Genomic DNA, 95414 nt, shown 5'->3' with positions numbered 1-95414 from the left:
CTAGAAAGGGCGGTTTCCCCTTGGTAAGGGGGGGGACTAAAAAGGGCGGTTTCCCCTTGGTAAGGGGGGGGACTAAAAAGGGCGGTTTCCCCTTGGTAAGGGGGGGAATTAACAGAGGGGTTGTTGGGTGCGATCCTCTTCGAGGGCTTCGCTAACGAACTTATGCAATTATCCACCACCTGCACCTCTGCGGTTTCATAACCCCCCTCAACGGGAATTAAAACATTTTGAATTGTAAAGCTCACAGATTGACCCCTGCTGGTGAATTCACATCTATTTATATTTTACGATCGGTCTGGTCTAAAACTGGCTGCGCCCCAAGGATTTTAGCATATTGAATTACAGATGAATTATTATAAAACTTTCCTTAAGATATCTAGATTTGGCGATAATCTAGGATAGGACAATTTAATTATATCGAATCCCCAAAAAAATGTCAGAATAGCTGTGTTTAATTTTTGTTAATTTATTAAGCTGAAAATCTTCACCTTTGGTAAATTAGTAAGTAAAAAAATGGTGATAAAATTGAAATTAGTTTTGTGCGATAGAACCTATGAATCCTGAAAATCTCCGTACCTTGGGCGTGCCGCCGAATGCTTGGAAAGTTGATGCCAAAATTGCCGACATCACCCGCCCCCAACTGCCTCCCCAAATTGTAACTTTGGAAACACAAACTAAAACGCTGCGTGTGGATTTAGCCAAAGCTGCAATGTTGGTGATCGATATGCAAAATGATTTCTGTCATCCCGACGGTTGGCTATCATATATTGGCGTAGATGTAACGCCAGCGAGAACTCCAATTATTCCTTTACAAAATTTACTGCCAAAATTGCGATCGCGCGCAATTCCGATTATTTGGATCAACTGGGGAAACCGCCCCGATTTACTCAATATTAGCGCAGCTTCCCGTCACGTTTACAATCCCACAGGAGACGGCGTAGGTTTGGGAGATCCGCTACCAAAAAACGGTGCTGCTGTATTAACGGCTGGGAGTTGGGCGGCGCAAATTGTCGATGAATTGACACCGAAATCGGAGGATATTTGCGTTGATAAATATCGGATGAGTGGCTTTTGGGATACTGCTTTAGATAGTATTCTCAAAAACCTGGGCAAAACTACACTTTTCTTTGCAGGAGTCAACGCGGATCAGTGCGTGATGGCGACGCTGCAAGATGCTAATTTCCTCGGTTACGACTGCATTTTAGTCAAAGATTGTACTGCTACGACATCGCCAGATTATTGCTGGCAAGCTACTCTATATAACGTTAAGCAATGTTTTGGTTTTTTGTCTAATTCTCAGGCTATGTTAGAAGCAATTAAATAGCAGTCAGTCCTTAGTCATTAGTCAGCAGTCATTAGTCAGCAGTCATTAGTCAGCAGTCATTAGTCAGCAGTCATTAGTCATAATGACATCAGAAACATAACAACCAGCACCAAAGAAACCGGGTTTTTGCAGTTTTTGTCGCCTGTAACGGGTCTTCTCGTAAAAACCCGGTTTCTGGCCACCCATACCTAAATCCTAAACTAATGACTCTGGCTCCCTCGCTAATGACATTAAAAACATAACAACTGATAATTTACCATAATAAAAACATGACAAATCAGTGCATGATTCCCGTGTCAAAGTCTCCCCAAGACTACCAAGTATTTCGCATTAGTCCATGGGATACTAATAGATTAGCCATCGTCTTCGATCCCGCAGCAGCTAATAGTTCATTAACAGTTTGCATCGAAATTTTTGATGTGGGTGGCAAAACTCCTCCCAATCGGCATTTATTGGCAGTAGAAATGTTTTTTGTACTCAAGGGACAAGGGCGAGCAACCTGTGATGGCAAAACAGTTAGTATTAGGGCCGGAGATAGTTTGTTAGTGCCACCCACCAGCACCCACCTAATTGAGAACACTGGTAGCGAACGGTTGTATGCTTTGTGCATCATGGTCCCTAATGAGGATTTTGTAGAACTAATACGCAGCGGTATGCCTGTGGAACTTGATGAGGAAGATATGAGAGTATTAGGGCGATCGGATGTACTCGTGGCCTGCTAAACTGCTGTAAAATTTCGTTACCAGGCTCTACCTGGTAACGCATATTTAAACTGTTGTAAAATCTCGTTACCAGGCTCTACCTGGTAACGCATATTTAAACTGTTGTAAAATCTCGTTACCAGGCTCTACCTGGTAACGCATATTTAAACTGTTGTAAAATCTCGTTACCAGGCTCTACCTGGTAACGCATATTTAAACTGTTGTAAAATCTCGTTACCAGGCTCTGCCTGGTAACGCATATCCAGAGGCTCTGCCTCGATTTCATGCTAAGGTAATATCGGCAGATACTGGAAAAAACCTGGTATCCAAAAACAGATTGTTTTACGTTAAACTTATCAATTTATGAGCGTTATATTTCACATTGCTAAAAGCCAACAGTGGGAAGAAGCAAAACAGCTTCAATTCTATCACGGCGATACCCTAGACTCTGAAGGATTCATCCACTGTTCGACAATCCCGCAAGTTACTAGAAGTGCCAACAAATTTTTTGTCGGACAAACAGGATTGCTTTTGCTGTGGATTGACTCTGGGAAAGTGCAAGCAGAGGTTAAGTATGAACCGGCCGCCGGAGATATGTATCCCCATATTTACGGGCCGCTGAATGTGGATGCGGTGTTGAAAGTTATGGAGTTTGAAGCAGGTGCCGATGGGAAGTTTGAATTACCGTCAGAATTAAACCCTCAGAATTAACAGGCTTAGTACGTTGTGATAGGTTTATTGTTGGTGAAACCTCCAGACAAATATTGGGGTTGAAAGTTCGGGTTGACTGGGGCGAGAGTTGTAAAATTAATGAACCTCAATCAACTCTGCTGCCAATTTTAGCGCTGCTTCGCGAGTAGAAATTCTCCCCTCTACCCGCGCCAATTGAATTTCCATTAATAATTGACCAATTTGCGGACTTCTGGGCACATTTAAATGTTCCATTAAATCATTGCCGCTAACTAATTGTGTCGGATGTGCAACAATATCATCCGCATCAAGATAACGATTAATTAACACTGAAATTTCATCCACTGAAACTCCCACCGCTACGGCTAAAACTGCTAAAACTGGAAATACTATTCCCACATCTCGAAATAAGAAATACTGTTCTCGCAAAGACATCTTAGAGATAGGTTCTGCTTGCAATTTTGGCAAATATTTCACAAGCTCGATCGCACTTTTAATCTCAGCATTGCTATACTTTAACCGTAGCAACTCAGTTTCAGCCATTGTCGGGTCAGAATCTGCCAAAATAGCCAACTTAGCGACAGCCAACAACGGTGTTTTAATCGTATCTCGAATCTGGCGCCCGAATTCCTTTGCTAATTCCGGGTAAATTGCCGCTAATTGGTCAGCAGATTGGTCAATTTTGGTTAAAGTATCAAAACGGTCGATCGCACTTTCAAACCAAATCGAAAACAAACCATCTTCCCAACCGCGACAAATCCAAGGTACACCGTTAGAATTGCTTAACAAATAACCCAATTCTGTCCGCACCCGTTCCACCGCTACCCGACTCAACAACGGTGCTAATTCGCGAATCGCCGATTGAGTTTCCGCTTCGATCGCAAAACCCAACTGCGCCGCTTGACGGTAAGCTCTTAATAACCTCAGCGGATCATCTTCCAAATTGGCGCGGGAAATCATCCGCACCAAACCCAGCCGCAAATCAGTTTGACCATCCACAGGATCGATGATTTCTCCGGTAAAAGGATTGCAGGCGATCGCATTCATCCGAAAATCCCGGCGCCACAAATCCCCCTCCAGACTCCCCCCTTCAGCTTGCGCCAAATCCACCGTACCGCCCGCAAACACCACCCGTGCAATTTGGCGTTCCGCATCCAACAAAACAAACCCTGCTTTGGTGCGATCGGCAATTTTTCGAGCAGTCTTCACTGCCCGTGTTAGCATAACAAAATCTAAATCAAAATAAGGCGATCGCCTCCCCAGTAACGCATCCCGCACCGCACCCCCCACCAAATAAGCAGGTGGCGTCAGCAGTTCCAAATCAAACGGCCAAGAATCAGGAGATAATGTAGGTGGCAAACTATTCGACATCGCAACAAAAATAAATAAACTTACAACCATAAAACTCTGGTTACGCTAGATTAACAGAAAGCTCGAAATTCACCAATTTTTTTGAAATGCACAGAGGATATCAAAGATGTGTATTTGTGTTAACTGCCATTATGTAGACCGCTGCTTCACCTACCACGCCGTAGAAGGACAGCACGAACAGCCTCACCTCACCGAAACCCCCGATTTCGACCCCGTAGAACCCACAATCAACGTCAACATCCGACCCCGCCAAGATGAAGTAGAAATGGAATGGGATGTAGTCGGCTGTGAAAGTTTCAAGCAAGAAATCGGAAAATGGGCCAAATTGCGGCCGGGCGAACTCGTACCAACTTAAGGAAGAAGTCATTAGTCAGTAGTCATTAGTCATTAGTCAGTAGTCAGTAGTCAGTAGTCAGTAGTCAGTAGTCAGTAGTCAGTAGTCATTAGTCATTAGTCATTAGTCATTGGTAATTGGTAATTGGTAATTGGTAATTGGTAATTGGTAATTGGTAATTTTTTCGTCGCTTGGAGCTGCCAATTCCCCAATTCCCCAATTCCCCAATTCCCCAATTCCCCAATTCCCCAATTCCCCAATTCCCCAATTCCCCATTCCCAATTACCAATCAATAATCTAAAATATAAAATCTAAAATCAAATGAGCTATTGCTTAAACCCAACTTGTCAGCATCCGCAAAACCTCGGTGATGCAGAATTGTGCGAAAGTTGCGGCTCAAAATTATTGTTAATTCCTGACGCACAAGCCTCCCCAGCATCTCGCTACCGTACCATAAAGCCGATCGGACAAGGCGGTTTTGGTCGAACATTCCTAGCAGTAGATGAAACCAAACCCCAGATTTTTCCCCAGTGCGTCATCAAGCAATCCTTACCCCAAAAAAACCCCGCTGAAAAAGCCGATCGACTATTTCACCAAGAAGCAGCCCAACTACAAATATTAGGCAAACACCCGCAAATTCCCGAATTATTAGCACATTTTGAACAAAACGGCAGACAATATTTAGTACAAGAATTTATAGACGGCAAAAACCTAGCTCAAGAACTAGAACAAAAAGGAGCATTCACCGAAACTCAAATTCGTAAAATCCTCCAGGATTTATTACCAGTCCTCCACTTTGTCCACAAATCAAAAGTCATTCACCGTGACATCAAACCCGAAAATATTATTCGTCGCCGACTCTCCCCAACCCCTTTATCACCACTAGAAAATTCCTTTCAACCATCTCCGTTTCAAAAAGATATTGTTCTCGTTGATTTTGGTGCCGCTAAAAAAGTAACAGCACCGGGGTTGCAGCCAACTGGTACAATTATCGGCAGTGCTGCTTATACGGCCCCAGAACAACTGATGGGTAAGGCAGTTTTTGCCAGCGATATCTATAGTTTGGGTGTCACCTGCATTCATTTGCTGACTCAAATTCCCCCCTTCGATTTGTTCGACACCACCGAGGATGCTTGGGCGTGGCGAAATTATTTGAAAACCGCTGTTAGCGACGATTTCGGTCGCATCCTCGACACCATGCTCCAAAGTGCCACCAATCGGCGCTATAGTTCAGTATCAGCCGTCATCCGGCAATTAAACCCCAAACCGATATATTTAGAGGCTTCGCCTGTTTTAGACGCGCCGGAGGAACCCGCAGAACGGGTGCTGACACCTGCGCCCGGTGTGTCCCTGTTCAGTCCCCAAGAGCACGCCGCAATTCAACAAGCTTTGCAAGAGGCGATCGCCCCATATAATGTCATAATTCAAGTTAACCAAGCCAAGCACAAGCTGAATATCGTCATCAACAGAACTCCAGACAATCCCGTTTATTATCCGCACTTAGCTCAAATAATTACCACCAGACTCACCGATTTGCAGTTAAATAAAATTGCAGCCGTGAAGTTGTTGGGCAGAGTTAACAATTCCCGCGCGCCAGAGTGGCAGCAAGTATTGCAAATTGACCCAAAGATTAAGTTAAGAAATAAAATCATTCGGCTGCACCATAATAAATTAGCTAAACGAATCGCGCCCCTTGCTACCCAAGATTTTTGGTTGCCCAAGTTGCAAACAAAAGAGTTTTGGATAGACTTACTGATGTTTAGCTTAGTTTGGTTTATCTTTGGCTCTCAAATAGTGATTTTTAATGCTATGTTTGCCCTGATAATTTCAGTGGCTTTTATGTTCGTCAAGTATCAAGTTTCCCAAAATAAAGAATTTGCGAATAACAATTTATTTGCAACTTTAGTATTGTTGTTTCTGATGGCCGGAAGCATGGGAAATTCCAGGATTTTAAATACGGGAATATTTGGCTTTCTTTTGGCTTGCTTAGTTGTAGCTTCTCCTCTGTTTTTTATTAAGGAAAATTATCAATAAATAATGAATAGCCATCCCAAATCCGCAACATCAGTTAAAAAATACGGCTTAGCCTTGCACACAGCCAGTCGCGAACTTGGTTTCGCCATCAGCAATTTTGCCGGTGAATCTCGCTGTGCAACTTGGAATTTGGATCGGGATTTAGCAACTCATTTGCACCAGTATTTAGTTGAGTTTATTCAGCCACAAACTTGGGCGGATTTGGCTTTTATTGCAGTTGCTAAGGGGCCTGGAGGTTTCACGGGGACTCGCATTGGTATGGTGACGGCGCGGACTTTGGCTCAACAGTTGGATATTCCGATTTTTGCTATTTCAACTTTGGCGGCTTTTGCTTGGGCACAACCCCCCCAACCCCCCCTTATTAAGGGGGGGCTTTTGGAATTGGAACCGCCCCTACACTCAGGGAGGCTTTTGGAATTGGAACCGCCCCTACACTCAGGGGGGCTTTTGGAATTGGAACCGCCCCAACCCAGGGCGGGCACGCACCATCCACCGCCCCTACACTCAGGGGGGCTTTTGAGAGATGATGTCGCGGTGCAAATGCCTGCACAGCGCGGTCAATTATTTGGGGCTGTTTATTCAGTTAATCAAGATTCGGGTTTGAATGAGTTGTTTCCTGATACGGTGATGACTCCTGAATCTTGGCAGGAAAAGTTGGATGGTTGGGGTAATTCTTATCAGTTGATTGAAGCGACTAGCGGGTTGGGTGCGTCTGTTTCTAGTGTATTAGAATTGGCTTATTTGGAGTGGCAAATGGGTAGTCGTCCAGATTGGTCGGATGCTTTGCCTTTTTACGGTCAACATCCGGTTAAGGGTAACTGAAAAAATGATTAAGATTAAATAAAATACACAAGGGCTGACTATGTTCGATCGCACTCGATGGTTTTTGGCGGGTATATTAATCGGACTTTCGCTTCAGTTAAGTCAGCCCGGTGGAGCCGCCACGCCTGTTGAGGAAGCCGTAAAAACAGCACAAAATAGCAGTATCGAGGCTGCCCAAAAAGCATTAAATGATGGATTACTACTCTATCAGCAAGGAACTGCCGAAGCAAAAAGAGGTACGATCGCCAAATGGGAAGAAGCATTAAAGCTGTATCGGGAAGCTGGCGATCGCGCCAAAGAAGCAATCACGCTCAATAACATTGGCAGAATCTACGAGGATTTGGGAGAGAAACAAACAGCTTTAGATTATTACAACCAATCCCTTCCCCTCAGTCGGGCTACTAGCAATCCCTCACAGGAAGCTATCACCCTTAACAACATCGGGGCTGTCTATGACAATTTGGGAGAAAAACAGAAAGCTTTAGAGTATTACAGCCAATCTCTTCCCCTCAGTCGGACTTTAGGCGATCGATCGCTTGAAGCTATCACCCTCACCAACATAGGCTTAGTTTACTCAAATTTGGGAGAGCAACAGAAAGCTTTAGAGTATTACAGCAAATCTCTTCCTCTAATTCGGACTATTGGCGATCGCTGGCACGAAGCTGGTATCCTCAGCAACATCGGGGGTGTCTACGACAATTTGGGAGAAAAACAGAAAGCTTTAGATTATTACAACCAATCTCTTACTCTGAGTCGCGCCGTCGGCGATCGCTCCCAGGAAGCTGTTACCCTCGACAACATCGGGGCTGTCTATGACTATTTGGGAGAGCAAAAAACAGCTTTAGAGTATTACAAACAATCCCTTCCCCTGCTTCGGACACTGGGCGAACTCTGGCACGAAGGCATCACTCTCAACAACATTGGTAGAATCTACGACGATTTGGGAGAACAACAGAAAGCTTTAGAGTATTTAAGCCAGTCGCTGACGCTGAAACGATCCGTAGGCGATCGCCGGGGCGAAGCTATCACTCTCAGCAACATAGGTAATATCCACAACTATTTGGGAGATCGACAGACAGCTTTAGAGTATTACAAACAATCCCTTCCCCTACTTTTGGCAGTGGGCGATCGTCGGGGCGAAGCTGTCACCCTCACCAACATCGGGGGTATGTACTCAGATGTGGGAGATAAACAGAAAGCTTTGGAGTATTACAGTCAGTCGCTCACCCTGAGTAGGGCCATCGGCGAGCGATCGATTGAAGCTGGTATCCTTTACAATATAGCTGTTACCAAACGCGACCAAAATAATCTTAACGAAGCCCTCAATGACATTCAAGCCTCTCTCAGAATCATCGAAAATCTCCGCACCAAAATTACCAGCCCTGAACTCCGCACCTCATACTTTGCTACCGTACAGGACTACTATGAATTTTACATTGACCTGTTAATGCAACTGCACAAAACTCATCCTAAGTTAGGTTATGATACCAAAGCCTTAGAAGCCAGCGAACTTTCGAGAGCCCGCAGCCTCCTCGAACTCCTCCAAGAAACAAACACCAACATTCGCGAAGGCATTGCACCCGATTTACTTCAACAAGAAAAGAGCTTGCAACAGCAACTAAATGCCCTTGAAAAACACCGCATCGAAGCAGTTAGCCTCCCCAATCCCAACCCAACGGAAATCGAACAAATAGACAAACAACAGCTCGCGCTTTTGCAAGAATATCAGCAAAGTCAAACCCAAATTCGTACCGCCAGCCCCCGGTATGCAGCCCTTACCCAACCCAAACCTTTAACATTCCCAGAAATTCAGAAACAAATTATCGATGAAAACACTATTTTATTGCAATATTTCCTCGGCAAAGACCGCAGTTATCTTTGGGTGATTAGCCAAAAGGGACTAACTAGCTATGAATTACCAAAACGCGCCGAGATAGAAACCGCCAGCCGAAATTTCCGAAACACCGTTACCAACCCCCGGTTGAGAAATATTTCCCAAAAAGTTGCCGAAGCCAGTGCAAATCTCAGTCAATTAATTTTACAACCCGCCGCCAGCCAATTAGGCGATAAACGCTTATTAATCGTTCCCGATGGTATTTTACACTATACCGCTTTTCCAGCTTTAACTATTTCCCTAACCAGCCGACAAAATTCCTACCTTCCCTTAATCAGCCAACATGAAATTATCACTTTACCTTCCGCTTCAACTCTCGCCATTCTCAGGCAAAATTACGGAGACAGAAAACCACCCACTCAAACTTTAGCAATTTTAGCCGATCCAGTTTTTAGTCCAGATGATGAAAGAATCAAAGGAAAGCTGACGCCAGCAACAACGGAAAAGTTAGAATCTCAGAACCAGGGTTTAAGTCGATCGCTGCGTAGTTCCGATCTGGCATGGCCGCCCCAGCGCCTACCCTTTACCCGCCAAGAAGCCCAAACAATCTTAAGTTTAGTACCTTCAGCTTCTAGCAGTCAAAATTTAGATTTTGATGCCAGTCGCACTACTGCTACCGATGGCCGTTTGGCCAATTATCAAATCCTTCACTTGGCAACCCACGGCATTGCCAACAGTCAAAATCCAGAATTGTCAGGAATTCTGATGTCGATGGTAGATGACAATGGCAATCTTGTCAATGGTTTTTTACGACTCACAGATATTTTTAACTTAAAATTGTCCGCAGATTTAGTGGTTTTAAGTGCTTGCCAATCGGGAATTGGCCAGAATATTAAAGGCGAAGGCATGGTGGGATTAACCAGAGGTTTTATGTATGCAGGTGCTCAACGAATGGTGGTGAGTTTGTGGAATGTGGATGATGAAGGAACTGCGGTATTGATGCAAAAGTTTTATCAAAAAATGCTCCAACAAAAGTTATCACCTGCCACGGCTTTAAGAGCCGCTCAGATGGAAATGATGGAACAGGACAAATGGAATTCTCCCTATTATTGGGCTGCTTTTACGCTGCAAGGGGAGTGGAAATGATATGATAGTTAAAAAAAAATTCATGTAAGTGAGATACTTTCTCAAGCAATTATCAATTACCAATTATCAATTCCCGCCTTTACACTAAGCGGGCTAATGATTAAGATTGAAAAAAATACCAAAGGGGTAGTTATGTTCGATCGCCCTCAATTGATTTTAGCTGGAATGTCGATCGCGCTTTCGCTTCAGTTAAGTCAGCCAGTAGCAGCAACCGTACCCGTTGGTAAAGCCGTACAAACGGCACAAATTAGCACTAGGAAGGCTGCCCAAAAAGCTGTCAAAGAAGCAGAACAACTCTACAATCAAGGAACAGCAGAAGCAAAAAGAGGTGCGCTCGTCAAGTTGGAAGAAGCATTAAAATTGTTTCGGGAAGCGGGCGATCGCACGAAAGAAGTTGTGGTGCTCACTAGCATCGGTAATATCTGGGATGATTTGGGAGAAAAACTCAAAGCGCTAGAGTATTACAGCCAGTCGCTACCTATAAGTCGCGCCGTGGGCGATCCCTCAGGAGAAGCAATCGCCCTCAACAACATCGGCGCTGTCTACTCAGATTTGGGAGAAAAACAGAAAGCACTAGAGTATTACAGCCAGTCCCTTCCCTTGAGTCGGGCAGTAGGCGATCGCTCACTGGAAGCTGGCATCCTCAACAACATCGGCTTAGTTTACTCAGATTTGGGAGAGAAACTCAAAGCGGTAGAGTATTACAGCCAGTCTCTTCCCCTATATCGGACTCTCGGCGATCGCCGAGGGGAAGCGAACACCCTCATCAAGATTGGCTTAGTCTACTCAAATTTGGGAGAGAAACTCAAAGCGCTAGAGTATTACAGCCAGTCTCTTCCCCTATATCGGACTCTCGGCGATCGCTCAGGAGAAGCTGGCACCCTCAACAACATGGGCAATGTCTACTCAGCATTGGGAGAACAACTCAAAGCGCTAGAGTATTACAGCCAGTCCCAGCCCCTGAGTCGGGCAGTGGGCGATCGCTCAGGAGAAGCCACCACCCTCAACAACATCGGCGCTGTGTACTCAGCATTGGGAGAACAACTCAAAGCGCTAGAGTATTACAGCCAGTCCCAGCCCCTATTTCGGGCCGTGGGCGATCGCTCAGGAGAAGCCACCACCCTCAACAACATGGGCAATGTCTACTCAGCATTGGGAGAACAACTCAAAGCGCTAGAGTATTACAACCAGTCCCTGCCCTTGAGTCGGGCAGTAGGCGATCGCTCAGGAGAAGCAGCCACCCTCACCAGCATCGGCAATGTCTACTCAGCATTGGGAGAACAACTCAAAGCGCTAGATTATTACAACCAGTCCCTGCCCTTGAGTCGGGCAGTAGGCGATCGCTCAGGAGAAGCAGCCATCCTCAAAAACATCGGCAGTGTCTACTCAGCATTGGGAGAAAAACAGAAAGCGCTAGAGTATTACAACCAGTCCCTGCCCTTGAGTCGGGCAGTAGGCGATCGCTCAGGAGAAGCTGGCACCCTCAACAACATCGGCTTAGTGTACTCAGATTTGGGAGAAAAACAGAAAGCGCTAGAGTATTACAACCAGTCTCTTCCCCTATCTCGGACTCTCGGCGATCGCTCAGGAGAAGCTGGCACCCTCAACAACATCGGCAATGTCTACTTAGCATTGGGAGAAAAACAGAAAGCTCTAGAGTATTACAGCCAGTCCCTTCCCCTATTTCGGGCCCTGGGCGATCGCTCAGGAGAAGCCACCACCCTCAACAACATCGGCGGTGTCTACTCAGCATTGGGAGAAAAACAGAAAGCACTAGAGTATGTCAGCCAGTCCCTTCCCCTATTTCGGGCCCTCGGCGATCGCGCGAAAGAAGCTGGCACCCTCAAAAACATCGGCGGTGTCTACTCAGATTTGGGAGAACAACTCAAAGCCCTAGAGTATTACAACCACTCCCTTCACCTATATCGGGCTGTAGGCGATCGCTCAGGAGAAGCTGGCACCCTCAACAGCATCGGCTTAGTGTACTCAGATTTGGGAGAACAACTCAAAGCGCTAGAGTATTACAGCCAGTCTCTTCCCCTATCTCGGGCTGTGGGCGATCGCAGCGGGGAAGCTCTCACCCTTTACAGCATGGCTTATGCCAAACGCGAGCGAAACAATCTTACCGAAGCCCTCAACGACATCGAATCCTCTCTCCAAATCATCGAAAACCTCCGCACCAAAATAGCCAGCCCTGAACTCCGCAGCTCCTACTTTGCCACTGTACAAAACTACTACCAATTCTACATCGATTTGTTAATGCAACTGCATAAAACTAATCCTAAATCCGGTTACGATACTAAAGCCTTAGAAGCCAGCGAACGTTCGAGAGCCCGCAGCCTCCTAGAACTCCTCTCTGAAAGTAATGCCAACATTCGCGAAGGTATTTCCCCCGATTTGCTGCAACAAGAAAAGAGCTTGCAACAGCAACTAGATACCACAGAAAAGCAGCGCATCGAAACAATCAGCAGTCCCAACCCCAATCCCACTAAAATCGCTGAAATCGACAAAAAACGCCGGGAATTATGGCAAGAATACCAGCAAAATCAAACCCAAATTCGCAGTACCAGTCCCCGCTATGCCTCCCTCACCCAACCCCAACCTTTAACACTGCCTGAAATTCAAAAACAGATTCTTGATGAAAACACGATTTTATTGCAATATTCCCTCGGCAAAAATCGTAGTTATTTGTGGGTCGTGACAGCTACTGGAATCACCAGCTACGAACTTCCCAAACAGGTTGATATTGAGACAGCAGCCAAGAATTTTAGAGACACTGTAACTAACCCGCGTTTGAGAGAACTTCCCCAAAAAGTTGCCGAAGCCAGTGCAGCTTTGAGTCAGTTAATTTTACAGCCAGCCGCCGCCCAGTTAGGACAAAAACGCCTGTTAATTGTTCCCGACGGCGTGCTGCACTATACTCCTTTTGCCGCTTTATCAATGACACATACAGCAGGAAAAAATGCTAGTAATTTCTTAATTGCCCAACATGAAATCATTACCCTTCCTTCCGCCTCAACTCTCGGTATTCTGAGGCAAAATTACGCCGACAGAAAACCGCCCAGTCAAATTTTAGCAATTTTAGCCGATCCGGTTTTCAGTCTAGATGATGAACGAGTCAAGGGTAAAGTTACCCAAACCACGACCGAAAAGTTAGAATCAAATAACCTCGGTTTAAATCGATCGAGCCGCGCTGCTAATATGTCATGGCCGCCCAAACGCCTGCCCTTTACCCGCAAAGAAGCCGACATCATATTAAGTTTAGTACCTTCAGTTGCTAGAACTCAACAATTTGATTTTTCCGCCAGTCGCACTACTGCTACCGATGACCGTTTGGCCAATTATCAAATCGTTCACTTTGCCACCCACGGCATCGCCAACAGTCAAAATCCCGAACTGTCAGGAATTATGATGTCGATGGTGGATGACAAGGGAAATCTTGTCAATGGCTTTTTGCGCCTCACGGATATTTTCAACTTGAAACTGGCAGCAAATTTAGTAGTTTTAAGTGCTTGTCAGACGGGACTGGGGCAGAATATTCAAGGCGAGGGAATGGTGGGATTAACCAGAGGGTTTATGTATGCGGGGGCGCAGCGGGTAGGGGTGAGTTTGTGGAATGTGGACGATGAAGGAACTTCTGTATTGATGCAAAAATTTTATCAGAAAATGCTACAAGAAAAGTTAGCACCGGCGACAGCGTTGAGGGCGGCGCAGATCGAAATGATGTCGCAGGAAAAATGGCGATCGCCCTATTATTGGGCTGCTTTTACGTTGCAAGGGGAGTGGAAATGAGCTCGTAATTACCGGGCGAATAGAATTCGCAGCTACACAGCCAAAGTCCGCCGGCGCAGACTAAGGAAGGAGATATTTAAACATCTTAGGAACGGGCAATATGCCCGTCCCACTAAAAAAGGTTATCGCCCGCTAGCTAAAACCTCTCGCAATTTGCGATCGCCCCGCGCTTTATCTGAAAGTTGTGGAGTCGCCATCCGCAACACAAAATCCAGCAGCCAAGGCGCAATTCGGTGACACCAAACCGCTAAATGACTTTGATATCCTACCAAGATTTCCGGCGCATCTTTGTGCAATCCCGCCACCAGGGCTAGGGCAACTTTTTCGGGAGTTGTCGGCACCACCCACCGAAATTGCTCCAAGTCTCGCACCATGTCGGTATCTGTTAGCGAGGGTAGCAAAGCTGTGACTCGAACATTGTACGCTGTCAACTCGCTGCGTAAAGCTTGGGTGAAGCCCAAAATGGCAAATTTTGTAGCAGAATAAGTTGCCATTGTGGGAGCCGCAATTTTGCCCATTAAGCTCGAAACATTGACAATTGTTCCGTCTCTTTGGGCCGCCATTCTCCTGGCTATTAAGCGCGTAACTGTGTAAGTTCCCAGTAAATTTAAGGCGATTTCTTCCTCGATCAATGGGACTGGGGAACGTAAGAATGATGCTTGGTGCGCGACACCTGCACAGTTGACTAGGAGGTGAATTGGGCCGCAATCTCGCCACGCTTGGGCGATCGCAATATTCACTGCTACCGACTGAGTTAAATCTAAAGCTAATGGCACTGCTTCTACACCAAAAACTTCGATTTCAGTCGCTAATTCAACTAATTGCTGGCGATTGCGCGCTACAATCAACAAACGTTTGATGCCTTGTCTGGCTAATTCCAGGGCGATGGATCGCCCAATTCCGCGAGAAGCCCCTGTCACAAGAGCTGTTTTTCCTTGAAGCTGCATAGATTTAACCCTCTGGATTTGAAGTGCTCACCGAGTACGGAGTTATAAGTTGTGAGTTGTGAATTTTGTGGAGTTAACTCAAAACTTTTGAATCGACAACGTACCCGTGAGTTGAACTAAACTTTGATGTGCCAGAAATTGGTCAGGAATCTGATAAGTAAACCTCATTCAAGCAGACAAACTTGAGGTGGGAAAACCCGGTGAACAATTATACCAACTTTGGCTGAATTTGCCTCTATCTTGAGTCCGCGCAGGCGGACTTTGTGTGTGTAGCCGCGAATTTTATGAGACTGTTGGCGAATTAAAAAAGGGTGAAACCAAACATCCCATAATCATGGAAAAAAACTATGATGAGGCAGAGGGAAAAAGAGCCGAAAAACGAGAGACACGGGTCAAGCCAATCGGAATGTTGCGCCAAAACGCCCACATTCTTGACAGATTCATCGCAGCAGCAGTCACAATATGTTGTAGACGAGTCTTGGCAAGACCCATGTAACGAGCGTCGCGCAAACCAAAAACACGAATGCCTTGAGACAGTCCGCTTTCAACACCAGCCCGTAAAGCATAACGCTGCTTAAAATCCAGGGTATGTTGTCTAGCCCTACCTTTGGCTTGAGCTTCGTAAAGAGGTTGAGGTTTGAGAGTCAAAACACGGGCCTGTGCCGGCGAATGAGTACATTGAGAGCGAACAGGACAAGCGGCGCAATCGGGCCGACGAAAGCGTACTTGAATGACCGGATTGCCATAGTTATCCGAGCGTTGATGCCAGGATTGGCTGATGTGCCCCTGCGGACAAGTAGCATGGCGATGCTCCCAATTGACCTTAAAACCAGAAAGCTCAAAGCCCAGCTTGGCTTTTTGTTGCCAACTTGAGTCAGGTGGTACAGGGCCAAGGAGTTCAATACCTAATTCAGTTTCACTGGTGAGCAAGTGTTGAGCATCAACATAAGCAGTATCGACAATATGTTCTTGCGGTAACAGGTGTTTATCAGCTAAAGCCTGATGAATCACCTGAGTCATTTCTACATCTCCAGTGGTGGCGGGTGTCGTTTCCACATTGGTAATTAGATGAGGTAAATCTCGATCGCAAGTTTCTGTAAGATGTACTGCATAACCTGTCCAATTGGTATCTCTTTTTGTCCGATTGCGAGCCTCGGTATCGTAAGGGGAAGTAATTAACTGCTTGTGGGGCGGTAAATTATCAGCTTCTCGCCAATAAACTTTGCCTTTACACCACCCATATTGCTGTATCCAGACACAGCGTAAAGTTTCTACAGCTTTGAGCTGACGCAACCATTCAGGACTCAAGGGGTCATACAAAGCTGACAATAAGTGATGACCATCACAGCCAATAGTCAATAGCAAGCTTTGTTTTTCGGTTTCAGATTTCGGCAAGCGATATTGCTCAAATCTCGTGCCATAACGCTCAGACCAATCCCGATTGACTACTGTTAATAACCATTCATCCGCCACGGTGGCTAACTGATTTAAGGCATGACGTAAAGTTTCTCCAACGCATTCGAGGCGGTTCATTTTACGGATAGCTCCGATGACATGGGTCGAGTCAGTTCTGGCTTTCCCTCTGGCTTTTAGCCATCCCTTATCTTGAAAATGTGCTAGCATTCGATCGAGTAATTGACTTTCACGTCCCGCAGCAATTAACCGACTTCTCCACTCACTTAAAACTGAATAATCAAAGCCGCTATCAGTAATTTCTAATCCCAAAGCATACTTCCAATCTATACGACTTCTCACCGCTTCTGCTGCTTGTCTGTCAGTCAATCCCTCGGCAAATTGCATCACACTGATTAATGCTAATTGCCCTGGTGATAATGCACTTTGACCGCAGTCCGCTCGAAACAAGGTGATAAAGTCAGTATCTTGGTACAACACTCCGAGTTCGTCGCGCATTTTCATATATGGATTTCCTTTGGGAAAGGAGGTTCGTGCCACAGTTGCTGTCATTTCTGGAATTGACGACAAGGAGCGGGGGTGAAGAGTCATAATAGATTATTTAATATGGTGCGTGATTACACAATCATTCTGCCTATTCAGGACGGCGATGTCTGAGGGGTGAAACCCCTCAGACATTCGCCAACAGTCTCATTTTATTCGCCGGGAATTCATCGGGAATTCGCCGGGAATTCATCGGGAATTCATCGGGAATTCATCGGGAATTCGCCGGGAATTAACCGGGAATTTATCGGATATTCGCCTGGATTGGCGGTGTTTTCCTGTGTAGCCGGTAATTCTATTCGCCGGGAAAAAACAGAGGATTTTTGAGCAATATAGAGCATAAATTTCACGCCTCCTATATACGAGAATTACCTCTCTACACACACCTTAACAACTAGAAGCTAAAGCGGCAACAATTTTTAATAAATGTTCCGCAATACTTCTTTACAATCTGCTCATACAGCATTTTTCCAAGTACCATGAAACCCTAAAGGTATGACACTAGGCAATTCTAGCTGACAAATAGGAGCGCGATCGAGCCCGTCGCTGTCAAAGATCCAGACTTCGCTTTTATCAGAATTGCCGTCGTAAACAACTGTTACTATCCAACCTTTCTCGGACGAAATATCTGGAACGTAGATGGGTTCTGCGGGATAGCGATTTTCGCCACAGTCGGCAATTGTGAGATTGCGGTTATGGGTATCGAAACGGGCGATCGCACCATAACGTTCCGCTACAATATCTACTTGAGGTCGATACATTGCCACATAAATATAGCGGGAGTCTTGCCCTACTTCGGCCGCGGGTACGATGGGAAACTCGCAAGGTTTATCCAACAATTCTTCTATTCCTGTCACTTTCGCCGTTAGAGGATTGAGATGCACTCGGCAAAGAGTACCCTCTGCATCGGTGTGAGTTTCACCAGTCGCTACTTCTTTCAGTCGCTGATTAGTTGTAAAATCAGCAAAGCGGACAAAATCAACCGCCACCTCACCATCTTCCTTGACAAAACCGTTAGCAAAATGCCATTGAAACCAAGGATCGGTTTCGCCGCGACTAACTAAAGATAGAGTTTCCGAGTCAAAAACTAATATCTGCGTTCCTAATTCCGGTTTCCACTTAAAGGACTCGCTATAACTGCTAATTCCCGCTAACAATGGCAAAAAATTGACTTGCACCGGCGGTACAAAAAATATCAAATACTTTCCCGCAAAAACATAATCGTGGAGCGCATAAATTCCATCTAAGGTAACAGTTGATTTTTGTACGACTTTGCCAGTAAAATCGCTTTTATACAGATTTAACTTTGTAGTCGCACCATTGGCAATTCCAAAGTTGAAAATATTCCCAGTAATCGGGTCGCGCTTGCAGTGAGCGGAATACACAAAGTTACTATCTAAACTGCCTAAATCGTCCATTCCCAAGGTTTCCAGAGTTTCCAAATCGAGGCGGTGAGGCGGACCACCTTCCCACAATGCCAAAAGGCGATCGGGCAAAGCTAAAACAGAAGTATTGGCAGCATTTTTAACAGTTTTAGTCCACCTTAACCAAACAGGACCCGGTGCTGTCATACCGTAATTAGAGTAGAGAAATTTATCAGCCTTTTCCTCAGCTTGATATCCCGCTGTTTGCACGTAACGATAGACAGCACTAGCACCAGCATCAGTAAAATGTACGGCCAAAATAGCACCGTCGCCATCAAACCAATGTCCCACAGAAACACCTCCGCGTTCCAAACGAGCAGGCCCGTTGCGGTAGAGACTCCCGCGAAATCCGGCAGGGATTTTGCCACTTTTAACTGATAGTTTAGTCAGGGGAAACTCGGTAGCGGGAAGAGCTAAAGCTTTTGACCAAGATTTTTTAGCTGATGTTTTACTTTCGGTTTTCATGGGATAATTTCCAAATTAAACTAAACACAACATATATTTTATTATACAATCATACCACAGCTCATTTTCTCACCATGGTTATACCCCGTCGCTATCTGCTCCGAACTTTTGGACTAACTGCTATTGGTACTCAATTATTACCGATCGCCCAATCCAATATCTTACCCAAATCCCCAACTCCTATCTTACCACGTCGCCTGCAATTAGGTGATACTGTAGCTTTAATCAATCCCGCAGCTTTCGCCTACGAAAAGGAAGTTAAACCTTTTTTAAAATCTGCCGAACTCTTGGGTTTAAAAATTAAATTGGGAGAACATTTTTACGACCGCTACGGCTACTTAGCTGGTAAAGATGCCGATCGCGCCGCCGATGTCAATAACGCCTTTGCCGACTCCTCAGTCCAAGCTATTTTCACTGGTATGGGCGGCTGGGGATGCGGTCGCATCTTGCCACTTCTCGATTATAACATAATTCGTAACAATCCGAAAATAATTATCGGTTTCAGCGATGTGACAGCACTATTATTAGCTATTTATACTAAAACTAATCTCGTTACATTTCACGGACCTTTGGGTGTATCTAGCTGGAGTTCTTTTACAGTAGATTATCTGAAAAAAGTTTTGTTTGAGGGTGATGCTGTCACTTGCCAAAATCCTCAAAAAATGGATATTGAAACTATTAGAGAAGGAAAAGCTAGGGGAAAGCTGATCGGTGGGAATCTCTCAGTCATATCAACTATGATTGGCTCCGGGTATCTGCCAGATTGGCAAAACAATATTTTGTTTGTTGAGGAAGTTAGCGAAGAAGTTTATCGCATCGATCGAATGTTGACTCAACTCAAGTTAGCTGGCATTCTGGATCAAATATCCGGTTTTATTTTCGGACAATGTACCAAGTGTGACCCCGAAACACCGAAAGAATCTCTCACCTTAACTCAAGTTTTGTCCGATCGCATCCGCCCCTTGAAAATTCCTGCCTGGTACGGTTCTGCGATCGGTCATATTCGAGATAAGTTTACTTTGCCCATCGGTCAAGAAGTTGAAATTGATGCACGTTATGGTACAATTAGATTGTTAGAGCCGGCTGTTAATTAAATCTGGAATTATTGCTCGATATTGGCGAAGCAGAGCCAAAGCATCGGGCGTATCTCTGTTTTGCAAATATATTCCTAGGGGCGAAGCATTGCGGCTGTAAATCTCTGGTTATCGCTAATAAATTGTCTGCCGCAATGCGAGAGCCCTAACAAAATCGGGATGCTCCCAGGAAGAGCCTGGAAACGAGACAATCATACAAACATAAACTCAGGATTATTGTGAAAACTACCCAAAAATTTATTAATTCAATATCAGCAATTTTCTTGGCAATGTTTTGTCTATTACAACTCAATCTTGGTGTTGCAATCGCAGGTGAAACTGCCAAAAATAACGATATTTATCAGCAGCGCACCATCCACAATCCCGATGGAATAGGTAAATTTTATATGGGTCGAGAAATCGCTAAAGTCATGGGATATGAAGGGGCTGGGTGGCTGGAAAGACCTTCTCGTGGCATGGAAGAGAAATCAGGCAGATTAGTGAATAATCTCGATTTAAAACCAACAGATATTGTGGCAGATATTGGCGCGGGAACGGGATATTTCAGCTTTCGGATTGCACCCTTGGTTCCACAAGGAAAAGTTTTTGCCGTGGATGTGCAGCCCGAAATGCTAAAATTTGTAGAATTGAATAAGATTGAGAAAAATATCTCTAATGTTGAGCCAGTTTTGGGTAGTATCACTGACCCGAATTTACCAGAAAACAGTGTAGATTTAGTTGTCATGGTGGATGCTTATCACGAATTTGAATATCCGAGAGAGATGATGCAAGGCATTGTCAAGGCGCTGAAACCTGGAGGACGGACAGTATCCATCGAGTATCGAGGCGAAAACCCCTTACTGCCGATTAAAGGTTTGCACAAAATGACGCAAAAACAAGTAAAAAAAGAAATGGCAGCGGTGGGTTTAGTTTGGAAACAAACTAAGGAAATGTTACCTCAGCAGCATTTAATGGTATTTGAAAAAAAAGCTTAGTTGTGAGTGATTAGTCATCGGTTTGATGTAGTTTATACTATTAAGCAACATAGAAAAAACTATGAAGTGCGAATTGTGCGATCGCGAAATGGAAACATTAACCGCCCATCACCTGATACCCAAACAAAACACCAAGCGAAAAAACGCAGATCCCAGCCCGACAATCGACATTTGTTCTGCTTGTCACCGCCAGATTCACTCCCTATTTGACAACAAACACCTAGCCGAAGAGCTCAACTCCCTGGAAAAGCTCAAAAACGACCCTCAACTCCAGAGATTTATCTCTTGGGCTAAGAAACAAAAAACTGATAAACGTATTCAAGTACGTGGTAAAAAAGCTTAATCTTTCAAATTCCCGACGGACTACCCAACTACTATTATGAACCCAACTCCCATCGAAATTGCGAAAGATCGATCGCTCATTTTCAAAAAATTCCTCCAAATCGAAATAGATATCCAAGCTAACTCAGAAAAACAAGCTTTTTTAGACTGGGGTATTCAAAAGTCTGCTTACCGCAAAGAAATTAAAAACTATCCCGATTACCTCAAGCAAAAACCAGACGGTGTAAAGTTCATTAGCTACATTCCCCCAGCCAATAACCAGCTCAAATTTAGCCCCTTTCCGAGTCTGGGAGTCATGCCTCAAATTGACACTCAAGCTTTAAACTTTATCCACGAAGACATCAAACAAGCCTGTGTTTGTATTGGCACTTTTGTGGATGGTAAAATCCAGGCGAAGTGGCTGGGAAAAAATGCACTTACCAAAGCTCAGTTTTGGAGTGGCACTAAAATTATTCCCCTAATCAATACCGTCTGTCAAGTAAATATCAAATATCCCGACTGCGACATTAGTAACTGTACGATCGGAGATGTTGATGGGCAACAAAAGGATATTCCCTTTGATGATTTAGCCGCCGACATGATTAGCTATACGGAAAATATCGCAACTTCCAACTCCTTGGCGGCGATGTTCAAACGCTTTGATACTCGTGTAGGACTCGAACAGTGGCTGAAGAAAACCACGGGCAATAATGACCTCATTTTTCGCAGCGACTACGGCGACGATCCGTTTATTGAAAATCCCCAAATTTTTGATAAAATCAAACAAACAGTGGTACTCACAGCCGCTGAAAATAGCCCTAAACAAGATAATCTTGTATGCGCCTACGATCTGACTAAGTTAGTTTCAATGTTAGGATGGCACTACAATCTGGAACAGCGATCGCGCTTGCGAGGTGCTCAGTGGAACAGCCTCAAAAGCATTATTAAAGCCATGGGAAATGACACGGCTCGATATGGAGATCAAGCAATTAAAACTTTGGGGATGGATGGCGTCATCACTTCTCCAGTAATTATCTCGAAACTCGGCCACGGAGTCAGCTCGATTAGGGGAACTATAGAAACAGTTTACCTGGCTTTGATGTGGTTTGTGGACGAGCGGCCAAAGGCGGGTGGAAAGCCAGCCAAACTCAGAACTTTAGCTTTGACTTTGCGGGGTGTAAAAACTTTAGATGGTTCTAAGAGTACCGATAGTTTGGCGATCGAACTCGATGCTAGAATCTGCGCCGAAGTTACGGAAATTCTCCGCCGATTGTTTGCTGAAGAATTTTAAACAAGGGCGATCGACTAATTAGCAGAGCCATGAAATTTGCGGTAAAGCATCGCCTTCACCGGCTCTCCTCCCCGCAAATGTCGCTCTGTAACTGAGGCTACTTCTTCAGGACAAACAGCGCAGTACCAAACCTCTTCTGGCATCACTAACACCATCGGTCCACTGCCACATTGTCCCAAACAACTACTAGCAACCACCGCCACTGCTGAGGGTGACAAACTCTGAAAAGCCGCTAGTACCTTGGCTGCACCTTGCTTGCGACAAGTGCGGTTTTGACAAACCAGAACTCGCCGAGAAGATTCGATAATTTTCATAGTTTTTATTTGACAATATTCCCCATATATGCTATTTTTTTATCATGGGAATAGGTGCGAGCATATAACTATTCTCCTGTCAGGGAGCTACGCATTTACTAATTCCCAGACAGAAAAGGAAACATCTATGCCCTAGACCCTAGACCCTAAGCCCAGGAATACCTGAGTCCTCGGTTACTTTTAATTTGGTGACAAACCTTTGGAAGTTAACCATTGTCGATCGAACAAACGCGACTGATAGCGAGCCCCACCATCGCACAGTACAGTCACAATCCTATGTCCAGGCCCCATTTGCTTCGCCAAAGCCACAGCAGCCCCCACATTAATCCCCACAGAACCCCCCATAAATAGCCCTTCTTTTCTCAACAATTGGTAAACCACCCGGACGGCTTCAGTATCATCAATTTGGATCGCATCATCTACCGGAGCATTTTCCATATTTCCCGTAACCCGACTGGTGCCAATTCCCTCGGTAATCGAACTACCTTCAGTCTTAATTTCCCCGGTTTTAAAATAACTGTAAAGCCCGCTACCCATCGGATCTGCCAAGACAGTTTTAATCGCAGGATTTTTCGATTTCAAAAACATCGCTACTCCAGCAAAAGTCCCACCAGTACCCGTTGCAGCCACCCAAGCATCAACTTTACCCTCCGTTTGTTCCCAGATTTCCGGGCCAGTTGTCTCGTAATGAGCTTGGCGATTTGCTAAATTGTCAAACTGATTCGCCCACACGGCATTTTCCATTTCCGCTGCTAATCTTCCCGACAATTTAACATAATTATTTGGGTCTTTGTAGGGGAGAGCCGGAACAGTCCGAACTTCCGCACCCAAGGTTCTCAAAGCATCTATTTTTTCTTGGGATTGAGTGTCAGGAATTACGATTAAACACTTGTAACCTCTGGCGTTGCAAATGTGGGCTAAGCCAATGCCCGTATTGCCAGCAGTGCCTTCTACTACCGTTCCACCTGGTTTGAGCAAGCCCTTTTCTTCTGCATCTTTAATGATGTATAAAGCAGCCCGGTCTTTAACCGAACCGCCGGGATTGAGAAACTCTGCTTTGCCGAGAATTTCGCACCCAGTTTCATCGCTGAAGCTGTTTAATCTAATTAGTGGCGTGTTGCCTATTGTGCCTACAAAGCCGTTTTTGATATCCATGCTGAGTTTACCTAAGTGGTTTCCTGTGAACTTTTCGATTCCACAGGTTTCTCGAACTGAAACTTTATTACTAATTATAGTTCTGAAATCTGACGAATTGGTTTGGGAATCAGCACGACTCAACTCCTACCAAACTTTACTCATATTCAGAACAAATCCGGGTAAAACGGGATCGCCACTGACTGTCGCCGGATTTTCCAAACATTCCTCTGGCAAACCGGGACGGTAAATGTAAACTCTGCGATTTTTGCGATCGATTAACCATCCTACCTGCACTCCAGGTTCTCTCATATATTCTTGCATTTTTTCTTGCAAGGGCTTGAGATTGTCCGAAGCAGACCTGAGTTCAACTACAAAATCCGGGCAAATAGGAGCAAACTTTTCCTTTTGTTCCGGTGACAAAGCATTCCATCTTTCCAATTTAATCCAAGCAGCATCCGGCGACTTTTCTGCACCTGTGGAGAGAGTAAATCCTGTACTCGAAGTAAATGCTAAACCTGTACCGTCTTGTTCTGCCCAAACCCACAGAGGCCCAAATATATTACCTTCTCGGTTTCCCGTCTCCGAACCCGTAGGGGCCATAATTAGCAATTCTCCCGATTTGTTTCGTTCAATGCGTAATTCACTATTGATTTGACAGAACTCGAAAAACTGGTCGTCTGTCATTTGCAATTTTGGCGGTATTCGCAATACGATTGTTGATGACAGCATTTTGCCTTTCCTCAAATCTCAATTATTAAGACAATAGTGCAATTTTTATGTTTGTAGTAAGGACGGTCGTCCCTACTACAAACCTGTGGGTAAATTTAACCTATTTATTTGGCTGAGGAGTCATCCGTAAATAAGGCTTAACTGGGGTGTAACCTTTGGGAAATTTCTCGGCCAACTCTTGGGGGTCGGTAATGGAAGGTACAATTACGCAATCGTCGCCGTCTTTCCAATCTACGGGAGTAGCAACGCTGTATTTGTCCGTAAGTTGCAAGGAATCAATTACCCGCAGAATTTCATTGAAATTCCGTCCCGTACTCGCTGGGTAAGTAATGCTCAAACGCAATTTCTTTTGCGGGTCAATTACAAAAACAGTGCGGATTGTTAAGTTATTTAACGAGTTAGGATGGATCATATCGTAAATGTCTGAGACTTTGCGATCGCCATCTGCTAAAATTGGATAATTGAGGGTGACTTTTTGAGTTTCCTCAATATCTTTAATCCAGCCCATGTGAGAATCTACATCATCGACACTCAGGGCAATGGTTTTGACACCGCGCTTGTCAAATTCAGACTTCAGACGGGCCACCGCACCTAGTTCTGTAGTGCACACTGGAGTATAATCCTTCGGGTGGGAAAACAACACAACCCAGCTATCGCCAGCCCAGTCGTAGAAATTGATTTCTCCTTCGGAGGATGCTTGGGTAAAGTTGGGAACTGTATCGCCTAATCGCAGAGACATAACTGATTTCCTCTAATTGTATTTAAGGACGGTTCTCTATCATCTCACAATGGTCCGGTTTCTTGATCGAACTTTACATGATTTTAAACTTTTTGGTCGTGCGATCGCCAATTCGACTATCCAGATGGTTTATATGTGCTCTGTTTCTACCACACTCGCAATATTTCTATGCTTTACTTTTTGATTAAGACAATACAGCCTATTTTAGTCCCCCTGTGTTTTGTGTCTGCCTGGGGCTTAATGTTTGTGCTATTTTCAAGTATTGGCCGTGCTGTCACCGACTCCCTGCGCCGAGCCCAACGTATGCACCAAATCCCTTGTGCTAATTGTGTATTTTTTACTGGCGACTACCACCTCAAGTGTCCCGTTCGCCCTACAATAGCCTTGTCGGAAGACGCCATCGACTGTCCTGATTATCGATCGCATTCCCGCACTTGGGGTTAAAAAAAATCTGACATTAGGATAGCGGAGTACAAAATGCTATAGCCTTTATCAGTTAGGTGGGTACAGGGTAATGGGTCATGGGGCATAGGGTATTACTAATTACCCATTACCAATTACCGATCTTACCTCATCTTTCTGAGAAAGGCTACATAATCTCTTTTTGTAACAACAACAGCACCTAACCATATGTACCGAGGGATTTCCTCTTTTTTCAAATTCCATACGGAGTTGCCATAAATTCGGAGATTCCTTGGCATTGCTCCCTCTAATTATTTGAGGAATTATCAGCTTTGTTGGTGGGTGCTGCTATTGACTTTTGATGAGACAGATTTGAGATTAAACAGCGTTTTACTCCTTAATATTCAATTTTGAACTTCGCTGTGGCATCTGTCAGAGAAGCTTTTTATTTGCTTCATATTGTTAATTTAGCACCTGGTTTGAAAAGTGCAACTACCTGCAACTAAACTTTACAAATAAAGGCAGCAGCAAGAGGGCAGAAGGTAAAGGATTATTAATAATGAGCTTGTGGGTATGAAGTTAAAATACTAGAGTCTGGCACTGCCTGCGATCGAGAAAAAGGGCATAATATTTGTATGAAAACAACCAAAACCAACTAAAATTATACTATACCAATCGAAAGCTTTACCCCCTTATTTATGGGGGTAAAATAAGCTAGGTAGAAGCTAGAATAATCTAGATTTTGTCTAGAATCTCAGAACTTTGAAAATTCAATACTTATAGAGGACTACCCCTTATGAAAGCTAACAAAACTCAACCCGCTTGTGATATTGCCGTGTACGCCGATAAAGAAAGTCTCGCACTACGGTTCCCCAAGCGTCATAGCCCTCTCTGGGAGAAGCTAGACGGCAAAAGCCTTAAAGGTAAGCCTAAGTGCTTAGGAATAGGCAAACACGGGTTCTCTGTTGATAAACCCGAAGACTGGAAGAGAGCAAGTCAAATTGCAATCGCGCTTGAAGCGGATTTAGACCATCCAGAGTGGGAAAAACTATTTGACCCTACTCTTGCCAAATACGGCTTAGGGGGGGGTAAATATGCCAAATTGGCTGAGATTCTACAATTGCCTGGTACGGCACAAGTAGAACTCGAACTCACCGTGGGTCAGATGTGGGAAGCATACTTAGAGTGGAAGAAGACTGTTGTTGAAGAAACTACATTTAAAACAGTGTATGACGTAAAGTTTACTAATGCCATTAATGGTAAAATTTGGTCAAAACAAACTAAGCAATATACTCTAAAGACCTCACCCTTAAGCGCTTGCAGACTTAACGACAAGGTTGAAATTGACAAGGCATGGAATGAGGTTACAACATTTAAAAAATCTAATCTCAACTCTGCTCTACGCGAGGCTTTCGACTACTGTAAATCAAAAGGGCTGCTGGTTAATTCAGTGACTGACAATCCTTTTGTGCTTGACAAATACTCGGCTCCCGTGGTGACTACTCAACAAAAATACGCAAGTAAAATTGTTCATGGTGAAGAAAAAGAGTGGCACGAAATACAAGATGAAAACAAGCTTGAAAACGACCGTCGTTCTTTTTCTAAGGCTGAACGAGACATTATTATCAGCGCTTTTTACGAATCCAAGCGAAAAACTGAATCCCGTTTAGCTCCCTTAATTGAATTCTATTTTCTGACCGGATGCCGTACTTCGGAAGCTTTTGCTCTCACTTGGAATGACATAGACTTTGGGCGCGGCATTATCCGATTTAGCAAGTCGCTAGGTGCAACTACTCGGAAAGTCAAGGATACCAAAACCAAAGAGATACGGCTATTTTATTTTAATAATAGTTCTCGGTTAAACGAGTTATTGTTAAAAATAAAAGCAAGTAATTCTAATAATTTGGTGTTTCCGAACACCAAAGGGAAATATTTTAAACCTAACACCATTAGTCACTATTGGTTAGGACATTCTCTCAACCGCACTTTAGCAGACGGTACAGAGGTTACTTACTCCTATCCCGGTGTAGTAGCTCGATTAGTAGAAGAAGGAAAGATAAGCGGTTACTTGCCTCAATACCATACACGGCACACATACATTACCCTTACAGCCCAAGCTAACGCCAGTAACACTAACGCTTTACTACATATCGCTAGCGCTTGTGGTAACAGCGTTGACGTGATACTGAGGCATTATCTAGGCATAGCTGAATCAGTCGAGTTAGTCGAAGTATAATTTACCCCCATAAATAAGGGGGTAAAAGAGTGAAAGGTTGTCTTGAATGGATTGTAGGCATATATATCCCCCGAATTGATATAAACTTTTTCAATAACCCTTGACAGTTACAGATAAGTTACTTATGGTGGTTACAGACAGCAGTAGGTAACGGGTAGGTAACTTATGACAATTCCATCGGTAATGCAAGGGTTAATCGAGTTGGAGGATGGCAAGGTATTCGAGCTTGACTCACCAAAAGGTTCCATGTGGCTAGAATCAGTAACATCCTTTAGATTTGAGCCTACAAGCTCAAATAAGCCCTATACAGTTCGCAAGGAGTCAGGTAAGGGGGGCGATTATTGGTATGGTTACAGAAAGATGGCTGGCAAGTTACACAAAAAGTACATCGGTAAGTCCTCAGAGTTAAGCACCGCAAAGCTTGAAGAGGTTGCAGAGGTATTAAACACTCCCTCGCAACCACGGGTTACAGAAAAAGTTACAGAAAAAGTTGCAGATAAAGTTGCAGATAGAGTTACACAATCGGTAGTAAGTGCGGTTACAGATGATAGGCTGACTACTTTAGAGTTGCAGCTAGCGACATTAGTAAAAGCCGTTGAAGCGTTACAGGAGGCACTGCCGGGAAAGTCCGAATCGGGTGATTCTCAGGAGTTGCCCAAGGTTGATAATGAGGTTACAGATAGTGAGTTACAGATTGAACTAGGTAACTTAAGAGATGAGAATGAAGCACTCAGGGCTGAGTTAGCAGAAGTGCGGTCGCAGCTAGCGACAGTGCAAACTACACCATCGGTTACGATATCCCCTAAATTTTACCTACCAGAGACTGCCGATATGCTTAACAAGCTGAAAGCCAAAAGGAAGAAATCAAAGGCTGATTTAGGCGATGTGATAGCCCTCTGGGAGATACTTGAGGACTCCTGTTTGTCCGGTTGAGGCGACAAAACCTTAGAGTCCTCACTTGACAAGGGACTGTGAATCTGCAATCGTATGTAACTAAGGAAGATTGATGCGCGACTGGTTAGCGTTTGCACCGCTAGCCAAGTCACGACTTCCCCAAACCGTTCATTTACAACGTTTGGAGCTAAATTATTATGCCATTTGTAGGTAGTCGCTTTGTAATGCGATCGCAACTCTTAATGATTGAGTTGGCGGGGTTTTGCCATGAGGATGCCAAGCAGTTTGGGAAGCTTAGCAAAATTGCTACATGGGAAGCGCTGCTTGGAGGTAAAAAATAATGACAGAGTTTAAGTCTTTGTTACAGATTCCCGTATACAGCGAATTTGAAGTTTCAGCTATTGTTTTTGGCGATGTACTAATCGGAGACAGTGCCGAAACAGGCAAGGAGAGAGCCTTGCTTGAGCAGTACATTAAGAAAGGACATCTTGAGAGAGAGCGTCGCAAAGAAGCGCTCTATAAGAGTCAGATTGAGGGTGATGCTGCACCCGAAAAACCTCCTTATTGGACAGAAAAACTTACCCGCCGGGAACTCGGTGAGACTCGAAAGCTTTGGACTAAAGATTTGAAAAATCTAGCTAGCTTGCCCGAAAATTCCTTTGTCAAGGATAAACTAGGGAGGTGTTGGTGGAAAATCACATTTAAGTTTCCCACCAGGAAACGCAACGGTGCAAACCATACTAAGACACTGTATTGTCGCTAGCATCGCAGATGAGTACAAGCGATTGAATATACGAGTAAATATCTGCTCATATGTTACTCGTATATCTTTATCAAACCATATAGGCTTGATAAATATTTTGGCGTATTTTGCTGTATACGCACTCGCAGTAATACTCCGTAATACGCCACTGAGACAATAATCAAGCTCATGTTAAGATATTCGTAGCAAGCTAAAGCAAATTATTTGTCATCCCTTGCTACCGTCTATCTACCTTTTTACCTCCATATTTAAGGGGATAAAGGGTAAGTAGACAAAAAAAATCCGCTATACCTTTGACGAGGTGCGGACATAAAAAAAACAAAAATTTCATTCTAATTCTAACTTATAGCTATTGACCCCGTACAGGGTAAGACATAGTAGGTTATCGTCTCTACACCTCGTCAATGACTAGATATAGCGGTTTCAAAAGTCAACCTTACTTAGAAACCACTAAATACATGGTACATCATAATTCCGACCAAGCAACCGTAGTTAACAATTCTTTACGACTGAATAATGACCACTACGGTCAAATCACTATAGACCGCGGGATTGACGGTGCTTGGGCTTCCGCTAGTTGTCAGAGTGTAGATATTGACAAAGCATCAGTCATTCTAGGATACACCGCTAAGTCACCGGGAATTGCGTTCTTTGGTGCGGGTAGTGGATTACAAGCCCAATTCAAACCTGATACACTCTGGACTAGCAAGGATGGCAAGAAACCTAAATACCTTACTCCAATAGGGGATTATGATGCTTTCCTGCCTAAGCACCCAACAGATAAGGGATATTGGGGTGTAGAGGCGCTCAAACAAGTTTGTTTGAGGATTAATGACCATCCCTACATACTTATTACCGAAGGGTGTTTTAAAGCTATCTCAGGCTGTAGCAACGGACTACCTACAGTCGCTCTAATGGGCGTAACTATGGGATTAACCCCTAAAGACAAGCAGGGTAAGCGGTGTTTAGTCCATGAACTTAAAAAGTTAGCAGAGGCTGGTTTCGGATTCATTATCACATTTGATGCTGACGCTAAAACAAACAAAAATGTCCGTTGGGAAGAACAGAAGCTTACCAAGGAATTGCTAGAATTTAATGTTCCGGTACTCAGCGTTACCGGAACGTGGAACATTGAGGATGGTAAGGGAATGGATGATTTTATTCAGAAAAAAGGGATAGAGGAATTCAGACGGATATTAGCAAAAGCATATGCGATTGAATCACATGACACAGTGGATGAGTCACATCAAAAGCATGAAGGTAGTGAAAGTGATTACATCCCAAGCTCAGCACCGTCCTCAGAGGATAATTACATATTGAAAGCACAGGCTGCACTGTATTCTGACGGTCATTGGGTATCTATCTGTGGGCGCTTGTACCGATTCACAGGTAGTCACTATGAGGAGGTTAATGAGGCTGTAGAACAGCGCCGTATCTCTGAATGGCTAAAGACTTACTCAGAGAAGGTAAAGGGGCGGTGGATTAAAAACAAGGCTACACCCGGTTGTATAAATGAGGTTTACAACTGGATTGTGAAACAGGTCGCTGTTGACTCAGACAAGATTAATCTTGATGGTTTGAACTGTTCTAACGGGGTGGTAAAAATCAACTCTGACGGCTCTCATTCACTTGTACAGCATGACCCAAATCAAGTCTATACCTACGTCGGTGGCAAGTATGACCCGGATGCTGATGCGACAGATTGCAATCGCCTTTTGGAGTGTCTTGAACCACCGCAACGCGAGATATTCCTACGGACTGCGAGTGCTGCGTTGAACCTGAAACTGGTGCGGTCAAAGCTTGGTGGCAGAGCGGTCAAGGGTCTACTCTGTCAGGGTGAGGGTAGTAATGGTAAGGATACGTTACGCGCTGTATTAGCTGAGGTTTTCGGACGTGGTATGACTGGGAAGTCATTGTCAGACTATAAATCCTATGACGGCGGACGCAAATTTGCACTGTCTCGACTAGAGGGTGGTATCTGTAATTGGGCTTCCGAGAATGCTTCAAGCGTTAATCTTGATAGTCTCCAAAGTCTTAAACAGTTCATCACAGGAGACCCGATTGAGATTGAGCGCAAGGGCAAGGATAGCTACGAATACAAACCAGAGGCTATTTTCTTAGCGAACTGTAACAAGCTACCGTCTATCACGGGTGGTACGGCTGCGATTGATGACCGCTACGGCATTTTGAGCTTTAAGAAAACCTACAAGCGTGGTGCTGTCGCGTCTCAGGGTGAGTTGGAAGCTGACCCGCGCTTTAAGGATGATGAGAGCTTTATCCTTGAGCGGATTGCGCCAGCGATGCTTAATAAGATGCTAGAGCGGTTCCCGTTGTTGTTAGCTGAGGGTATTGATTACGATGCTACCCGCGAGGTGATGCAGGACGCTCAGGAAAAAAGTAATCACCTGTGGCAGTTCACTAATGATGTTGGGATTAAAACACAAGCGGGGGGACGGATTTACATCAAAGACCTCTGGCAGAAGATGCAGGACTGGTATGTAGAGCAAGGGATTCTAGAGATTGAGTATACCGATAAAGGTAAAGAGAAACTGGTTTGGAACGATTTGCCCAACAAGTATGACAAGCCTGTAAAGGCTACCAATCAAGTGTTTGCACGACTCTGTGAGATTTTCCCTAAGCTGGCGAGACTTGTCCACACAGAGGGGGGTAGTTTAGACCCGCGCAAAGGGCAAGCGTACTTATCGGGTATCACCTTTGCTGTGAATCCTATGATAACCGAAGAAACTGCCTTACTTGCCTTACTTGCCGTCCCTGAGAGGGATACAGCCTTGCCTACTGCCTTACTTGAATCAACGAGTAAGGCAACGAGTGATGCTACACCCCATACACAGAAACCAAGTAAGGCAAGTAAGGCAGTTTTACCAGTCACGGACAATATTCTGCAATTAATTCAACAAATACGGCAAGTGTTAGACGTGTCCGACCAGAGTGAAGCAAGAAAATTAGCTAAAAATATCAAAGCTGACGTGGCACTTGGAGAACAAGTCAAGGCAACACTGTCACTAGAGGAAAATCACAATTTTAAGACGCTAGCCAATACCGGACTGATTAAAGGTATGCGAGTAAGTTATGTGGGTGACAACGCTAATTGCACAGCACAGTACGGGAAGCTTGACCTTGTGGTTGATGAAATTAGGTTTAATACTTACGGTGTTGCGGACGTAGCTTGTCTGAAGCCCGATGGCAGTTATGCCACATGGATTAATCACAAAGATTTGAAGCGGGTGTAGAGTTGACAGTAACCCCCTAACATGGGGGGGGATTATACGTCTCAGCCGGCTCTGGGAATTCTGCGATGGTCGGAACCGAATTTCTATTTTCTCCCCGATCGCGCCGTGCTTCCTTAAGTTCTTGCTCCAACATCTGTACCTTCAAGCCCAAGTCACCGTTGCGCTCGTGTAACTGGTTCAGTTCCGCATCCCATTCCGCAAGTTGCTTGTTGGCCGCTTTCAATTCTTGCCTGAGTGATTCATCGTTGCCATCACTCAGGCACTCAATTTTCCCAGCCGTTCCTCAATAGAGGCCATCCGTTCCATCACAGGGTCAAGACGTGAGCTAACAACCTTGTCTACAGTGTCTACAATATCTGTAGACACGACGCTATCATCGTTTCGCGTAGACAAATCTGTAGACACTGTAGACAAACCAAAGACTTCCTTGAGAATACGTTGTGCAGCTTGACTTACCGATTCACCCTCTAGCCTTTGGGCTTCTATCCAGTTCAGGAAGTGACCGGAAACTCTGAATGATATGACTTGACTTTGACTCATTGTAGACACCTGTAGACATCTATCTGTTATTGTAGACAGATATTGTATACAGTGTCAACATCTTTTGTAGATACTGTAGACATCTAAATCCTCTCCTAGTCAGGAATCACCCTTAAGTCTTGGGGATTGAGCCAAGCAACCGAGTGTCAACAGGTTTCCCGTGGTGAAGAGTGGCAAGCGACAAAAAAAGAGATAGTGAGAACCTTGGAAGCCTTGATAAATATAAGGTGAGGGTAGTGATGACAGAATGGTATACGGTTACTGATTTGTAAAATTTGTCATTCTGGACTTGTTCGTTTATATTTACCCCCTTAAATATGGGGTAGTCCAAATGAGTCAAGTTAGGTGGTACTCCACCGACCAAAAGCGTACTAGATTTTAGCTAGAATTCCCCAACTTGCAAGTAAGCAGATTTAACGGCTGTAATGACGGAAATACGTTAAGCAGCTAGAATGGGTCTAGAATCTAAGGGTAAAATGACTGAAAGTATTGATTTTAGGTAGTGATGTCGAAAACAACCAAACTCATCAAAATGTGCGCCCTATCGCTCAGTATTGTTTTATTGTGTAGCAGTGCAGCCAAGGCGGAACCGACAGCCAACCCTCAGCCACAGCAGACTTATACCAACTCTGAGATTATGCAACAGTTGGTAAAGGCAAGAGTCGTCTATCTGGGAGAAACCCACGATCGCATCGAAGACCATCAAGCTCAACTGGTTATTATCCGAGAAATGCAGCGACAAAACCCGAAAATTGCGATCGCCCTTGAAATGTTTCAGCGCCCCTTCCAAAGCGTACTAGACCAATATGTAGCAGGTAAACTCACAGAAGAGGAATTGATTGAGCAAACAGAATACAATCAAAGATGGCGTTTTCCCTGGGAATATTACGCGCCGATTGTGCGATTGGCAAAAGAAAATAAACTGCAACTTCTGGCATTAAACACACCAACGGAAGTAACGAGAAAAGTTGCCATCCAAGGTTTAGAAAGCCTCACTCCCGATGAAAAAAAGCACATTCCACCACTCGCAGAAATCCGCACTGATAACGTCGCCTATAGAAAAATGTTACTAGAGATTTACCAACAACATCAAAAAGCAGAACAGGGAAATAGTAAGGCCTTTGAAAGATTTTTGCAAGCTCAAATTTTGTGGGATGAAACAATGGCTGAAAAAATAGCTGAATTTGTCAAAGCGAATCCCGATTATCAAGTTGTAGTGTTAGCGGGGACAGGACATCTTGTTTATGGTTATGGGATTCCTAGCCGTGTAGAAAGGCGTTTGGGAGTTGGTTTGGTAAAAGCGCGATCGATCTTATTTAATTTGCCTACAGAGACTTCGTTCTCTCCTTTGTCCGCAGACAAACCCATTGCCGACTATATTTGGAAACATTAATTGGTGATGAAGCCCTGTGGTTTGGAAATACAAAAATATCGTTTCCAGGGCGAAAGACTTTGCATTTATCTCCAAATTGTCTCCACAAGCATTATATTTAAGCCCTATGCTTGGCATTTAAAAACCTCAAACCGTTGATTTCTCGTTGGTTTGAGGTTTTTATAGTATAAGCGGACGGCGGGACTCGAACCCGCGACGTTCAGCATGGGAAGCTGACATTCTACCACTGAATTACGTCCGCCCTTGTCTTTTTTACTTGTGTTTACCTTGTAGGCATCACCGTAAAAAATGACTTCAAACAAATTATACACCTATTTTCCAATTTTGAGTGTATTATTTTCAGGGTCAATTTGGGGTGGGAGTCGATCGGTCCTTGCACATATCTCGATCGCCCTCCCATCGCACCCCCTCAACCCCAGGGCAGTCACACTACTCGGCAAAGTGCTGTCGAATCTTGGCCGCTATCTGAGGCTCAGTCATCTTGTCAACTGTTTCAATACCTACAATGCGACCACCCAGATTATTTACCTCAAGACGTTGTTTCAGTTCATTTTTGGCTTCACCCGGACCAAATATCAGAATTGATTTGGCATCACGGATATACGCAATCACCCGATCGTAGTAAATATTGAGCTGTCCTGTAAAAGCTCTCTGGCGACTATCATCAGCTAATTTTTGAAGTGATTCATAAGCGCCATTAAGAGGTGAATCACCAGAACGCCGAGCCTGTTTTTCCACCTCCGATATTATCTCTTTTTTCTCTTCTCCTTTGTCGGTAATACCCACAACAATAGCTTTCCTGTGGTCAATCCAAAGACCTAATTTTGCGTCCATTAATATCTCCTTAGTTAACAATTTTTATTGTTAACGATGTATTGGTCTAAATCTCATTTTGTTAAGGGTTAGATCTTAGCTTTAGTTTCTTTTGTCGTCGATAAACAATCCCAACCAGGCAAAACTCAGCACCAGCATCGGCATTTCTAGCCAATCTTCCCACTGTTGCTTTGGAAGATTAGATAATTTGCCATGTCCTCTGCGGTTGAAATGACACCGCTACTGCCGCTCAGATAACCAGACATTTCTGGATATGCGAATGGAAGTCCAAATGCCATCAGATGTCCTTGTGCCATGTTGGTAGCACCTTGGAATGCGTCAGCACTTGTAGTTGCATTGAGCGTCCGCGACATTTGAAGAGGTGTAAAAATATGCGTTTGTAAGTAGGCTGAGAATGGCTGTTGACTCACCACTTCAACCACTCGCGCCAACACTTCGTAATTGGGATTGAAATAGTGAAACTGAGCGCCGGGTAACGCAACGGGACTTGCTCGATTGAGGCTAGTAACGCGATCGCGAATTGTTTTTGCTTGGGAAACCTGCAACTCAGGAAAGCCTACGTCAGATAAACCACTCACTTGATTGAGGAGATGACGAATGGTTATTTTGGCAGCGATCGCTGGATCGGTCACGGTGAATTGTGGTAGATAAGTTTGCACGGGTGAATCCAGATTAATTTGTCCCGCTTCAACTAGCTGCATCACTGCAATTGCGGTAAACGATTTGCTCATCGAAGCAATCAAGAATTGGGTCTGTGCTGTAACAGGCTGATTGTCATTTGGTGTACTGTATCCCTTAACGTGCAACACTTGGTTATTGTGAGTAATCGCGACTGCCAAACCAGGAATGTGATGAGTCTTAATTTGAGTTGTGATGAAGCGATCGATCCTATCATCCAAGTCCAGTTGGTTTGCACTGCCATTGATGTTGAATGTGATGACAATCAACACACTCAGGAATATAAAAATTGGGCGGAAAAGTTTATTCATTGGGTTAGATTTTGTTGATTTATTCGATCGAGCATAATTCGCCATAGATAGAATGAGCACGATTAAGACCGCAACTTCTGCTAGGGTGCGATCGATATTCAACTATTATCTATAGTCGTCCATCTAAATAAGCCTTACTCCTAATCGGAATAAATCGCTCTCTTTTTCGGCGTTTCTACAAGCACAGAAATCGCGAGCAAACTTAGCCCAATGATTTTGATAAAAGCGTTGACTGCGTGTGCATACTCCCATTGGTCACGATAGCGCGTCCAATCTGCTGGAATGGGATTCGTCAACCATTTAGCAAATTCAGCATTCATTGGCGCAACAAACACGATCCAACTCACAAACGCCAGCACCAATACAATCGCTCCGCCCAACGTCCAGTAAAAAGTTGAACCGCGTTTGCGAACCAGAAATGCCAGCACAATTGCCGTAATAATCGCTGTAATTTCAAAAACTGCGCCGACTGAGCCAAACAACTTATAAACATTATCAACAACTGTCACTCTCACCCAAAGTTGCTGGTCAAACTGTATCCTTTGTGGCAACTCTAGCAAATGTGTCATAGATAAACTCAGACTAAATGAAGCCAGCATCAGTGTGATGAATCGCCAAGATCGGATGAATGTCATTTTGCTCTGCCTCACAATATTAATTTCGGTAGTTCATAGTTAAATTTATGGGTCAATATAGCAATCCTAAATGAATTGCGTAATTGTTGTAGGGGCAAACCCCTCGTGGTTGCCCCGATTCGTGGGGGTAGGCACGGGGGCACTACCCCTACGGTTTGTACTGATTTAGGATTGCTATACAATTCTAAAAGTAAGCAACAAAGATTTCTGTCAAAACTTTATATCTCCCGATCTAACGTCGATTTAAATCTCAGCTTTAGTTTCCTTTGTTGTCAAGTTGACTTTAACTAAAATTCCCCAATATAATCTCTATCTTTATGAGTATTTTAGTATTATTCATCAACTGATAGGCGCTCTTATCCCTTTACTTTTGCAATAGGATTTCGGCATCCACAGGCATACCCGGTTTCACAAAACCACCGGGTTTGTCAAAGCTTAGTTTCACACCAAATACTTGCTCCACGCGGTCTTTTTGGAAATAGATATTTTCCGGTGTAAAGGATGCTTTGGCATCAATAGATATCACCTTTGCATTTAAGGGATGTTCATGTTTTGGATCGCTATCGAGGTAGACTTTGGTAGGTTGTCCTACCCGAATTCGAGCGATTTGTTCTCCCGGAATAAACCCACGCATATAAACTTGTTTCATGTCTACTATTCGCAGCAGTGGGCGACTTGGTAACACTACGGTTCCAGGTTCCACGCTGCGGGTTGTGACGATTCCGGCGATCGGACTTTTGACAGTTAAATTATTCAAACGACTCTGGATCAGTTGTTGATTTGCCTGTGCTGTTTTGACATCTGCCTGTGCTCCCAAAAGCGCGACTTTTGCTTGGTTTATCTGGGTTTGTAGGCGGCTGATATTCGTTGCTTGCCGATCGGGATTCAGGGCTGTGGTTTGTGCTTGGGTTAATTTTCCTTCAGCAATCGCGATCGCATTACGAGCTACTTCTACACCAGCCTGACGACTTTCGAGCATCGCCTGAGCAGTCTCAAATGCGGTTTGTGCTAGATCGGCGCGTTGTCGAGTTTCTGCACCCAGATTGGCTAAATTAACAAAGCGATCGCGATCGACTTTTGTCTGTTTCAGCAATGCTCTGGCTTCTGCTACCCGTGCTTGTTCCTGCTTGATAGCAGCCTGTGCTGTGCTCACCATTGCTTCTGCTTCTGCAACTTTGCCGATCGTATCGCCTTCAGATTGTTTCAGATTTAATTTTGTGTCTGCTACCTGACTTTTTAGCACCGAAATTTGGAGACGAGCTGCGGCTTCTCGTTGTTTGGCAGCATTAACATTTGACTTAGTTGCTAATAGTTCCGACTGCACTTCATCGTCATCTAAACGTACTAACAATTGCCCTTTGGTGACAGTTGCGCCTTCTCGGACTGTTACTTCTTTAACACGACCAGATCCTTTAGTGCTAACATCAGTTTCATAGCCTTCGATGCGCCCACTAAAAGGGATAAGGTTATTGTTTTTAGGACGGAAGAAACCATACCAAATTCCTGCACCGGTGCCTGCGATCGCGATAGTTCCTAACAGCAACCACAACCAACGGTGAGAAGAAGATTTAGGCGCAGGTGGTTGAGCAGAATCAGTCGGTTGTGGTTCTATAGAAGATTTAGGCGCAGGTGATTGAACAGAATCAGTCGGTTGTGGTTCTCTAGAAGATTTAGCCGCAGGTGGTTGAACAGAATCAGTCGGTTGTGCTTCTGTGGAAGATTTAACCGCAGGTGGTTGAACAGAATCAGTCGGTTGTGCTTCTGTGGAAAGCTTAGAAGAATTAGTTAAATTAGTCATGGTAATTGCTAATTGATAATTGCTAATTGGTAATTGGTAATCGAGAATTGGTAATCGGTAATCGGTAATCGGTAATCGGTAATCGCCGAACTTCCTGAATCCGTTACATAATCCGTTGCCGAACATCCGTTAAATCCGTTACAGAATCCGTTGCCGAACTTCTTCCTTTTAACTAAGTTGTCTTCGATAACGATTTGCACTTACAAGCAGAGTTGCTATGGCAAACAAAATCATCGCGATCGCGTGTAACCACCAAACCTCTAACCCAGTCCCCTTGAGCAGAATGCCCCGTAGAATGACTAGATAATGATAAAGAGGATTAATTTTGGCAATCCAACGAAATAGCAAGGGCATACTGTTCACCGCCGTAACAGCACCGCCTAACAAAATAATCGGGATGTTTAAAAAGATGCCAATTAGAATCGTTTGTAACTTATTTTCAGAAAATGTGGAAATAGCTAATCCAATCGCCACCCCAATTTGAATGTAGAGAATTGAGAAAATCAATAACAAAAATAAATTACCTCGTAATGGTAGTTGAAACACCAAAAATGCAACGGCAAAACACATCAGCAAAGTTATGGTGAGTAAACCAGAAATGGGAACAATTTTAGAAATGAGAATTGCCGTAGAAGCTACGGGTGTCATCAATAATTGCTCTAAAGTTCCCTGATCTTTTTCCCGCACTGCTTCTACGGCGGCGGCCAGGATTGCACTGAGAGTAACGATCGCACCAATGACTCCAGGTACAAAAAACCAACTATCCAGAGTACCGGGATTGTAACGGAAAGTGATTTCCGACTGAATGGGAATTTTCGATCCTGTTGATAGAGGTTGATATTGTTCTACTAGATTGAGGTTAAATTGAGTTGCGATCTGGGCAATATAACCCTTGGCAATACCAGAACTATAGGCATTGATACCATCAATTATGACCGCAACTTCTGACTTGCCAGTTTGCAACAAATCGCGGCTAAAAGTAGCGGGAATCATCAAGCCAGCATCGACTTGTCCGCGTTCAATCTGTCGAGTCAAATCTTGCTGGTTATTGGTGTATCGACTGGCAATAAATACCTGATTTGCAGTGAATGTATCGACTAATTGCCGACTGATCGCGACCTGATTTTGATCCAGAATCCCTAGCCGTAGATGGGTGACATTAGAGTTTAAGACATAGCCGAAAATCACCATAGAAATGATTGGTGCAATCGTCAAGAAAATTACCAGTTGCCGATTTCGCAACAGTTCGGTAGTTTCTTTAATTAACAGAGCAAAAAGGCGACTATTTAACATCTTTTTATTACCAAGTTACTACTACAGGACTTACTTACGGGGGGCAAAAACCCTGGTGGTTGAGCGAAGTCGAAACCCTGGTGGTTGAGCGAAGTCGAAACCCTGGTGGTTGAGCCCTTCGACTTCGCTCAGGGTACTGCTAAACCCTGCGTGAATATTGTCGAAAAAATTGACTATTTTTGGAAGAAACCGGGTTTTTTCCTAAGTCCCAGACTACACGATTAACCATTAATCTGACAATTGCATTCGACGCATTCCCCACCAAGCAAGCGCAAATTCCGCAATACTCAAAATGAGCATAGCGAGAATCAGTTCCCAAGTACCAAACCAACCAGAACCTCGCACAAAAACATCTCGACATAGTTCTATGTAGTACCGTACAGGAACTAGATAAGATGCAATTGAAAACGGAAACGGCACGCTATTCAAGGGAAAAAGAAACCCTGCTAGCAGAAAGCCAGTTAACACTTTAATTGTGCCGATCGCCTGAACTGCTGCACTTTGAGTTGTGGTGAAAATGCCAATAATTAAACCCAACTGCACCCCAGCTAACATAAACACAGGAGTACCAATGATCAATGGCGTTGGATCGCCAATAAAGCGCACTCCAAATAAGCAGAAACCGACAACAAACAGGATGATGGCTTCTCCTAAACCCACAGCAATATAGGCTAATGATTTGCCAATGAGCAGTTCAAAGGCGCTGAGGCTAGAAGCATAAAGTTGCAGAATTGTACCCTGTTCTTTTTCGCGAACAAGAGCGATCGCAATTAATAACGGCGGGAAAATTGCGAGAATTACTCCATAACTTCCTGGTACAATAAACAGGGATTCCTGCCGTCCCGGATTGAACCACAAGCGCACTTGAGCCACAACTCCTAATGTTTCAGATAGTTGCCCTAATTGCTCTTGTACAACAGCTAAAGTTGTTCCTTTGACAGCTAGATCGCTAACACGGGCATTGATTGTATCGCTACCATCAATTACTACCTGCACTTTCCCAGTTCTTCCTGCTGCTGCATCTGCGGCAAAACCAGGGGGAATGGTAATTTGTACTTGGGCGGTATCGCGATCGATCGCATCGGGAAAGCGCATTCCTTGCCACTTTGCCGGAACAAATAAATTAGTGGCATAAAGTCGTTCAATGTAGCTGCGACTGAGGGTGGTTCGATCTAAATCGCGCACTACTAGAGAGATATTTTTCGCTTCTAAACGAATGGCATAGCCAATAATTAGTAAGGCAATTACTGGTAGGATAAATGCTAGCGCAACGCCTAAGCGATCGCGCTGAAACTGTTGCAATTCTTTGAAAACTTGATTGCGAATTCGTCGGATCATGGTGGTGCGCCTCCTGCCCGTTGTACTTCTCCAATAAAGGCATCTTCTAGGGAAAATGCGATCGGTTCGGTTTCGATCAAGGGTAAATTAGCTTGTTTTAAAAGTGATTCTACTTGGGGTAATTCTTGCTGAGGATTGTCTAAGACGATGTGGAGGCGATCGCCAAAAATTGAGACGCGCCAAGGTTCTAGGTGTTCTCGCAGGCGATCGTAACTTTCTTGCAATTTCCCGACACGCAATTCAAATAATTGACCCGGTTGTGCTGATTTAATCTCACTTGCTGAGCCCTCTGCCACTTTGCGGCCTGCTACCATAAAACACATCCGATTGCATTGTTCTGCCTCATTCATATAGTGGGTTGTGACGAGAATTGCAGTGCCATTACGAGCAAAGTCGTTAATTAATTGCCAGAATTGTTTGCGTGCTAATACATCAACGCCGGAGGTAGGTTCATCGAGAAATAAAATCTCTGGTTCGTGCATGACTGATGCACCAAAAGCGACTCGTTGTTTCCATCCACCAGGTAATTGCTTAGTTAGTAGATTTTCTTGTTTTTCCAAGCCACAAGTTGAGAGTACCCAGCGAATTTTTTCCTGTCGCTGTTTGGGGGGAATGCCATAGACTCCACTGTAAAATTGTAGGTTTTCGAGAATTGTCAGGTCATCATAAAGGGTAAACTTTTGACTCATGTAGCCAATTTTTTGTCGCAGTTGGGCACTCCGCAGATTGCCTGTTTCTCCAGCAATGGATATTTTCCCAGAACTGATTGGTAATAGTCCACACAGCATTTTAATCATGGTAGTTTTGCCTGCGCCATTTGCGCCTAGCAGTCCATAAACTTCGCCATAATGAAGGTCTAGGTTGAGGTTGACGACTGCATGAAAAGTACCAAAAATGCGGTTGAGGTTCCGAGCACAGATGGCGATGGTAGGATTTTGGATTTTGGATTTTGGATTTTGGATTGTTTGCTGATTTATGATTTCGGACTCCTGCTGTCTAACACGCGATCGCGGAAATTGAATAAATTTAGGAACTCCCCCTTTTTGGCGTAGTAGGGTTGTGAATACGTTTTCTAGGGTTGGTTTTTCCCACTGAATGTCAATCCGATCATCGCTGGGTTTTGGCTGCTGAGTTAATCGATCGCGTACCAGGATTTCGCCTTGTTTGGCATCTTTGACTAGGACTTCAATGCGATCGCCATAAGTCGCGACATCAGCAATCTGTTCTTGATTAACTAACGGCAATAAGGCTTGTTCAGTTTTGACTAATTCAGGTGTCCGAATCACCAACCGTTGCAGCCCTAGAGCGGCTTTAAGTGCTGTGGGAGTACCAATTTGCTGAATTTGCCCATCGTAAATCAAAGCCACGCGATCGCACCGTTCTGCTTCATCTAAATCGGGAGTAGCGACAACAACGGTGATTCCCTGGGCAGTTAATCCCGCCAAAATATCCCAAAACTCGCGACGCGCAATGGTATCAACTCCCGTAGTTGGTTCATCTAACAACAGGACTTGGGGCTCAGCAATCAGCGCACAACAAAGGGCTAATTTCTGCTTCATACCACCAGAAAGACGACCGGCAAGGCGATCGCAAAATTTATCCAATTGCATCAATTTCAGATACTTACTACGTCGCATTTCTAGCTGGTTTTCTGGCACTAACCGCAGCCCAGCACTATAATTAATATTTTCCTCAACACTGAGGTCTGGATAAAGAGAAAATTGTTGTGTAAGATATCCCGTATAGTTGCGGGCATCTCTGGCTGGCAATTTTAGGATTTGCGCTTCCCCAGCCGTTGCTTCCATCACACCACCGAGAATATTAAAAACAGTAGTTTTACCAGCACCATCGGGGCCAATTAGTCCAAATAATTCTCCCCGATTTACGTCTAGGTCAATGCCCTTAAGTGCGATGGTTTTGCCATAGTGTTTGTACAGTTTTTTGATATGGATTGTGACAGCATTCAGGGCAGAAGTAGATGATAAATTCTTCTTATCGCGATCGACTGGATTTTGCAAAGATTGAGTCATTAATTTATCCAAAATGGAAACCGATCGCCGTTTAAAAATCAAAAATTAAAAGTGCAATTATAAATGAATACGGTTCAGTTAACACTGTTAATTCCCCGGAGATCCCCCTAAATCCCCCTTAAGAAGGGGGACTTTGAGAAGAATCTTGTCCCCTCTTTGTAGGGGCGGTACTCCCGTGCCCGCCCTCCGCTTTGAGAAGAATCTTGTCCCCCCCTTTTTAAGGGGGGTTAGGGGGGATCGGATTCTATGCAACGACCTATAAAATTGGTATAACGCTGTTAATTAACTGTCGATCGATAAGTCTGATGCGCCTTAAGTTGTGCCCGTAATTGGGCAATTTCAGCCGCCATATCGAGCACCATTGCGGCTCCAACTAAGTTCAAACCCAAGTCTTGACGCAATCGCTGAATCTGACCAATTCGAGCAATTTCGCGGCGATGTAGCATTGAGCCGATCGGCTCAATTACCCCTAATTCAACATAAACCTTGACCAGCATAACCGAAGTCTCTGTTACCCATGCAGCATATTCAAAGGTATAGAGTTGGTCTCCTTCGAGTGAAACCACGGTTGTTGAAAGGCTGAAACTCATAATTTAATCTCCTCTAACTGGGCGCGCGGGTTAAAGTTGGTATTTGCCTGGATTTTTTCGTAGCATTCTTGCTCGATCGCACTTAAGTCTTTTGGCGTGACAATCATAAGTTTGGCAAGTAAGTCACCGCGTCCCCCTTTTTGCAATGTCCAGCCTTTGCCGCGCAGTCTTAAAGATTGTCCCGATCGCACTCCTTTAGGCACTTTCATCGTCACGCTACCATCGGGTGTGGGCACGCTAATTTCCGCCCCTAAAACCGCTTCATCCGGGCGAATTGGTACATCACAAACGAGGTCATCGCCTTCAAATCGGAAGAAGGAATGGGCTAATATTTCAATGGTGAGATACAAATCGCCACGCTGTGGAGAAAACGGACTAGCACGGCCTTTACCCTTGAGGCGAATTCTACTACCTGGTTTTGCGCCTGCGGGAATGCGGACATTAATCGTTTCGTCGTCGAATTGCAGGCGTTTCTGGACACCGTGAAAGGCTTCGGAAAATGTGAGTGCGATCGCAGCTTCGCTATCAGGTGCGGGGGCTTGAGAGCGAAATCCGCCACCATAATCATCAAAGCCGCTGGTTGTGTTGGTTGTACGTTGCGATCCGTTTCGCGATCGACCTAACAAATCCTTGATAAATGAATCAAAATCGCCGTATTGATCGAAGTCAACCGTCCCAGAATTAGTTCCTCTAGATGGTGGCCCTTCACTGTAAGCAGGCTGATTCCAGTGCTCGCCAAAGCGATCGTACTTCGGCCGTTTCTCTGGATCGGAAAGCACCTCATTGGCTTCATTGAGGTCTTTGAATTTTGCCTCTGCGTCTTTATCTCCAGGATTTAGATCGGGATGATATTTACGAGCAAGTTTGCGGTAAGCCCGTTTGATTTCTTCAGGAGTTGCCGTTTTGGTTACTCCTAAAATCGTGTAATAGTCTTTAAAATCTGTTGCAGTTGGCATCACTGACCTCTAAAATACTCTTATTTTGGAAAAAAAAATAATATCGTTTATGGTGGTTTCGGAATTATTAAACCGCAGAGGGCGCAGAGAGCGCAGAGAAAGAGAAGAGAGGGATGAATGATTTTGATACCCACGGATTTGATCTAAGTTTTTTCTGATTTTACGGGGATTAAATTTATCGGCTATCTACCCACTTTAACTAGACTCGGAATCACCCGTAAATCTATCAGTCAATAGACAGATATTTAAGTCCTAATTTCTAAGGTAATCTATGTCAATAGTAATAGATTAAGTTTAAGCCTAATGCTCGCGATAAGATACTAATTTTTTATAATTATTTATCTCTATATTTAGAGACATATTTTTATTAATCCTGGCAGCTATGCTTGATTTGCGATCGCTTAACAAGTTTGAGAATTTACTTCAAAGTATGAGTATCTCAAGTTTATCTTTGGAAAATAATTTGATGAAAAACATAACTGTATTTTATTTATAAAAGCGATCGCCCTTACACCGAAAGTAATTTGAGGTGAAAATGTTCAGTATTAGTTTGAATTTACAGCAAGGAATCCATCGGCTAAAAATAAACAAATGGCTGATGGGGTTGCTGGTAGCAATTCCGATCGCTGGAATCGGCAGCTATGTTGCCTACAACCAATTGGTGACAGTCCCCCAGCAAAAGGCGCAAAGCAAGATTCAGACAGCATTAGTTACGCGGGGCAATCTGACGATATTGGTTTCAGCCAATGGTACAGTGCAACCCGAAAGTTCGGTTAATGTCAGTCCCAAAACCTCTGGTGTCTTGAAGCAGTTGCTGGTTAAAGAAGGTGAATTTGTCCAAGCAGGACAGGTGGTTGCCTATATGGATAACTCGAACCTCCAAGGGCAATTGCTCCAGTCTAGGGGCAACCTTGCTGCTGCTGAGGCAAATTTGGATAAAGTAATTGCTGGAAATCGATCGCAGGATATCGCTCAAGCTCAAGCTCAGGTGGATGAATCCAACGCCAGTTTGAACAAGGTAATGGCGGGGAATCGATCGCAGGATATCGCTCAAGCTCAAGCTCAGGTGGATGAATCCAAAGCCAGTTTGAACAAGGTAATGGCGGGGAATCGATCGCAGGATATCGCTCAAGCCCAAGCCAACCTGAATAAGGTCCAAGTCACCTACAGACAAGCTGAAGAAGATTTGCGGCGCACTCAAAAGTTACAAGCAGCCGGAGCAATCTCTCAACAAACTCTCAGTACGGATCGATCGACCCGTGATAGTGCGATCGCACAAGTGGAACAAGCCCAGCAAGCCCTCAATTTGCTCAAAGTCGGATCGCGCCCTGAAGATATCTCCCAAGCCAAAAGCATCCTCAAACAGCGACAAGAGGCATTGAATTTACTCAAAGTCGGAGCACGCCCCGAAGATATTGCCCAAGCCAAAAGCGTCCTCAAACAGCGACAAGAGGCGGTGAATTTACTCAAAGCGGGTTCTCGGCCCGAAGATATTGCCGAAGCCCGTGCCAAGGTAATGGCCGCCCAAGGTGCAGTCGCGATCGTCCAACGAAGCATTGAGGATACCGTAATTCGCGCCCCCTTCGCAGGAATTGTTGCCCGCAAATATGCCGATCCTGGTGCATTTGTGACCCCAACCACAGCAGGTAGTGCGGTGACTTCGGCAACATCATCTTCAATTCTGGCCCTGGCATCCAAAAATGAAATCGTGGCGCAGGTGGCGGAAGCCAGCATTGCCCAAATCCGCGTCGGCCAGGTGGCAATCATTAAGGTGGATGCCTATTCCGGCAAAACCTTTGAGGGGAAGGTGACGCAAGTGGCTACCCAGTCCTTGGTGCAGCAAAACGTGACCAGTTTTGAGGTCAAAGTAACGGTTTCTGACACCGAACGATTGCTGCATCAGGGGATGAATGTGGCGATCGATTTCAAAGCCGGAGAACTGACTCAGGTGCTGGTTGTGCCGACCGCTGCGATCGTGCAACAGACAGCCGTTCAGGGTGTTTTCGTGGCGAAAACAGGCGCAGATCCGGTATTTACGCCGATCGTGGTTGGGACAACTGTCAATGACAAAACCGAGGTCAAGTCTGGTTTAACTGGGAACGAACGGGTTTTGCTGAGTTTTCCACCCGGAACCCGCAAAGTCACTGGGCTCAACGGAGGTTGATGGTAGATGGGGAGGGTCGGCACGGGGGCACGACCCCTACAAAGGTTTTTTACTCGTTACCAGGCTCCAGCCTGGTAACGCCGATCAGGAGGCTCTGCCTCCATCCAGCCTGGTAACGCCGATCAGGAGGCTCTGCCTCCATCCAGCCTGGTAACGCCGATCAGGAGGCTCTGCCGACCTTTCTATTTTCCCTTTCCGAGGCAGAGCCTCTAGATATGGGTTCCCAGGCTGGAGCCTGGGAACCAGTTAATTCACTGGAATACGCTGTATTTTTTATTAAAAAACTCCTATGAAAACAAGGCGTTCTCCAAAGTCATTGATGCCGACCTCTCGTCGCACCAAACGCAGAATCTCACCGCTTGAAATATTCCTCATGGCAATTGAAACCCTGTGGAGTAATAAAGTGCGATCGGGATTGACAATGCTGGGCGTAATTATTGGTATTTCTTCCGTAATTGCGATTACTTCCATCGGTCAAGGAGTCCAAAAAGCCACCGAGTTAAGAATTGAGGCATTGGGTACCAATATCCTCCAAGTGTCAGCAGCCGCAGCGAAAACGGGCGGCATCAGTCAGGGCGCTGGCACTGCTAGTACCTTAACCTGGGAAGATGCTCAGGCGATCGCCAAACAAGTCCCCGCTGCAACAGCCGTTTCAGCCTTCTTATATCGCCCAAATATTCAGGTGGTACGTGGCAACGTCAACATTTCGACAACTGCGATCGGCACGGATTTAAACTTTCCAGCGGTGAGAAATGTCCAGCCGCAACTAGGGACATTTTTTCGGCAGCAGGATTTAGATATAGCCAAAGCAGTAGTGGTAATTGGTGCCAAAGTTCGAGATGATTTGTTCGCTCCATCAGAAATTGCGATCGGTGCCGATATTCGGATTCAGGGTAAACGTTATAGCGTGATTGGAGTAATGGAGCGTAAAGGGTCTGTAGGACTGCAAGATATGAATGATATGGTGTATCTGCCACTGACTAATATGTCCGCCCAGATTGTTGGTAACAATGCTCTCACAGGTGTGGCGATTAATGGCTTTTGGCTGCAATCGAGTAATGCCGATCAACTCGAATCGGCAGAATTTCAGGTGACAAATGTGCTCCGACTGCGCCATAATATCCGCCCGCCCAAAGAGGATGATTTTCGTGTCACCAATGAAGTGGATCTGATTAAGACTTTCACGAGTATTATGGGGTCACTGACGCTGATGGTAACTGCGATCGCTGGAATTTCGCTAGTTGTTGGTGGTATTGGTATCGCGAATATTATGCTGGTTTCGGTGATGGAACGGACGCGCGAAATCGGTCTGCGTAAAGCTGTTGGTGCAACTAGCGGGGCGATTCTCAACCAATTTTTGATGGAAGCGATCGTTATTTCGATTATTGGCGGTGCGATCGGGATCGGGTTGGGTATCGCTCTCGCTTTCACTGCCGCCACACTATTCAAATTTCCCTTTGTTGTCCCCTTGTGGTCAGTGGTGGTGGGGTTTGTCCTGTCGCTAATTGTTGGGGTGGTAGCAGGCGGTATCCCTGCGCGCAATGCTGCAAAATTAGACCCGATCTTGGCACTACACGGTGAATAAATCAGTTGACAGTTGACCCTTCGACTCCGCTCAGGGCGACGCAGTTGACAGTTGACAGTTGCTCCCGCCTTTGTTCCTAGGGCGATGGAAGCGCACTACGATCCACCTATAAAGGTGGGAGAATTTAACCCCTGATATTTGGTGAATAGCTATGGCAACCATTATTTTACTTAAAGATATTACCAAAACCTATCACTTGGAAGCGATCGATGTTCCTGTCCTCAAGCGCGTTAATTTGTCGATCGAACAGGGCGAATATGTAGCAATTATGGGAGCTTCTGGTTCGGGAAAATCGACACTGATGAATATCATTGGTTGTCTCGATCGTCCCACCAGTGGGGAGTATTTCTTAGCAGGGATAAATCTCACAACCCTCGATGATGATGAACTCGCAGATATCCGCAATCAATACATTGGGTTCGTGTTTCAGCAGTTCAACCTGTTACCACGGCTAACATCACTGGCGAATGTGATGCTACCGATGATTTATGCCGATGTCGATCGCTCCCAACGGATCGAGCAAGCTACTGAAGCATTAGTACAAGTCGGTTTGAGCGATCGACTCCAGAATAGTCCCAATCAGTTGTCAGGCGGACAGCAACAGCGAGTGGCGATCGCCCGTGCTTTAGTCAATCATCCAGCCTTAGTCTTGGCGGATGAACCGACTGGAGCATTGGATTCTCAAACCTCTCATGAGATCATGGATCTGCTCACAGAGTTAAATCAACAAGGTACAACGATCGTAATTGTCACCCATGATGCCGACGTCGCCGCGAGGACAAAACGGGTGATTCGGATGCTTGATGGAGTAATTGTTGAGAATGCACAATCAATCAAGAATTAGGACGCGGTAGTGCCCATATGTGTCAACTTAAGCCTGAAAGCATCCCAAGTCCGTTAGTGGGCCCGCGAGTCCGCCAGGGGTTGAAACCCCTGTCTAATAGCTAAAGTCCTCGGTCGAGGACTAATGAGTTGAAAATTCTTCTCTTCAGTCCTCTTCAGAGGACTTTCGCTTTGAGGCAGGGGTTTCAACCCTTGCCGGACTATTGGTTGTACCTTAAGTTGACACCTATGGGCAGTGCCGTTTCCCTACAATTAATCGGGTAGGGACTAAGGCACTGCCGTCTCCTCCATTTCTATCTTGATATCTTCAACAACCAGATTGTCAGAAATCAAAACAGGTAGAGGTTCAGAAGCTTTTAAAGACCAGGTGCGATCGGCGGTTAAATCCAAAATAGTCTGGTGATAATTACTCAAACTTTCTCGATGTCCAATGCTCAAAAATGTCATACCAGAGGCTTGTAACTGTTGATACAAATGTTTTTCATTACTAGAATCAAGGGCGCTAGTAGCCTCATCTAAAATTGCGTAGCTAGGTTTATTGAGCAGCAGACGTGCGAAAATTAGGCGCTGCTGTTCTCCCAAAGATAGAAGCTCTGCCCAGTTTTGTTCAGTGTTAAATCCTCCATGCGTTTCCTCTAATTTTGGTAAATTTACCTGGATCAAAATTTGCCTCAACTGCGAATCTTCAACTTCCGAATCCATATTTGGATACAGCATTTGATCGCGTAACGTCCCTAGAATCATGTAAGGCCGCTGCGACAAAAACAACATTTCATCGAGGGTAGGCCGCGAAATTGTACCAGTCCCTGCATCCCACAATCCAACGATCGCCCTTAGCAAAGAACTTTTCCCGCAACCGCTAGGCCCTCTCACCAGCAAACCCTCGCCATTAGAGAGTTTCACAGATAGATCCTCCACCAAAGTCCGTTGACGGTTAGGTGTTTGGAGGGTCATATTTTCGATCGCCAGTCGATCGGCAATTTCAGTTTTGATACTTGTTTTTTCAACACCGTCAACCTCGTTAGAAGTTAAATGGTGAGTTTCCAAACACTCTAAAAAGGTGTATAAACGCTCGACACCAGCGCCAAAAGTAGCAAGGGATTGGAAGCGCGCCACAATTAGATTCAGCGAGAAAAAGACTCGAATGAAAGCTCCTTGCGCCTCGGTAACTTTACCAACTTCTAAATCCCCCGCAAAAATGCCGGGGGCGACTACAATTGCTGGCAAAATGAACGGAATAAATTCATAGGCGTTAGTCAAGATATTGAGATTAAACTCCCAAAAAATCAAGCGCTTGAAGTTATCAAAAGCTTCGACAAATCTGCCTTTTACGCGATCGGACTCGCAGTCTTCTCCCTGATAAAAGGCGATCGCCTCCGCATTTTCTCGCACCCGCACCAAACTAAACCGAAAATCGGCCTCTGTTTTAAGCTGCCCAAAATTGAGTCGCATTAAGGGCTTCCCGAATACCCCAACAGTCGCCAGGGTTCCCACCAGGGCGTAGAGTACCAAAAACAAGATTAAGGGCTTAGAAATGCCCCAGAGTACCCCACTAAAAGCCACTACGGCTAACAAAGAATCAACTACCGCCAGCAATAGTTTTAACGATTCTTGGGTAAAGCTTTTGACATCTTCAGCAATCCGCTGATCGGGGTTATCGATGTCCGCATCGGCATGATTTAGATTGTAAAATGCGCGATTCTGGAAATAGCGATCGATAAAACGGTTAGTCAGCCATCGCCGCCACTCCAAGCCCAGGCGATCGCGCAAATAATCATAGCCCGCATAAAGTGGTGCATAAATAACTAATGTCCCGGCAAAAATCAGAATCGTTTGCCAAAATCTAGCTTCATCGTGAGCAGACAATGCCGAAATTAGCTCGCCTCGCTTGTTGTTGAGCAGTACGCTCAGTCCCGTGTAGCCAAAGGACAACAGGATGACTAATAACAATAAGCCGCGCGCCCGCCATTTTTCGTCGCTTGACCAGTAAGATTTGGCGATCGACCAGAACTGTTTGAGTATAGTTAGATTAAATCGTTGCATTACTTTAATTCAGACAAGGTTGCTCACCTATTTAATATAAGATGAAAATAGTATTGAAAGTGCAAAACTTCCGATAAACGTTAAAGTAGACCAGTTTGTATCTTGAGTTTGATGCGCTTCAGGAATAATTTCTTCCGCGATCGCTGTGATTAAAGTGCCTGTGGTAAATGCCAGCACAATTAGCTTGGGAAGATCGCCTTGTCCGCGCAATCCCCAATAGCCTAACGTCGCGCCCAGCCAAACAGGAATAATAAATGCAGCAAGTAACAAAAATCGCTTGGTTCGTGGCATATTTTGACTCTTAAATGCTGCATTAGTGACAAATCCTTCTGGAATGTGAGCCACAACCCTCCCCGATGCCAGCACCACTCCTAGATGAGGTGCGATCGTCAGACTGGTGCCAATCATTAAGCCATCGCCAAATAAGTCGATCGCAATGCTGAGAAAAATCGCCAAACTAACAGTATTGAGATCGATACCACGCAGTCGATTCTTGCTCAATTTAAGAAGCTGATTAACCCATACAAAAAAAGCTCCACCCAAAAACAACGCTAGAATCGTTGCCCAAACTGGTTTAGCGACAACGACTCTAGGTATCAGTTCAGTAGATGCGATCGCCAGTAGTACGCCAGCAGCAGCGTGTAGTGCTAGTCCTAATGTTTGTTTTGATGACGGTAAGGCTTCAGCAATCATTGCTCCAATGAAGTTACTGACAACGGGCAAAGCTGATAGTATTAGAGCGAATATAAATTCCTGCATAGTCGTCAGGCTCCGCTAGTTTCAACATACTCATTGCGTTGCGAAACTGACATCATTGCTTCAATATGAGGATTTGCCCATTCCGCTGCTATTTTCATAAACTCCGGATCGTCATTGACACAATCGAGTCGCGTGTAAGTCACCGTTGGATACTGACGCTGCAAAGATTTAATCGCATCTTCCACATCGAGAATCGTTTCGTAATTTTCAGTTACCCAGCCCAGAGGTTTAAACAGAATGGTTTTGGCACCTGATTCGATCAAGTTTTTTGCCGCTTGTTTCAGATTGGGCTGCGACCAATTGACGAAAGGCGTATCATGATTTATCCAGCCGATCGAGATTAGCGGATATTCATGCTGCAACTGCGCGGATACGCGATCGTACAGAGCTTGTCCATCAATTACCCCGGTTAACAATCCTTTCGCTTTTTCGGGGCCACCATGAACCGTTAATATGATGCTAATCTGAGACTCAAAAAAGCCACTTGCTAATGACTGATTCAGAGCTTCCTTAATTTGACGCACCAGTAGATCGATGTAGGCAGGCTCAGTCGCAAAGGCTGGAATATATCGAATTTTTTTAAATGGTGAATGTTGAAGCTCATTATCAGATTCAGTTACTGCAATAACTTCATTAACTTGCTCTACAGCTATTTTGCCAGTGAAGGCAGAATCGACCACCAACAAAGGATAAATCAGCAAATTTTCAAAGCCTTGCTGAATGATATCCGCTACAACTTTTTGCACAAAAGGTTCGCAGAAATAAAAGCCTTTGAACACTTGGACAGGATTTCCCCATCGTGTTTGTAACTCTTCCTCAATCCCAAGACGTTGTTTTTCAAACATCTCATTTTCCGGCGACATAAAATGATGATGCTTGACTCCAAAATTGTACCAATCTTGAAGTGCCAGCAGCCAACCAGCCAGAGGATATAGCCACTTGGGAATCGCCACAAACTGAGATGCGATGTACTTAGTTGCAGCTTGGTTGTAACTACTCAGATCGCGATACGATTGCACTTCACCATACCCTGCAAGTAGGACTGCAACGCGATTTGCTGGCAGCAGCAGCGTTTCACTATTGTCGTTGGGTGGCGCGACGGGCTGCGTCGCTTGAGATTGATGAGTAATCATTTTATTCCTGGGTTGAATAGGCTAATTTATTAAACAATCGATCGCACCACTCCACCCTCAACTCGTAGAGCAGCACCATTAATCGCAGAAGCTAAGGGACTAGCAACAAACGCAACTAACGCAGCAACTTCAGACGTTGAAGCAAATCGCTGAATTAGCGAAGATGGACGCATCTTAGTAAAAAACTCTTTCTCAACTTGTGCGATCGAAATATTTTGATCCTTAGATAATCCCTGGATGAAGTCTTCCACCCCTTCGGAACGAGTTGGACCCGGCAATACCGTATTGACAGTCACATGGCTGCCCGCAGTTGTTTCCGCCAAACCACGACTCAACGCCAATTGTGCAGTTTTGGTAACGCCATAGTGAATCATTTCGGCGGGAATATTCAAGCCAGATTCACTAGAGATGAAAATAATCCGTCCCCAATCTTGCTTCAGCATCAGCGGCAAATAATGGCGCGAGAGGCGAACACCGCTCATCACATTCACTTCCAGAATGTTCATCCACTCTTCATCGGAGATATCTGCAAATACTTTGGAACCATAAATTCCTAAGTTATTCACCAAAATGTTGACTTCTGGTACTTTTTGAAGTAATAATTCAACGCCTGCTTGCGTTCCCAAATCGGCAGCAATTCCCTGAAGTTTGGCATTCGGGACACTTTGCTGAATGCGATCGATCGCATTATTTACGCGCTCTTGGGTTCGGCCATTGATAATAACCGTCGCTCCTTCTTCGGCAAGTGTTGTAACAATTGCCAGTCCAATTCCACCCGTTGAACCACTGACCAATGCAATCTTTCCTGATAGTTGGAGATCCATATTTTTTTAAACCAAATAACGTCAAACAATTCTCTACGACCACTGCTCACTCAATTGGTCGCCGCCATAGGTGTCAACTTAAGCCTGAAAGCTTTGGTATCTCTCGCTTTCACCTAAGTCTAGATCCCCCTAAATCCCCCTTAAGAAGCTATGCCGGGACTTTGAGTGCTTCTTGTCCCCCCCTTCTTAAGGGGGGCTAGGGGGGATCGAGATTTAATAGTCTTGCCAGCAGTCTCTGACTGGGTTTGACCTTAAGTTGACACTAATGGCTCGTCACCTAATCCAACTTCACCACCATTTTGCCAAGATTTTTGCCTTCAAAAAGACCGATGAACGCGCCCACCGCTTGGTCAATTCCTACTACCACTGTTTCCTGATTTTTCAATTTGCCAGCTTGGAAATAACCGCCCACTTCCTGTTCAAATTCCTTTTGACGATCGAGCCAATCACTAACGATCAGCCCTTTCATCGTCAACCGTTTGCCAATCATATTAAATAGATTGTTCGGGCCTGGTTGCGGCTGGTTGTAACCGGAGATGCTGCCACAAGCGACAATCCTGCCGTGCACGCGCATGGCCGAGAGCGCCGCTTGCAGGGTTTCGCCTCCGACATTATCGAAATAGACATCAATTCCGTCCGATGCCGCCTGGTTCAGTTGTTCGAGGATAGGGCCGGAATTGTAATTGAAAGCGCGATCGAATCCGCATTCTTCTAGCAGAAACTTGACTTTCTCGGCTGAACCTGCTGAGCCGATGACATGGCATCCGCGCAATTTTGCCAGTTGTCCCGCCACACTTCCCACCGCGCCCGCAGCACCCGAAATAAAGATGGTGTCGCCAGCTTTCACATCTACTAAATTCAACCCAGCCCAAGCCGTCATCCCCGTCATCCCCAGGGCACCGAGATAAACCGATAGCGGTTGAATTTCGCTGCTGACTGGATGCAACTCTTTGGGCGCTGCGATGAAGTATTCCCGCCAGCCAAAGTTGGAAGTGACGACATCACCCGCCTTGAATTCCTCGGCGCGCGATTCGATAACTTCGCCGACTGCGCCGCCTTGTAGAACTTTACCTAACTCGAAGGATGGAACATAGGATTTGCTCTCATTCATGCGTCCGCGCATATACGGATCTACCGAAATGTAGCGATTCCGAACGAGCACTTGTCCGTCTTGAAGTGGCTTTATTTCGGTTTGGGCGATCGCAAAATTATCTGCGGTTGGCATCCCGTTGGGGCGGGAGACTAGCTGAATTTCGCGGCTGATTATATTTGTCATAATTTTTGTCCTTGATGTCGATCGGAAATGTGTTGGCGATCGTTGTTAATTCAGACATCGAGCCGCCGAAAGTCTTGACGGCAATCATATCGTTTAAAGTCTAGATCCCCCCTAACCCCCCTTAATAAGGGGGGGACATGAAGCACTCAAAGTCCCCCTTCTTAAGGGGGATTTAGGGGGATCTGGACTAGAACAAAAGCGATTAATTCCGAACCTTATCAGAGCTACCCGGCCTCTTGCAACGATGCCATATCAATAACGAAGCGATATTTCACGTCGCTTTTCACCAGGCGATCGTAAGCTTGATTTATGTTCTGAATCGGGATGAGTTCGATATCCGAAGTGATGTCATGTTTGCCGCAGAAATCTAGCATTTCCTGAGTTTCTTTGATGCCGCCAATCAGGGAGCCACCGAGAGTGCGCCGACCAAAAATCAAGGTACTGACATTCAGGGAAAGCGGTTCGGCTGGCACACCAACTTGGGTGAGGTTGCCATCGCGTTTTAATAGAAGAAGATAGGCGTTGATGTCGTGTTGCGCGGATACAGTGTCGAGAATGAAATGGAAACTATTCAGATGTTTTTTCATCTCGTCGGCATTCTTGGAATTGACTACTTCATCTGCTCCCAGCCGCAGGGCATCTTCAACTTTGTTCGGCGAGGTGGTGAATACAACGACATGGGCGCCCAAAGCCTTCGCCAATTTCACCCCCATGTGTCCCAGTCCACCGAGTCCCACCACACCAACTTTCTGACCTTTGGTAACATTGTGGTGGCGCAATGGCGAATAGGTGGTGATGCCAGCGCAAAGCAGCGGGGCGACGCCGGCGAGATTCAAATTCTTTGGAACTTGCAGCACAAAGGCTTCATCTACGACGATGCTGTCCGAATATCCCCCAAACGTCATCCCACCAACGTGTTTGTCGGGGGAGTTGTATGTGAAAGTTACGTTGTCACAAAACTGTTCCAAGTCTTCCTCGCAGTTGGCACAAGTGCGACAGGAATCGACCATACAACCGACTCCTGCGGTGTCGCCTTCCTTAAATTTTTTGACCTGCGCGCCAACTTTTACAACCCGTCCAACGATTTCATGGCCGGGAACGCAAGGGTATGTGGTGTTTTGCCATTCGTTGCGGACGGTGTGCAAGTCGGAGTGACACACGCCGCAATAGAGAATTTCGATCGCGACATCGTGCTCGCCGACATCGCGGCGTTGAAAGTTGAAGGGTGCGAGTGGATTCGTGGCGTTTTGGGCGGCGTAGGCGTTTGTTTTCATGGATTGTGCTCGTGATTGTTTACTTATGTCGGGGTAGCGATCGCCCACTGCAATTCCTACTGAGAGGGCGGGCACGGGGGCACCGCCCCTACAAAGGCTCTTCTGTTTCAGTTGTAGGGGTAGTGCCCCCGTGCCTACCCTCCCCAATTCTTAACGATTGACGGTGCTCATATCGGGGTAGCGATCGCCCACTGCAATTCCTAATGGCAGCGCTTTGGCGATTTGGTCTAGTTCTGCTTGAGTCAGCGTCACATCGGCTGCTGCAATGTTTTCTTCCAAGTAGGTGCGACGTTTGGTGCCTGGAATCGGCACAATGTCTTCGCCCTGGGCTAATACCCAAGCCAGCGCTAACTGTCCGGCTTTGATGCCCTTAGCGGCGGCCATTTGCTCGATTTGCTCGACTAATTCCAGATTTTGCTGGAGATTCTCGGCTTGAAAGCGAGGATATCGTTGCGATCGATAGTCTCCTTCAGATAGCGTGTCCAAGGTCTTGATTTTGCCTGTGAGAAACCCGCGCCCCAGAGGACTGTAAGGCACAAAGCCAATCCCTAGTTCTCGACAGGTGGGCAAAATCTCGGCTTCTGGCTCCCGGCTCCACAGGGAATATTCTGTCTGTAGTGCGGAAATAGGGTGGACTGCTTGGGCGCGGCGGATGGTGGCGCTGGCGGCTTCGGAAAGGCCGAGGTAGCGAACTTTTCCGGCTTGGACGAGCTGCGCCATTGCGCCTACGGTGTCTTCGATCGGAGTATGGGGATCGACTCGATGCTGGTAGTAAAGGTCGATCGCATCTACGCCAAGACGCTTGAGACTGGCATCACAAGCAGAGCGCACGTATTCGGGTTTGCCGTTGACTCCCTGAAAGCTGCCGTCACTACCGCGCACGTTGCCAAACTTGGTAGCGATAATGACTCGATCGCGATGGCCTTTAATCGCTTTGCCCACTAACTCTTCATTGTTACCGACACCGTACATATCAGCGGTGTCGAGGAAAGTCACGCCTAGCTCTAACGCACGGTGAATGGTGGCGATCGATTCTGACTCATCGGCGAGCCCGTAGAACTCGGACATCCCCATGCAGCCGAGTCCTAACTCTGAGACTACTAATCCTTGATTGCCCAGTTTTCGTTGTTTCATGTTCGTTTCAACTAGCTTGTAGCTCGATTAATGTTTGTGTCCCAGCAGCATCGCTAATCCGAACCGCTATCACCACACCGTTTGAGTTTTGTCCGGTTAAAACTTCGGTTGGTGAATCGATCGTGTGAGCGTAAGTCACCTCATCTTTACCCACTTCAATTACCAAATCATCTCCTTTGCCTGGGCGATCGTAAACCATCGCCATTAAAGGTGCGTTCTTAATCAGTTCTGCATCACCGAGTTCTGAACCGATGATTTCGATCGAAATATTCCGGCCGCGATTGCCATCGGTAAACTGATCGAAAAATTCACCCCATCGCTCGTGGGGCACAGATTTGTTGATTTCAATCTTATTGGTCATTTCCATTTTATTCACCATGATGATTTCTGCTGATTCTGGTTTTTTTGATTTACCTATTATTCTTTTATAAACGCGATTTTTTGTCATCTATCTTAGGTTTAAAAGCTGTATATCCTCAGAGGTAGATAATCCCTAATTTTTCACGGGATAATTCTCGCTTAACAGGTCTGACTTCTTGTTCCACAAAGAGTTAATTTATGGTGGGGTGGACAGGAGAGCCAGTCCTGGCCAAGCTGATGGCAAATGGTGCAATATCTAAGTTTTTAGTGACTGCTGACTCCATCAGTGGTGCGTCCACTCATTTCAGTCTCGTGGATGCGGTAAATGGCGATCGCCTCTGAACGTCCCTCAGCATCAATCCAGGTTCGAGCCATCCCAGGAGAAAGTGTGGGATTGCGCTCTTCGATGAAGTGCATGGCTCGATCGATCTCTTCCTTGATAGTGAGACAGGAGGCTCTACCATTGACGATCGCGCTGCGCCAATGAAGTGCATCCTGAATTTCTTCTACCTGTAGGCAGACTTCTGGATTGGCATCTATGTCATGAGTCTTCATGCCGATCGTGGTAAACAGGTAGATTTCCTGTTCTTCGATATAATAATTCATGGGCATCACGTAGGGTTTGCCTTCGTGTATGCAGCCAAGATGACCGTATCCTACTGTGTGTAGAAGTTGCTCTATTTCTTTTGAACTCATTTCATCAATATCTAACATTACTATTTTCCTAAAAGTTTAGTTAATTAGTAGTATTGAATACAAATAATCTCGGCTTTACATCTGTCCTGAGATAGAGTGGGTCGGCTCAAGAATCTTCTGCCCGCTTAATTGATGCTTTTTTACCCGCAGCTACGCTTTGCCCGATCTCACTCGATCGCCTTGCCGCATCTGCCACCTTCAAAGCATACAAACTACTAGCATTATTCACATACAAAGGCGTACCATTTAACAAGTATTCCAACACCATATCTGTATCCTTAGCAAACAAACCGCGCCGCGTTCCAACTTCTATTGTTTGTCTATTTTCGCCCTGAATTAATTGACCGGATTCGGGAGTAAAAACCAGCGTTCCCTCTTCTCCGTAAATTGTAAAAACGTTTTCCGACTGCGAAAAAGTTTCGCCTTTTCCATAAACAGCTTCCGCAAAAACTCCATTCGCAAAGCGTAACTGGGCGTTACACAAACAAGCTTTATAAAAATCTGGCTGAGTGTCCCAAAATTGAGTTTGACAGTTCACGCTTGTCACTTCTCCAAACAAATCGGTAAATCGATGTAGTCGCGAAATTGCACCAATTAATGGGAACCCAAATAGCGAATGTTGATAAGTCCAACGCTTAGGTACTGAACGTTGAGCTGTAATAGTAACGTAGCGGGTGTAAAAAACTTTGCCAATTAAGGGCAAAGATGTTTTGATGGCTTGGTGTAAGCCACCTAATAATTCTATGTGTTCGATGTGCAGGAGTTTTTGCTTTTGGGTGGCTAGCTCGATCGCCCTTTCTCCCTCAGATATATCTAAAGATAGAGGATATTCCACCACAACGTGCTTTTCGTTTTCCAAGGCCGCGATCGCGATCGCCCCGTGATCCCGATTCACCGTACACACAATCACCAAATCCAAATCGTTCCTTTCCACTAACTTGCGCCAAGAAACCGCAGCCTCCGCGCCGAAGGCTTCACAAAATGCTTCCGTCTTGTCGGGGGTGTGACCCGCCACTGTCACTAAGTGAGCTCTGGCGTCAGTTTGCAACATCTCGGCTCTCAACTTAGCAGCAAAACCAGTGCCCACAATCCCCACCCTAATTGGAGCATTGACCGAAAAAGGCGATCGAGTATCAATATTAGTCATAGGATTTTAGATGTCACATTTTCAAAAATTGCTAAAAACAAGCGCCACAAAGCTTTACAGCTCGATCTCCCAAATCCTGAATTGGTGCAAAAATGCGATCGCGGGATTTTCGACCCAAATCTTGATGCCATTCAACTATACATTTCCTCCTCATGCCGAGAAACTACAGCAGGTATAAGTAATCAAGATGAAATTAGAAAAAATTATAACTAATCCCATTCAAATTTTTTGTAAATGAGTGTTGCAACCTCCCTTATTTCCCCTACTATCAGAGAGAGAACCAACCTAAGAGCAAACCTCAGAGCTAATAGAGCTTTGAAGTTTCCATTAGGAAAGCTTATATATCTTGTTGAATTTTTGAGAGGATTAGTGCATGGCAACTTACAAAGTTACCCTCGTCAGCGAAGCTGAAGGAATTAACCAAACCATTGAAGTTGACGAGGATACTTACATTCTCGACGCTGCCGAAGAAGCAGGACTAGACCTCCCGTACTCTTGTCGCGCTGGTGCTTGTTCCACCTGTGCCGGCAAAATCACCAAAGGGGAAGTCGATCAATCAGACCAATCTTTCTTGGATGATGACCAAATTGAGGCTGGATTTGTCCTCACCTGCGTCGCCTATCCTAAGTCTGATTGCACCATCGAAACTCACAAAGAAGAATCGCTGTACTAAAAACAGCCTCAGCCTTCGGCTGTCACTCCAAGCTATTAATCAATAGTTGTTTGAGCTGATGGCTACACTGAAATCTGGTCAGTTAGGGACATGGCAGTGCCATGTCCCTAAATATATGTTAGACATCTGGGAAAAAGCTTTTTAAGAACAGGTTGGATACTTGTTCTACACTAATTATTGTTGATGCCTATGGATTCTCAGGTCGCCAAAATGTAATCCCATCATTCAGCGGGACAACTTGAGCGCCTGGAAAATAAAAGCTGAGAATACGATCGCTACTCCAGCCCAAATTAGCCAAATTGTAAGAACCCGTTTGACTCATTCCCACCCCATGTCCGAAGCCACCTCCGACAAAAGCATAGCCATTGAGGGTTTTGTCTGGATTGTAAATCGGATCTAGGTAAAACAAAGTGCTGATGGGAGGGAAAAAAGCATTGCGAATTTCGTCTTTATCAATATCGATTGTCCCCAAGTCAGTTTCTACCTTCATTTTCAAAACTCGACCACCGAGAGACCTTTGCACCACCCCTACCTGACTAATAGTTTTAAAATTCGCCAAAGGATGCTGTTTTTTCTGAAGATACTGTTTGAGAAACCCAGCAATTGATGTTAAGGAAGCTTCTTCGCGCCAGCGAAAAGTATCTTGTTTTTCCTCATTAAACCCCTTATTCAAACTCATAAAGCGGCGAAAATTGTTTTCATCAGACAAACTCTGCTTCGACAAATCCCAAATATTCTGAGGCGCATCCACGATCGATCGCAAATAAGGGCGTTCCGAGCCGTGCCACACATCCCCAAAAAGCGCAGTAACGCCGCCACTAGAAGCGGAATAAAGGGCATCAACCAACTCCTGACGATAAGTCAGAACCAAACCGCTAGTTTTGGCGATCGCCTTATCCGTTTGCGGAAAAACCTCCGTCAAACCCTTATACACTTGGCAGTTAACATCAGCACACAACTCGTAATTATCGATCGCAAAACGGCGCAAATTTCTCAGGGCATAAGTTCTCGCCAAAATAGCCTGTGCTTCCTGGGAAGCATAGGGCGAAAAAGCACCAATTTCGTGCGGCACTACTCCCCGTAAATAAGTTTCTGTCGGCACTTCATTGACCAAAGTATAAGTGCCATAAGCATTTTTCTGTAGGTGCAAACTCCCACCATAAAGGCGAGTTTGTTGAATAGCTTTTTCTTTTTCAGTAGCTGTCGCCTCTTGAGTAGTCTGTTCCAGAACCTCAATCACATTTTTACCCGCCGTCACATCTAACTCATTGCGGTTAAAACGAAAACCGTTTAAAACCCAAAATGCCTGGGGGATTGTGGGCAAAACTTTGCTATCCAAAAAAGCAGTTTTATTCCCTTGTTCCTGCAAACTTTGCAATAATAAACGTCGCACTAAAGGAGAGTTATAATTATCTCTTTTTGCCCAAACTTGCCACCGCAAAGGTTGAGCAATTTCTACTTCAATTCCCTTAGCTCGCCATTGATTAGCACTATCTTCTGCACTTTCAAAACTGCGGTGGGAACTCAGCACAACTCGTTCTTCTACTGCTGGTGTTTCCAGCGGTTTCGCGGCGATTTCTAGCTTGATGCTAGGAACCTGGGCGGTTTTTATACCTTGAGGAGTTTTGTAACTTAAAGTTAAGCTGTCACCGGGTAGGGCTTTCAGGGTCAACTTATCCGTTGCTTTCGTGCCAAACCGCTGTACTACACCGATTTTGATTTCTCGATTTTGGGGGCTTTGGGCGGTGGCGGGAGTGCTAGGGAGCGGCCACAGGCACAACGCTGCGATCGCAGCGCTAGAAATTGAGCTAAACCATTTGCAATTGGGCATTTTAGATGTTTGAATCCACACAGTTTTTGTATTGTAAAACTTTAATAAGATTATAAGCAGTAGTAAGCAGAAGTAGTATTATATAGTCAGGAGGACGAAATGAAACTACCTGACTACGCAAAAGCCATAGGCATAAGTTACACAACCGCATGGCGCTGGTGGAAAGCCAATAAACTGCCACATCCAGCAAGACAAACGGAAAGTGGTCTAATTATAGTTGACTACTCGCCGCCAGCGCCATCAATTGAATCAAAGAAAAACCGAGTCGCTATTTATAGCCGAGTCTCATCTTCTGAGAACAAAGACAATCTCAACCGCCAATCAGAGCGATTAACCGAGTACGCAATTGCCAACGGTTATCAAATTGTCAGAAATGTCAAAGAAATTGGTAGTGGATTGAACGACCACAGAAAACAGTTAGAAACACTCCTGCAACAAGATGATTACGATATTCTTTTGGTTGAACACAAAGACCGTTTGGCTCGATTCGGAACACATTATTTAGATGTACTTCTGGTGAGATTAGGAGTCAAACTAGAAATTGTCAATTTAACTGACAACGGTCAAGATGAATTAATGCAAGATTTGGTGGCAGTAGTTACGAGTTTTGCAGCGCGACTTTACGGACAACGCCCCGCTGCACGAAAAATAGAAAGAATCATTGCTGAATTAAAAAATGGAGAGTCTGAATGCAGCTAGCAGAGAGACACATTATTAAATCCACCGAACATCGTTTTGTGGAAATTGACGGCTTAGCCTTTCAATCCAAAAATCTCTAGAATGCTGCTAACTATTCCGATAGTGGAAATTTAGCAGTTTTGATTTTAGCTGAGCTTGTAGTGGACATCCTGACCGAGCTCAAGCAACTGTGATACATTTTACTTGCCAAGTCGAAGTCATTACGAGTATGATTTAATTAGCAGCAACAAAGAGGAGCCATGAGGATCGAAGAAATACCCCTCAACCAGATTCGCCGCCCCCTGCCGCGAGTCAACGACCCCACCAAAGTCATCGCTCTGATGGAATCCATCCGAGAGATAGGTTTAAACGAGCCCATCGACGTGCTAGAAGTAGATGGTCAATATTACGGCTTCTCCGGCTGTCACCGATACGAAGCTTGTCAACGCCTCGGTTTAGAAACAATCCCGTGTAAAGTCCGCCGTGCTCCCCGTTCTGTGTTGCAGATGCACCTAGCGTGAGCTCAGGAAACATCGCACTCTAAATTTTTTAGTCAAAAATCAAAAGGTACAAAAGCTATGAGTCCTAACAACCACAAACAACATCTTTATCCAACTCGCATCGATATGCCAGCAGAAACCCGCTCTCAAATAGTTGGGCTGCTCAACGCCACCCTCGCAACGACTCTCGACTTGAAAACCCAAGTCAAGCAAGCTCACTGGAACGTCAAAGGTATGGACTTTTATCAGTTGCATTTGCTATTTGATGAAATGGCAACAGAGCTCGAAGATTATATTGATACGGTGGCGGAACGGGTGACGGCTTTGGGGGGTTTGGCTGTAGGAACAGCCCGTACAGCGGCGGCTGATTCGATTTTGCCAGAATTTCCTTTTGATATTTTAGATGGCAAAGAGTACGTGACTGCTTTGGCCGATCGCTACGCACCTTATGCTAAACATCTGCGAGTAGCCATCGATAAAACAGGGGAACTCGGCGATGCCGATACCGCTGACTTATATACTGAAATTTCGCGGACCATTGACAAGCGCTTGTGGTTCCTAGAAGCCCACTTGCAAGCTGCTGCGACAACTACAGCCTCGGCTACCCCAGAAAAAGTAGCTTTGTAATCGCTACTGATTAACTATTTTGACCACAATGATGGAGCGGGTTCTCTGACCCGCTCTCAAAATGGAGTTGTGGCACTTGACCGATTACTATAAAGAATATATTAAGTTATTAATTGGGATGGCTTTTTTGTGGTAAGCAAGATTCCAGATTACGCTCCTCAACTACAATGTCTGATGCAGCAAGCAGGGCTAGAGAGCGATCGAGAACTCAGCCAAACAGCAGGAGTTGGTGAACTTCAGCTCAGCCGTTTGCGTCGGGGCTTAGCCTTGCAAATGTCAGCAGATATCCTGCTGAAAATCAGTCAAGCCTTGAAAATTTCCTTAAACGAACTGCTGGCAACTTTTGCCCCTGGTTCTGTAAAGTTAGAGCCACCAGCACCGACAGCCATAGAACAAGAATATCAGCGGCTGCAAGCTACACTGGATCTTCAACGATCGTCTTTGATGGAGGAATTCCAGCTTTCTAGCTTGCAGATTTTAGAATCCTGGATGTTGCAGTGGCCGACAGCAGCGAGGAAAGCTCAGGAAAACCAGCAGTTACCAGCAGTCAAATTACTGCCTTTGATGCGTCCTGTGGAAAAATTATTGCAGGAGTGGGGAGTAGAGGCGATCGCCCCTGTGGGAACCTCCATCCCCTATAATCCACAAGAGCATCAACTGCTGGCCGGAACAGCCCAGCCGGGAGAACAGGTGACAGTACGCTATACCGGATACAGACAAGGCGAAAAACTGCTTTACCGTGCCAAGGTGATCCCAGCAGGAGCGATCGATTAGATATGTAGGTCTATGCTAGGTATTTGGATCGGAGTCCGTCTCGCAGCTATACTAACGTAGTCTGGCTAGAAATTCTGACATTCCCACCGCAAAATATGAGTCCTGTAGTTAAAATTATTCAACCCTCTGGTATTTTAGACGGCACCAAGGCTGGTCAATTCCGCCTAGAGATTAGCGACCTCGTGCAAGCGGGAGCCGATGTCGTATTAATAGACTTCCAAGACGTGACATTTATGGACAGTTCTGGTTTGGGCGCTTTAGTCTTGGCGCTCAAAACAGTCAGAGCCGCTGGGAGTCAGTTAGTCGTCTGTTCTATCAACGAGCAAATCCGCATCTTATTTGAACTCACCAGTATGGATCGAGTTTTTGAGATATTTCCCACCCGTGATGCTTTTAATAGCAAGATTGCGCTTTAAATAACTAGATCTTTTGGCTGCTAACTTCTGAGGTCAATTAACTCTCGGTCAATCTATGCAGGCAAACTAGAAGTGTCGAAAATTGCTGGTTTCATCTTCCAAACCGAGCGCTTCTGCCTTAAACTTAGAATTAATCGATCCTAAGTTTAAAGCTTCGCTAACCGACTGGAAAATTGAAGTCAAATATTTAAGAGTCCGTAAGAGTCAAACCTTGCGGACTTCTGCATATTTCCTCCAGCTATCGGCATCACCCAAAATTGATCTTGAGTAAAGACCAATCATCATCAAACACGGCTTTAGCGTTCAACTTTTGAACATAGCTCAAAACTAACTCTAACTGGTCGGCAGTTGCACCGTTGTAAGCTGCTAACAAATCAATGAAAGGATCGAGCCCCCAGATATTGCCATCAGGTTGGTGAATCTCGTAAACCCCGTCGCTAAAGATGTAGAGAGTGCTCAAATCCTCGACATGGCAGCTTTTATCGACATAGCGGGCTTCTGGGAACATCCCGACGGGCATTCCGGGGGTTTTCAGTTGCTGGACTTTGGCATTGCTAGTGGGGGACTGGGAAATCAACACCGCCGGGGGATGACCGGCGCTGGCGTAGACTAACTGGCGATCGATCCGATTGTACACCCCGTACCAGATGGTGAAATACTTGTCATTTTGATAACTCATCTGGAAAGTGGTGTTCAGCGCCCGCAAAACGTCGCTGGGTTTGTAGTAGTCAATGTTGGGTAAGGCGCGCGATCGCAACAAATTCAACACTGCCACAGAAGGCAGGGCCGCCCGCAAACCGTGTCCGGCGACGTCTAGCAAATAAATCGCCAAATAATCCGAGTCTAGCCAGTTGTAGTCAAAGCAATCTCCTCCTAACTGACGGGAGGGAATGAATTTTGACTCAATGCTGACGGGTTCCACCATCGGATCTGGCAATAAAGACTGCACATATTCCGCCGCCTCAGCTAGTTCTGCTTCCAGACTTTGCTTAGCAATTTTCAAGTCTCGGCTGAGTTGGTGCAGCCTTAGTCCGGCCCGCACTCTCGCCTGCAACTCGTTGAGTTCAATGGGTTTGGAGATAAAATCATCGGCACCGGCATCAAGTCCTTTGACTCGATCGGCGATCGACCCCAAAGAAGTCAGCAAAAAGAATTGTGTAGTTGACAGATGTGGATCGGCCTTGACTCGACGGCACACATCGATGCCTGTCAAGCGTGGCATGATCCAATCGCAAATTATCAAAGCCGGACACAGTTTTTGCGCCTGTGCTACACCGTCTTCGCCATTACTTGCTACCGTTACTTCGTAACCCTGTTTTTTCAGGGTTCTTCTGAGCAGTTCTTGAACCGCAGTATCATCGTCTATAACCAGAATTTGAAACATGGCACTCAGGTACTACAAGTCTTTCAAGGTCTGGGGGTCATTCAAAATATATCCTGTCAGCGCGTTGGTCTGAGATTGAGTATAGTCTAATAACATCGCTTTCTAGGTAATTGCTGTTGACAGCGGGCCTTTGAGTTCAATTTACGTTTAAATTTGAGGGAAATTTCGGCGCGATCGAACTTCACTCAGTTTATATTCAAAATATAAATTTTTATAGACTTTTATTTTGCCCCGGCCCTGGTTGACATCGAATCCCTACATATGGTATCCTGTTTAACCGATTAGTGGATTAAATATCTATACTGCCTGCCCCTCGAAACTACTACCCTCAAATTATCATTGAATTTTGCGACCGTTGTATTTTCTGTAGTTTTATTTTGTATTGTTGTATTTTGCCCACCAGCCAGTGAAATTATTCATTAGCTGAGATTGATTGAATTGAAAGGTTACGAAAAGTTGCCGATGCTCAAGAAAGCGGATCTTCAAGTCAATACGGGTCTAAATGGATTAGACCGCGTTTTGTCGTGGTTTTCAAAATTGTACGAGTCGCGAATTCCCACAAGTGTTTGGATCAGGTGCCAGTTGGCTTTGGCGGAGGGCTTTACCAATGCCGTCCGTCACGCCCATAATGGCAAACCAGCAGATTTACCTGTGGAAATTCAGGTGGTAGTGTTCCCTGAATTTGTAGAGATTAAAATCTGGGATTGCGGCGAACCCTTTGATTTAGAAGCAAAAATCAAAAATATTTCCGAAACAGTAGATATTGAAGCTCCGGGTGGTCGGGGTCTAAAATTAATGAAAGACATCGGTGATACTCTCAGTTATGTGAGAACCGCTGATGGACGAAACTGTTTGTTGATCGTCAAAAATTACTCCCCCTGTCTGAACGATCGAAAAGAAGACTAATATTTTTAGGGAGGTAGGGGTTAAGGCCCCTCTTCCCACCCCTAAAAACTCTGAGCAAAAAACCAGACGCAAGCCCCTGGCGACGGACTTGGGGATAACTCGGTAGCGGTTTCAAGACTTCGACAACCCTTGCGTGACGGCCGCCTTCAGTATTAACAAAATTTAATACATAACCACCGTAGTATAAACCTTATGACTACAGATATATTCGGCTTGCTTCCCCTGGTTTATTTACTAATTTTATTTTTGATATTCCAGCAAATAAATAATTGTTGGCGCAGTGCGGTTTTATCTGCTGCGATTGCATGGGGAGTGGCGATTGCTTTATCTACGGAAATTTTAAGCTTATTCAAATCCATCGCTTTTAATTCGGTATTTTACTTGTGGTTATCCGCCGATATTGTGATTTTAATCATATATCTAAAAAGTTTAAATATCAAGCCCAATTATTTACTAAATCATCAAATTAAAATACCCCGCTTTTTAGTAGGTTTACTAGCAAGTATATCATTGATTTTTGTGACCATTGGTTTAATAGCTATAGTTTCGCCACCTAACAATTGGGATTCCATGACATATCACATGAGTCGGGTGGTTCACTGGATGCAAAATGGGAGTGTCGAGCATTATCCAACATCCTATGTACCGCAATTGTATCACCCGCCTGGGGCAGAATTTGCGATTATGCACTTTCAGATTTTAAGCGGGGGCGATCGCTTTGCGAATCTGATACAATGGTTGAGTATGGTTGGCAGTGCGATCGCCGTTTCTCTAATTGCTCAGCAACTGGGAGCGAACTTGCGGGGTCAAGTTTTTGCCAGCGTCTTTGCTGCAACTTTACCCATGGGAATCCTCCAAGGTTCTAGCACCCAAAACGACTATGCTGTATGTTTTTGGGTAGTGTGTTTTGTCTCCTGCGGTTTAGCGGGAATGTCAGCAGGAATTACTCTATCTAACACTCTCAAAATTGGTGCAAGCTTGGGTCTAGCTTGCTTGACAAAAACCACAGCTTACATATTTTCACTACCTTTTATAATCTGGTTTTTAATAGTAGGAATTAAGCGCTTTCATCAAAAAATGTTGCCACCCATTTTGATGATAGCATCTGTAACTATTCTCCTGAATCTAGGTCATTATTGGCGAAATTATGATTTGTTTGGCTACGCGATCGGCGCTCCTCAAGATTTTACTAAAGAATACAAAATCGAAATATTTAGCCTCCCCACTTTTGGGTCAAATATAATTAGAAATTTAGCCATGCACACCGGCACCAGTATTTCCCAAATTAATGGCTTAATTGTCGCAGTAGTTAAAATGCTGCACAAAATATTAGGTATTCTGCCAAATGATCCGCGCATCACATGGCCTCCAGGACAAGTCTATGCTCTGACTACACCCTCATTCAATGAAAATAATGCTACCAATCCCATTCATTTTGGGCTAATAATTGCCACTTTGATCCTAATTTTAAATCAGGAAAAAATCAGAAAAACAAATATAATAATAATTTATTTATTTGCTACCCTCAGTACATTTTTACTACTTTGTTTGCTGCTCAAATTCCAGCCTTGGCAAAGTCGCCACCACCTGACATTTTTTGTATTATTTGCACCATTGTTTGGACTAACAATATCACAATTGTCAAATCATAAAATAGCCAACTATATTGCCGGAATTTTGATATTTATGTCCCTGCCTTGGATTTCTCATAACAAATTTCGACCTTTGCTAGGAGAAAGTAACATTCTTAATACCAGCAGAAATGAACTTTACTTTACAAGTCGGCCGAAAATCGAGTATTCTTACAATCAAACAGTAGATTTTATCAAAACTCAAAACTGTACAAATATAGGACTATCATTTTGGACTAAAAATTCCTGGGAATATCCCTTGTGGGTACTTTTTCAAGAACCGGGAAAACCGGCACCTCGGATTGAACATATCTCTACCATCGATCCTGTAGTCGAGAAAAAATTAAATTTTGAACCCTACAAGAGCTTTATTCCCTGCGCAATAATTTACCAAGCTAGCAAAAAAGAGCGCCCACCAGGAAAAGAAATGGTTATCAAAAATCAAACTTATGTACAAAAATTTTCCGTTGCACCCCTGAGCGTATTTATGAAAAAATAGAGCTGTGATTTAATACTTAAACAGCAGAAGTAAAACATCGACTATCATGAAAAGCATACCCAAATATTCCTTAGTAATTCCTATTTATAATGAAGAAGAAACTCTCCCGGAACTTTACCGGCGAATTAGTGCGGTGATGGCTCGGATGGATGGCCCAGTAGAGTTAATTTTAATCAATGATGGCAGTCGCGATCGCTCTCTGGAACTTCTGCGAGAATTGCACGAAAAAGATGCACGCATTTCTTACCTCAGTTTTGCCCGCAATTTTGGCCATCAAATAGCCGTGACTGCTGGTTTAAACTTTTCTACAGGTAAAATTGTAGTAGTAATGGACGGCGATTTGCAAGACCCGCCGGAGTTGATTATAGATATGGTAGAACAATGGCGGCAAGGCTATCACGTTGTGTACGCTCAACGCACTCAACGCCATAAAGAAGGTTGGTTTAAGCGGTTGCCAGCTTATATGTATTATCGCATTTTGCGCCATCTTGCCGATGTTGATATTCCCATTGATACAGGAGATTTTTGTTTAATGGATCGTTGTGTAGTCGATATACTCAACGCCATGCCAGAACGAAATCGTTACATTCGGGGACTGCGGGCTTGGATTGGTTTTAAGCAAACAGCAGTTAAATTTGAACGCGATCCGCGTTTTGCCGGCGAGGTTAAGTATACGTTTAGAAAATCTTTGGGTTTGGCAATGAATGGTTTAGTGTCTTTTTCCAAAGTTCCCCTGAGACTTTCGATTTATTTGGGATTATTTGCGGCATTTGTATCTGTATTAATGGCTTTTTTGATTTTGTATTGGCGGATTTTTTATCCAAATTCGGCATTAACTGGTTTGACAATTGTGATGATGGCGGTTTTCTTTTTAGGTGCGGTACAATTGGTGAGTATTGGGATTTTGGGTCAGTATGTAGGGCGGATTTATGAGGAGGTAAAGGGGCGGCCACTTTATACTTTGGCAGAAGTTGCGGGTTTCGATCGCTCGAACGATCGCACTGACAAATAAACTACCATCTGCTTTTGATTAAATGATGCGATCGCTCTTGAGACACCTCAATTAGCGATCGGCAGAATCTTCGGTATTTTCTTCAGGAAAAACCACATCTTCATACAGCAAAGAAATCGGACAACGGAAATCTACGCTGGGAAAATCAACTTCTACTTCTGTAGCGTCGATAGTTGTTGCGTCAAGGGAATAAGCAGTGAGTTCCCATTTGCCTTTTTCATTGATGCGGTAACATTCGACGTTCAGGCGATCGGCTTCAATCAGAACGTATTCTGTTAAACTTTCAATTTGACGGTAATTTCTAAATTTTTGACCGCGATCGAATGCTTCTGTACCAGGAGATAACACTTCGACAATTAAACAAGGATGATAAATAACTTTACGGGCTCTTTGGTCTTGCGGATCGCAACTCACCATCACATCTGGATAGTGAAATGGACCATTTTGTGAAACTCCCACTTTGGCATCTGCCATAAAGACTTTACAACCTTTACCCCGCAGGTGATTTTTGAGTGCAGATGTAATGTTTATGGCAATTGAGTTATGGGGCAGAATTCCCCCAGTCATGGCAAAGACTTCTCCATTCATGTATTCATATTTAATGGGTTGTTGTTCTTCCCATTCCAGATATTCTTGGGGAGTCATGAATTGAGGTTGTAGTTGAAAAATCATTGAAAATTCCTCCGGCGATATTGGTATTTGAAAAAATAGAAATCAGGTAAGCGATCGCGCATTTATCAAGCAACTCCCTACCCTGTATATGGACGCTTGTAAGGTGGATGCAACCAAAGTAAATTTATTCAATAAATATTTACAATAGTCAACGTTGCTCGTAGCTCCTAGGTAGTGTAATTAAAATATTATAATTATAACAGAATAATGCTAAAATCATAAATTGTGAACATTAACTCTGTGTTCTCTGTGTCCTCTGCGGTATAAAAAAAAGAATGTTGAAACTTTACCAATATTCGATGTCGGGGAATTGCTACAAAATCCGCTTGCTGTTAACTCAGCTTCATCTTCCCTTTGCCACGCTGGAAATTGACATTCTCAAAGGAGAAAGTCGAACTAAGGAGTTTTTGAAGAAAAATCCCAACGGGCGGATTCCGGTGTTAGAAATAGAACCGGGCAAATTTCTATTTGAATCCAATGCAATTATGTTTTATTTGAGCGAAGAGACTGAGTTTTTTCCCAATGATAAATTTGAAAGATCTCAAGTCATGCAGTGGTTGTTTTTTGAACAATATAGCCACGAACCTTTTATTGCAACTTCTCGTTTTTGGTATTTGACTGGTAAAAGTGAGGAATTCCAGGAAGCACTTAAGCAAAAACAAGCACCGGGTTATGCTGCTTTGGGAGTGATGGAACGGCACTTAGAAACAAATGACTTTTTTGTAGCCGATCGCTATACCATTGCTGACATCGGTTTATTTGCTTATACTCACGTTGCTGCGGAGGGAGGATTTGATTTAACACGATTTCCAGCAATTGAATCTTGGATCGATCGCATCAAAAGTCAGCCCGGATATATCAACATCGCAACTTAAGCCCGGTTGCCTGTTCGTGGGACATTTGCGTTAACCTAATTGAAAATCGTTTGTACCGCCATCCCCAAATAAATTCATGCTTGCCCGCATTCTTGAATTAGCTACTACCCTTGCACCTCGCCTAATCGAAATCCGCCGCCACATCCACTCTCACCCCGAACTCAGCGGGCAAGAATATCAAACAGCGGCCTATGTAGCTGGTGTTTTGGCTTCCAGTGGAGTTCATGCGATCGAAGGAATTGGCAAAACCGGTGTCATCGGCGAGATCAAAGGCCATAGCAACCAGTCGCGCTGGCTAGCAATTCGTACCGATATGGACGCTTTGCCGATGCAAGAACGCACAAACCTGGAATTTGCCTCGAAAAACCCAGGAGTCATGCACGCTTGCGGTCACGACATCCACACCACCGTCGGTTTGGGCGCGGCGATGATATTAGCTCAGTTGGAAGAAAAATTACCTGGTCACGTCCGGTTTTTATTTCAGCCGGCGGAGGAGATAGCCCAAGGCGCGCGTTGGATGATTGCAGATGGGGCGATGAAAGACGTTGAGGGCATCCTGGGAGTGCACGTTTTTCCGACGATTCCCGGCGGTGCGATCGGCATTAGGCACGGGGCACTGACGGCGGCGGCGGATGACCTAGAATTGATTGTCATGGGTGAATCCGGCCACGGCGCGCGTCCCCACGAGGCGATCGATGCAATTTGGATAGCTTCGCAGATTATTACTACTTTGCAGCAGGCGATTAGTAGAATGCAAAATCCATTGAGGCCTGTGGTTTTAACCATCGGGCAAATTAGTGGGGGACGAGCACCTAACGTGATTGCCGATCGCGTAAAATTATTAGGCACGGTGCGATCGCTCCATCCTGAAACCTACGAAAAACTACCAGCTTGGATCGAGCAAATTGTGGCCGGTGTCTGTCAAACTTACGGCGCAAAATATGAACTCAACTATAAACGTGGTGTACCGGGAGTGCAAAACGACCCCTGTCTCACCCAATTACTCGAAGCAGCGGCTTTAGAAACTTTAGGTCGATCGCGCGTCCAAATTTTACCAGAACCATCCCTCGGCGCGGAAGATTTTTCAATGTATTTAGAACACGCACCGGGAACCATGTTTCGCCTGGGAGTTGGATTAAAAGATCGACCAAATTATCCTCTCCATCATCCGCAATTTGAGGTGGATGAAGCGGCCATAATTACTGGGGTTGTCACCTTGGCCAGTGCTGCTTACAAATATTGGAAACAAAAGTGAGAGTCATTAGTTATTGATCTAATCATCTCATCTCCGGTAAAATAGACATAATTCCTGTAGGGGCGGGTTCACCAAGAATACCTGCCAATAATTAACAATCTCAAAAACCCGCCCCCACCCCACTAGATAGCCATATATATTTCTCTTCCTTGCGGTTCGCTAAAAAGTCAGGCGCGTTTATTGGCTATCTAGTGTTATATGGGAGAATAAAGCGAACCTGACCCTACAGAAATCACGGTCGATCGATCGCACTCAATATCATTAGTTAAAAAATTATGACTCTAGATTTTAATAAATTCTGCGACGCCTGCAACCCCAGTCACTCCCTGATGTTGGGAAATTCAGAAGATATTCGCTACTACATTGATTTTGCTTCGGTACGCGGTGGCAAAATTATTAACATACTCAAACGAACAATTACCCGCGTGTCACCAGATAAACGGACTTGCCAATTATTCACCGGACATATTGGTTGCGGCAAATCTACTGAATTGTCGCGACTACAAAAAGAGTTGACAGAGGAGGGATTTCATGTGGTTTACAGTGTGAGTCACGGCATTGATAATGATGAGTGGCAATTACTATTTAAGGTGGTGAAAGAACAAACCATTAATGGAGATATGGAAGTAGCGTGGCAACAACTAAACAAACCATAGGAGTTGATAAAATTAGAGCGATCGCGTAACAGAATGTAAAAAGTTTCGCTTATCTATTGACAAGTATCTAGATTGTATGATTTTTTCAACTCAATCCTGCAATGATATTGACGCTCATCGCCAGAATAGCGGTGTTAAAAAAGAAAGAAAGCACGCTATGCAACAAAACTAAAGACCTCATAGAGCGAGAAGTCGTCTGCACATCAGCAACTTGGCAAGTCATGCCCACCCCAAAGGAAAAATAGAGAAAATCCTTGTAGTCAGGTGCCTCGTCCCCCGGAAAGTCCAAACCCTTGACTGGTTCAGGTTTGTTGTGATTGGACTTTCTGGGGTTTTGGTAGTAGCTGCGGGCATAGTGCATGGTAAAGATAGTATGCACCAGCAGCCAAGACCCAACTATGGTCAAAACCGAAAGCCCCAAGTGCAGAACTAGCAACTTGGAGTCCAAGCCTTTCGTATCGTGCAGTAGGAAGACTATGGCGAGCACGCTAGCACAAGCGGCCGCTAAGATGGAGCCGAGAATTACCACACGGCCGGCATCGAGCTGTTGTGCATGGTGGCGCATCATTTCTGGAGTGGCTTGGAGCATTAGCACCAAGGTCAAACCCAGGAAGCTGATCAGGCCCGCGTCCCAAATACACAGAGCTCTCGTCAGCTTGAGATAGTCTGGTGGTAGTAGAAACCCCACAGCTATAGCCAACAAAACAGAGACCAAGAGGCGATGCCGGACTGTCCAGAGCCAGTGCGTCTTATATAGGGACTGGTTTTTCACAATTAGATTTATACCAAGTTAGGCAGAGTGGATGTCAAGGAATCCACATGATTAATGCTATTTTGGCAGTTTTTACCCAAAAATTAACTGGACTTTGGTGGTGCGAGACTTCTCCTGCCTTTGGATAGATCGATCGCCCTCCACATTCTGGATACAGTGGGAAAAATGTAAATATGCGGTTTAACACTATGGCATCCTCCCAACCCCTCAAAGGCATTGAGTTAATCGACTGCGCTAAAGCCAACGCCCCACAAGGTATTGCCACAGCAGCCCAACTTTGCGGCTATGGTAGTGACTTTCATACATTCGATCGCGAACTTAAGCTAGCTTGCCAAAACATCGGCGTCCAATTCCAGGAATTGAGCGACTTGATTACGGATCAGCAGATGATGCAATCAGGAATGGGCATAGAGGTGGCTCCCGATACTCCCTCAGAACTGTAGAATCAATCTTCCGCATCTCACCCCACCAGTTCGATGAAATCTAACCTTCGGAGCAAACCAGTATTTTGACACTCCCTGTGCTGAAGCAACAGGGATTCTTAAGACCACAATGTGACTGTGCTAGCTGTTGAGGCTAGAATATCTTGCATAGGAGATTCCGACTCTTGGTATGAGTCGCGTTACTTTCCTGGTTAGGAGTGCTTTCTGGAGGGTGCTGAGATTGTTAGGAGGACTGTTGTGTCAGACCAGCAAGACCGAATTTTACGTTTATTTATAGAGGAGGCTAAGGAGCACCTCGATACTCTAGAAAATGGTTTGGTGGATTTAAAGTCCACGATGAAAGACCCCGAAAGCCTTCAAGAGATGTTTCGAGCCGCCCACTCAGTCAAAGGTGGGGCGGCGATGCTGGGCTTGGATAGTATTAAAACAACCGCTCACAGATTGGAAGATTGTTTTAAGATTCTCAAGGACGGGCCCGTTAAACAGGTTGACCAAACAGCAGAATCTTTGTTTCTCAAAGGAGTTGATACGCTTAAGGATTTGGTGCAGCGGATGTCGGGGCCTTTTGGGTTGAGGAATGAAGAGGGAGAGAAACTGGTCCAGCAAATCATGCCGGCCTTTGCTCAACTGGAAACTCACCTCAATAACTTAGTTTCTGGCAAAGTTGCTGGGGTGGCGGCTAAGTCTGGTTCGTCTGGGGCTGCTCCCACAGTCTCGACGACAAATTTTACAGCTTCGGTGATGGTGTTACTCAAAGAAATGTTGCAGGTGTTCAAGGCGAAAGAGTCGGCTGCTACTCGCCAGCAGTTGTCTGATTTGTGTGTTCGTCTGTATAAGTTGGGAACCGGTATCGAAAGTTGGCAAAGTTTAGTCAAAACCGCTAGAGTGGCGATCGCCAATCCGAAAAACTCTTATAAAGTGTTAGCTCCACTGATTATTAAGGAACTTAAGGATGCTGGTGATTTGGTGCAAGGGGGGAAAGTCAAGGCGATCGCTCCGAGTAAAAATTTACTGCTTTTGGCAGCATCCCCACAAGTAGCGGCCAGCGTTCCAGCAACAGCCCCAGCGTCTGAGTCCATAGCACTTCCTGCGGAACCGAAGGCGGTAGTCAAGCTTTTGCTCAAAACTTTTAACAAAAAGCAACTCTCGGAAATAGCTAAGTTACTGATTCACGCTATCAAATCTTCTCCCTAGGACTTGGGATGCTAGAAGGTGGAAGGATGTTAGGTTTGAAGGCTTTTTTAAGGGCCAATTTCTCTGTTAGGAATTTCTTAATTGCAGAAATCATGGATTTTGTGGCATTTTCCTTCTTCCATCTTCCATCTTCCATCTTCCTTTGTCCTTCTGCTATACCTTTGGGCCACCCTGCGTTAGAATTAAGGAAATTAGGGTCCGCGTGCAACGTTGTACGAGAGTTAAAAATCGAGCAGGCTTTAGAAGGCGGTAGCTGTGAAACCAATTCGTTCATTAGAAGATGCTTTAAATCGCTGTCAGGCGATGGGAATGCGCTTGAGCCGCCAGCGTCGATTTATTCTCGAACTCCTGTGGGAGGCGCAAGAACACCTCTCAGCGCGTGAAATATACGATCGCCTAAATCAACAAGCACATTCGATCGGTCACACATCGGTGTATCAAAACCTCGAAGCCCTATCTAGAGAAGGGATTATTGAGTGCATAGAGCGATCGGAAGGACGCTTGTACGGCAATGTCAGCGATTCTCACTCTCACGTCAATTGTCTAGATACGTCTCAGATTCTCGACATTCATGTGGAATTGCCCCCAGACTTGATCGCACAAATTGAACAACAAACGGGAGTTCGGATCGTAGATTACCGGATCGACTTCTACGGCTATCGATCGCCCGAATCAACGGCAGAAGGCTCACTCCCCAACGGATCGTAAAAAATTGGGTTATCGACCAAAAGTTACACCGCAGACTTTCATCTAGTTCTTATTTACTGCAAATCTCGACAGTTGAAGAGCTGAAAATTGCCAACGCGATCGAGCATCTGTGCAGCATGAATTATTATCTCCCCTGTCCTAACTGCATAGCAGTAGGTCAATTACTGTATAATTTACCTGCGTTTGATTACTACCAAATGCACAAGCGCATTACAGGATAGGCTGAAGTAATGGCGAGACGACAATCTGACAAATTCTCAAGACCAGTGACATACAACCACCCCTCGGAACCGACAGCAAAATTAAGTGCAGACTCGGTTACAGGGGATGATGGCTCAGAAGCGATAGCGCCACCGATAGTCGAAACTAAAAGAAGTTTTTGGCAGTGGCAGCTCATCTGGCTGACTGTCCTGGTGGGCTTTGGAGTAACGGGTGTAGCTGCATTTCTGTGGTTGCTGACGATGCCACCGCCTCCCAATTGCCAGCAACTTTCGCCACTAGCAGCCGACGGAGAGCGGCTTTATTGCGCTCAGCAAGCGGCTAAGTCTGGGAAACTAGAACAGCTAGAATCCGCGATCGTCCTGGTGCAGGCTTGGCCAAAAGAACACCCACTCTACTCCCAGGGCCAACATTTGGTAGGGGAGTGGTCCAAGGCAATTTTGGGATTTGCCAAAGCCAGAATCGAGGCGGGGGACTTGAAAGGTGCAATGGACATTGTGGGAAAAATTCCCAAAACGAGTCCGTCTTACCCGGAGGTACAGGAGGCTGTTACCGCTTGGGAAAAAAATTGGCAGGAAGGTCAAAAGCTTTACGATACTGCTCAAGCAGCTTTGAAAGTTGACGATTTAAGAAAAGCCTGGGATTACGCTCAAGCTCTGTTTAAACTGGACAATATTTTCTGGAGTCAGAAACGCTACAACGAGTTAGTCCAGCAGATAGCTGTGGAAAGAAACGGCTGGCAGCGCTTGTCCGAGGCGAAGGAGTTGGCCAAGGATGAAACTCCGCAGAAGTTTGCAGAGGCGATCGTCTTGGCTAGAAAAATAGACTCGAAACTGTTTGCGCGCGCCAAAGCAGAGGAGGAAATTGCAGGGTGGAGCAAGATTTTGCTGGCAATGGCGAATAAACGCTTGCAGGCGAAGGATTTGAACGGGACGATCGAGGCGGCTTCTGTGGTGCCACCGGATTCACCTCTGTTTGCCGAAGCCCAAGATTTGATGCAGTTCGGTAGGGCTGTGGCGGTGACTTGGAATCAGTCGATTACTACGCCTCTGGGGGAACATATTTTTAGCTTGCTAGAAGGTCAAGGTGCTGCTAGTAAGATTGCTCCAGGCCGTCCTCTATACCAGAAGGCTCAAGGTCAAATAGAGAGTTTGCAAGTGCAGTTTCAAGATTTGGTGCGGCTGCAAATGGCGAATTCGATCGCCAGTATTGGTCTACCTGGAGCCTTGGAAATCGCGATCGACCAAGCGCAAACCATTGGGCCGAAGCAGCCCCGACGAGTACACGCTCAAACTTTGGTGGCTGCGTGGCGCAAGGACATTCAGCGGATAGAGGACAAGTCTTTTGTGATGCTGGCGAAGCAGTTGGCTGCGCCGGGAACTGTTGAAGGACTAAAGGGTGCGATCGCTCAGGTAACTCTGATCGCTCAAAACCGCCCCCGCAGGCTAGAAGCCCAAACTCTCCTGGCGAGCTGGACTAAACGCATAGAAATTGTGGAAGATCAGCCGTTTTTGGACGGGGCGCTGGCTCTGGCAAAGCAAGGAAAGCTAAGCGAGGCTATTGATAAGGCTTCCCAAATCAAGAGCGGTAGAAGTTTATATGCTAAAGCTCAGGATAATGTCTATCAATGGGTCAGCGACTTGCAAGTGGCTCAAGATCGACCAATTTTGGATCGAGCTGCTGAGTTGGCGTCTCAAGGCAGGTTGGGAGCGGCGATCGATATGGCATCCCAGGTCAGTTACGGTAGAGCTCTGCATTCGGAGGCTGCTAGCGCGATCGGACGCTGGAGTGCGGAACTGAGTGCCAGAAGCGCACCGGTACCTGCGGAACGTCCTCGCCAAGCTGAGCCGGCTTCTGTGGAAGAGTATGCGCCGGCTCCGCGACAGCAGGAATACGCTCCACCTCCTGTGCGGGAGGAATATGCGCCACCTCCTGAACCTGCTCCGGCTCCTGAACCTTATTACCCGCCGGCTCGGCAGCAAGCACCGCAGCCGGAGCCTGAGCCTTACTATCCGCCCGCGCGACAAGCGGAGCCTTATTATCCGCCCGCGCGACAGGAGGAGCCTTACTATCCGCCAGCCAGACAAGCAGAGCCTTACTATCCGCCCGCGCGACAGGAGGCTCCGGCTCCCGCTCCTGAACCTGCTCCTCCTCCGGCTCCCGAACCCGCGCCTCCACCTCCGATCCCGGATTCGGCTGGTCCTCCAGACCGTAATTTAATTCCAGAGTAATGGGGCTGAAGGTCGATCGCTCCCTGGCCATTGCTCTAGGGGTGATAGCTCAACAAGTGCTCTGTCGGTATGTTCTTCTATTCTCTTGCTGTCTTTTACTGTTTGCTGTTTGATGACTAATTTTCAATTGTTGTCGATCGGTAATGACCCCATTTTCCGCCTGGGATTGCGAATTGCTTGCCAGGATTATCCTGATTTGCAAATTTTTGCGGAGGTTTCAACGCCGGCAGAGGCTTTGTTGCTTTTAGAGGAGCGATCGATCGCGAATGGAGAAGCGAAGCCACCAGATTTGGTAATATTTGATTTTGATACGCCACGGGTGCGATCGGGCGAAGTGGGCCAAGTGGGCGAAATGTCGGCGATCGCATTTTGTCGCCAGTTAGCAAGTTTCTACCCCGAATTGCCCCTGTTGCTCCTGGGTGGGTCACTGACGGCAGAGTCGCGAGCAATTCTGGAGGAAGCAGGTGTCAATGGCTATTGTCCTAAAGGTAGAGATATTGCGCTGACAATGGCCGTGATTCGCTTGGTGGCATCGGGTGAAAGTTATTGGCCAGAAGATGTGGCAGTGAGCTGGGAAATTCCACTGAATTTAGGGGGAGTTCAATCAACAGAAAACTCTGCCACAGATGTGGAACAAATAGTAGATGCTCCGACAGTTACTACGCCAATACACCAAAAAATATTGGCTGATATTTGCCTGTCTGGGCTGCGGCAAATAGACGCAACTTTGGCAGTAGTAAAAGCTGAATTACAAGGGACAAAAGCTACTGGGAACGATGATTTTGGCTCTATTTTGGATAGTTTGTTGCTGAGCGGACATCACCGAGAATTGCTGGCTGCTCGCTGGGTGGTGAGTCAGTTATTGCCAACACCAAGAAGAAGGGAGAGGGAAGAAAGCCAGGGGATTCAGGGTAAGCAGAGGGGAGGGGGAAGAGGGAATAATCTATTAATTAATTCGGAATTAGTAGTTAAGAATACAGATTTTTTGGTCAATGATTCGACAAAGGGAGGTGATTGGCAAGGTAGTTTATTTGACTCGGTGGCTGCTAAGTTGCAGTTTGATGTGGTGAATTTGAGTGGCGTGCCTTTGGAAATAGATGTTTTGCGATCGACCAAAAAGCTGGAGTTGATTAATTGCATCCTGGGACAATTGAAGCAAGTGCTCGAAGAATTACGTTTTTCTCAGGTGCAGCCAACTCAATTGGCAGAAAAAATGCCTGCTATTTTGCGAAATTTGTGGCAAGATACCGTCATCAATTTTTTTGGCAGATACTATACTCTGCAAGTCAGGGAAAATGCAAGTTTAGATGAAGTTGAAACAGATTTAAAAGTCTCCAATAGTTTAGCTGAAAGTGGGGAATTTTTCGGAAAAATAAATGGGGTAGAAGTTGTCCCAGTGCTACTTTCTGACCGGGAGGAAGTTGGGGCAGAAATTATTGACAAAATACCGCTTACCGTTGATTTTTTTGCACATTTGCTATTTGAAAATCCCTTGATTGTTGATAATAATTCTTGTCTGGCTGGGAGTCCAGAAGCAATGCAGCGGGCTGAGTATTTGTTGGAAAATTTGGTAATTCAAGTTGCTAGTGGAGTGGTGCAGCCTCTGCTAAACAATTTTGGGAATGTTGAGGAAGTTAAGCAAAAATTTTATGATGGGAAGTTAATTTCGACACGAGAGATTGAGCGGTTTCGGAATAATTTATCTTGGAAGTATCGTTGGGAAAGTTATTTTGTGGAACCGAAAGCCATTTTTGAGAGTAGGTTTTGGCTGTTTGTGTTGAGGGATTCGGGAATTCATAGGGTTTGTATTTATGCTCCCAGAAATGTGGAGTTAGCGCGGCTTTCTGGATGGCGATTGGCGTTGACTTTGGTGCTGGAAACGAGGGATGCGATCGCGCCTAGGCTTCGGGCCGTTGTTTCGCTGTTTGGTGTGGGTGTTGTTTATGTTTTGACTGAGGTAGTTGGGCGGGGAATTGGGTTGGTGGGGCGGGGATTTATTCAGGGGATTGGGAATTCTTTGCAGGATAGTAAGTTTGGCAAAAATGGGTAGTGGACGCGGAGGGTAGGCAAAAAAAGGCACTACCCCTACAAAACGATGATTTTTCCGAGAATGAAACAGCCCTGCTACCTTGGGGGGGTGACAAGGGAGTGAGATCAAATCCTCTCTTCATCGTCCAGTATTAAACTCTCTCTTCTCTTCCTTCGCGTCCTTTGCGCCTTCGCGGTTAAATCATTCCGATACAACCGGACTTGATATGAGAAAGCAGGCTGCTTGTGATGGCAAGAAAAACCGCGGATTAACGCAAAGAAGATAAGACAGTCCTGGACACACGGGGGGTCAAAAACCCGGTTTCTGCGTCAATATCTCAGGCGATAGAGCGATGATTGTTCAAAGAAACCAGGTTTTTTGCGTAGGTTCTGTAAGATTTATCTGCGTTAATCTGCGGTTAAAAAAAACCGTTCCTAAAGGAAAGTGAAATAAGGTCGATCGAGATTTATCCGTGAGGGAATTAGTTGGTCTCAATTGTGGCGCTCAACATGATAGAGATGGCAATGCTGCCAAAAATATAGAAAAAGTCGGGGTAGGGCATACCCACGACTCTAAATGGACGGGGAGGGAGTGTAAGACCTCGGTAGAGGCTGTTTCCGTTGAGCCGTCAACCCAAGTAGAAGTAGTTCAGTTAACCCTGTTCGCTTGCTAGGAATCACCGTGGCTTTAGCCCGGTGAGGATGTCAACATATTCCAATTGCGTAAGTCCTGTCTTAGATAGGTTTTCCTGATTTATATTTAATAACTCCTTGGGGTTGATTGAGTAACTTTAACTGTTCAAACCAGACTAAACTAATCCCTCCACCGAGTAGACAAATAGCAAGATCGATCGGATGCAGAAAAGAGAAGCTAAACAAATTACGCAAGAAGGGAAAGTAAAGCACGATCGCCATAAAAAAAAGTCCCCCACCCATCACCCACCAAAGGGCAGCATTGGAGGTTTTCAGTATTTTAAAACTGAGGGGCGAGGTTGAACTTGCGCTCAAAATTAGTCCTAAATTTGCCAAAATTAATGCTGTAAAGGTTAACGCACGGGCATTAAGTTCGCCTTCTCCTAGATATAGCGATATAGTATAGATTGCGAGAACAATTACTAAGATTCCGCCGCCTTGTAGCACCGCCAAGCCCACAGTTTTCCTGCCAAATAAGGGTTCTTTGGAGTTGCGGGGAGGACGCTTCATTACTGTTGGTTCTGCGGGTTCGGCTTCTAAAACGATCGAGCAAGCTGGATCGATAATCAAATGTAGAAATGCAACGTGAACGGGAAGTAATACTAACGGCAACTTAAACAAAACTGGAATTAAAGACATCCCTGCAATGGGAATGTGAATTGCTAGAAGATATGCCATTGCTGTGCGGAGATTATCAAAAATTCGCCGTCCAAGTTTGACCGCTTGCACGATGGATGAAAAATCATCATCTAATAACACTAATGCTGCCGATTCACGGGCAACATCTGTGCCTCTCATCCCCATTGCAATCCCAATTTGGGCAGATTTTAAGGCAGGGGCATCATTCACACCATCCCCTGTCATAGCAACGACTTCACCCTTGGATTTCAAAGCATTAACTATCCGCAATTTTTGTTCGGGAACGGCTCTTGCAAAGATATTTGTACTTTGAATGCGCTGCTGAAGTTCATCGTCACTCATGCGATCTAATTCCGCTCCAGTTACGATGGCTCCCATTTGCATTAATCCAACTTGACGAGCAATGGTTTGAGCAGTTTCTGGATAATCACCCGTGATCATCACGACTCGAATACCAGCGGTATAACATTCTTTAATTGCCGCCGCAACGGTTGGACGCACTGGATCGGACAGTCCAACTAATCCTAAAAATTGAAAAGGAAAGTCATGTTGTTTATCGGGTAAACGATCGGGACTGAGCGACGGATGAGGAGGCAAAAATGGCGGTGGCGCATCAATAAGAGAGGCTTTAGCAACACCTAATACCCGCAATCCTTGCTCTGCCATTTTCTTGATTTGTGCGGCTAGAATTTGCTGCTGTTCGGGTGTGAAATGACAGAGATCCGCGATCGCTTCCGGCGCTCCTTTGGCGGCAATTTCATACTGCTTGCTATCTGCTGATTGCCAAACGTGAGACATTGCTAATAGATCCGGTGAGAGCGGATATTCTCGTAATAGTTTCCAATCGTTATGCAAATGTTCGGTATTTGCAAGAGCGCGATCGCCTAATTGCTTAAATGCTTTTTCCATCGGATCGAACGGATCTCTTTGGCTTGCCAGAATGGAAAATTCTACTAATTCATGCACCGATTCGGGGAGCGGTTCTTTTGAATGTAATTCCAAATTATATGGCTGAGAGTTTTCTGACTGGTTATATGCAAATAGTTGTTGCACAGCCATAATATTCTGAGTCAGCGTCCCGGTTTTATCCACACACAAAACCGTTGCAGAACCTAATGTTTCAACGGCTGAGGTGCGACGAGCTAAGACATGATTTTGAGAAATTCGCCAAGCTCCTAATGCTAAGAAGATTGTCACAACAACTGGAAATTCGTTCGGCAAAATTGCCATTGCTAATGTAATTCCCGCCAGAAATCCTTTGAGCCAATCTCCTCGCGTGAGTCCATAAATTACTACAATCGCGACACATAATAATAAAGCTATGCCAAACAAACGACTCACTAACCGATTCATTTCTTGTTGCAAAGGTGTCGGTTCTGGCTTCACTTTTTGTAAGGCTTTGCCAATCTTGCCCATCTCTGTTTTAGGGCCGATCGCTTGCACTTTAGCTATTCCTTGTCCCTGCACAACCAAGGTTCCAGAAAACACAAATGGTAACTCATCTCCCCCCGGACGAGCCATCTCTACGTTACCCACCGCCGCAACTTTACGAACTGGTAAAGATTCCCCGGTTAATAATGATTCATCGGTGGAGAAATTGGAGCAAGAAATCACGATCGCATCCGCAGGAACGCGATCGCCTTCTGCTAGAATTAAGATATCTTCCCGAACGACTTCTCGCCCCGCAATCCGTTTTTGCTCTCCATCTCGAATCACCAAGGCGCGAGGACTGGAAAGATCGCGCAAGGCTTCTAGGGCGTGTTCGGTTTTGCCTTCTTGGTAAAGGCTAATTGCGGTGATAAAAAAGACGAATCCTAACAAAATTAGGGCTTCTTGTAGGTCGCCTAAAACCCAATAAATGACACCACCGCCGACTAGCAACAGAAAGATTGGATCTTGAATGATATCCCAAGCGATCGAGAAAAGATTGCGCGATTGTGCTGAGGGAAGTTCATTGTAGCCTTCGTCTTTGAGTCTGGCGATCGCATCTTGTTCAGATAAGCCAGTTACGGTATTGATATCAACTGGTGAAACCATAATCTTTTTTTGCTAGGTAAATCTTTTTGCTGCCGATCGCTACTTGGTAAAGTGCTGTCGAATCTTCGCCAAAATCTGAGAATCAGTCATTTTGTCAACTGTTTCAATACCTACAATCCGGCCACCGAGTTTATTTCTTTCAAGACGTTCTTTTAGTTCATTTTTTGCCTCACCCGGCCCAAATATCAGAATAGACTCTGCATCACGAATATACGCAATGACCTCATCGTAGTAAATATTGAGTTCTCCTGTAAGAGTTCTCTGGCGGCTATTATCAGCGGGAATCTGACGTGATTCATAAGTGCCCTTAAGAGGTGAATCACCAGAACGTCGAGGCTGTTTTTCGACCTCAGATATTATCTCTTTTATCTCTTCTCCTTTCTCTGTAATCGTCACGACAGTAGCTTTCCTATGGTCAATCCACAGCCCTACTTTTGTTTTCATTTATATCTCCTTTGTTAACGAGTTCCACCTAATGTGTATGTACTATGCAAAATTAATTTCGCATTTTTAAATTCTGTATTTTTGATTTGATTAGGCACAGAAGTCAATGAAATGTGGCGATCGTTATTGCCACTGCAATTTAGTTTATCGTTAGCCTACCATTTAAAATTGTTTGACATCTTTCTACCTTACCCTTTAAAATTGGTTAAGGCATTGTTCTTAAGGAATAGTTTTTATGAAATCAGGGTTATATTTAATTTGCTAGTATTATCGCAAAGACTTTATGACAACTCCCTTATTGTCGAGCGCTGCTACGGCTATTACATAGCGATTGTTTTCGTAATTGCCTGAGTTGGCATTTCTCCCCCGTTTTGCCACTGTTTGCAGATTTGGGTATGGGTTCTGGTCATCGCGTTCGTTTCCCGCAGACCAAGTAAATACTGTACCTAACCCCCACGGCCCTTAGTGACAGAGTTTATAACTCCTGAAATGTTCTCTTGCTGAAAGTGCTTGGTGCCAGCCCAGCTATTGTTGGAAACGTCTAATTTTTCTTGCTCCTGTAAACTCGAATCACTGTTTTCGTTGTAGTAACTTGCGATCGGTTCTATAAACCTATATAATTAATTCGCGTTAATCTGCCTGCATCGGCGGTTAAATATTAGTTATATTTTGTCCAATCGATGGATTTTGTTGTTAAAGTCTGGTAACAGCTAAAAATTTCAGGTAATAAACCCTATTTATGCGGTATATTCCTATCCCTAAACAATTTAGGGAGTCTTCCAGGGTCATCGAATCTCAACTTTTTTTACGCCCGAAACGCCTAGCCATTTTTGAAGCTTGTCTGATCGGTTTAATTTCAGGATTGGCTGGCGTTTTACTCAAATTAGGAGTCGGATGGCTCGGCAGTTGGCGAGTTGCTACATCAACACTAATTCCCGCAGTAATTTTACTTCCGGCTGTCGGTTTATTGGGCGGGTTGCTGACAGGTTTTTTGGTGGAACGTTGGGCTCCTGAAACTGCGGGTAGCGGCATTCCCCACGTCAAAGCTGCTCTTTCTGGTGTCAATCTTTCTTTGAATTTACGAGTAGCCGTTGCTAAACTTATCACCACTATTTTAGCAGTTGGTTCTGGTTTAACCCTGGGCAGACAAGGCCCTACTGTCCAAATTGGAGCGTCTTTGGCAGACTGGATTGGTCACTTAATGCCAACTTCTCCAGACTACCGCCGACAATTGATTGCTTGTGGCGCTGCGGCGGGATTAGCTGCGGGTTTTAATGCTCCCATTGCAGGGGTTTTGTTTGTCGTTGAAGAACTACTGCACGATGTTTCAGGACTGACTTTAGGTACTGCAATTATTGCTTCTTTCATCGGTGCGGTTGTCTCACAAATTTTGGGCGGTGATAGTTTAAATCTCAATTTACGAGAGTATCAAACCAGTTTTTCGGCTGGGGAAATTCCGTTTTATGTACTGTTAGGAGTTTTAGCAGGCTTCCTGGGAGCTTTGTTCAGTAAAGGAATTCTGGCGGGATTGCAATTTAATAGAAAAACTCTCAAACTTGCCTTGCCTTTTAGAATAGCTTTAGCGGGATTGATTTGTGGCTTAGTAATAGCATTACTACCAGAAAACTTTCGTAATAATACTGGATTGCGCGAATTTTTACTAACAGGAGAAGCTAGCGGTGTCACAAGTTTAATTGCTTTTATTGCTCACTTTTTTTTGACTATTATCTCTGCTGCTTCAGGAGCACCGGGAGGATTGTTTGCACCTTCCCTAGTTCTGGGTTCTGCCCTAGGTCATATGGTGGGGATATTACAGGCAGATTGGCTTGGTGTTGGTTTGCCCGTCACTTACGCTTTGGCGGGAATGGGAGCTTTTTTTTGTGCGGTTTCTAGGGCTCCGATTACGGCGGTAGTTATTGTGTTTGAAATTACGGCGGATTTCAAGTTGGTGCTACCTTTGATGATTTGTTCTGTAGTGGCTTATTTAGTTGCGGAAAAGGTGGACAGTGGCTCTTTGTACGATCGCCTTTTGGAGTTGAAAGGCATTCAACTGACCAAAGATAAACCAGCCGTTGATGCTTTGAGCGATTTGTACGCAGCTAACGTCATGCAGCGCCAAGTTGAAACTCTTTCGAGTCTACTGACTTTTGATGAAGTGATGCAGGCTTTTTCGCGATCGACTCACCGAGGTTTTCCAGTAGTGGAATCTGGAAAATTAGTGGGAATTGTCAGTCAATCAGATTTAGCTAATGCCAAAAAACGTAATTATTTGGGCAATGCACTGCTCAAAGAATTTATGACTCCCCAGCCAATAACTGTGAAAGCAAACGATACTTTAAGCGAAGTTTTACACAGGCTTAGCAAGTACAATCTCAGTCGCTTACCCGTCACAGAAGGACGACATTTAATAGGGATTATTACTCGGAGTGATATTATTCGAGTTGAGTCCAATAGATTGAGCGGAGAAACAAACCAGGGGGCAAGTCCAGAACCTTCTTATGTTGTATATCAAACCAGAGCGCCCCAGGTAGGAAACGGCCGCTTGTTAGTACCGCTCTCGAATCCCTACACAGCACCAGCTTTGCTACGGCTGGCGGCGACAATTGCGCGCGATCGCAACTACGAACTAGAATGCGTGCAAATCATGCTAGTACCCCGCAACAGTTCTCCTTCAGAAACCGCAGTGCGGACAACAAAAGGCCGACGCCTGCTGCAACAAGCCGAGCGCATCGCCCGCCATTGGGATGTTCCACTACACACCCAAATACGGGTATCTCACGACGTTGCTTATGCGATTTTAGAGATAATTAGGGAGCGACATATCGATCTGATTTTGATGGGCTGGCAAGGCGAAAAATCGACCAAGGGACGCATTTTTGGCGATGTTGTAGATACCGTGATTCGGCAAGCTGGTTGCGAAGTAGTTTTAGTAAAATGGAGCGAAAAGTTATTACAAAAAGGCAACAAAGGAGACTGGGGAGACAAGATGGGAATCCCCAAAAAAGCATTGAGTCAAGAATCTGTGGATTTAACCAATATAAACATGGTAGAAAATTCCCCATCTCAAATCACACATCCTGAATCGGAAACTGAAGAAATTTCTGCGCCACATTCCCAGCTTCAAACCGAGGAATTGGGATTACACACGCTGATGGGATTGCAGCGCTGGCTGGTGCCAATTCGTGGTGGTTACAAGCAAGCGACGGCTTTGCGACTGTTACCTGCTTTTGTAGCGGCGAGTCAAGTACCAGAGATTAGATTATGTCAGGTGCACCAGCCTTCTGTCGCATCACCGAATCGCCATGAATTGGACCAAGCGGCGGAGTTTCTGAAGCGCCAGGTGGGCTGTCAGGTAATTTCAACTTCGGTTTGCGCTAAGTCGGTGTCTGATGCTTTAATTGATTTAGCTCAAAATGACCAGTGTGATGCGATCGTCTTGGGAGCTAGCCGTGAAGGACTGCTTAAACAGGTGATGCACGGGAATATCCCGGAGGCTGTGGCGCGCGGGTGTGAGTGTACAATCATTTTAGTGCGATCGGCAAATTAGTTATTAGTCATTAGTCATTAGTCATTAGTCATTAGTTATTAGTTGGTGATAATAACCAATTTATTAGTTATTAGTCTGGTTCCCAGGATGCTTCTGGGAACACATATCTAGAGGCTCTGCCTCCCTTGGATAATTCCTGGTAACGAGTAAACTCAAAACTCAAAAATATTAAAAATGGTTCATTTTAACATCGGATTTCAACACTTCAACTCCTTCACAGATATCACACTCTCCTTAGCTAAAGCCTTAGACAAAATGGGGATTCCTATTTCCGTCGAAGACTCAGAAGTTACACCTCGTATGCAGCGCATTTGCACGGCAGAAGAAAACAGTCTAATCGCCAAGTGGATGAGCAACCATCCATCGGATTTGTTTCAAATAAAATGGTCTCATTACTGGAAACCCTATTTTTTAAAAGAACTCAATGGTCATCTGAATTTAGAGTTTTTTGCCATCAACTATGAATTCGCCACCAACCATGATGAATTCGATTATTGGATGTACGATGCTGTCCACACTTCATCTCACAAACTTGCTGTCAGCGAGTATTCTAAAAATGTTTTAATCCAAGCAGGATGTCCCGCCAATAACATCTCCGTCCTTCCTTTGGGATTCAATCCTTTAATCTCCGAACTTTATGCAAAAAAATCTCCCAAAAACCCACCCTATGTAACGTCTATTCTGCACATGACCAATTCTTTTGATTTCTCTAGATTTGGTACAGACATTGCCATTGAAGCTTTTTGTAAAGAATTTCAACATGAATCTAATGTTGAATTAATTATCAAAGACGGTGGCAAAAATCCTGACGTTATAGTAGAAATAATTATGGATTTTCAACAGAGATTTGGTAGGTTTAAACCAAAAGTTGAAATAATACCTAAGTTTTTTGACAAACAAGAACTAGCGAATTTATACTTATCCGCCGATGCTTTTTTAGCTCCCTTTCGTGGCGAGGGTTTTGCCATCAAGATTTTGGATGCTTTTGCCGCAGGTTTGCCCGTGGCGATGCCTCTTTACGGTGGTCCGACCGAGTATGCTAATGTTGATAACTGTTATCCGATTTCTTACGATCTAATTCCGGTAGGATTGTGTTATGATACTCATCATCTGAAAATTAGCAATTCTCCTCATTGGGCGGAACCAAATCTTCAGTCGGTTCGAGAGCAATTACGGAACATTGTTGCAGATTCCCGACGTTTTCATGTGGCTAAAAAAGCCAGAGAGACGGCGGATTTATTTACTTGGGAAGCGACGGCTAGAAAGTTGCTAAGATTAATGAGACAGTTGTTTTAGGAAGGAAAATTATGGCCCTGGAAAGTAAAAGATTTAGAGGAATGTTTGCACCGGGAGAAATTGTACAATTAAAACAGCCTTGTTTTACTCCTGGACGATTGTTTGAACCGGGTAAATATCAGGTTTCTGAATTGCCGGATGTCGCTTTTGATATGGGTTTGGTAGACCATTTACCCTCGGTGAGAGGTAATAGTTCGCAATCTGTAGATGTTGAAAAACCACAATAACGAGAATATAACCTTATGGTGGTAGAAGAATTGCCTTGGGAGCATCCCGATTTTGCATAGGCGAAGCATGACCGCAGACAATTTATTAGCGATAACCAGAGATTTACAGCGGTCATGCTTCGCCCCTACGAATATATTTGCAAAACACAGATGCACCCATTGCTTTTCCCTTCTTCTTTTTTTTTATTCAACTATCTTGATCTATTTGTGCAATTAATTCATTCAAAACTTTACTAGCTTTGTCATTTTCAATTTGACAAGTTCCGGCATTCATGTGTCCACCACCACCATATCTTAACATTAAATGTCCAATATTTACCTGAGAAGTTTTGTTAAAAATGGATTTCCCAACGGCGAAAACAGTATTTTGTTGCTTCAGTCCCCAAAGTGCGTGAATTGATATATTGCATTGGGGGAACAAAGCGTAAATTACAAAGCGATTTCCTGCATAAATAATCTCTTCGTTTCGCAAATCTAAAACAACTAGATTGTCATAAACTTTGGCACAACGCTGTAGTTGTTGTTTGAATTTTTCTTCGTGATCGAAGTAGAGTTCTACTCTTTCTTTGACATCAGGAAGTTCCAATATTTCTTCGATTTTGTGGTTTTTGCAGTAATCAATTAATTCCATCATTAACTGATAGTTGGAAACAGTAAATTCCTTAAATCTGCCTAATCCTGTTCTGGCATCCATAATGAAGTTGAGCAATACCCATTTTTCTGGATGTAAAACTTCGGATTCGGAAAATTGAGCGGAGTCGGATTTGTCAACAGCTTCCATCATTGCTTCGGAAATGTCGGGAAACTTGGCTGGACCTCCATAGTATTTGTATAGTACCCTGGCTGCGGATGCTGCATAGGGGTCGATGATATGGTTTTTTTGGATTTTTTCGTGTCTGAGAGTTTCGCTGAAATGGTGGTCGAAAACTAGATGAGCACCTTCAACATAGGGTAAATTTGTGGTAATATCGTTGTTGGTTATTTCGATTTTTCCATCCTGCATATCTTTAGGATGCACGAATTTAATTTCTTCGATAATATCGAGTTCTTTGAGTAAAACGGCACAGACAAGACCGTCAAAATCGCTGCGGGTGACTAATCTGTATTTTTGAGTGTCTGACATATGCTTTTGAGAAATTGAGGAACTGATTATCACACAATATAACTTATTACTCGATCGCTTTCCACTATGAACGCTGACCCTTATGCTTGGATAGAGAAGGATTTAGACACTATTCACCGCGCCAATTGGTATCGATCGCCACAATCGATCGAAAGTTGTCCAGGCCCTAGGGTAAAATTAGCCGGGGACTGGCTAATTAACTTTGCTAGCAACGATTATCTGGGACTTGCGGGGGATGATAGGTTGATTCAAGCGGCGATGGCTGCAACTAAGGAATTTGGTACGGGTACGACTGGTTCGAGGCTAGTGGGCGGGCACCGCGATTTGCACCGACAGCTAGAACAGAGTATTGCTAATTTAAAACAAACTGAGGATGCTTTAGTCTTTAGTTCGGGATATTTGGCGAATTTAGGGGCGATCGCCTCGATCGTCGGTAAACGGGATTTGATATTATCTGACAAGTACAACCATTCCAGCCTGAAAAATGGAGCAACACTCAGCCAAGCTCAGACTCTAGAATACGATCGCTGCAATGTTGAGGATTTGAGAGCTCTGCTTACTGAACATCGCGATCGATACCGCAAGTGTTTGATTGTTACCGATAGCGTCTTCAGTATGGATGGAGACTTGTGCCCGTTACCGCAGTTATTAGCGGTGGCCAAACAATTTAACTGTATGGTATTAGTAGACGAAGCTCACGCTACAGGAGTTTTGGGCGCTAGGGGCGCTGGTTGTGTCGAACATTTCGGGTGTACCGGAGAAACCTTGATTCAAGTGGGTACACTCAGCAAAGCTTTGGGAAGTTTGGGTGGCTATGTTGCAGGGGATGCTGCTGTGATTGATTTTCTGCGCAATCGAGCTCCCACTTGGATTTATACTACCGGATTGACACCAGCCGACACGGCTGCTGCTTTGGAAGCTGTGAAGATTGTACAGCAAGAACCCGATCGACGACGGAAGCTACAGCAAAATATCCAAAATTTCCGAGATGAGGCGATCGCCAATTACCAGTTACCGATTACCAATTCACTCTCGCCCATTTTCAGTTTTCCCTTAAAGGATGCAGCCACAGCTTTAACCGCTAGTAGCAAACTGAAGGAGATGGGTATTTTTGCCCCCGCCATTCGCCCTCCGACTGTGAGTGTCAGTCGAATTCGGATTTCGCTGATGGCAACTCATGAGTTGGCACACCTTCAGCATTTGGCAAAGGCTTTGGCACAAATTTAAGGGAGAGGGGACAGACGGGGAGGGTAGGCACTCTTGGCGCTACCCCTACAAAACCCTGGTTTTTCTGAGAATCAAACAGCCCTGGGGGAGAGTGGGCTACCGATGCCCGATGTCCTCTGGTTTTTGATTGTCAAGATTTGGCTATTGACTTTCGCAGTCTAGTATACACTATTTTGGTCGCTGGGTCAATATTTATAAAGTTTTTGTAAATTTAGATACTTTTTGCAATTTCGCGCTATATTAAAGGAGTAGCAGGTTACACCAAATTTAATATAAGGAACGTCCACCATGAACACAAATCGCCAAAACGTCAAAAAAATTGCTGAAACCCACCGAGCTAATATTCAGAAGCAACTGATGCACCGCATCGAAGTAGCGAAAGCCAGTGGCAATCAAGATTTGGTTCGGGTGCTGGAAGAAGAAATGAGACAGCTTTAAATCAGCGAACACAACAATTTGTTTTCTAGAATTTGTCTGTGCAGGTCAAGTGATTGTGTGAGAAATGCAGAGTTCTTGCCATCAATACCTGTGAAAGTTCACTCCTCTGTTATTCCGTAGAAAAAAACCCCGGTTGCTTGAAGCAACCGGGGTTTTTTATTAGTCAATCAGGATTAAGTAGAAGCAAGAAGTCATATCAATTCCGGTTGTATCCCACATTTTTCATCTGGGATGCTTTCTGCATGGGCTGCTGAATCCTGATTTGAGCGTTCATCGCGATCGCCAGTTTACACTATTTTTGGTGATGATTGGTTACCCAAGAGCGATCGCAATTAACGCATTTTGGTCATCAATCAGGTTACGGATACGTAATAAACTTGGTTTTTTACCGTTAGCGCAGCCCTCGCAGAGGATCGCAATTTTAACTGGTATCAGATTTAACTCATACCCTCACGTCTCTTGTCAGGAATTTTTAACACTCGTGATGGGAGCGCGACCGAAATTATTGAGTATTTTTACTCACGCTTTGTCTCGGATGATTCACTTTTGCCCCCTCACTCCGTGTATGTGCCAGTTGGGGGTGCGGAATGTGGGCTAGAAGATTAGCTAGGTCAAATTTATCTTTACAATGTTTTAAGAATTAGATATAGACAAACATATATCTAAAGGAATACTCTAGTAGCAGACTAGGGCTATCTAAAGAGGTAGTATTAAGCGAAAAATCGCATTAATATGCGAACACAACCGGTAAATCAGTTGAAATTGCAGAGGGTGTAATGGATTTTGCTTGGAACAGTCAACAAATTGAATTTAAAAAAAAGGTGATTCAATTTGCCCAACAGTCATTGATCTCCGACCTGATTAAACAGGACAAAGAGGAAATCTTTAATCATGATGCGTGGAAAAAGTGCTGTGAGTTTGGTGTTCATGGATGGCCTATCCCTGCACGTTATGGCGGACAGGAACTAGATATTCTCACTACCGCCTATGCTTTGCAAGGATTAGGATACGGTTGCAAGGATAACGGACTGATATTTGCTATGAGTGCCCATATCTGGGCTTGCGAAATGCCCCTGCTGACCTTCGGGACGGAAGAACAAAAGGAAAAATATTTGCCCTTGCTTTGTCGGGAAGGGTGGA

Annotated in this window: 83 protein-coding genes, 1 tRNA gene and 1 pseudogene (1 of these 85 only partly in view); 46 read left to right on the top strand and 39 right to left on the bottom strand. The window is 44.9% G+C overall.

Translation table 11 applies throughout. The features are described from left to right. Positions 1-245 (bottom strand): hypothetical protein (locus ACBR23_RS03535; protein ID WP_371125628.1); only part of this gene is annotated, 245 nt, incomplete at its 3' end. A gap of 308 nt (positions 246-553) precedes the next feature. Here ACBR23_RS03535 and ACBR23_RS03530 point away from each other — a divergent pair. The 3 genes from ACBR23_RS03530 to ACBR23_RS03520 all read left to right on the top strand — a co-directional run bounded on the left by ACBR23_RS03530 (position 554) and on the right by ACBR23_RS03520 (position 2736). Continuing rightward, positions 554-1324 (top strand): isochorismatase family cysteine hydrolase, encoded by a 771-nt coding sequence (locus ACBR23_RS03530; protein WP_341735418.1) that lies wholly within the window; start codon positions 554-556, stop codon positions 1322-1324. A 269-nt stretch (positions 1325-1593) separates the two neighbouring features. Then, positions 1594-2046, top strand: coding sequence for a cupin domain-containing protein (locus ACBR23_RS03525; RefSeq protein ID WP_341735417.1), 453 nt, complete (start codon positions 1594-1596; stop codon positions 2044-2046). Positions 2047-2388: 342 nt separating this feature from the next. Further along, on the top strand, positions 2389-2736 hold the full coding sequence (locus ACBR23_RS03520) for a DUF952 domain-containing protein (RefSeq protein ID WP_371118745.1): 348 nt from the start codon (positions 2389-2391) through the stop codon (positions 2734-2736). Between the two features lie 96 nt (positions 2737-2832). Here the strand turns inward: ACBR23_RS03520 and ACBR23_RS03515 are convergent, their stop codons facing one another. Further along, positions 2833-4116, bottom strand: coding sequence for a CCA tRNA nucleotidyltransferase (locus tag ACBR23_RS03515; RefSeq protein ID WP_371118744.1), 1284 nt, complete (start codon positions 4114-4116; stop codon positions 2833-2835). 76 nt (positions 4117-4192) lie between these two features. Between ACBR23_RS03515 and ACBR23_RS03510 the strand changes: the two genes are divergently transcribed. Then, entirely contained in the window at positions 4193-4441 is a 249-nt protein-coding gene (locus tag ACBR23_RS03510) for a Ycf34 family protein (RefSeq protein WP_371117298.1), read from the top strand. 102 nt (positions 4442-4543) lie between these two features. Here ACBR23_RS03510 and ACBR23_RS03505 read toward each other — a convergent pair whose 3' ends face one another. Continuing rightward, positions 4544-4696, bottom strand: a complete 153-nt coding sequence (locus tag ACBR23_RS03505; RefSeq protein ID WP_371118743.1) for a hypothetical protein — start codon at positions 4694-4696, stop codon at positions 4544-4546. A gap of 45 nt (positions 4697-4741) precedes the next feature. On the opposite strand from ACBR23_RS03505, the gene ACBR23_RS03500 reads away from it, so the two are divergent. The 4 genes from ACBR23_RS03500 to ACBR23_RS03485 all read left to right on the top strand — a co-directional run bounded on the left by ACBR23_RS03500 (position 4742) and on the right by ACBR23_RS03485 (position 14048). Then, the gene (locus tag ACBR23_RS03500; protein ID WP_371118742.1) at positions 4742-6454 is read left to right on the top strand and encodes a protein kinase; all 1713 of its coding nucleotides are present in this window, start codon (positions 4742-4744) and stop codon (positions 6452-6454) included. Between the two features lie 3 nt (positions 6455-6457). Beyond that, complete coding sequence (gene tsaB, locus ACBR23_RS03495; RefSeq protein ID WP_371118741.1) at positions 6458-7276, top strand: tRNA (adenosine(37)-N6)-threonylcarbamoyltransferase complex dimerization subunit type 1 TsaB; 819 nt, start codon at positions 6458-6460, stop codon at positions 7274-7276. A gap of 40 nt (positions 7277-7316) precedes the next feature. Then, positions 7317-10256, top strand: coding sequence for a CHAT domain-containing protein (locus tag ACBR23_RS03490; protein WP_371118740.1), 2940 nt, complete (start codon positions 7317-7319; stop codon positions 10254-10256). A 96-nt stretch (positions 10257-10352) separates the two neighbouring features. Next, positions 10353-14048 (top strand): tetratricopeptide repeat protein, encoded by a 3696-nt coding sequence (locus ACBR23_RS03485; RefSeq protein ID WP_371118739.1) that lies wholly within the window; start codon positions 10353-10355, stop codon positions 14046-14048. Positions 14049-14170: 122 nt separating this feature from the next. Here ACBR23_RS03485 and ACBR23_RS03480 read toward each other — a convergent pair whose 3' ends face one another. Together ACBR23_RS03480 and ACBR23_RS03475 are read right to left on the bottom strand one after the other, a co-directional pair. Continuing rightward, entirely contained in the window at positions 14171-14995 is an 825-nt protein-coding gene (locus ACBR23_RS03480) for an SDR family NAD(P)-dependent oxidoreductase (protein WP_371117292.1), read from the bottom strand. A gap of 345 nt (positions 14996-15340) precedes the next feature. Beyond that, entirely contained in the window at positions 15341-16999 is a 1659-nt protein-coding gene (locus tag ACBR23_RS03475) for an IS1182 family transposase (protein ID WP_371118738.1), read from the bottom strand. Positions 17000-17068: 69 nt separating this feature from the next. Here ACBR23_RS03475 and ACBR23_RS03470 point away from each other — a divergent pair, with 69 nt between their 5' ends. Then, positions 17069-17278, top strand: a complete 210-nt coding sequence (locus ACBR23_RS03470; protein ID WP_371118737.1) for a hypothetical protein — start codon at positions 17069-17071, stop codon at positions 17276-17278. Positions 17279-17406: 128 nt separating this feature from the next. Here ACBR23_RS03470 and ACBR23_RS03465 read toward each other — a convergent pair whose 3' ends face one another. Further along, entirely contained in the window at positions 17407-18840 is a 1434-nt protein-coding gene (locus ACBR23_RS03465) for a carotenoid oxygenase family protein (RefSeq protein WP_371118736.1), read from the bottom strand. A 74-nt stretch (positions 18841-18914) separates the two neighbouring features. On the opposite strand from ACBR23_RS03465, the gene ACBR23_RS03460 reads away from it, so the two are divergent. The 4 genes from ACBR23_RS03460 (at position 18915) to ACBR23_RS03445 (ending at position 22520) form a co-directional block, all read left to right on the top strand. Next, on the top strand, positions 18915-19934 hold the full coding sequence (locus ACBR23_RS03460; protein ID WP_371118735.1) for an LD-carboxypeptidase: 1020 nt from the start codon (positions 18915-18917) through the stop codon (positions 19932-19934). A gap of 218 nt (positions 19935-20152) precedes the next feature. Then, a complete protein-coding gene (locus ACBR23_RS03455) occupies positions 20153-20908 on the top strand; it encodes a class I SAM-dependent methyltransferase (protein ID WP_371118734.1) in 756 nt (251 codons plus the stop codon). A gap of 61 nt (positions 20909-20969) precedes the next feature. Then, positions 20970-21251 (top strand): HNH endonuclease, encoded by a 282-nt coding sequence (locus tag ACBR23_RS03450; RefSeq protein ID WP_371118733.1) that lies wholly within the window; start codon positions 20970-20972, stop codon positions 21249-21251. Between the two features lie 36 nt (positions 21252-21287). Beyond that, positions 21288-22520: a hypothetical protein gene (locus ACBR23_RS03445; protein ID WP_371118732.1), complete on the top strand. Its 1233-nt coding sequence runs from the start codon at positions 21288-21290 to the stop codon at positions 22518-22520. Positions 22521-22534: 14 nt separating this feature from the next. On the opposite strand, the gene ACBR23_RS03440 is transcribed toward ACBR23_RS03445, so the two are convergent. The 4 genes from ACBR23_RS03440 to ACBR23_RS03425 form a co-directional block, all read right to left on the bottom strand. Beyond that, complete coding sequence (locus ACBR23_RS03440; protein WP_341735404.1) at positions 22535-22834, bottom strand: (2Fe-2S) ferredoxin domain-containing protein; 300 nt, start codon at positions 22832-22834, stop codon at positions 22535-22537. Positions 22835-23014: 180 nt separating this feature from the next. After that, entirely contained in the window at positions 23015-23989 is a 975-nt protein-coding gene (locus tag ACBR23_RS03435) for a cysteine synthase A (RefSeq protein WP_371117285.1), read from the bottom strand. Positions 23990-24115: 126 nt separating this feature from the next. Continuing rightward, complete coding sequence (locus ACBR23_RS03430) at positions 24116-24700, bottom strand: Uma2 family endonuclease (RefSeq protein ID WP_341735402.1); 585 nt, start codon at positions 24698-24700, stop codon at positions 24116-24118. A 100-nt stretch (positions 24701-24800) separates the two neighbouring features. Then, positions 24801-25439: a peroxiredoxin gene (locus tag ACBR23_RS03425; RefSeq protein ID WP_340524493.1), complete on the bottom strand. Its 639-nt coding sequence runs from the start codon at positions 25437-25439 to the stop codon at positions 24801-24803. A gap of 168 nt (positions 25440-25607) precedes the next feature. Here ACBR23_RS03425 and ACBR23_RS03420 point away from each other — a divergent pair, with 168 nt between their 5' ends. The 6 genes from ACBR23_RS03420 to ACBR23_RS03395 all read left to right on the top strand — a co-directional run bounded on the left by ACBR23_RS03420 (position 25608) and on the right by ACBR23_RS03395 (position 32985). Beyond that, a complete protein-coding gene (locus tag ACBR23_RS03420; RefSeq protein ID WP_341735401.1) occupies positions 25608-25883 on the top strand; it encodes a hypothetical protein in 276 nt (91 codons plus the stop codon). 754 nt (positions 25884-26637) lie between these two features. Next, positions 26638-28077 (top strand): tyrosine-type recombinase/integrase, encoded by a 1440-nt coding sequence (locus ACBR23_RS03415; RefSeq protein WP_371118731.1) that lies wholly within the window; start codon positions 26638-26640, stop codon positions 28075-28077. 165 nt (positions 28078-28242) lie between these two features. Next, the gene (locus ACBR23_RS03410; RefSeq protein ID WP_371118730.1) at positions 28243-29010 is read left to right on the top strand and encodes a hypothetical protein; all 768 of its coding nucleotides are present in this window, start codon (positions 28243-28245) and stop codon (positions 29008-29010) included. Positions 29011-29168: 158 nt separating this feature from the next. Then, a complete protein-coding gene (locus ACBR23_RS03405; RefSeq protein ID WP_371118729.1) occupies positions 29169-29312 on the top strand; it encodes a hypothetical protein in 144 nt (47 codons plus the stop codon). Next, a complete protein-coding gene (locus ACBR23_RS03400) occupies positions 29312-29734 on the top strand; it encodes a hypothetical protein (protein ID WP_371118728.1) in 423 nt (140 codons plus the stop codon). Before ACBR23_RS03405 ends, ACBR23_RS03400 begins: the two co-directional genes overlap by 1 nt. Positions 29735-30192: 458 nt before the next feature. Then, a complete protein-coding gene (locus ACBR23_RS03395) occupies positions 30193-32985 on the top strand; it encodes a DUF3854 domain-containing protein (RefSeq protein WP_371118727.1) in 2793 nt (930 codons plus the stop codon). Between the two features lie 16 nt (positions 32986-33001). Here the strand turns inward: ACBR23_RS03395 and ACBR23_RS03390 are convergent, their stop codons facing one another. Further along, positions 33002-33208: a hypothetical protein gene (locus tag ACBR23_RS03390; RefSeq protein ID WP_371118726.1), complete on the bottom strand. Its 207-nt coding sequence runs from the start codon at positions 33206-33208 to the stop codon at positions 33002-33004. 32 nt (positions 33209-33240) lie between these two features. Further along, a complete protein-coding gene (locus ACBR23_RS03385; RefSeq protein ID WP_371118725.1) occupies positions 33241-33525 on the bottom strand; it encodes a hypothetical protein in 285 nt (94 codons plus the stop codon). A 505-nt stretch (positions 33526-34030) separates the two neighbouring features. Between ACBR23_RS03385 and ACBR23_RS03380 the strand changes: the two genes are divergently transcribed. Continuing rightward, on the top strand, positions 34031-34918 hold the full coding sequence (locus ACBR23_RS03380; RefSeq protein WP_371118724.1) for a ChaN family lipoprotein: 888 nt from the start codon (positions 34031-34033) through the stop codon (positions 34916-34918). Between the two features lie 169 nt (positions 34919-35087). Here the strand turns inward: ACBR23_RS03380 and ACBR23_RS03375 are convergent. The 10 genes from ACBR23_RS03375 to ACBR23_RS03330 form a co-directional block, all read right to left on the bottom strand. Next, positions 35088-35159, bottom strand: a tRNA-Gly gene (locus tag ACBR23_RS03375). A 188-nt stretch (positions 35160-35347) separates the two neighbouring features. Further along, positions 35348-35752, bottom strand: a complete 405-nt coding sequence (locus ACBR23_RS03370; RefSeq protein ID WP_341737216.1) for a hypothetical protein — start codon at positions 35750-35752, stop codon at positions 35348-35350. A 146-nt stretch (positions 35753-35898) separates the two neighbouring features. Continuing rightward, a complete protein-coding gene (locus ACBR23_RS03365; RefSeq protein WP_341737217.1) occupies positions 35899-36741 on the bottom strand; it encodes a serine hydrolase domain-containing protein in 843 nt (280 codons plus the stop codon). Between the two features lie 140 nt (positions 36742-36881). Next, positions 36882-37376, bottom strand: coding sequence for a hypothetical protein (locus tag ACBR23_RS03360; RefSeq protein ID WP_371114661.1), 495 nt, complete (start codon positions 37374-37376; stop codon positions 36882-36884). A gap of 364 nt (positions 37377-37740) precedes the next feature. Next, complete coding sequence (locus ACBR23_RS03355) at positions 37741-39300, bottom strand: HlyD family efflux transporter periplasmic adaptor subunit (RefSeq protein WP_371114660.1); 1560 nt, start codon at positions 39298-39300, stop codon at positions 37741-37743. A 42-nt stretch (positions 39301-39342) separates the two neighbouring features. Then, positions 39343-40467 (bottom strand): ABC transporter permease, encoded by a 1125-nt coding sequence (locus ACBR23_RS03350; RefSeq protein WP_371114659.1) that lies wholly within the window; start codon positions 40465-40467, stop codon positions 39343-39345. Positions 40468-40695: 228 nt separating this feature from the next. Beyond that, positions 40696-41805: an ABC transporter permease gene (locus ACBR23_RS03345; protein ID WP_371114658.1), complete on the bottom strand. Its 1110-nt coding sequence runs from the start codon at positions 41803-41805 to the stop codon at positions 40696-40698. Further along, entirely contained in the window at positions 41802-43835 is a 2034-nt protein-coding gene (locus tag ACBR23_RS03340) for an ATP-binding cassette domain-containing protein (protein ID WP_371114657.1), read from the bottom strand. The genes ACBR23_RS03345 and ACBR23_RS03340 overlap by 4 nt, the downstream gene beginning before the upstream one ends. A 278-nt stretch (positions 43836-44113) precedes the next feature. Beyond that, positions 44114-44425 carry a chaperone modulator CbpM gene (locus tag ACBR23_RS03335; protein WP_371118723.1) on the bottom strand — a complete coding sequence of 104 codons (312 nt, stop codon included), beginning with the start codon at positions 44423-44425 and terminating at the stop codon, positions 44114-44116. Then, a complete protein-coding gene (locus tag ACBR23_RS03330) occupies positions 44422-45381 on the bottom strand; it encodes a DnaJ C-terminal domain-containing protein (RefSeq protein ID WP_371118722.1) in 960 nt (319 codons plus the stop codon). Before ACBR23_RS03330 ends, ACBR23_RS03335 begins: the two co-directional genes overlap by 4 nt. A 535-nt stretch (positions 45382-45916) precedes the next feature. Between ACBR23_RS03330 and ACBR23_RS03325 the strand changes: the two genes are divergently transcribed. The 3 genes from ACBR23_RS03325 to ACBR23_RS03315 all read left to right on the top strand — a co-directional run bounded on the left by ACBR23_RS03325 (position 45917) and on the right by ACBR23_RS03315 (position 49974). Beyond that, the gene (locus ACBR23_RS03325) at positions 45917-47545 is read left to right on the top strand and encodes an HlyD family efflux transporter periplasmic adaptor subunit (protein WP_371118721.1); all 1629 of its coding nucleotides are present in this window, start codon (positions 45917-45919) and stop codon (positions 47543-47545) included. A 373-nt stretch (positions 47546-47918) separates the two neighbouring features. After that, entirely contained in the window at positions 47919-49130 is a 1212-nt protein-coding gene (locus tag ACBR23_RS03320) for an ABC transporter permease (RefSeq protein WP_371114653.1), read from the top strand. A 151-nt stretch (positions 49131-49281) separates the two neighbouring features. Then, entirely contained in the window at positions 49282-49974 is a 693-nt protein-coding gene (locus ACBR23_RS03315; protein WP_371114652.1) for an ABC transporter ATP-binding protein, read from the top strand. 266 nt (positions 49975-50240) lie between these two features. Here ACBR23_RS03315 and ACBR23_RS03310 read toward each other — a convergent pair whose 3' ends face one another. The 10 genes from ACBR23_RS03310 to ACBR23_RS03265 form a co-directional block, all read right to left on the bottom strand. Next, positions 50241-52016: an ABC transporter ATP-binding protein/permease gene (locus ACBR23_RS03310; protein WP_371118720.1), complete on the bottom strand. Its 1776-nt coding sequence runs from the start codon at positions 52014-52016 to the stop codon at positions 50241-50243. Positions 52017-52043: 27 nt separating this feature from the next. Beyond that, positions 52044-52775, bottom strand: a complete 732-nt coding sequence (locus ACBR23_RS03305; RefSeq protein WP_371118719.1) for a ZIP family metal transporter — start codon at positions 52773-52775, stop codon at positions 52044-52046. A 5-nt stretch (positions 52776-52780) separates the two neighbouring features. Beyond that, positions 52781-53908 carry a ferrochelatase gene (locus ACBR23_RS03300; RefSeq protein ID WP_371114649.1) on the bottom strand — a complete coding sequence of 376 codons (1128 nt, stop codon included), beginning with the start codon at positions 53906-53908 and terminating at the stop codon, positions 52781-52783. 29 nt (positions 53909-53937) lie between these two features. After that, positions 53938-54732 (bottom strand): SDR family NAD(P)-dependent oxidoreductase, encoded by a 795-nt coding sequence (locus tag ACBR23_RS03295; protein WP_371118718.1) that lies wholly within the window; start codon positions 54730-54732, stop codon positions 53938-53940. 277 nt (positions 54733-55009) lie between these two features. Next, positions 55010-56008, bottom strand: coding sequence for an NADP-dependent oxidoreductase (locus ACBR23_RS03290; protein WP_371118717.1), 999 nt, complete (start codon positions 56006-56008; stop codon positions 55010-55012). Positions 56009-56232: 224 nt separating this feature from the next. Next, the gene (locus ACBR23_RS03285) at positions 56233-57282 is read right to left on the bottom strand and encodes an NAD(P)-dependent alcohol dehydrogenase (protein ID WP_371114646.1); all 1050 of its coding nucleotides are present in this window, start codon (positions 57280-57282) and stop codon (positions 56233-56235) included. Between the two features lie 150 nt (positions 57283-57432). Beyond that, positions 57433-58416: an aldo/keto reductase gene (locus ACBR23_RS03280; protein WP_341737233.1), complete on the bottom strand. Its 984-nt coding sequence runs from the start codon at positions 58414-58416 to the stop codon at positions 57433-57435. A gap of 7 nt (positions 58417-58423) precedes the next feature. Beyond that, positions 58424-58864, bottom strand: a complete 441-nt coding sequence (locus ACBR23_RS03275) for a DUF5335 family protein (protein WP_341737234.1) — start codon at positions 58862-58864, stop codon at positions 58424-58426. Between the two features lie 176 nt (positions 58865-59040). After that, positions 59041-59490: a pyridoxamine 5'-phosphate oxidase family protein gene (locus tag ACBR23_RS03270; RefSeq protein ID WP_371118716.1), complete on the bottom strand. Its 450-nt coding sequence runs from the start codon at positions 59488-59490 to the stop codon at positions 59041-59043. 88 nt (positions 59491-59578) lie between these two features. Beyond that, positions 59579-60619, bottom strand: coding sequence for a Gfo/Idh/MocA family oxidoreductase (locus tag ACBR23_RS03265; protein ID WP_341737236.1), 1041 nt, complete (start codon positions 60617-60619; stop codon positions 59579-59581). 373 nt (positions 60620-60992) lie between these two features. Between ACBR23_RS03265 and ACBR23_RS03260 the strand changes: the two genes are divergently transcribed. Then, the gene (locus ACBR23_RS03260; protein WP_341731310.1) at positions 60993-61292 is read left to right on the top strand and encodes a ferredoxin; all 300 of its coding nucleotides are present in this window, start codon (positions 60993-60995) and stop codon (positions 61290-61292) included. A gap of 187 nt (positions 61293-61479) precedes the next feature. Here ACBR23_RS03260 and ACBR23_RS03255 read toward each other — a convergent pair whose 3' ends face one another. After that, complete coding sequence (locus ACBR23_RS03255) at positions 61480-63123, bottom strand: SpoIID/LytB domain-containing protein (RefSeq protein ID WP_371118715.1); 1644 nt, start codon at positions 63121-63123, stop codon at positions 61480-61482. Between the two features lie 99 nt (positions 63124-63222). On the opposite strand from ACBR23_RS03255, the gene ACBR23_RS03250 reads away from it, so the two are divergent. From ACBR23_RS03250 to ACBR23_RS03230, 5 genes are all read left to right on the top strand, one after another. Next, positions 63223-63822 (top strand): IS607 family transposase, encoded by a 600-nt coding sequence (locus ACBR23_RS03250; RefSeq protein ID WP_341737239.1) that lies wholly within the window; start codon positions 63223-63225, stop codon positions 63820-63822. A gap of 239 nt (positions 63823-64061) precedes the next feature. Next, a complete protein-coding gene (locus tag ACBR23_RS03245) occupies positions 64062-64322 on the top strand; it encodes a sulfiredoxin (RefSeq protein ID WP_341737240.1) in 261 nt (86 codons plus the stop codon). 57 nt (positions 64323-64379) lie between these two features. After that, positions 64380-64928, top strand: coding sequence for a DNA starvation/stationary phase protection protein Dps (dps, locus tag ACBR23_RS03240; RefSeq protein ID WP_371118714.1), 549 nt, complete (start codon positions 64380-64382; stop codon positions 64926-64928). A 129-nt stretch (positions 64929-65057) separates the two neighbouring features. Next, positions 65058-65702 (top strand): helix-turn-helix domain-containing protein, encoded by a 645-nt coding sequence (locus ACBR23_RS03235; RefSeq protein WP_371118713.1) that lies wholly within the window; start codon positions 65058-65060, stop codon positions 65700-65702. A gap of 95 nt (positions 65703-65797) precedes the next feature. Next, on the top strand, positions 65798-66118 hold the full coding sequence (locus ACBR23_RS03230) for an STAS domain-containing protein (protein WP_341731305.1): 321 nt from the start codon (positions 65798-65800) through the stop codon (positions 66116-66118). 247 nt (positions 66119-66365) lie between these two features. Here ACBR23_RS03230 and ACBR23_RS03225 read toward each other — a convergent pair whose 3' ends face one another. Next, positions 66366-67502, bottom strand: coding sequence for a PP2C family protein-serine/threonine phosphatase (locus ACBR23_RS03225; RefSeq protein ID WP_371114641.1), 1137 nt, complete (start codon positions 67500-67502; stop codon positions 66366-66368). 438 nt (positions 67503-67940) lie between these two features. Between ACBR23_RS03225 and ACBR23_RS03220 the strand changes: the two genes are divergently transcribed. The 3 genes from ACBR23_RS03220 (at position 67941) to ACBR23_RS03210 (ending at position 71550) form a co-directional block, all read left to right on the top strand. Next, entirely contained in the window at positions 67941-68408 is a 468-nt protein-coding gene (locus tag ACBR23_RS03220; RefSeq protein WP_371118712.1) for an ATP-binding protein, read from the top strand. A 192-nt stretch (positions 68409-68600) separates the two neighbouring features. Beyond that, positions 68601-70538: an ArnT family glycosyltransferase gene (locus tag ACBR23_RS03215; protein ID WP_371118711.1), complete on the top strand. Its 1938-nt coding sequence runs from the start codon at positions 68601-68603 to the stop codon at positions 70536-70538. 46 nt (positions 70539-70584) lie between these two features. After that, a complete protein-coding gene (locus tag ACBR23_RS03210) occupies positions 70585-71550 on the top strand; it encodes a glycosyltransferase family 2 protein (RefSeq protein ID WP_341731300.1) in 966 nt (321 codons plus the stop codon). Between the two features lie 51 nt (positions 71551-71601). On the opposite strand, the gene ACBR23_RS03205 is transcribed toward ACBR23_RS03210, so the two are convergent. After that, complete coding sequence (locus tag ACBR23_RS03205; protein ID WP_371118710.1) at positions 71602-72222, bottom strand: Uma2 family endonuclease; 621 nt, start codon at positions 72220-72222, stop codon at positions 71602-71604. A gap of 275 nt (positions 72223-72497) precedes the next feature. On the opposite strand from ACBR23_RS03205, the gene ACBR23_RS03200 reads away from it, so the two are divergent. The 3 genes and pseudogenes from ACBR23_RS03200 to ACBR23_RS03190 form a co-directional block, all read left to right on the top strand. Continuing rightward, on the top strand, positions 72498-73097 hold the full coding sequence (locus ACBR23_RS03200; protein WP_371114638.1) for a glutathione S-transferase family protein: 600 nt from the start codon (positions 72498-72500) through the stop codon (positions 73095-73097). A 76-nt stretch (positions 73098-73173) separates the two neighbouring features. Next, the gene (locus tag ACBR23_RS03195; RefSeq protein ID WP_371118709.1) at positions 73174-74352 is read left to right on the top strand and encodes a M20 family metallopeptidase; all 1179 of its coding nucleotides are present in this window, start codon (positions 73174-73176) and stop codon (positions 74350-74352) included. A 275-nt stretch (positions 74353-74627) separates the two neighbouring features. Further along, positions 74628-74894: pseudogene (locus tag ACBR23_RS03190) on the top strand (ATP-binding protein); the annotation flags it as partial. Positions 74895-75093: 199 nt separating this feature from the next. Here ACBR23_RS03190 and ACBR23_RS03185 read toward each other — a convergent pair. Next, positions 75094-75696, bottom strand: coding sequence for a DUF1345 domain-containing protein (locus ACBR23_RS03185; RefSeq protein WP_371125629.1), 603 nt, complete (start codon positions 75694-75696; stop codon positions 75094-75096). Between the two features lie 257 nt (positions 75697-75953). On the opposite strand from ACBR23_RS03185, the gene ACBR23_RS03180 reads away from it, so the two are divergent. From ACBR23_RS03180 to ACBR23_RS03160, 5 genes are all read left to right on the top strand, one after another. Further along, positions 75954-76223, top strand: coding sequence for a hypothetical protein (locus tag ACBR23_RS03180; protein WP_371118707.1), 270 nt, complete (start codon positions 75954-75956; stop codon positions 76221-76223). Between the two features lie 237 nt (positions 76224-76460). After that, positions 76461-77417: an Hpt domain-containing protein gene (locus ACBR23_RS03175; RefSeq protein WP_371114635.1), complete on the top strand. Its 957-nt coding sequence runs from the start codon at positions 76461-76463 to the stop codon at positions 77415-77417. A gap of 255 nt (positions 77418-77672) precedes the next feature. Then, positions 77673-78125, top strand: coding sequence for a Fur family transcriptional regulator (locus ACBR23_RS03170; RefSeq protein WP_371114634.1), 453 nt, complete (start codon positions 77673-77675; stop codon positions 78123-78125). Between the two features lie 266 nt (positions 78126-78391). Then, on the top strand, positions 78392-80575 hold the full coding sequence (locus ACBR23_RS03165) for a hypothetical protein (RefSeq protein ID WP_371114633.1): 2184 nt from the start codon (positions 78392-78394) through the stop codon (positions 80573-80575). A 112-nt stretch (positions 80576-80687) separates the two neighbouring features. Further along, entirely contained in the window at positions 80688-82625 is a 1938-nt protein-coding gene (locus ACBR23_RS03160; RefSeq protein ID WP_371118706.1) for a DUF3685 domain-containing protein, read from the top strand. Between the two features lie 713 nt (positions 82626-83338). On the opposite strand, the gene ACBR23_RS03155 is transcribed toward ACBR23_RS03160, so the two are convergent. Both ACBR23_RS03155 and ACBR23_RS03150 read right to left on the bottom strand, forming a co-directional pair. After that, positions 83339-85972 (bottom strand): cation-translocating P-type ATPase, encoded by a 2634-nt coding sequence (locus tag ACBR23_RS03155; protein WP_371118704.1) that lies wholly within the window; start codon positions 85970-85972, stop codon positions 83339-83341. Positions 85973-86011: 39 nt separating this feature from the next. Then, on the bottom strand, positions 86012-86416 hold the full coding sequence (locus tag ACBR23_RS03150) for a hypothetical protein (protein ID WP_371114629.1): 405 nt from the start codon (positions 86414-86416) through the stop codon (positions 86012-86014). 739 nt (positions 86417-87155) lie between these two features. Between ACBR23_RS03150 and ACBR23_RS03145 the strand changes: the two genes are divergently transcribed. The 3 genes from ACBR23_RS03145 (at position 87156) to ACBR23_RS03135 (ending at position 91486) form a co-directional block, all read left to right on the top strand. Beyond that, positions 87156-89963 carry a chloride channel protein gene (locus tag ACBR23_RS03145; RefSeq protein WP_371118703.1) on the top strand — a complete coding sequence of 936 codons (2808 nt, stop codon included), beginning with the start codon at positions 87156-87158 and terminating at the stop codon, positions 89961-89963. Between the two features lie 174 nt (positions 89964-90137). Beyond that, positions 90138-91259, top strand: a complete 1122-nt coding sequence (locus ACBR23_RS03140; RefSeq protein WP_371118702.1) for a glycosyltransferase family 4 protein — start codon at positions 90138-90140, stop codon at positions 91257-91259. Positions 91260-91270: 11 nt separating this feature from the next. Then, entirely contained in the window at positions 91271-91486 is a 216-nt protein-coding gene (locus ACBR23_RS03135) for a hypothetical protein (RefSeq protein ID WP_341737256.1), read from the top strand. A 187-nt stretch (positions 91487-91673) separates the two neighbouring features. Here the strand turns inward: ACBR23_RS03135 and ACBR23_RS03130 are convergent, their stop codons facing one another. Continuing rightward, positions 91674-92609 carry an exopolyphosphatase gene (locus tag ACBR23_RS03130; RefSeq protein ID WP_371118701.1) on the bottom strand — a complete coding sequence of 312 codons (936 nt, stop codon included), beginning with the start codon at positions 92607-92609 and terminating at the stop codon, positions 91674-91676. A 66-nt stretch (positions 92610-92675) separates the two neighbouring features. On the opposite strand from ACBR23_RS03130, the gene bioF reads away from it, so the two are divergent. From bioF to ACBR23_RS03115, 3 genes are all read left to right on the top strand, one after another. Further along, positions 92676-93836, top strand: coding sequence for an 8-amino-7-oxononanoate synthase (gene bioF / locus ACBR23_RS03125; RefSeq protein WP_371114626.1), 1161 nt, complete (start codon positions 92676-92678; stop codon positions 93834-93836). A 288-nt stretch (positions 93837-94124) separates the two neighbouring features. After that, complete coding sequence (locus tag ACBR23_RS03120; protein WP_341737259.1) at positions 94125-94274, top strand: hypothetical protein; 150 nt, start codon at positions 94125-94127, stop codon at positions 94272-94274. A 776-nt stretch (positions 94275-95050) separates the two neighbouring features. Then, positions 95051-95414, top strand: the 5' end (the start) of a protein-coding gene (locus ACBR23_RS03115) for an acyl-CoA dehydrogenase family protein (protein WP_340522716.1). 782 nt of this gene lie beyond the right edge of the window; only the first 364 of its 1146 coding nucleotides appear in the window; it begins with the start codon at positions 95051-95053; its stop codon lies off the right edge, out of view.

Origin of the sequence: Microcoleus sp. (assembly GCF_041354475.1) — a bacterium.
Classification (GTDB): domain Bacteria; phylum Cyanobacteriota; class Cyanobacteriia; order Cyanobacteriales; family Microcoleaceae; genus Microcoleus.
This window is presented reverse-complemented; position numbering and strand designations above follow the sequence as displayed.

What these genes read in the sequence shown, in the direction of transcription:
- ACBR23_RS03530 (WP_341735418.1), top strand. Translation starts at nt 554, where the DNA reads ATGAATCCTGAAAATCTCCGTACCTTGGGCGTGCCGCCGAATGCTTGG.
- ACBR23_RS03525 (WP_341735417.1), top strand. Translation starts at nt 1,594, where the DNA reads ATGACAAATCAGTGCATGATTCCCGTGTCAAAGTCTCCCCAAGACTAC.
- ACBR23_RS03520 (WP_371118745.1), top strand. Translation starts at nt 2,389, where the DNA reads ATGAGCGTTATATTTCACATTGCTAAAAGCCAACAGTGGGAAGAAGCA.
- ACBR23_RS03515 (WP_371118744.1), bottom strand. Translation starts at nt 4,116, where the DNA reads ATGGTTGTAAGTTTATTTATTTTTGTTGCGATGTCGAATAGTTTGCCA.
- ACBR23_RS03510 (WP_371117298.1), top strand. Translation starts at nt 4,193, where the DNA reads ATGTGTATTTGTGTTAACTGCCATTATGTAGACCGCTGCTTCACCTAC.
- ACBR23_RS03505 (WP_371118743.1), bottom strand. Translation starts at nt 4,696, where the DNA reads ATGGGGAATTGGGGAATTGGGGAATTGGGGAATTGGGGAATTGGGGAA.
- ACBR23_RS03500 (WP_371118742.1), top strand. Translation starts at nt 4,742, where the DNA reads ATGAGCTATTGCTTAAACCCAACTTGTCAGCATCCGCAAAACCTCGGT.
- tsaB (WP_371118741.1), top strand. Translation starts at nt 6,458, where the DNA reads ATGAATAGCCATCCCAAATCCGCAACATCAGTTAAAAAATACGGCTTA.
- ACBR23_RS03490 (WP_371118740.1), top strand. Translation starts at nt 7,317, where the DNA reads ATGTTCGATCGCACTCGATGGTTTTTGGCGGGTATATTAATCGGACTT.
- ACBR23_RS03485 (WP_371118739.1), top strand. Translation starts at nt 10,353, where the DNA reads ATGATTAAGATTGAAAAAAATACCAAAGGGGTAGTTATGTTCGATCGC.
- ACBR23_RS03480 (WP_371117292.1), bottom strand. Translation starts at nt 14,995, where the DNA reads ATGCAGCTTCAAGGAAAAACAGCTCTTGTGACAGGGGCTTCTCGCGGA.
- ACBR23_RS03475 (WP_371118738.1), bottom strand. Translation starts at nt 16,999, where the DNA reads ATGACTCTTCACCCCCGCTCCTTGTCGTCAATTCCAGAAATGACAGCA.
- ACBR23_RS03465 (WP_371118736.1), bottom strand. Translation starts at nt 18,840, where the DNA reads ATGAAAACCGAAAGTAAAACATCAGCTAAAAAATCTTGGTCAAAAGCT.
- ACBR23_RS03460 (WP_371118735.1), top strand. Translation starts at nt 18,915, where the DNA reads ATGGTTATACCCCGTCGCTATCTGCTCCGAACTTTTGGACTAACTGCT.
- ACBR23_RS03450 (WP_371118733.1), top strand. Translation starts at nt 20,970, where the DNA reads ATGAAGTGCGAATTGTGCGATCGCGAAATGGAAACATTAACCGCCCAT.
- ACBR23_RS03445 (WP_371118732.1), top strand. Translation starts at nt 21,288, where the DNA reads ATGAACCCAACTCCCATCGAAATTGCGAAAGATCGATCGCTCATTTTC.
- ACBR23_RS03440 (WP_341735404.1), bottom strand. Translation starts at nt 22,834, where the DNA reads ATGAAAATTATCGAATCTTCTCGGCGAGTTCTGGTTTGTCAAAACCGC.
- ACBR23_RS03435 (WP_371117285.1), bottom strand. Translation starts at nt 23,989, where the DNA reads ATGGATATCAAAAACGGCTTTGTAGGCACAATAGGCAACACGCCACTA.
- ACBR23_RS03430 (WP_341735402.1), bottom strand. Translation starts at nt 24,700, where the DNA reads ATGCTGTCATCAACAATCGTATTGCGAATACCGCCAAAATTGCAAATG.
- ACBR23_RS03425 (WP_340524493.1), bottom strand. Translation starts at nt 25,439, where the DNA reads ATGTCTCTGCGATTAGGCGATACAGTTCCCAACTTTACCCAAGCATCC.
- ACBR23_RS03420 (WP_341735401.1), top strand. Translation starts at nt 25,608, where the DNA reads ATGCTTTACTTTTTGATTAAGACAATACAGCCTATTTTAGTCCCCCTG.
- ACBR23_RS03415 (WP_371118731.1), top strand. Translation starts at nt 26,638, where the DNA reads ATGAAAGCTAACAAAACTCAACCCGCTTGTGATATTGCCGTGTACGCC.
- ACBR23_RS03410 (WP_371118730.1), top strand. Translation starts at nt 28,243, where the DNA reads ATGACAATTCCATCGGTAATGCAAGGGTTAATCGAGTTGGAGGATGGC.
- ACBR23_RS03405 (WP_371118729.1), top strand. Translation starts at nt 29,169, where the DNA reads ATGCCATTTGTAGGTAGTCGCTTTGTAATGCGATCGCAACTCTTAATG.
- ACBR23_RS03400 (WP_371118728.1), top strand. Translation starts at nt 29,312, where the DNA reads ATGACAGAGTTTAAGTCTTTGTTACAGATTCCCGTATACAGCGAATTT.
- ACBR23_RS03395 (WP_371118727.1), top strand. Translation starts at nt 30,193, where the DNA reads ATGGTACATCATAATTCCGACCAAGCAACCGTAGTTAACAATTCTTTA.
- ACBR23_RS03385 (WP_371118725.1), bottom strand. Translation starts at nt 33,525, where the DNA reads ATGAGTCAAAGTCAAGTCATATCATTCAGAGTTTCCGGTCACTTCCTG.
- ACBR23_RS03380 (WP_371118724.1), top strand. Translation starts at nt 34,031, where the DNA reads ATGTCGAAAACAACCAAACTCATCAAAATGTGCGCCCTATCGCTCAGT.
- ACBR23_RS03370 (WP_341737216.1), bottom strand. Translation starts at nt 35,752, where the DNA reads ATGGACGCAAAATTAGGTCTTTGGATTGACCACAGGAAAGCTATTGTT.
- ACBR23_RS03365 (WP_341737217.1), bottom strand. Translation starts at nt 36,741, where the DNA reads ATGAATAAACTTTTCCGCCCAATTTTTATATTCCTGAGTGTGTTGATT.
- ACBR23_RS03360 (WP_371114661.1), bottom strand. Translation starts at nt 37,376, where the DNA reads ATGACATTCATCCGATCTTGGCGATTCATCACACTGATGCTGGCTTCA.
- ACBR23_RS03355 (WP_371114660.1), bottom strand. Translation starts at nt 39,300, where the DNA reads ATGTTCGGCAACGGATTATGTAACGGATTCAGGAAGTTCGGCGATTAC.
- ACBR23_RS03350 (WP_371114659.1), bottom strand. Translation starts at nt 40,467, where the DNA reads ATGTTAAATAGTCGCCTTTTTGCTCTGTTAATTAAAGAAACTACCGAA.
- ACBR23_RS03345 (WP_371114658.1), bottom strand. Translation starts at nt 41,805, where the DNA reads ATGATCCGACGAATTCGCAATCAAGTTTTCAAAGAATTGCAACAGTTT.
- ACBR23_RS03340 (WP_371114657.1), bottom strand. Translation starts at nt 43,835, where the DNA reads ATGACTCAATCTTTGCAAAATCCAGTCGATCGCGATAAGAAGAATTTA.
- ACBR23_RS03335 (WP_371118723.1), bottom strand. Translation starts at nt 44,425, where the DNA reads ATGAGTTTCAGCCTTTCAACAACCGTGGTTTCACTCGAAGGAGACCAA.
- ACBR23_RS03330 (WP_371118722.1), bottom strand. Translation starts at nt 45,381, where the DNA reads ATGCCAACTGCAACAGATTTTAAAGACTATTACACGATTTTAGGAGTA.
- ACBR23_RS03325 (WP_371118721.1), top strand. Translation starts at nt 45,917, where the DNA reads ATGTTCAGTATTAGTTTGAATTTACAGCAAGGAATCCATCGGCTAAAA.
- ACBR23_RS03320 (WP_371114653.1), top strand. Translation starts at nt 47,919, where the DNA reads ATGGCAATTGAAACCCTGTGGAGTAATAAAGTGCGATCGGGATTGACA.
- ACBR23_RS03315 (WP_371114652.1), top strand. Translation starts at nt 49,282, where the DNA reads ATGGCAACCATTATTTTACTTAAAGATATTACCAAAACCTATCACTTG.
- ACBR23_RS03310 (WP_371118720.1), bottom strand. Translation starts at nt 52,016, where the DNA reads ATGCAACGATTTAATCTAACTATACTCAAACAGTTCTGGTCGATCGCC.
- ACBR23_RS03305 (WP_371118719.1), bottom strand. Translation starts at nt 52,775, where the DNA reads ATGCAGGAATTTATATTCGCTCTAATACTATCAGCTTTGCCCGTTGTC.
- ACBR23_RS03300 (WP_371114649.1), bottom strand. Translation starts at nt 53,908, where the DNA reads ATGATTACTCATCAATCTCAAGCGACGCAGCCCGTCGCGCCACCCAAC.
- ACBR23_RS03295 (WP_371118718.1), bottom strand. Translation starts at nt 54,732, where the DNA reads ATGGATCTCCAACTATCAGGAAAGATTGCATTGGTCAGTGGTTCAACG.
- ACBR23_RS03290 (WP_371118717.1), bottom strand. Translation starts at nt 56,008, where the DNA reads ATGACAAATATAATCAGCCGCGAAATTCAGCTAGTCTCCCGCCCCAAC.
- ACBR23_RS03285 (WP_371114646.1), bottom strand. Translation starts at nt 57,282, where the DNA reads ATGAAAACAAACGCCTACGCCGCCCAAAACGCCACGAATCCACTCGCA.
- ACBR23_RS03280 (WP_341737233.1), bottom strand. Translation starts at nt 58,416, where the DNA reads ATGAAACAACGAAAACTGGGCAATCAAGGATTAGTAGTCTCAGAGTTA.
- ACBR23_RS03275 (WP_341737234.1), bottom strand. Translation starts at nt 58,864, where the DNA reads ATGACAAAAAATCGCGTTTATAAAAGAATAATAGGTAAATCAAAAAAA.
- ACBR23_RS03270 (WP_371118716.1), bottom strand. Translation starts at nt 59,490, where the DNA reads ATGTTAGATATTGATGAAATGAGTTCAAAAGAAATAGAGCAACTTCTA.
- ACBR23_RS03265 (WP_341737236.1), bottom strand. Translation starts at nt 60,619, where the DNA reads ATGACTAATATTGATACTCGATCGCCTTTTTCGGTCAATGCTCCAATT.
- ACBR23_RS03260 (WP_341731310.1), top strand. Translation starts at nt 60,993, where the DNA reads ATGGCAACTTACAAAGTTACCCTCGTCAGCGAAGCTGAAGGAATTAAC.
- ACBR23_RS03255 (WP_371118715.1), bottom strand. Translation starts at nt 63,123, where the DNA reads ATGCCCAATTGCAAATGGTTTAGCTCAATTTCTAGCGCTGCGATCGCA.
- ACBR23_RS03250 (WP_341737239.1), top strand. Translation starts at nt 63,223, where the DNA reads ATGAAACTACCTGACTACGCAAAAGCCATAGGCATAAGTTACACAACC.
- ACBR23_RS03245 (WP_341737240.1), top strand. Translation starts at nt 64,062, where the DNA reads ATGAGGATCGAAGAAATACCCCTCAACCAGATTCGCCGCCCCCTGCCG.
- dps (WP_371118714.1), top strand. Translation starts at nt 64,380, where the DNA reads ATGAGTCCTAACAACCACAAACAACATCTTTATCCAACTCGCATCGAT.
- ACBR23_RS03230 (WP_341731305.1), top strand. Translation starts at nt 65,798, where the DNA reads ATGAGTCCTGTAGTTAAAATTATTCAACCCTCTGGTATTTTAGACGGC.
- ACBR23_RS03225 (WP_371114641.1), bottom strand. Translation starts at nt 67,502, where the DNA reads ATGTTTCAAATTCTGGTTATAGACGATGATACTGCGGTTCAAGAACTG.
- ACBR23_RS03215 (WP_371118711.1), top strand. Translation starts at nt 68,601, where the DNA reads ATGACTACAGATATATTCGGCTTGCTTCCCCTGGTTTATTTACTAATT.
- ACBR23_RS03210 (WP_341731300.1), top strand. Translation starts at nt 70,585, where the DNA reads ATGAAAAGCATACCCAAATATTCCTTAGTAATTCCTATTTATAATGAA.
- ACBR23_RS03205 (WP_371118710.1), bottom strand. Translation starts at nt 72,222, where the DNA reads ATGATTTTTCAACTACAACCTCAATTCATGACTCCCCAAGAATATCTG.
- ACBR23_RS03200 (WP_371114638.1), top strand. Translation starts at nt 72,498, where the DNA reads ATGTTGAAACTTTACCAATATTCGATGTCGGGGAATTGCTACAAAATC.
- ACBR23_RS03195 (WP_371118709.1), top strand. Translation starts at nt 73,174, where the DNA reads ATGCTTGCCCGCATTCTTGAATTAGCTACTACCCTTGCACCTCGCCTA.
- ACBR23_RS03180 (WP_371118707.1), top strand. Translation starts at nt 75,954, where the DNA reads ATGCGGTTTAACACTATGGCATCCTCCCAACCCCTCAAAGGCATTGAG.
- ACBR23_RS03160 (WP_371118706.1), top strand. Translation starts at nt 80,688, where the DNA reads ATGACTAATTTTCAATTGTTGTCGATCGGTAATGACCCCATTTTCCGC.
- ACBR23_RS03155 (WP_371118704.1), bottom strand. Translation starts at nt 85,972, where the DNA reads ATGGTTTCACCAGTTGATATCAATACCGTAACTGGCTTATCTGAACAA.
- ACBR23_RS03150 (WP_371114629.1), bottom strand. Translation starts at nt 86,416, where the DNA reads ATGAAAACAAAAGTAGGGCTGTGGATTGACCATAGGAAAGCTACTGTC.
- ACBR23_RS03145 (WP_371118703.1), top strand. Translation starts at nt 87,156, where the DNA reads ATGCGGTATATTCCTATCCCTAAACAATTTAGGGAGTCTTCCAGGGTC.
- ACBR23_RS03140 (WP_371118702.1), top strand. Translation starts at nt 90,138, where the DNA reads ATGGTTCATTTTAACATCGGATTTCAACACTTCAACTCCTTCACAGAT.
- ACBR23_RS03135 (WP_341737256.1), top strand. Translation starts at nt 91,271, where the DNA reads ATGGCCCTGGAAAGTAAAAGATTTAGAGGAATGTTTGCACCGGGAGAA.
- ACBR23_RS03130 (WP_371118701.1), bottom strand. Translation starts at nt 92,609, where the DNA reads ATGTCAGACACTCAAAAATACAGATTAGTCACCCGCAGCGATTTTGAC.
- bioF (WP_371114626.1), top strand. Translation starts at nt 92,676, where the DNA reads ATGAACGCTGACCCTTATGCTTGGATAGAGAAGGATTTAGACACTATT.
- ACBR23_RS03120 (WP_341737259.1), top strand. Translation starts at nt 94,125, where the DNA reads ATGAACACAAATCGCCAAAACGTCAAAAAAATTGCTGAAACCCACCGA.